This is a genomic window from Curvibacter microcysteis (genome assembly GCF_028649455.1).
GTDB classification, from domain to species: Bacteria; Pseudomonadota; Gammaproteobacteria; order Burkholderiales; family Burkholderiaceae_C; genus Curvibacter; species Curvibacter microcysteis.
Genome location: NZ_JAQSIO010000012.1, coordinates 1 through 82,657, shown reverse-complemented (window position 1 = coordinate 82,657; position 82,657 = coordinate 1). Strand labels below are relative to the sequence as shown.

At 66.4% G+C, this 82,657-nt stretch carries 71 protein-coding genes and 1 riboswitch; of the genes, 50 read left to right on the top strand and 21 right to left on the bottom strand.

Annotated elements, in window-relative coordinates; translation table 11 throughout:
• Positions 1–308 precede the first annotated feature (308 nt).
• Positions 309–1,100 carry a type III pantothenate kinase gene (locus PSQ39_RS20520; protein WP_273929355.1) on the top strand — a complete coding sequence of 264 codons (792 nt, stop codon included), beginning with the start codon at positions 309–311 and terminating at the stop codon, positions 1,098–1,100.
• 4 nt (positions 1,101–1,104) lie between these two features.
• Here PSQ39_RS20520 and PSQ39_RS20515 read toward each other — a convergent pair whose 3' ends face one another.
• Together PSQ39_RS20515 and PSQ39_RS20510 are read right to left on the bottom strand one after the other, a co-directional pair.
• On the bottom strand, positions 1,105–1,890 hold the full coding sequence (locus PSQ39_RS20515; RefSeq protein ID WP_273929353.1) for a tetratricopeptide repeat protein: 786 nt from the start codon (positions 1,888–1,890) through the stop codon (positions 1,105–1,107).
• Between the two features lie 327 nt (positions 1,891–2,217).
• On the bottom strand, positions 2,218–2,808 hold the full coding sequence (locus PSQ39_RS20510; RefSeq protein WP_273929351.1) for a phasin family protein: 591 nt from the start codon (positions 2,806–2,808) through the stop codon (positions 2,218–2,220).
• Positions 2,809–3,056: 248 nt separating this feature from the next.
• Between PSQ39_RS20510 and rfbB the strand changes: the two genes are divergently transcribed.
• The 4 genes from rfbB to rfbC are packed head-to-tail and all read left to right on the top strand — an operon-like array spanning position 3,057 to position 6,561.
• Positions 3,057–4,124: a dTDP-glucose 4,6-dehydratase gene (rfbB, locus tag PSQ39_RS20505; protein ID WP_273929349.1), complete on the top strand. Its 1,068-nt coding sequence runs from the start codon at positions 3,057–3,059 to the stop codon at positions 4,122–4,124.
• Positions 4,121–5,041 (top strand): dTDP-4-dehydrorhamnose reductase, encoded by a 921-nt coding sequence (gene rfbD / locus PSQ39_RS20500; protein ID WP_273929348.1) that lies wholly within the window; start codon positions 4,121–4,123, stop codon positions 5,039–5,041. Before rfbB ends, rfbD begins: the two co-directional genes overlap by 4 nt.
• A 55-nt stretch (positions 5,042–5,096) precedes the next feature.
• Positions 5,097–5,987, top strand: a complete 891-nt coding sequence (gene rfbA, locus PSQ39_RS20495; RefSeq protein WP_273929345.1) for a glucose-1-phosphate thymidylyltransferase RfbA — start codon at positions 5,097–5,099, stop codon at positions 5,985–5,987.
• Between the two features lie 25 nt (positions 5,988–6,012).
• Complete coding sequence (gene rfbC / locus PSQ39_RS20490; RefSeq protein ID WP_273929343.1) at positions 6,013–6,561, top strand: dTDP-4-dehydrorhamnose 3,5-epimerase; 549 nt, start codon at positions 6,013–6,015, stop codon at positions 6,559–6,561.
• 45 nt (positions 6,562–6,606) lie between these two features.
• Here rfbC and PSQ39_RS20485 read toward each other — a convergent pair whose 3' ends face one another.
• Entirely contained in the window at positions 6,607–7,665 is a 1,059-nt protein-coding gene (locus tag PSQ39_RS20485) for an MBL fold metallo-hydrolase (RefSeq protein ID WP_273929341.1), read from the bottom strand.
• 119 nt (positions 7,666–7,784) lie between these two features.
• Here PSQ39_RS20485 and PSQ39_RS20480 point away from each other — a divergent pair, with 119 nt between their 5' ends.
• The 11 genes from PSQ39_RS20480 to PSQ39_RS20430 all read left to right on the top strand — a co-directional run bounded on the left by PSQ39_RS20480 (position 7,785) and on the right by PSQ39_RS20430 (position 17,694).
• On the top strand, positions 7,785–8,288 hold the full coding sequence (locus PSQ39_RS20480) for a MerR family transcriptional regulator (RefSeq protein WP_273929339.1): 504 nt from the start codon (positions 7,785–7,787) through the stop codon (positions 8,286–8,288).
• 140 nt (positions 8,289–8,428) lie between these two features.
• Positions 8,429–8,875, top strand: a complete 447-nt coding sequence (locus PSQ39_RS20475) for a PaaI family thioesterase (RefSeq protein WP_273929337.1) — start codon at positions 8,429–8,431, stop codon at positions 8,873–8,875.
• A gap of 32 nt (positions 8,876–8,907) precedes the next feature.
• A complete protein-coding gene (locus PSQ39_RS20470) occupies positions 8,908–10,089 on the top strand; it encodes an isovaleryl-CoA dehydrogenase (RefSeq protein WP_273929335.1) in 1,182 nt (393 codons plus the stop codon).
• A 31-nt stretch (positions 10,090–10,120) separates the two neighbouring features.
• Positions 10,121–10,786, top strand: coding sequence for a carbonate dehydratase (can, locus tag PSQ39_RS20465; RefSeq protein WP_273929333.1), 666 nt, complete (start codon positions 10,121–10,123; stop codon positions 10,784–10,786).
• 32 nt (positions 10,787–10,818) lie between these two features.
• Positions 10,819–12,627 (top strand): bifunctional isocitrate dehydrogenase kinase/phosphatase, encoded by a 1,809-nt coding sequence (gene aceK / locus PSQ39_RS20460; protein ID WP_273929332.1) that lies wholly within the window; start codon positions 10,819–10,821, stop codon positions 12,625–12,627.
• A 51-nt stretch (positions 12,628–12,678) separates the two neighbouring features.
• Positions 12,679–13,860, top strand: a complete 1,182-nt coding sequence (locus PSQ39_RS20455; RefSeq protein ID WP_273929330.1) for an acetyl-CoA C-acyltransferase — start codon at positions 12,679–12,681, stop codon at positions 13,858–13,860.
• Positions 13,861–13,870: 10 nt separating this feature from the next.
• Complete coding sequence (locus PSQ39_RS20450) at positions 13,871–14,500, top strand: MSMEG_1061 family FMN-dependent PPOX-type flavoprotein (protein WP_273929328.1); 630 nt, start codon at positions 13,871–13,873, stop codon at positions 14,498–14,500.
• A 76-nt stretch (positions 14,501–14,576) separates the two neighbouring features.
• On the top strand, positions 14,577–15,248 hold the full coding sequence (locus tag PSQ39_RS20445) for an SDR family oxidoreductase (protein ID WP_273929325.1): 672 nt from the start codon (positions 14,577–14,579) through the stop codon (positions 15,246–15,248).
• Between the two features lie 43 nt (positions 15,249–15,291).
• Positions 15,292–16,422 (top strand): acyl-CoA dehydrogenase family protein, encoded by a 1,131-nt coding sequence (locus PSQ39_RS20440; RefSeq protein ID WP_273929323.1) that lies wholly within the window; start codon positions 15,292–15,294, stop codon positions 16,420–16,422.
• Between the two features lie 94 nt (positions 16,423–16,516).
• Complete coding sequence (locus tag PSQ39_RS20435; protein WP_273929322.1) at positions 16,517–16,984, top strand: YchJ family protein; 468 nt, start codon at positions 16,517–16,519, stop codon at positions 16,982–16,984.
• Between the two features lie 41 nt (positions 16,985–17,025).
• Positions 17,026–17,694, top strand: a complete 669-nt coding sequence (locus PSQ39_RS20430) for an HAD family hydrolase (protein WP_273929320.1) — start codon at positions 17,026–17,028, stop codon at positions 17,692–17,694.
• 20 nt (positions 17,695–17,714) lie between these two features.
• Here the strand turns inward: PSQ39_RS20430 and PSQ39_RS20425 are convergent, their stop codons facing one another.
• Positions 17,715–18,389: a glutathione S-transferase family protein gene (locus PSQ39_RS20425; RefSeq protein WP_273929358.1), complete on the bottom strand. Its 675-nt coding sequence runs from the start codon at positions 18,387–18,389 to the stop codon at positions 17,715–17,717.
• Between the two features lie 92 nt (positions 18,390–18,481).
• Entirely contained in the window at positions 18,482–20,266 is a 1,785-nt protein-coding gene (locus PSQ39_RS20420) for a methyl-accepting chemotaxis protein (RefSeq protein WP_273929318.1), read from the bottom strand.
• Positions 20,267–20,616: 350 nt separating this feature from the next.
• Between PSQ39_RS20420 and PSQ39_RS20415 the strand changes: the two genes are divergently transcribed.
• Positions 20,617–21,045, top strand: a complete 429-nt coding sequence (locus tag PSQ39_RS20415; protein ID WP_273929316.1) for a DoxX family protein — start codon at positions 20,617–20,619, stop codon at positions 21,043–21,045.
• A 13-nt stretch (positions 21,046–21,058) separates the two neighbouring features.
• Here the strand turns inward: PSQ39_RS20415 and PSQ39_RS20410 are convergent, their stop codons facing one another.
• Positions 21,059–22,135, bottom strand: coding sequence for an AraC family transcriptional regulator (locus PSQ39_RS20410; protein ID WP_409242062.1), 1,077 nt, complete (start codon positions 22,133–22,135; stop codon positions 21,059–21,061).
• A 126-nt stretch (positions 22,136–22,261) separates the two neighbouring features.
• On the opposite strand from PSQ39_RS20410, the gene PSQ39_RS20405 reads away from it, so the two are divergent.
• The 12 genes from PSQ39_RS20405 (at position 22,262) to PSQ39_RS20350 (ending at position 35,641) form a co-directional block, all read left to right on the top strand.
• Positions 22,262–23,983: an AMP-binding protein gene (locus PSQ39_RS20405; RefSeq protein WP_273929315.1), complete on the top strand. Its 1,722-nt coding sequence runs from the start codon at positions 22,262–22,264 to the stop codon at positions 23,981–23,983.
• Between the two features lie 25 nt (positions 23,984–24,008).
• Positions 24,009–25,613, top strand: coding sequence for a carboxyl transferase domain-containing protein (locus tag PSQ39_RS20400; RefSeq protein WP_273929313.1), 1,605 nt, complete (start codon positions 24,009–24,011; stop codon positions 25,611–25,613).
• A 39-nt stretch (positions 25,614–25,652) separates the two neighbouring features.
• Positions 25,653–26,444, top strand: a complete 792-nt coding sequence (locus PSQ39_RS20395) for an enoyl-CoA hydratase/isomerase family protein (protein WP_273929311.1) — start codon at positions 25,653–25,655, stop codon at positions 26,442–26,444.
• Between the two features lie 6 nt (positions 26,445–26,450).
• A complete protein-coding gene (locus PSQ39_RS20390) occupies positions 26,451–27,629 on the top strand; it encodes an alpha/beta hydrolase family protein (RefSeq protein WP_273929309.1) in 1,179 nt (392 codons plus the stop codon).
• A gap of 17 nt (positions 27,630–27,646) precedes the next feature.
• Positions 27,647–29,644 carry an acetyl/propionyl/methylcrotonyl-CoA carboxylase subunit alpha gene (locus PSQ39_RS20385; protein WP_273929307.1) on the top strand — a complete coding sequence of 666 codons (1,998 nt, stop codon included), beginning with the start codon at positions 27,647–27,649 and terminating at the stop codon, positions 29,642–29,644.
• A 47-nt stretch (positions 29,645–29,691) separates the two neighbouring features.
• Entirely contained in the window at positions 29,692–30,621 is a 930-nt protein-coding gene (locus tag PSQ39_RS20380) for a 2-hydroxyacid dehydrogenase (protein WP_273929304.1), read from the top strand.
• Between the two features lie 36 nt (positions 30,622–30,657).
• Complete coding sequence (locus tag PSQ39_RS20375; protein ID WP_273929302.1) at positions 30,658–31,566, top strand: hydroxymethylglutaryl-CoA lyase; 909 nt, start codon at positions 30,658–30,660, stop codon at positions 31,564–31,566.
• Positions 31,567–31,642: 76 nt separating this feature from the next.
• On the top strand, positions 31,643–32,161 hold the full coding sequence (locus PSQ39_RS20370) for a YbaK/EbsC family protein (RefSeq protein ID WP_273929300.1): 519 nt from the start codon (positions 31,643–31,645) through the stop codon (positions 32,159–32,161).
• Positions 32,158–32,397 (top strand): DUF1289 domain-containing protein, encoded by a 240-nt coding sequence (locus PSQ39_RS20365; RefSeq protein ID WP_273929298.1) that lies wholly within the window; start codon positions 32,158–32,160, stop codon positions 32,395–32,397. Before PSQ39_RS20370 ends, PSQ39_RS20365 begins: the two co-directional genes overlap by 4 nt.
• A gap of 26 nt (positions 32,398–32,423) precedes the next feature.
• Positions 32,424–33,053 (top strand): 2-hydroxychromene-2-carboxylate isomerase, encoded by a 630-nt coding sequence (locus PSQ39_RS20360; RefSeq protein ID WP_273929297.1) that lies wholly within the window; start codon positions 32,424–32,426, stop codon positions 33,051–33,053.
• A gap of 96 nt (positions 33,054–33,149) precedes the next feature.
• Positions 33,150–34,976 (top strand): DUF294 nucleotidyltransferase-like domain-containing protein, encoded by a 1,827-nt coding sequence (locus PSQ39_RS20355; RefSeq protein ID WP_273929295.1) that lies wholly within the window; start codon positions 33,150–33,152, stop codon positions 34,974–34,976.
• A complete protein-coding gene (locus tag PSQ39_RS20350) occupies positions 34,973–35,641 on the top strand; it encodes a 3'-5' exonuclease (RefSeq protein ID WP_273929293.1) in 669 nt (222 codons plus the stop codon). The genes PSQ39_RS20355 and PSQ39_RS20350 overlap by 4 nt, the downstream gene beginning before the upstream one ends.
• 100 nt (positions 35,642–35,741) lie before the next feature.
• Here PSQ39_RS20350 and PSQ39_RS20345 read toward each other — a convergent pair whose 3' ends face one another.
• Entirely contained in the window at positions 35,742–37,475 is a 1,734-nt protein-coding gene (locus PSQ39_RS20345; protein WP_273929291.1) for a cation acetate symporter, read from the bottom strand.
• The gene (locus tag PSQ39_RS20340) at positions 37,472–37,780 is read right to left on the bottom strand and encodes a DUF485 domain-containing protein (RefSeq protein WP_273929289.1); all 309 of its coding nucleotides are present in this window, start codon (positions 37,778–37,780) and stop codon (positions 37,472–37,474) included. Before PSQ39_RS20340 ends, PSQ39_RS20345 begins: the two co-directional genes overlap by 4 nt.
• A gap of 381 nt (positions 37,781–38,161) precedes the next feature.
• On the opposite strand from PSQ39_RS20340, the gene PSQ39_RS20335 reads away from it, so the two are divergent.
• The 4 genes from PSQ39_RS20335 (at position 38,162) to PSQ39_RS20320 (ending at position 47,217) form a co-directional block, all read left to right on the top strand.
• Complete coding sequence (locus PSQ39_RS20335) at positions 38,162–39,826, top strand: MFS transporter (RefSeq protein WP_273929288.1); 1,665 nt, start codon at positions 38,162–38,164, stop codon at positions 39,824–39,826.
• 170 nt (positions 39,827–39,996) lie between these two features.
• Entirely contained in the window at positions 39,997–40,224 is a 228-nt protein-coding gene (locus PSQ39_RS20330; RefSeq protein WP_273929286.1) for a hypothetical protein, read from the top strand.
• A gap of 151 nt (positions 40,225–40,375) precedes the next feature.
• A complete protein-coding gene (gene uvrA, locus PSQ39_RS20325; protein WP_273929284.1) occupies positions 40,376–46,123 on the top strand; it encodes an excinuclease ABC subunit UvrA in 5,748 nt (1,915 codons plus the stop codon).
• Positions 46,124–46,254: 131 nt separating this feature from the next.
• Positions 46,255–47,217 carry a Bug family tripartite tricarboxylate transporter substrate binding protein gene (locus PSQ39_RS20320; protein WP_273929282.1) on the top strand — a complete coding sequence of 321 codons (963 nt, stop codon included), beginning with the start codon at positions 46,255–46,257 and terminating at the stop codon, positions 47,215–47,217.
• 12 nt (positions 47,218–47,229) lie between these two features.
• On the opposite strand, the gene PSQ39_RS20315 is transcribed toward PSQ39_RS20320, so the two are convergent.
• On the bottom strand, positions 47,230–48,963 hold the full coding sequence (locus PSQ39_RS20315; protein ID WP_273929280.1) for an ArnT family glycosyltransferase: 1,734 nt from the start codon (positions 48,961–48,963) through the stop codon (positions 47,230–47,232).
• 174 nt (positions 48,964–49,137) lie between these two features.
• Here PSQ39_RS20315 and PSQ39_RS20310 point away from each other — a divergent pair, with 174 nt between their 5' ends.
• Positions 49,138–49,470, top strand: coding sequence for a hypothetical protein (locus PSQ39_RS20310; RefSeq protein ID WP_273929279.1), 333 nt, complete (start codon positions 49,138–49,140; stop codon positions 49,468–49,470).
• A gap of 40 nt (positions 49,471–49,510) precedes the next feature.
• Here PSQ39_RS20310 and PSQ39_RS20305 read toward each other — a convergent pair whose 3' ends face one another.
• The 5 genes from PSQ39_RS20305 to PSQ39_RS20285 all read right to left on the bottom strand — a co-directional run bounded on the left by PSQ39_RS20305 (position 49,511) and on the right by PSQ39_RS20285 (position 57,994).
• A complete protein-coding gene (locus PSQ39_RS20305) occupies positions 49,511–50,329 on the bottom strand; it encodes an HAD-IIB family hydrolase (protein ID WP_273929277.1) in 819 nt (272 codons plus the stop codon).
• On the bottom strand, positions 50,326–54,651 hold the full coding sequence (locus tag PSQ39_RS20300; protein WP_273929275.1) for an acyltransferase family protein: 4,326 nt from the start codon (positions 54,649–54,651) through the stop codon (positions 50,326–50,328). Before PSQ39_RS20300 ends, PSQ39_RS20305 begins: the two co-directional genes overlap by 4 nt.
• Before the next feature lie 92 nt (positions 54,652–54,743).
• The gene (locus PSQ39_RS20295; RefSeq protein WP_273929273.1) at positions 54,744–55,166 is read right to left on the bottom strand and encodes a GtrA family protein; all 423 of its coding nucleotides are present in this window, start codon (positions 55,164–55,166) and stop codon (positions 54,744–54,746) included.
• Positions 55,163–56,119: a glycosyltransferase family 2 protein gene (locus PSQ39_RS20290; protein ID WP_273929272.1), complete on the bottom strand. Its 957-nt coding sequence runs from the start codon at positions 56,117–56,119 to the stop codon at positions 55,163–55,165. The genes PSQ39_RS20295 and PSQ39_RS20290 overlap by 4 nt, the downstream gene beginning before the upstream one ends.
• A gap of 246 nt (positions 56,120–56,365) precedes the next feature.
• Positions 56,366–57,994: a peptide chain release factor 3 gene (locus PSQ39_RS20285; protein WP_273929270.1), complete on the bottom strand. Its 1,629-nt coding sequence runs from the start codon at positions 57,992–57,994 to the stop codon at positions 56,366–56,368.
• Between the two features lie 263 nt (positions 57,995–58,257).
• Positions 58,258–58,335, top strand: a riboswitch (S-adenosyl-L-homocysteine riboswitch).
• A 64-nt stretch (positions 58,336–58,399) separates the two neighbouring features.
• Here PSQ39_RS20285 and ahcY point away from each other — a divergent pair.
• The 4 genes from ahcY (at position 58,400) to PSQ39_RS20265 (ending at position 62,168) form a co-directional block, all read left to right on the top strand.
• Entirely contained in the window at positions 58,400–59,833 is a 1,434-nt protein-coding gene (gene ahcY, locus PSQ39_RS20280) for an adenosylhomocysteinase (protein ID WP_273929268.1), read from the top strand.
• A 156-nt stretch (positions 59,834–59,989) separates the two neighbouring features.
• Positions 59,990–60,775, top strand: a complete 786-nt coding sequence (locus tag PSQ39_RS20275; RefSeq protein WP_273929266.1) for a TlyA family RNA methyltransferase — start codon at positions 59,990–59,992, stop codon at positions 60,773–60,775.
• Positions 60,772–61,647: a methylenetetrahydrofolate reductase [NAD(P)H] gene (gene metF / locus PSQ39_RS20270; RefSeq protein WP_273929265.1), complete on the top strand. Its 876-nt coding sequence runs from the start codon at positions 60,772–60,774 to the stop codon at positions 61,645–61,647. The genes PSQ39_RS20275 and metF overlap by 4 nt, the downstream gene beginning before the upstream one ends.
• 2 nt (positions 61,648–61,649) lie before the next feature.
• Entirely contained in the window at positions 61,650–62,168 is a 519-nt protein-coding gene (locus PSQ39_RS20265; protein WP_273929263.1) for a septal ring lytic transglycosylase RlpA family protein, read from the top strand.
• 90 nt (positions 62,169–62,258) lie between these two features.
• On the opposite strand, the gene PSQ39_RS20260 is transcribed toward PSQ39_RS20265, so the two are convergent.
• Positions 62,259–63,185: a 23S rRNA (adenine(2030)-N(6))-methyltransferase RlmJ gene (locus PSQ39_RS20260; protein ID WP_273929261.1), complete on the bottom strand. Its 927-nt coding sequence runs from the start codon at positions 63,183–63,185 to the stop codon at positions 62,259–62,261.
• Positions 63,186–63,335: 150 nt separating this feature from the next.
• On the opposite strand from PSQ39_RS20260, the gene PSQ39_RS20255 reads away from it, so the two are divergent.
• The 7 genes from PSQ39_RS20255 to erpA all read left to right on the top strand — a co-directional run bounded on the left by PSQ39_RS20255 (position 63,336) and on the right by erpA (position 69,445).
• The gene (locus tag PSQ39_RS20255) at positions 63,336–65,228 is read left to right on the top strand and encodes a serine/threonine protein kinase (RefSeq protein ID WP_273929259.1); all 1,893 of its coding nucleotides are present in this window, start codon (positions 63,336–63,338) and stop codon (positions 65,226–65,228) included.
• A 359-nt stretch (positions 65,229–65,587) separates the two neighbouring features.
• Positions 65,588–66,616, top strand: a complete 1,029-nt coding sequence (locus PSQ39_RS20250) for a porin (protein WP_273929257.1) — start codon at positions 65,588–65,590, stop codon at positions 66,614–66,616.
• Positions 66,617–66,954: 338 nt separating this feature from the next.
• Entirely contained in the window at positions 66,955–67,383 is a 429-nt protein-coding gene (gene rplM, locus PSQ39_RS20245) for a 50S ribosomal protein L13 (protein WP_273929256.1), read from the top strand.
• A 9-nt stretch (positions 67,384–67,392) separates the two neighbouring features.
• Entirely contained in the window at positions 67,393–67,785 is a 393-nt protein-coding gene (rpsI, locus tag PSQ39_RS20240; protein WP_273929254.1) for a 30S ribosomal protein S9, read from the top strand.
• A gap of 93 nt (positions 67,786–67,878) precedes the next feature.
• Positions 67,879–68,586 (top strand): DUF6776 family protein, encoded by a 708-nt coding sequence (locus PSQ39_RS20235; RefSeq protein WP_273929252.1) that lies wholly within the window; start codon positions 67,879–67,881, stop codon positions 68,584–68,586.
• Positions 68,587–68,625: 39 nt separating this feature from the next.
• Positions 68,626–69,021: a bactofilin family protein gene (locus PSQ39_RS20230; protein WP_273929250.1), complete on the top strand. Its 396-nt coding sequence runs from the start codon at positions 68,626–68,628 to the stop codon at positions 69,019–69,021.
• A gap of 58 nt (positions 69,022–69,079) precedes the next feature.
• Positions 69,080–69,445, top strand: coding sequence for an iron-sulfur cluster insertion protein ErpA (gene erpA, locus PSQ39_RS20225; protein WP_273929248.1), 366 nt, complete (start codon positions 69,080–69,082; stop codon positions 69,443–69,445).
• A gap of 142 nt (positions 69,446–69,587) precedes the next feature.
• Here erpA and PSQ39_RS20220 read toward each other — a convergent pair whose 3' ends face one another.
• Positions 69,588–70,742, bottom strand: a complete 1,155-nt coding sequence (locus tag PSQ39_RS20220; RefSeq protein WP_273929246.1) for an anhydro-N-acetylmuramic acid kinase — start codon at positions 70,740–70,742, stop codon at positions 69,588–69,590.
• A gap of 11 nt (positions 70,743–70,753) precedes the next feature.
• Entirely contained in the window at positions 70,754–72,109 is a 1,356-nt protein-coding gene (locus PSQ39_RS20215) for a peptidoglycan DD-metalloendopeptidase family protein (protein WP_273929244.1), read from the bottom strand.
• 182 nt (positions 72,110–72,291) lie between these two features.
• Between PSQ39_RS20215 and tyrS the strand changes: the two genes are divergently transcribed.
• Entirely contained in the window at positions 72,292–73,527 is a 1,236-nt protein-coding gene (gene tyrS, locus PSQ39_RS20210) for a tyrosine--tRNA ligase (protein ID WP_273929243.1), read from the top strand.
• On the opposite strand, the gene PSQ39_RS20205 is transcribed toward tyrS, so the two are convergent.
• Together PSQ39_RS20205 and PSQ39_RS20200 are read right to left on the bottom strand one after the other, a co-directional pair.
• Positions 73,514–74,662 (bottom strand): GGDEF domain-containing protein, encoded by a 1,149-nt coding sequence (locus PSQ39_RS20205; protein ID WP_273929241.1) that lies wholly within the window; start codon positions 74,660–74,662, stop codon positions 73,514–73,516. The two genes, tyrS and PSQ39_RS20205, sit on opposite strands and share 14 nt — an antisense overlap.
• An 84-nt stretch (positions 74,663–74,746) precedes the next feature.
• A complete protein-coding gene (locus PSQ39_RS20200) occupies positions 74,747–75,742 on the bottom strand; it encodes a LysR substrate-binding domain-containing protein (protein ID WP_273929239.1) in 996 nt (331 codons plus the stop codon).
• Between the two features lie 140 nt (positions 75,743–75,882).
• On the opposite strand from PSQ39_RS20200, the gene PSQ39_RS20195 reads away from it, so the two are divergent.
• Entirely contained in the window at positions 75,883–76,425 is a 543-nt protein-coding gene (locus PSQ39_RS20195) for a DUF2917 domain-containing protein (protein ID WP_273929237.1), read from the top strand.
• A 102-nt stretch (positions 76,426–76,527) separates the two neighbouring features.
• On the opposite strand, the gene PSQ39_RS20190 is transcribed toward PSQ39_RS20195, so the two are convergent.
• Entirely contained in the window at positions 76,528–77,448 is a 921-nt protein-coding gene (locus tag PSQ39_RS20190; protein ID WP_273929234.1) for a DUF6279 family lipoprotein, read from the bottom strand.
• Here PSQ39_RS20190 and glmU point away from each other — a divergent pair.
• The gene (gene glmU, locus PSQ39_RS20185; RefSeq protein WP_273929233.1) at positions 77,447–78,859 is read left to right on the top strand and encodes a bifunctional UDP-N-acetylglucosamine diphosphorylase/glucosamine-1-phosphate N-acetyltransferase GlmU; all 1,413 of its coding nucleotides are present in this window, start codon (positions 77,447–77,449) and stop codon (positions 78,857–78,859) included. The genes PSQ39_RS20190 and glmU overlap by 2 nt on opposite strands.
• 7 nt (positions 78,860–78,866) lie before the next feature.
• Positions 78,867–79,688: a sensor histidine kinase gene (locus PSQ39_RS20180; RefSeq protein ID WP_273929231.1), complete on the top strand. Its 822-nt coding sequence runs from the start codon at positions 78,867–78,869 to the stop codon at positions 79,686–79,688.
• 22 nt (positions 79,689–79,710) lie between these two features.
• Here PSQ39_RS20180 and PSQ39_RS20175 read toward each other — a convergent pair whose 3' ends face one another.
• Positions 79,711–80,214: an Lrp/AsnC family transcriptional regulator gene (locus PSQ39_RS20175; protein WP_273929229.1), complete on the bottom strand. Its 504-nt coding sequence runs from the start codon at positions 80,212–80,214 to the stop codon at positions 79,711–79,713.
• A gap of 210 nt (positions 80,215–80,424) precedes the next feature.
• On the opposite strand from PSQ39_RS20175, the gene glmS reads away from it, so the two are divergent.
• A complete protein-coding gene (gene glmS / locus PSQ39_RS20170) occupies positions 80,425–82,326 on the top strand; it encodes a glutamine--fructose-6-phosphate transaminase (isomerizing) (RefSeq protein ID WP_273929228.1) in 1,902 nt (633 codons plus the stop codon).
• Positions 82,327–82,657: the final 331 nt, after the last annotated feature.

The window sequence follows — 82,657 nt, the reverse complement described above, 5'->3', positions numbered from 1 at the left end:
AGCAGAGCAGAGCAGGCAAGCTCACCACACCCTACACAAAAAAACAGCTCCCAAAGGAGCTGTTCTTGTTGGCACATCACGCTCAGCGGCGTCTCAAGTTGCATCAAACGCATCGAGTCAAGGAATGCTCACCCAAGGCGCAAGGCCTCTGAATACCCCGTGAGCTCCACGTAAGCATCGGTCAATGCACGTCTGTCAACCTCAGTGCCCAGGCTCGGGAGACCGGCGGCATGGTGCCCGGTTCAGCCGATGCGTCATAAGTAATTTGCACGACAGTGCGCGGGCGGAAACTCAGCATAATCCGAAGGATGAGCTTCCTCGCAATCGACGTGGGCAACACCCGCCTGAAATGGGCACTGTATGAGGAGCCAAGCCGTGGGGCCAAGGTTCTGGCACACGGTGCAGAATTCCTCGAGAACATCGACAAGCTAGCGGACCATGCCTGGGCCCACTTGCCTGCGCCTGACCGCATGTTGGGATGCATCGTCGCCGGCGAAGCCGTGAAGCGACGGGTTGAGGAGCAAATGGAGATTTGGGACGTGATGCCCAAATGGGTGGTGTCGACCCAAACCGAAGCGGGCTTGGTGAATGGCTATGACCATCCGACCCGCCTCGGCGCAGACCGCTGGGTGGCCATGATCGGAGCGCGTCACCGCATGCTGAGCCGGGGTGAGTGTGCTCCTTTGATCGTGGTCATGGTCGGTACTGCCGTGACCGTTGAGGCCATCGATCATGACGGCCGATTTCTCGGCGGCTTGATCATGCCAGGCCACGGCATCATGCTGCGTGCGTTGGAGTCTGGTACCGCTGGGCTTCATGTGCCCACGGGTGAAGTGAAGCTGTTTCCCACCAACACCAGCGACGCCTTGACCAGCGGCGGCACTTACGCCATTGCGGGCGCGGTGGCCAGAATGGTTGACCACCTGCGCACGCACTGTGCTCAAGAGCCTCAGTGCGTGATGACCGGAGGGGCTGGGTGGAAGATGGCCCCCAGCATGTCGGTTGAGTGTGAGCTGGTCGACAATTTGATCTTTGACGGCTTGCTGGAGATCGCAGCGCGTCGCTTTCCCTCGGACGCCTCGTCCGAGGAACTCACTTAAGGGCTCAACTGGCCAGCTCAGCCCTGGCCAGCGCCACATCCAGCCACTCGATGGCATCACGCGGCTCGCAGGCAGCGGCTTTTTCGTAAAGCGCCGTGGCCCTGTCCACGCCAGAATCGCCTTCCAGCATCACGAGTGCGTTGGCGTACTCCACCAAGGCAATGGTGGCGTTGGGCTTCAAGCGCAAGGCTTCCGCAAAATGCTGGAGACCAATCTCCTTCTTGGCGCCATAGGTCATGTGGCCGATCAAGACCCCCACTTTGTCAATGACTTCGGCGTGAAATGTCCCTAGCGCGGTGTGGGCATCGGCATGTTCTGGATTCAGGCTCAAAGTCTTTTCGAGCGCATCTTTCACCTTGCCTCCCAGTCCCTGTGCCAAGGCCTTGGCGACGCTGATGCCTTGGCTGTAGCGCCCAAGTGCATAGGCCATCAGGTACCAGGCATTCACGTTCTGCGGATTGGCTTGTTGGGCTTCCTCGGCACGTTGTGCCACCTCCAGGAACAGGTCTAGGCGCGCCTTTTCTTTCTTTTCCAAATAAGTGGCATAGATGCAGGTGGCCTTGTTGGCCACCGTGACGCCGGACGCCTCGCCAGACTGGGCTGCGCGCAGTCCCAAATCACGGGCTGCTTCGAATTCACCGTTGTGGCAATGCACCCAGGCTTTGAGTACCAATGGATGAAGAGGCCAAGGTTCCCCATCTCCGGCGTGGAGCAAGGACCAGCGTTTCTTCAAGCTTGCTCCGTCGTAGTTGAAGACACCTGCGTTGGGAAAATGGGACCAAGCGGTCATGGCGGGTCTCCTCAGAGGGACGGGGTGGCGGCCTCGTTGGGGCCGTGAGGCGCTGCCATGCAGTGCAGCGATTGAAGCAGGCTTGGAACGCACCGACCTGGCTGCGTTGGCCCGCCTGCAGGTCAGCGCGCGGGAAGCACGGGGGCACGGCGGAGCGATCGAAATCGACCCAGCCGGCGCCCAACATTCGTTCAGCAGTCCTGTTAGGTGCCTTTTTCACCGTGAAGCCGTTCGAACAAACAGTGCTGAACTGACTTTAACCGAGGGCCAGCAGCCATCGCACTAGGGATGCTGCTAGGGGCACGGGTGTCTAGCGCCTTTATGGACTCAGGCGTTCGCCGGTGGTGGCCCTTTCCTGGACCGGGGGGGCTTTGGGCTGTCAGCTTGGCGGGCCCGTTTGGGGTTGGACACTTTGGCGGGGACCAGCGCTGACTTGTGGGCGCTTTTTCTGGTCGGCGTGCCCTTGGCGACCTTTGATGCGCTGGAGCCCACAGATTTGGGCTTGTTGACGCCCAAGGACGCCAGTTGTTGTTCCACCGCGTCGAGGCGTTGCACGAGTGCTGCCAAGTCTTTGGCAGTGGGTACACCCAACCGCCCCTGCACGCGAGCCACACCGTCTTCCAGCAAACGCTCGAACTTCTCCCTGGAACCACTGGTGCGGTTGTTCAGGCTTTGTAACAGTTCACTCAAGCGGCCAGGGGTCTCGCCGAGGCGCTCCTCTGCGACACCCCTGGTCTTCTTTTGAAGGCGCTGCCCCTCTTTGACCAGGGCTTCAAAGGCCTTGCCACCTTCCGTTCCCGCTTTGGCAAGGGCCCCCAGACCTGCCAGCCAGATGAGGTGGGGCGAAGCTTTGACGGCGGCAGCGAGGTCAAAGAGCGCGCTGCCTGGGACGCCATTGGCGGTGACTTTTTTGATCATGGGATGAAACTCCGGCGGGAATGAGAGGCGTCAAGCTGAGGCGGGGCCTCAACACTGGGGGCACTCTAAGCCGGGTGCAGGCCTTGTTTGGAGCGCGAGCCTGCGCAAGTCCATCAGCGGTATTGAGTGCGTTCCCAGCGGCAGTCATTCGGTGCACTGACCGTCCTTCGCGTCCAAACTGAGGTCCTGACAAAGGCGGATGAGATAATTGCCCGTTTTGGTTCACTCCTTCTTTTCAAGGCTGACAGATGATTCTTGTGACCGGCGGCGCCGGCTTCATTGGCGCCAACTTCGTACTGGACTGGCTGGCCCAGGGGGACGAGCCCGTGCTCAACCTCGACAAGCTCACCTACGCAGGCAACCGCGAGAACCTGGCCTCGCTGGACGGGGACGCCCGTCACACCTTTGTGCACGGCGACATCGGCGACAGCGCCCTGGTGGCGGACTTGCTGGCCCGCCACCAACCGCGTGCCGTCATCAACTTCGCCGCCGAGTCCCATGTGGACCGCTCCATCCACGGCCCCGAAGCCTTCATCCAGACCAATGTGGTCGGTACGCTGCGCTTGCTTGAAGCCGTGCGCGCCTACTGGGGCGGCCTGAACGCCGACGCCCAAGCCGCCTTCCGCTTCCTGCACGTCTCCACCGACGAGGTCTACGGCTCGCTGGCCCCCACCGACCCGGCCTTCACCGAAGACCATGTCTTTGAGCCCAACAGCCCCTACTCGGCCAGCAAGGCCGCCAGCGACCACCTGGTGCGCGCCTGGCACCACACCTACGGCCTGCCGGTGCTGACCACCAACTGCTCCAACAACTACGGGCCTTATCACTTCCCTGAGAAGCTGATCCCGCTGATGATCGTCAACGCCCTGGCCGGCAAGCCGCTGCCCATCTACGGCGATGGCCAACAAGTGCGCGACTGGCTCTACGTCAAAGACCACTGCAGCGCCATCCGCCGCGTGCTCGAGGCCGGCCGCGTGGGCGAGACCTACAACGTGGGCGGCTGGAACGAGAAGCCCAACCTGGACATCGTGCACACCGTCTGCGGTTTGCTGGACGAGCTGCGTCCGCGCGCCGACGGCCAAAGCTACAGCGGCCAGATCACCTACGTCAAAGACCGCCCGGGCCACGACCGCCGCTACGCCATCGATGCCCGCAAGCTCGAGCGCGAGCTGGGCTGGAAGCCCGCCGAGACCTTTGACACCGGCATCCGCAAGACCGTGCAGTGGTACCTGGCCAACCCCGAATGGGTGGCCCATGTGCAAAGCGGGGCCTACCGTGACTGGGTGCAGACCCAGTACGCCGGGGCCTCCGCATGAGCGCCGCCCCCACCATCCTGCTGTTTGGCAAGGGCGGCCAGGTCGGCTGGGAACTGCAGCGCGCCCTGAGCGTGCTGGGCCCGGTCACCGCGGTTGACTTTGACAGCACCGAGCACTGTGGCGACTTCTCCAACCTGGCCGGCTTGGCCGACACCATCCGTGCCGTGCGCCCCCAGGTGATCGTCAATGCGGCGGCCCACACCGCCGTCGACAAGGCCGAGAGCGAGCCCGACTTCGCCCGCACCTTGAACGCCCTGGCCCCTGGCGTGCTGGCCGAAGAGGGCGCGCGCCTGGGTGCCAGCCTCATCCACTACAGCACCGACTACGTGTTTGACGGCAGCGGCGACCAGCCCTGGACCGAGACCGACACGCCAGCCCCGCTGAGCGTGTATGGCGCCACCAAGCTCGAAGGCGAGCAGCTGATCCAGCAATCGGGCGTGCGCCACCTGATCCTGCGCACCAGCTGGGTCTACGCCGCGCGCGGTGGCAACTTTGCCAAGACCATGCTGCGCCTGGCTTGCGAGCGCGACAAGCTGACCGTCATTGACGACCAGATCGGCGCCCCCACCGGCGCCGACTTGCTGGCCGACGTGACCGCGCACGGCATCCGCGCCTTGGCACGCCAGCCCGAGCTGTCGGGCCTGTACCACGCGGTGGCCGGCGGCCAGACCAGCTGGCACGGCTACGCCAGCTTTGTGATCGAGCACGCGCGCCGCGCGGGCGTGGCCCTCAAGACCGCGCCCGACGCGATCGCGCCCGTGCCCACCAGCGCCTTCCCGACCCCGGCCAAGCGCCCGCAGAACTCGCGCCTGAGCACGGCCAAGCTGCAACAGGCCCTGGGCCTGCAACTGCCGCACTGGCAGCAAGGCGTGGCGCGCATGCTCGACGAGATCCTGCTGCCCGCACCGAAGGCCTGACCCCAGCGCACCAGCCCATCGAGCCAAAGAACAAGAGAACGAGGGAGTCCATTCCATGAGCATCACCACCCAACGCAAGGGCATCATCCTGGCCGGGGGCTCCGGCACCCGGCTGCACCCGGCCACGCTGGCCATCAGCAAGCAGCTGCTGCCGGTGTACGACAAGCCGATGGTTTATTACCCGCTCAGCACCTTGATGCTGGCCGGCATCCGCGACATCTTGCTGATCAGCACGCCGCAAGACACACCGCGCTTCCAGCAACTGCTGGGCGACGGCAGCCAGTGGGGCCTGAACCTGCAGTACGCCGTGCAAGCCAGCCCCGACGGCCTGGCCCAGGCCTTCTTGATTGGCGAGCAGTTTGTGGGCAACAGCCCCAGCGCCTTGGTGCTGGGCGACAACATCTTCTACGGCCACGACTTTGTGCCCCTGCTGGCCAGCGCGGATGCGCAAAGCGAAGGTGCCACTGTCTTTGCCTACCACGTCACCGACCCCGAGCGCTACGGCGTGGTGGCCTTTGACCAGAACGGCAAGGCCAGCAGCATCGAAGAAAAGCCCAAGGTCCCCAAGAGCAACTACGCCGTCACCGGCCTGTACTTTTACGACCAACAGGTGGTGGACATTGCCAAGAGCATCCGCCCCAGCGCGCGTGGCGAGTTGGAGATCACCACTGTCAACGAGACCTACTTGGCGCAGGGCCAACTCAGCGTGCAGATCATGCAGCGCGGCTACGCCTGGCTGGACACGGGCACGCACGACAGCCTGCTGGACGCGGGCCAATTCATTGCCACGCTGGAGCGCCGCCAAGGCCTGAAGGTGGCCTGCCCCGAAGAGATCGCCTGGCGCAATGACTTCATCAACAGCGAGCAGCTTGAAAAGCTGGCTCAGCCTTTGGCCAAGAACGGCTATGGGCAGTACCTGCTGCGCCTGCTCAAAGACAAGAACTGATTGAACCGAACCGAACCGACCGACCATGAACGTCATCCGCACCGCCATCCCTGAAGTCCTGATCATCGAACCCAAGGTGTTTGGCGACGCCCGAGGCTTCTTCTTCGAGAGCTTCAACCAGCGCGCCTTCAACGAGGCCGTGGGCCAGTCCATCGAGTTTGTGCAGGACAACCACAGCCGCTCCACCAAGGGCGTGCTGCGTGGCCTGCACTACCAGCTGCAGCAAGCCCAGGGCAAGCTGGTGCGCGTGGTGCGAGGCTCGGTCTTCGACGTGGCGGTGGACATCCGCAAGAGTTCGCCGACCTTTGGCCAGTGGGTGGGGGTCGAGTTGAGCGAAGACAACCACCGCCAGCTGTGGGTTCCAGCCGGCTTTGCGCACGGCTTTGTGGTGACCAGCGACACGGCGGATTTCTTGTACAAGACCACCGATTACTACGCGCCGCAGTACGAGCGCTGCATTGCCTGGAACGACCCCACCTTGGCCATCCAGTGGCCTGATGTGGGCGAGGCACCGCGCCTGTCGGCCAAGGACGCGTTGGGCCTGCCGCTGGGCCAGGCTGATCTGTTTGCCTGAGTATTGACCGCCGCTGCCAAGCCCCCGCCAGGGGGCTTTTTTCATTCAGGCGGTGGCTAGAAAGCGGTACACGCCATCGGCATCCCGGCGACGTTGAAGTTGGCCTTTGAACCACAGCGCATGCAAGTGCGCCACGGCTTCGCCCAAGGCGAACGTGGTCTGGTGCGCGTCCAAGGGGCGCTTGAACATGATCGGCAGGATGTCGGCGCCTGAGCAAGGCTGGGCCTGGCAAGCAACCAGCACCTCGGCCAAGCGGTCGCGGTGGTGCTCGTGCAGCTGCCGGATCCGCGTGTGCAGGCCGCGAAACGGCTTGCCATGCGAGGGCAGGGTCAGGGTGTCAGCCGGCAGGGCTTGAAAGCGGTCGATGGAGTCCAGAAACAGTTGCAGCGGGTTGGATTCAGGCTCTTGGTCAAAGACGCTGACATTGGTGGAAATGCGCGGCAGCATCATGTCGCCCCCCAGCAGCAGACCTTGCGCGGGGCTGTACAGCGCCATGTGCTCCGGCGCATGGCCGTAGCCGCTGATGCATTGCCAGTCATGGGCACCGATGCGCACCGTCGCTCCATCCATCAGCCGGTGAAAGCGGCGTGGCACGGCGGGCACCATGCTGGGGTAGTAGCTGGTGCGGCCTCGGATCTCGGCCAGCTTGCCTTCGTCGCTCAGACCATGCGCGACAAAGAAGTCGGCCGAGTCGGGGCCGCCAAAGCCGGTCGTGCTTTGCGAGCCCAGGCGTGCCGCGTAGTAGTCGGTGGCGCTGATCCACAGCGGCGCTTTCCAGCGCTCGCACAGCCAATGGGCCAGGCCAATGTGGTCCGGGTGCATGTGGGTGACCAGCACGCGCAAGATGGGGCGGCCTTGCAGTTCATGGGCAAAAATCGCTTCCCACTGGGCCTTGGCCTCCTCGCGGGAGATGCAGCAGTCCACCACGGTCCAGCCAGCGACGCCGTCGATTTCATCGGCCAACAGCCACAGGTTGATGTGGTCCAGCGCGAAGGGCAGGGCCATGCGGATCCAGCGCACCCCGGGCGCGACCTCCAGGGTGCTGCCGCTGTCGGGCATTTGCGCACCAAAGGGGTAGTCCAGTTCTTGTTCAAGCAGGTTCATGGTGGGGCGTGGCGGTCAAGCGGTTGACCTTGACGTAAGCGTCAGATGTAATCGGCCCATTGTAGGGAGCGAGGCGTTTTCGCGCTGTCGCCCCCGTCCAGCCCCTTTTTGACCTCACCATGGCCACCACCTACACCATCAGCGACCTTGCCCAGGAATTCGACCTGACCACCCGGGCCATGCGCTTCTACGAAGACATGGGCCTGCTGCAGCCGCAGCGCCAGGGGCCGGGCGGGCGCACCCGCATCTACACCGCGCGCGACCGCACCCGGCTCAAGCTGACCTTGCGCGCCAAGCGCCTGGGCCTGTCGCTGACCGAGGCACGCGAGATCATCGACATGTACGACAGCCCGCGCGACACCGGTCCGCAGCTGCGCAAGTTCCTGGATGTGCTGGCCGGGCACCGGCGTCAATTGGAAGACCAAATGGCCGACCTGCAGGCCAACCTCGAAGAGGTGAAAGTGCACGAGAAAGAAGCCCGCGCCTTGCTGGCCAAGGCCGATAAAAAAGGCGCCGCCGACGAGCCCGCCGCCGTGCAGGTGGCGACCCCAGCCAGTGCCACCACGGCACCCAGCCCTGCGCTGCCCAAGCGCCAACGCAAGCCGGCCCGCTCCGGCGCCTGAGTCCGATCAGCCAGCGGCGCCCTGGCAGGTGGGCCCATTGCTCCAGGGGGTTCTGCGCACGGCCGCCACGGCACCGACCCGGGCGCTTAGGGGTTGTTGATAATTGACGTTAACGTAAACGTCAATTATCCTGCGAGCCCATGACCCAAGCACCTCACCCCCACCCCGAGCTGTTCGCCCGCGTTGAAACCAGCTTTCTGCGCCAAGGCCTGATGCAGCACCTGGGGGCGCGCCTGCTGCACGTGGGCCCCGGCGTGTGCGAGATCAGCCTGCCGCACTCCGAGCGCGTGACCCAGCAGCAAGGTAGCTTTCATGGCGGCGCCATGGGCGCCTTGGCCGACATCGCGGGCGGCTATGCCGGCCTCAGCGTCGCGGCCGAAGGCATGGAGGTGACCACGGTCGAATACAAGATCAATTTCCTGGCCAGTTTTGTCGACGGCGAGCTGCATGCCCAGGGTCGGGTGTTGCGCGCCGGCAAGCGACTCATCGTGACCACGGCCGAAGTCACCCATGTGGCGCCCGACGGCCGCCGCAGCCCCTGCGCGCTGATGCAGCAGACCCTGGCCCCCGTGCCCCTCAAGTACTGAACGCATCACCCCCCAACATCCAAGGAGACCCCATGAACAACCTGCCAGGCCTGAATTTCCAACTGGGCGACGACATCGACGCGCTGCGCGACGCCGTGCGTGACTTTGCCCAGGCCGAGATCGCCCCGCGCGCTGCCGAGATCGACCGCAACGACCAGTTTCCCATGGACTTGTGGCGCAAGATGGGGGACCTGGGCGTGCTCGGCATCACCGTGCCCGAGGCCCATGGGGGCGCCAACATGGGCTACCTGGCCCACATGGTGGCGATGGAAGAAATCAGCCGTGCCAGCGCCTCGGTCGGCCTGTCTTACGGGGCGCACAGCAACCTGTGCGTGAACCAGATCAACCGCAACGGCACCGAAGCCCAAAAAGCCAAGTACCTGCCCAAGCTGATTTCGGGCGAACACGTGGGCGCGCTGGCCATGAGCGAGCCCGGCGCGGGCTCCGACGTCATCAGCATGAAGCTCAAGGCCGAGGACAAGGGCGGCTACTACCTGCTCAACGGCAACAAGATGTGGATCACCAACGGCCCCGACGCCGACACCCTGGTGGTCTACGCCAAGAGCGAGCCCGAACTCGGTGCGCGCGGCGTCACGGCCTTCCTGATCGAAAAAGGCATGAAGGGCTTCTCCATCGCGCAGAAGCTCGACAAACTGGGCATGCGTGGCAGCCACACCGGCGAGCTGGTGTTCAACAACGTCGAGGTGCCGGCCGAGAACATTTTGGGCGGCCTCAACCTGGGCGCCAAGGTGCTGATGAGCGGCCTCGACTACGAGCGCGCCGTGCTCACCGGCGGCCCGCTGGGCATCATGCAGTCGGTCATGGACAACGTCATCCCCTACATCCACGACCGCAAGCAGTTCGGCCAGAGCATTGGCGAGTTCCAGCTCATCCAGGGCAAGGTCGCCGACATGTACACCGTGCTGCAGGCCGGGCGCTCGTTTGCCTACACCGTGGCCAAAAACCTCGACCTGCTGGGCACCGACCATGTGCGCCAGGTGCGCAAGGACTGCGCCTCGGTCATTCTGTGGTGCGCCGAGAAGGCCACCTGGATGGCGGGCGAAGGCGTGCAGATTTTTGGCGGCAATGGCTACATCAATGAGTACCCCTTGGGCCGCCTCTGGCGCGATGCCAAGCTGTATGAAATCGGCGCCGGCACCAGCGAGATCCGCCGAATGCTGATTGGCCGCGAGCTCTTTGCCGAGACCTGCTGAAGCCGTCACGCCCAAACGCTACCATCAGCGCATGACCTCTCCTTCCAGCCTTCAGCATCTGATCGACAACAACCGCGTCTGGGCCGCCCGCATGGAGCAAGCCCGGCCGGGCTTCTTCAGCCACCTGGCCAAGCAGCAAAGCCCCAAGTACCTGTGGATCGGTTGCTCCGACAGCCGCGTGCCGGCCAATGAAATCACGGGTCTGGACCCGGGTGAGGTGTTCGTGCACCGCAATGTGGCCAATGTGGTCGTGCACTCCGACTTGAACGCCTTGTCGGTGATCCAGTTTGCGGTCGACTACCTCAAGGTCGAGCACATCATGGTGGTGGGGCACTACGGTTGCGGCGGCGTGCTGGCCACGCTGCATGGCGCGCGCGTCGGTCTGGCCGACAACTGGCTGCGTCATGTGCACGACGTGAAGATCCGCCACCGCCGCCGCCTGGACCACCTGCCCCTGACCGTGCAGGAAGACGTGCTGTGTGAAATGAACGTGATCGAGCAGGTCGGCAACGTGGCCCTGTCCAACGTCATGCAAGACGCCTGGAGCCGGGGTCAAAAAGTGGCCGTGCATGGCTGGTGCTATGGCTTGAAGGACGGCCTGGTCAATGACCTGGGCGTGTCCATGCAAGGCCCGCACGAGGTCATGCCGGTGTTCCGCAATGCCTTGAAGCGCTACCCGCGCGGCATGGCCGTCTGAGGCGCTGCGGCGCCAGCCTGGGGTCGACGACCATGTTCCCTTCGCGCCTGGACTCCGCGCTGGCCTATGACATCGCCAAGGCGATGATGGACGGCTTCAACCGCCATTACCGCCTGTTCCGCACCGAGTCCGCGCGCGCCAAACACCGCTTTGAAACCTGCGACTGGCACGGCCAGCAGCGCGCCCAGCGCGAGCGCATCGAGTTCTACGGCCTGCGCGTCAAAGAATGTGTGATGCGGCTCGAAAAAGAGTTCCGCGCCGGCGAGCAAGCGATGGACGTGTGGCAGCAGGTCAAGCTGCACTACATCGGCCTGCTGGTCGACCACCACCAGCCTGAGTTGGCCGAGACCTTCTTCAACTCAGTCACCACCAAGATCCTGCACCGCACGCACTTCCACAACAACTTCATCTTTGTGCGGCCGGCGGTCAGCACCGAGTACATCGAAAACGACGAGCCTGAGGCCCGGCCCACCTACCGCGCCTACTACCCTTCGCGCGAGACGATGCACCAGACCCTGATCCGCATCGTCGAGCACTTTGCGCTGCAAGGCGAGTTTGAAGACCTGCCGCGCGACGCCGACCATGTGCTGACCGCCATGCGCCAGCAACTGGGCGAGGCCAAGCTGCGCGCCAATTTTCAGATCCAGGTGCTGTCCAGTTTGTTCTTTCGCAACAAGGGCGCTTACGTGGTCGGCAAGGTCATCAATGGTTTCATTGAGCTGCCCTTTGCCCTGCCCATCCTGCACCGGCCCAGCGGCCCCTTGATCATCGACGCGGCCTTGTTTGGCGAGAACGACCTGCAAATGCTGTTCAGCTTTGCGCGTGCCTACTTCATGGTCGACATGGAAGTGCCCTCGGCCTACGTGCAGTTCCTGCGCTCGATGATGCCGCGCAAGCCGCGCGCTGAAATCTACAACGCGCTGGGCCTGGCCAAGCAGGGCAAGACCCTGTTCTACCGCGACTTCCTGGCCCACCTGCGCCATTCCAGCGACCAGTTCCGCATCGCGCCCGGCATCAAGGGCATGGTCATGCTGGTGTTTGACCTGCCGTCCTTTCCTTTTGTCTTCAAACTGATCAAGGACTACTACCCGCCGCAGAAAGACACCTCGCGCGAGCAGATCAAGCGCAAGTACCTGCTGGTCAAACAGCACGACCGCGTGGGCCGCATGGCCGACACCCTGGAGTACAGCGAGGTCGCCTTTCCGCGCGAGCGCTTCAGTGAGGAGTTGATCGCCGAGATCCAGAAGTTCGCGCCCAGCCAGCTCGAAATCAGCGACCGCGACGGCGACGGCCAGACCGAAGTCATCATCAAGCACCTCTACATCGAGCGGCGCATGATCCCGCTCAACCTCTACCTGCAAGAAGCCTTCGACATGGGCCTGGACCAGACGCGCGCGCGCCAGCAGGTGGAGCGCTGCGTGATCGAATACGGCCGCGCCATCAAAGACCTGGTGGCCGCCAACATCTTCCCTGGCGACATGCTCTGGAAGAACTTCGGCATCACGCGCCACGGCAAGGTCGTGTTCTACGACTACGACGAGATCGAGTACCTCACCGACTGCCAGTTCCGCCGCGTGCCCGAGCCGCGCACCGAGGAAGAAGAGCTGTCTGGCGAGATCTGGTACCGGGTGGGCCCGCGTGATGTGTTCCCCGAGACCTTCGGCCCCTTCCTGCTCGGCCACCCGCTGGTGCGCGAAGTCTTCATGCAGCACCATGCCGAGTTGCTCGACGCGGGCTACTGGCAGGCCCAGCAGCAGCGCATCCAGGCGGGCCATGTGCACGATATTTTTCCGTACGAGCGCGCCAGGCGCTTCCCCCCGCGCGAGGCGGCCCCGGCCTGATCCAGGCCACCCCACTGCCTTGCCGCACCACAACAACCAGGAGATCACACCATGTCCGAATCCATCGTCATCGTGGGCGCTGCCCGCACCCCCATGGGCAGCTTCCAGGGCGACTTCAGCGCCCTGTCGGCCCATGACCTGGGCGGCGCCGCCATCCGCGCCGCGGTCGAACGCGCCGGCGTCGCCCCCGAGGCCGTGGGCGAGGTGCTGTTCGGCAACTGCCTGATGGCCGGCCAAGGCCAGGCGCCGGCGCGCCAAGCCGCCTTCAAGGGCGGCTTGCCCAAAGGCGCGGGTGCGGTCACGCTGTCCAAGATGTGCGGATCGGGCATGAAGGCCGCCATGCTGGCGCACGACATGCTGCTGGCCGGCAGCCACGACGTGATGGTGGCTGGGGGCATGGAGAGCATGACCAACGCCCCCTACCTGATGCTCAAGGGCCGAGGCGGCTACCGCATGGGCCACGACCGCATCTTTGACCACATGATGCTCGACGGCCTCGAAGACGCTTACGAGCCTGGCCGCTCCATGGGCACCTTTGGCGAGGACTGCGCTGCCAAGTACAGCTTCACCCGCGAACAGCAGGACGCCTTCGCCGTGGCCAGCGTGCAGCGCGCCAAGGCCGCCACCGCCTCGGGCGCTTTCGACGCTGAAATCACCCCCGTCACCGTCAAGAACCGTGCCGGTGAAGTCGTGATCAGCCAGGACGAAGGCCCGGGCAAGGTCAAGCTCGACAAGATCGCTTCGCTCAAGCCCGCGTTCAAGAAGGACGGCACCATCACCGCCGCCTCCAGCTCGTCCATCAATGACGGCGCGGCCGCCCTGGTGCTGATGCGCGCCTCCACCGCGCAGCAACTGGGCTGCCAGCCGCTGGCCCGCATCGTCAGCCACGCCACCCACGCGCAAGAGCCTGAGTGGTTCGCCACCGCGCCCCTGGGCGCCACGCAAAAAGCCCTGGCCAAGGCCGGTTGGACGGCGTCCGACGTGGACCTGTGGGAGATCAACGAAGCCTTTGCTGTCGTGCCCATGGCCTTGATGGCCGAGCTGAAGCTCTCGCACGACATCGTCAACGTCAACGGCGGCGCCTGCGCCCTGGGCCACCCGATCGGGGCCAGCGGTGCGCGCATCATCGTCACCTTGTTGCACGCCCTGCAAGCGCGTGGCAAGAAGCGCGGCCTGGCCACCCTGTGCATTGGTGGCGGCGAAGCCACGGCCATGGCGGTCGAACTGCTCTGAGGCCCGCGCCATGATCGAGACCCTGGCCCAGTTGCGCGCCCTTTACCCGGCGGCCACCGAGCGCGCCCGGCGCAAGCAGATGGCCGGGCTTGACCGGCATGCTCAGCGTTTTGTCGCACTGTCGCCGTTTTGTGTGCTGGCCTCGTCGGGCGGCGCGGGCCAGTTGCTCGACGCCTCCCCCCGGGGCGGTCCGCCGGGCTTCGTCAAATGCCGGGACGCCCACACCCTGCTGCTGCCCGACGTCAGCGGCAACAACCGCCTGGACACGCTGGAGAACCTGCTGCAGGACCCGCGCCTGAGCCTCTTGTTTCTGGTGCCGGGCGTGGACGAGACCCTGCGTGTCAACGGCCGCGCCCGCCTGCGCGACGAGGCCGAGGTCTGCGCACTGTTCGCGGGCGAGCGCCGGCTGCCGCAGCTGGTGATCGAGATCACGGTCGAAGAAGCCTACCTGCACTGCCCCAAGGCCTTCATGCGTTCGTCCCTGTGGCAAGCGCCTGCCGCGGTGCAGGCGCCGCGCCAGGGCCTGCCCACCCTGGGCGAGATGATCCACGACCAGATCGGCCTGGACACCCCACCCGAGACCCAGGCCGAGATGCTGGCCCGCTACCAGGCGCAGCTGCGCCAGGAGCAGGCCGACTGAGCCCCAGCGCCCGCCCCACAACGCGCACAGGCCGGGGGCCAGCGCTCTTTTTTCTCTCAACCGACCTGGAGTGCCCATGGCCCAAACCACCCTCATCATCGGCGCCTCACGCGGCCTGGGCCTGGAGCTGGTGCGCCAGGCCTTGGACGCGGGTGAGCGCGTCATCGCCACCGTGCGCAGCGATGAGGCCCGCAGCGCCCTCACGGCGCTGGGCGCTCAGGTGCTCAAGGTCGACGTCAGCGACCCGGCCAGCGTCAGCGGCCTAGCCTGGCAGCTTGATGGCGAGAAAATTGACCTGGCGCTGTATGTGGCCGGCCTGATGGATCGGGGCACGGCCAAGTCGCCGCCCACCCAACAGGCCTTTGACACCCTGATGCACGCCAATGTGCTGGGCCTGATGCAGGTGCTGCCCCAGGTCATGCCCCTGGTGGAAGAGGCAGGCGGTGTGTTCGCCGCCATCTCCAGCAGCATGAGCCAGATCGACACCGTGCCCAACAGCAGCGCCTGGCTGTACCGCGTCAGCAAGGCCGCCGTGAACATGGCGGTGGCAGCGGCCCAGCACGACTACCCGCGCGCCACCCTGGTCACCATCGACCCGGGCTGGGTGCGCACCGACATGGGCGGTGACAGCGCGCCCCTGTCGGCCACCGACAGCGTGCGCGGCATGCGCCAGACCCTGGCCGGCCTCAGCCCGGCCGACCGGGGCCGCTTGCTGCACCACGATGGGCGCCGCGCCAAACACTGGTGAGCACGGCTGCTCACCGCTGATTTCAAAAAAACAGGAGACCCCCATGTTGTTGAACGCTGACCAAGAAATGATCCGTGACGCGGTGCGCGACTTCGCCCGCGAGCAACTCTGGCCCCACGCCGCCCGCTGGGACCGCGAACACCACTTCCCGCGCGAGGCCCACCAGGGCCTGGCCGCCCTGGGCGCCTACGGCATTTGCGTGCCCGAGGCCTACGGCGGCGCCGCCCTCGACACCGTCAGCCTGGCGGTGGTGCTGGAAGAAATCGCCGCTGGCGACGGCGGCACCAGCACGGCCATCAGCGTCACCAACTGCCCTGTCAACGCCATCCTGATGCGCTACGGCAGCGAGGCGCAAAAGCAGCAGTGGTTGGTGCCCTTGGCCCAGGGCCAGATGCTGGGCGCTTTTTGCCTCACCGAGCCCCAGGTGGGCAGCGACGCCTCGGCCGTCAAGACCACGGCCCAGCGCCAGGGTGACGAGTACGTGATTCAGGGCGTCAAGCAGTTCATCACCAGCGGCAAGAACGGCCAGGTGGCCATCGTCATCGCCGTCACCGACAAGAGCGCGGGCAAGCGCGGCATGAGCGCCTTCCTGGTGCCCACCAACGCGCCCGGCTACCAGGTGGCCCGCCTGGAGGACAAGCTGGGTCAGCACAGCAGCGACACCGCGCAGATCAACTTCGAGCAGTGCCGCATCCCGGTGGAGAACCGGATCGGTGCCGAGGGCGAGGGCTACAAGATCGCCCTGTCCGCACTCGAAGGTGGGCGCATCGGCATTGCCGCCCAAAGCCTGGGCATGGCGCGCAGCGCCTTCGAGGTGGCGCTGGACTATGCCAAGCAACGCGAGAGCTTTGGCACGGCCATCTTCAACCACCAGGCCGTGGGCTTTCGCCTGGCCGACTGTGCGACCCAACTCGAGGCCGCCCGTCAACTCATCTGGCATGCCGCCGCCCTGCGCGACGCTGGCCGGCCCTGTCTCAAGGAGGCCGCCATGGCCAAGCTGTTTGCCAGCGAAATGGCGGAGCAGGTGTGCAGTGCCGCCATCCAGACCCTGGGCGGCTACGGCTATGTGAATGACTTCCCGGTCGAGCGCATCTACCGCGATGTGCGCGTGTGCCAGATCTACGAAGGCACCAGCGACGTGCAGAAGATCTTGATCCAGCGCGCCCTGGCCTGACCCAACCGGGCCCATCGCCGGCCCGGGCTTTTAGAATGCGGGCTTCACCACCACCCGCTGGCGCGGGCCATGCCCTTCGGGGCGCCGGGCCCGCGTGTCCACTGTGTCCCTGACCCCTTCTTCACCTTGCCCCTGTGGCCGGCTGGACGCGCGGCGCCGGCCCCTGGCCTGGCCCGACTGCTGCGGCCGCTACCTGGACGCTTTCGACACCCAGCCTGCGCCCGACGCCGAATCGCTGATGCGCTCGCGTTACAGCGCCTATGTGTTGGGGCGCGCCGACTACCTGCTCGCCACCTGGCACGCCAGCACCCGACCGTCCGAGCTGGCGCTGGACCCCGGTGCCGAGTGGCTGGGCCTCACCGTGCGCGGCCACTGGCCGGCCGGGGCACGGGCGGAGGTCGAATTCCTGGCGCGCTACCGGCAAGAAGGCCGCGTGCAGCGCTTGCAGGAGCGCAGCCGCTTTGTGCGCGAGACCGTGCGCCAGACCCTCGCCGGGCCTGACCAGGCCGCGCCCGAGCAGGCGCGCTGGTTTTACGTGGACGGTGATTTCAAGTCCCGCTGAGGCGGGTGGACCATGACGATTTGCTGCAGGAGAGTTTGCCGATGACCGCGTTTGAGGCCGTGCTGTTTGATTGCGATGGGGTGCTGGTCGACAGCGAGCCCATCACCAATGGGCTGCTGCGCGACATGCTTGAGGAACTGGGCTGGGTGCTGACGCCTGAAGAGTGCTTCCGCGTCTTCGTGGGCAAGGCCGTGCGCGACGAGCGCGCCAACATCGAAGCCCAGTCCGGCCGCCCGCTGACCGAGGCCTGGATGGCCGACTTTTACGCCCGGCGCAACGCCGCCTTGAACGAGCGCTTGACCGCCATCGAGCACATCCACGAGGCGGTGCAGCGCGTCCACCAGCACCATGGCGGGCGCATCGCCTGCGCCTCGGGCGCCGACCGCTTCAAGGTGGAGCTGCAGCTCAACAAGGTGGGCCTGGCGTCGTATTTTGAAGGCCGCGTGTTCAGCGGCCATGAAATGCCACGCAGCAAGCCCGCCCCCGATGTGTACCTGGCCGCGGCGGCCGCCTTGCAGGCCGACCCGCGCCGCTGTGCCGTGGTCGAGGACACCGTCACCGGCGTCACCGCGGGCGTGGCGGCCGGGGCCACGGTGTTCGCCTACCTGCCCCATGGCGCCCTGCACGACACCCGCGCCGACCTGCTGGCCGCGGGCGCATCGCAGGTGTTCGGCAGCATGGCCGAGCTGCCCGCGCTGCTGGGCTGCTGAGGCACTGGGGTGCTTGGCCCTCAGCGGGGCCGCGTATCGGGCGCCGGGGTCACCGGCACGCCCTGGTCCAGCGCCGCCTGGTGTTGGGCGGCCAAGGCGCGAACAAAGGCCGGGCGCGCCTGCAGGCGCTGCCAGTAGGCCTGCACGGCGGGCGACATGGCGCTCAGCAGGTCCAGGTGGCCAGCCAGCATCAAGGCGTAGCCCACCGACACATCAGCGGCCGTGAAGCGGCCTGCGCACAAGCACTCGCGCCCGTCCTGCAAGGCCATGTCCAGGGACTTCAGGCGCGCCAGGAACCAGCGCGCATAGTCTTGCGCCACCTGGGGCTGACGCCGCTCGGGGGGCTCGAAATGCGCATAGCGCAGCACCAGGGTCTGTGGAAAGGTCAGCGTGGCCTCGCCCTGGTGCAACCAGTTGAGCCAGGCGCCATAGTCGGCCTCGCCAGGCTGCAGGGCCAGCGGGCTGCCGGGCATGCGCGTGGCCAGGTACTGGCACATGGCGGCCGACTCGGTCATGCGCACTTCGCCGTCCACCAGCAAGGGCACCGTGCCCAGCGGGTTATCCGCCAGGAAGTCCCGTTGCAGTGCGCGCGGCGGGAAGGGCAGCATGCGCAGGGTGTAGGGCAGGCCCAGTTCTTCGAGCATCCACAAGGGGCGGAAGGAGCGGGCGCTGACGCAGTGGTGCAGGGTGATCAGGGGGGAGGTCACGGGGCGTTTGTCTCTTGTTTTTGGGGCGGTGATCGCGGCCTGACCGCCAGCCCATCACCCGTGGGCCGGGTCAGGCGGTTTTAAAAACTCTCCCAGTTGTCGTCCGCCGGTGCCGTCCGCTGGGCGGGGGCTTTGGAGGCCAGGGCCAATGACTCGGGGCGGGGCACAGTCGGGGCCTTGGCGGCCTGGGCCACCTTCTTGGGTGCGGGGCGCTGGCCCAGCGCTGGGGTGGCCGGTGCGCTGGTCTGAGCGCGTGGCCGGGGGGCGGGGCGGGGCGCCGCCGCCGCACTGCCGGCGGCCAGCTTGAACACGGCGACGGCCTGCACCAGGTCATTGGCCTGACCGCGCAGGCTGTCGGCGGCGGCCGACATCTCTTCGACCAGGGCCGCGTTTTGTTGCGTGGTCTGGTCCATCTGGGTGATGGCTTCGCCGATCTGGTTCACGCCCTGGGCCTGCTCGGCACTGCCGGCCGAGATCTCGGCCATGATGTCGCTCACGCGCTGGATGCTGCCCACCACCTCGCTCATGGTGGCGCCGGCGCGGTCGACCAGGGCCGAACCCGATTCGACCCGCTCGACGCTGTCCTGGATCAGGCGGCGAATTTCCTTGGACGCCTCGGCACTGCGCCCGGCCAAGGTGCGCACCTCGCCGGCCACCACGGCAAAGCCGCGGCCCTGCTCACCGGCGCGGGCGGCTTCCACCGCGGCATTCAGCGCCAGGATGTTGGTTTGGAAGGCAATGCCATCGATCACGCCGATGATGTCGGCAATCTTGCGCGAGCTGTCGTTGATGCCCTTCATGGTGTCCACCACCTCGGCCACCACGGCGCCACCCTGGCTGGCCACGCCGGCGGCGGCCTGCGCCAATTGGTTGGCCTGGCGGGCGTTGTCGGCGTTGTGGCCCACGGTCGAGCCCAGCTCCTCCATCGAGGCGGCAGTCTCTTCCAGGGCGCTGGCCTGTTCCTCGGTGCGGCCCGACAAGTCGCGGTTGCCCGAGGCGATCTGGGCGCTGGCGGCGGCCACGGCCTCGCTGCCCTGGCGCACGGTGCTCACCACCTGGACCAGGCTGGTCTGCATGCGCTGCACGGCGGCCATGATGCTGCGCGTGTCGCCGGGGCGCAGGGTGATGTGGAGGCTCAGGTCCCCATCGGCCACCCGGGCCACCGCCTCTGACACTTCGTCCGGCTCCGCCCCCAAGGCGCGGGTGATGCTGCGGGCGATGGTCCAGGCCAGCCCGATGCCCAGCACGATGGCGATGCCCGTGATGCCCAGCACCCAGGCCTGCCCCGAGGCCACGGCCTCTCGAGCTTCGGCGCCGGCAGACTGCGACAGATCCTGTTGCACGGCCACCGAGTCGTCCAGGGCCTTGAAGATCAGGTCCTGGCGCGGCGCCACTTTGGTCAGCAGGATCTCGGTGGCGGCCTTGGCGTCTTCGGGCTTGCCAGTCAGCCCCAGTTTGATGGCCGCATCGATGTCGGCGTCGTAGGCGGCCTGGTTGCTTTGGATGGTCTTCAACAGTTCAGCGCTCTTGGGGAGCACCACGGTCTTCTCGAGCTGTGCCAGCAACTCGCTGCTGCGGGCGCGCAGAGGAGGGATTTTGTCGGCTTGGGCCTGCGCATCTTTCACGTCTTCGATCAAGGCCACGGTGCGGGTGATGCGGGCCACCGTCTGCATCTTGTCTTTGATCTCGGTGAACTGGGTGACTTTGACCATGCGGTTGTTGATCAGCATGTCCAGCTGCGTGGTCAGCAGCGAGAACTTGTTCAAGGCCAAAGCCCCCACCAGGACCAGACTGGCCACCAGCATGCCGAAGCCCAGTGCCAGCCGGGTGGACACCTTGAGTTGCGTGAATTGAATGAGGCCCATGTGCAGATAACTCCCGATTTGAAACTTGTGACTGCCACGTCATTAAAGTGGATTTGTTTCTCAACGGGGGCCTAAAGCCTGGGGTCGGTCAGGGTTTTTGACGAACGTCAAGGATGTGCAGGTCTGCAGCGATGGGGGGCTGGGGCGGCTTGATGAGCTGGGTTTCAGCCTGAATTGGCTCTGAAACAAAGACAAATCATCATTTGAAGCAATATTTATCTTTTATTTCATCATCAATACAGTTCACCCATGCCGATTGAGTGGCGTCCCGTGAGGGACACCTCCGGCAAATGAAGGCTGGCGTCCAACGTCAGCCACCGATGACCCCCTAACTGTTGATGAGAAACACCATGTCCCACACCACTGCTGACCAACATCCCCTGCACAACGCGCTGAACCTCGCTGGCCGCGCGCTGCTGGCCGTGCTCTTTCTGCCGGCCGGCATTGGCAAGCTGACGGGATTTGCCGGCACCGTGGGCTACATCAGCTCAGCCGGTCTTCCCTTGCCTGCGGTGGGCGCTGTCCTGGCGCTGACGGTCGAGATCCTGGGCAGCCTGGCCTTGCTGGCCGGCTGGCACACCCGCTGGGCGGCCTTGGTGCTGGGCCTGTTCACCTTGGCCGCGAGCTTCTTCTTCCACCCGTTCTGGAGCGTGGCCCCTGAGCAGGTCTTTGTGACCCAGTTGCTGTTCTTCAAGAACATCGCCGTGGTGGGCGGCTTGCTGGTGCTGGCGGCCCAGGGCGCCGGGGGCTGGAGCCTGGACGCTCGCCGCCCACGTTGATGCGGCAGCGCGCTCAAGCCGGGTCAGGCTGGCGCCTGAACTCGGCGGGCGAGTGCCCCGTCCAGTCGCGGAAGGCGCGGATGAAGCTCTTCTCGTTGCGAAAGCCCGCCGCCTCGGCCACCTGTTTGATCGGCTTGTGGGTGCGCAGCAGCAGTTCGGTGGCGCGGTCGCGCCGCACCTCGTCCTTGAGGCTTTGCAGGCTGGCGCCTTCTTCCTTGAGCTGACGGTGCAGGGTGCGCGGCGAGATGTGCAACCAGTGCGCCAGGGCCTCGGCGCTTTGCGTGTCTTGCGGCTGGCTGACCAGCAGCTGGCGCACCCGCTGCACCAGCAGGCGGTCACGCCGGTACTGCAGCACGGTCAGCGGCAGGGCCCGCTGCAGCATCTGCTGCAGCGCCGCCTCGTCGCGGCGCAGCGGCATGTGCAGGTAGCGGGCATCGAAGTCAATGCGGGCCAGCGGCGCCTCAAAGCCCACCGGGCCTGGAAAAAGCAGGGGGTAGACGCTGGCGTGCGGCGGCGCTGCAAAAGGAAACTGCGCCTGCAGCAAGGGCAGGCGTGAGTCGATCAGCCAGCAGGCCAGGCCATGGATGTTGCGCAGCACCGAGACCAGGCAGAACTCGCGCAGCGGGCCCAGCGCACGGTGTTCTTGCAGGGTTATGCTGGCGCGGTTGCCCTGTTCGCTGGTCTGCAGCTGCACGTCGCTGGCGATCAGCCCATGGTGGCGGCACCAGCGCTTGAGCGCCACGCCCAAGGTGGGCGCGCTGATCGAGGCGCGGGCCAGCATGCCGTAGCTGCCCCAGGGCAGGCGGCGCTCGAACCAGCCCAGGGCCTCGTCGTCGAGTTCCTGCATCGCGGCGCCGGACAACAACTCCATTTGCAAGGCCGTGATGCGCTGCGTGCTGTCTCTCACGATCTCTGGCGCAATTTGTGCGGTTTTCAAGGCCTGTTCAGGGCTCAGGCCGCGCTGTTCGTAGGCCCGCACAATGGCCTGCACAAAAGCCATGGGGGTGGCGGCCTGGGGCGCGGCCAGGAGCGGGCTGGAAGGGGCTCGGGTGGCCGGGCGGGCAGGCCGGTCGGGGGCGTGAAGAGGCATGGGCAGAGTCTGCCAAGGCCTGGCGCAATATGCAACCTCGTTGGCCCCAGTGCCGGGCCGCTGTGGCCGTATGCTGGCGCCTGGCCGCGCGGGTGGTGCGACCTTTTTGCCCGAGGAGACAAGAACATGAGCCAAGCGACCACGTTGTCGCCCGGTCTGAGCCACGACCAGGGCGCGACCGACACGCCCTTGATCGAAGACACGCTGGGTGACTTTTTCGACGCGATGGTGGCGCGCCATCCCGAGCGCGAAGTCCTGGTCAGCCGCCACCAAGGCCTGCGCTTCACCTACCGCAGCCTGCAGCGCGAGGTCAACCGCCTGGCCAGCGCCTTGCTGGGCCTGGACCTGACGCGCGGGGACCGCATCGGCATCTGGTCGCACAACAACGCCGAATGGGTGCTGATGCAGCTGGCCACCGCCAAGGTCGGCCTGGTGCTGGTCAACGTCAACCCGGCCTACCGCACGTCCGAGCTGGAATACGCCCTCAACCTGGTCGGCTGCAAGGCCCTGGTCACGATGGCGCGCTTCAAGACCAGTGACTACCTGGCCATGTTGCGCGAGCTCGCCCCCGAGCTGGCCCACTGCCGCCCCGGCGCCTTGCAGGCGGCGCGCCTGCCCGCGCTGCGCACCGTGGTGTGGATCGACGAGGCCGAGCAGGGCGAGGACCAGGCCGGGATGATGCGCTTCTCCAGCCTGATGGCGCGTGGCGATGTGCACGACCCGCGCCTGCCTTCGTTCGCCGCCGTGCTCAAGGCCGACCAGCCGATCAACATCCAGTTCACCAGCGGCACCACGGGCCACCCCAAGGGCGCCACGCTGACGCACCGCAACATCCTGAACAACGGCTACTTCATTGGCGAGGCCATGAAGCTCACCCCAGCCGACCGCCTGTGCATTCCCGTGCCGCTGTACCACTGCTTTGGCATGGTGCTGGGCAACCTGGCCTGTCTCACGCACGGCGCCACCATCGTTTACCCGAACGATGGCTTCGAGCCCCTGAGCGTGCTGCAAACCGTGCAGGACGAGCGCTGCACCGGCCTGCACGGTGTGCCCACCATGTTCATCGCCGAGCTGGACCACCCGCGCTTTGCCGAGTTCGACCTGTCCAGCCTGCGCACCGGCATCATGGCCGGTTCGCCCTGCCCCACCGAGGTCATGAAGCGCGTGGTGCGCGACATGCACCTGAACGAAATCACCATCGCCTACGGCATGACCGAGACCAGCCCGGTCAGCTGCCAAAGCAGCACCGACACGCCGCTGGCGCAGCGCGTCTCCACCGTGGGCCGGGTGCAGCCGCACCTCGAAATCAAGGTCATCGACCCCGACAACGGCGCCCTGGTGCCGCGCGGTCAGTCGGGCGAGCTGTGCACGCGCGGCTACTCGGTGATGCATGGCTACTGGGGTGACGAGGCCAAGACCCGCGAGGCCATCGACGCCGAGGGCTGGATGCACACCGGCGACCTGGCCACGATGGACGCCGAGGGCTACGTCAACATCGTCGGCCGCATCAAGGACATGGTGATCCGAGGCGGCGAGAACATCTACCCGCGCGAGGTTGAAGAGTTCCTCTACCGCCACCCCCAGATCCAGGACGTGCAGGTGGTCGGCGTGCCCGATGCCCAGTATGGCGAACAGCTCTGCGCCTGGATCGTGCCCAAGCCCGGCCAGACCCTCGACGAGGCCGAGGTGCGCGCCTTCTGCAAAGGCCAGATCGCGCACTACAAAGTGCCGCACTACATCCGTTTTGTGACCGGTTTCCCGATGACGGTGACCGGCAAGATCCAGAAATTCAAAATCCGCGACACCATGAAAGACCAGCTCGGTCTGACCGAAGCCAAGACGGCTTGAGCGTCGCCCCCGGAGCCCCACCACCATGATCCTCGATAGCCAACTCAATCCCCGTTCGGCCGACTTCCAGGCCAATGTCAGCGCCATGCAGGCCCTGGTCGACGACCTGGGCGTGCAAGTCGCCAAGGCGGCCGCTGGCGGCGGCGAGGCCGCGCGCGCCAAGCACACGGCGCGCGGCAAGCTGCTGCCGCGCGAGCGCGTGCAAATGCTGCTCGACCCGGGCACGCCTTTCCTCGAACTGAGCCCGCTGGCCGCGCACGGCATGTACAACGGCGACGCGCCTTGCTCGGGCGTCATCACCGGCATCGGCCGCGTCAACGGCGTGGACTGCTTGATCGTCTGCAACGACGCCACGGTCAAGGGCGGCACCTACTACCCCATGACGGTGAAGAAGCACCTGCGTGCCCAGGAAGTGGCGGCGCAGAACCACCTCACCTGCATCTACCTCGTGGACTCTGGTGGTGCCAACCTGCCCAACCAGGACGAGGTTTTTCCGGACCGCGACCACTTCGGCCGCATCTTCTTCAACCAGGCCAACATGAGCGCCCAGGGCATCTCGCAGATCGCGGTGGTGATGGGCAGCTGCACGGCCGGTGGCGCCTATGTGCCAGCCATGAGCGACGAGACCATCATCGTCAAGAACCAGGGCACCATCTTCCTGGGCGGCCCGCCCCTGGTGAAGGCCGCCACCGGCGAAGTGGTCACGGCCGAAGACCTGGGCGGTGGCGATGTGCACACGCGCCTGTCCGGCGTGGCCGATCACCTGGCGCAAAACGACTTGCACGCTTTGGCGCTGGCGCGCCAGGCGGTGAAGAACCTCAACGCCCAGAAGGCCGACCCGCTGCAAGGCCCGCCCGCGCGGCCGCCGCGCTTCGAGGCGCGCGAGCTGTATGGCGTCATCCCCACCGACACGCGCAAGCCCTTTGATGTGCGCGAGATCATCGCCCGCATCGTCGACGACAGCGAGTTCGACGAGTTCAAGGCCCGCTTCGGCACCACCCTGGTGACCGGCTTTGCGCGCATCGAAGGCATGCCCGTGGGCATCATCGCCAACAACGGCATCTTGTTCTCCGAGTCGGCGCTGAAGGGCGCGCACTTCATCGAGCTGTGCTGCCAGCGCAAGATCCCGCTGGTGTTCCTGCAGAACATCACCGGCTTCATGGTCGGCCGCAAGTACGAGAACGAAGGCATCGCCCGCAACGGCGCCAAGATGGTCACGGCCGTGGCCACGGCCAGCGTGCCCAAGTTCACCATCATCATTGGTGGCAGCTTCGGCGCCGGCAACTACGGCATGTGTGGCCGGGCCTACAGCCCGCGTTTTTTGTGGATGTGGCCCAACGCGCGCATCAGCGTCATGGGCGGCGAGCAAGCCGCCAGCGTGCTGGCCACCGTCAAGCGTGATGGCATCGAGGCCAAGGGCGGCCAGTGGACGCCCGAGGAAGAAGAAGCCTTCAAGTCCCCGATCCGCCAGCAGTACGAGGTGCAGGGCCACCCCTACTACGCCACCGCCCGCCTGTGGGATGACGGCGTGATCGACCCCGCCGACACGCGCCGCGTGCTGGCGCTGGGCCTGTCGGCCTCGCGCAACGCCCCGATCGAAGACACCCGCTTCGGCGTCTTCCGCATGTGACGGCCGCGCCGCGCTGAACCCAACACCTGGCACCGACCCATGAGCACCCCTTCCCGCTCCCTTGTCGTGACCCCCGGCCCCGTGGCCCGCGTCACGCTGAACCGACCCGACGTGCGCAACGCCTTCAACGAAGAGGTGATCGCCGAACTCACCCAGGCATTTCTGCAACTCGGGGCCGACCCCGAGGTGCGCGCCATCATCCTGGCGGGCGAGGGCCCGGCGTTCTGCGCCGGCGCCGACCTGAACTGGATGCGCCGCATGGCCGACTACAGCCGCGAGCAGAACCTGGCTGACGCCGAGCAGCTGGCCGAGATGCTGCGCGTGCTCTACGCCTGCCCCAAGCCCACGGTGGCGCGGGTGCAGGGCGATGTCTACGCCGGTGGCGTCGGCCTGGTGGCGGCCTGCGACATTGCCATCAGCGTCGACACCGCGGGCTACTGCCTCAGCGAGGCGCGCCTGGGCCTGATCCCCGCCACCATCAGCCCGTATGTGATCCGCGCCATGGGCGCGCGCGCCGCGCACCGCTACTGTCTGACGGCCGAGCGCTTCAGCGCCGCCGAGGCCTTGCGCATCGGTTTTGTGCACGAGGTGGTCAGTGCCGAGCAACTCGACACCCGCGTCAACGAGGTGGTCACGCAGCTGGTCAACGCCGGGCCGCAGGCCGTGCGCCTGTGCAAGCAACTGGTGCAGGACGTGGCCGGGCGCGACATCGACGCCGCGCTGATCCGCAGCACCGTGGAAAGCATTGCCGATGTGCGCGTCAGCCCCGAAGGCCGTGAGGGCATCCAGTCCTTCCTGCAAAAGCGCAAGCCCCACTGGCTGCAGGGCTGATCGGTCATGGGCAACAGACTCTTGTTCGCTCGTTTCCTGGCGCTCGGCTGGCTGCTGGGCGCCGCGCTGGCCCAGGCCCAGACCGCGGCCAGCCCGAGCACCGAGCCGGCGTTGGCCGCCGACCTGCGCGAGTCGGTGCAGCATGTGCCGGTGCGCGTCAAAGACCTGTACGGGCGCGAAGAAAGCCGAGACATCCCCGTCACCGTGTTCCGCCCCCAGGGCGCGGGGCCGTTCCCGCTGGTGATCTTCAACCACGGCCGCGCGGTCAGCGCCAAGCGCGCCCAGCAAGGCCGCCAGCGCTACGAGCACATCGCGCGCTACCTGGTGCACAAAGGCTTTGTGGTGATGGTGCCGACCCGGGTCGGCTATGGTGAAACCTATGGCGACTTTGACCCGGAGAGCAGCGGCAACTGCAACGCCATGCGCGTCGAGCCCATGGCCCAAGCGGCCTCCGACCAGGTGCTGGCCACCTGGGCCTGGGCACGCAGCCAGCCGGGCGTGGACGCCTCGCGCTGGCTGGTCATGGGCCAGTCGGTGGGCGGCCTGACGGCGGTGGCCACGGTGGCCCGCCAGCCCGAGGGCTTGCTGGGCGGCATCAATTGGTCCGGTGGCACGGGCGGTGACCCCGACCAGCGCACCGGCAACCCCTGCGGCCCCCAGGTCATCCAGGCCTTGTGGCGGCGTCAGTCGGCGCCCGAGCGCGCGCCCATGCTGTGGCTGTACTGGGAGAACGACCGCTATTGGGGCGCGGAGCACCCGCGCCGCTGGTTCCAGGCCTGGCGCGAGGGCGGTGCGCCGGCCGAGTTCCAACAGTTGGGCGCTTCAGGCAGCGACGGCCACAGCGGCGCCACGGCGGACATGGATCACTGGGTGCCGCGCGTCGACGCTTTCCTGGCCCAGCTGGGTTTCAAACAGCCGGGCCTGCCCGCGCTGCCTCCCGCCCAACCCACGGGCGCCGTCACCGACCTGGAGCGGGTGCCCGTCAGTGACAGCACCCGCGCCAATTTCTATCAAAAGTTCCTCGCCAGCCCGCTGCCGCGCGCCTTTGCCATCAGCCCCAGCGGGGCGGTCGGCTGGGCCACGGGCGACTGGGCTGTTGGCCGTGCCCTGGGTTTTTGCCAGGCCCGCCGGGGCGAGGTCTGCAAGCTGTACGCCGTGGACAACACCCTTGTCTGGGCCCCCTGAGTTTTGGAGTCAACCCTATGTTCAAGAAGATCCTGATCGCCAACCGGGGCGAAATCGCCTGCCGCGTCGCAGCCACCGCCCGCCGCATGGGCATCCAGACCGTGGCGGTCTACTCCGACGCCGACGCCCAGGCCAAGCACGTCGCGGCCTGTGACGAGGCCGTGCATGTGGGCGGCAGCGCCCCCAAGGAGAGCTACCTGCAGTGGCAACGCATCATCGCCGCAGCCCAGGCCACGGGCGCTGAAGCGGTGCACCCGGGCTATGGCTTCCTGAGCGAGAACGAGGAATTTGCCGAGGCCTGCACCGCGGCTGGCCTGGTCTTCATCGGCCCGCCGGCCTCCGCCATCCAGGCCATGGGCCTGAAGGCCGAGTCCAAGCAACTGATGGAGAAAGCTGGCGTGCCCCTGGTGCCCGGCTACCACGGGCGCGACCAGGACCCGGCCCTGCTGCAGCGCGAGGCCGATCGCATCGGCTACCCGGTGCTGATCAAGGCCAGCGCCGGCGGCGGTGGCAAGGGCATGCGCGCGGTGGAGCAGGCGGCGGACTTTGCCGAGGCCCTGGCCTCCTGCCAGCGCGAGGCGCGCAACAGCTTTGGCGACGACGCGGTGCTGATCGAGAAGTACGTGCAACGCCCGCGCCACATCGAGATCCAGGTCTTTGGCGACCAGCACGGCCAGTACGTCTACCTGTTCGAGCGCGACTGCTCGGTGCAGCGCCGCCACCAGAAGGTGCTCGAAGAAGCCCCGGCGCCCGGCCTGAGCCCGGCCCTGCGCGAACAGATGGGCCAGGCCGCCGTGGCTGCGGCGCGCGCCGTGAACTACGTGGGCGCAGGCACGGTGGAGTTCATCGTTGAACAACGCGCCGACGGCAGCATGAACTTCTTCTTCATGGAGATGAACACCCGGCTGCAGGTGGAGCACCCGGTCACCGAAGCCATCACCGGCCTGGACCTGGTCGAGTGGCAGCTGCGGGTGGCCTCCGGCGAGCCGCTGCCGCTGCAGCAGTCCGAGCTGCGCCTGCAAGGCCATGCCATCGAAGCCCGCATCTGCGCCGAGAACCCCGACAACCAGTTCCTGCCCGCCACTGGCCGCCTGAATGTGTACCGCAAGCCTGCCTGCACCAGCTTTGAGCGCGGCGTGGTGCGCATTGACGATGGCGTGCGCGAGGGCGACGCCATCAGTCCCTATTACGACTCCATGGTGGCCAAGCTGATCGTGCACGGCGCCACCCGCGAAGAAGCCCTGGCCCGCCTGGACCGCGCCCTGGCCCAGACCCACATCGTGGGCCTGGCCACCAATGTGCAGTTCCTGCGCCATGTGCTGCACAGCGACTCCTTTGCCCAGGCCCGGCTGGACACCGCGCTGATCCCGCGTGAGCAGGCCGTGCTGTTCCACCAGGAGCGCCTGGGCCTGGCCGTGGCCAGTGCCGCCGTGGTGGCCCACACCCTGGCGCAAGAGCAGGCCCAGGCCGGCGCCGACCCCTTCAGCCGGCGTGATGGCTGGGCCTCGCATGGCGAGACCGTGCGCCGCTTTGGCCTGGTCTTTCAGGACCAGCCGCAAGAGGCACGCCTGCTCTACCGCCATGACGGCCGCCTGCAACTCAGCGTGGGCGAGCACACGGGCCCGCTGCAATGGCGCGCGCTGCCGCAAGGCCTGGAGATCGACTTCGCGGGTCAGCGCCTGGCCGTGCAAGTGGACCTGCTGGGCGATGTGGCCCATGTGTTCGCCGCCGCAGGGGCAACCCGCATCACCGTGGTCGACCTGCTGGCCCATGCGGGCGAGAGCCAGTCCGAAGGCGGGCGCCTGACCGCGCCCATGCCGGGCAAGGTGGTCTCGTTCGCGGTCAAGGCGGGCGACCAGGTCAGCAAGGGCCAGGCCCTCGCGGTGATGGAAGCCATGAAGATGGAGCACACCATCGCCGCGCCCACCGATGGGGTGGTGCAAGAGCTGCTGTACGCCCCCGGCGACCAGGTGAGCGACGGCGCCGAGCTGCTGCGCCTGGTGGCCGCAGCCTGAGCCGGCGTGACAGCGCCGCACCGGTCTTGATGGCAGACTCCAGCCCCATGCACATCACCCTCTGCCTCACCGACACCAAGCCCGAACCCTGGCTGGCGGGCCTGCAAGCCGCCTGGCCTGAAGCCACCCTCAGCGTCTGGCAGCCCGGCGCGCCGCCGGCCGATTACGCCGTGGTCTGGGCGCCGCCGCAACAGTTCCTCGACGAGCAGGCCGGCCTCCAGGCCTTGTTCAACATCGGCGCCGGCGTCGATGCCCTGCTGCAAAAACGCATCGCGCCCGGCACCCTGGTGGTGCGCCTGGACGACGCGGGCATGTCGGTGCAGATGGCCGAGTTCGTGACCCATGCCGTGATCCGCCACTTCCGCGAGCTGGACGGCTACCAGGCCGACGTGGCCCAGGGCCGCTGGTCCTACCGCAAGCCGCGCAGCCGTGCGGCCTGCCAGGTCGGCGTGCTGGGCCTGGGGGTGTTGGGTGAGCGCGTGGCGCGCGCCTTGCAGGTGTTCGAGTTCCCGGTGCGCGGCTTCAGCCGCAGCCCCAAGCAGATCGAGGGCGTGGCCTGTTATTCGGGCGCCATGGACGGCGCCGGCCTGCATGACTTTCTGGACGGCTTGCAGGTGCTGATCTGCCTGCTGCCCCTGACGCCCGAGACCGAAAACATCCTGAACCACCGGAACCTGTCGCGCCTGGCCCCGGGCGCCCATGTGATCAACGTGGCGCGCGGCGCCCACCTGGTCGAGGCCGACCTGCTGGCGCTGCTGGACAGTGGCCAGCTGTCGGGCGCCACGCTCGATGTGTTCCGCACCGAGCCGCTGCCTGCCGGCCACCCCTTCTGGCAGCACCCGAAGATCACCGTCACCCCCCACACCTCGGCGCGCACCCTGCGCGAGGAGAGCATCGCCCAGATCGTGGGCAAGATGCACGCCTTGCAGCGCGGCGAGCCCATCGCCGGGGTGGTGGACCCCACGCGCGGCTACTGAGTCACGCGCATTTTTGCCTTTGGAAGACCCCACCCCATGACACTCCCCAGCCGCGTCAAATTGGTTGATGTGGGCCCGCGCGACGGCCTGCAAAACGAAAAGCAAGCCTTGAGCGCCGAGCTCAAGATCGGCCTGGTGCACCGCCTGCAGGACGCGGGCCTCAAGCACATCGAGGTGACCAGTTTTGTCAGCCCCAAGTGGGTGCCCCAAATGGGCGACAACGCCGAGGTCATGGCCGGCCTGCAGCGCCGCGACGACGTGCGCTATGCGGTGCTGACGCCCAACCTCAAGGGCTATGAGGCGGCGGTGCTGTCGCGGCCCGACGAGGTGGTGGTGTTCGGCGCGGCCAGCGAGGCCTTCAGCCAGAAGAACATCAACTGCTCGATCGCCGAGAGCATCGAGCGCTTTGCGCCTGTGGTGTCCGCCGCGTTGGCCGCCGGCATCGCGGTGCGCGGTGCCATCTCCTGCACCGTGGGCTGCCCTTACGAGGGCGAGATCGCCCCCGAGCGCGTGACGATGGTGGCGCGGCTCATGAAGGACATCGGCGTGCAGCACATCGGCGTGGCCGACACCATTGGCGTGGGCACGCCGCGCAAGGTGCAGCGCGCCATGGAGGCGGCTTTGCAGGTCTATGCCCTGGACGACGTGTCCGGCCACTTCCATGACACCTATGGCCAGGCCCTGGCCAACACCCTGGCCACGCTGGAGATGGGCGTGTGGCAGTACGACACCTCGGTCGCCGGCCTGGGCGGCTGCCCTTACGCCAAGGGCGCCACCGGCAACGTGGCCACCGAGGACGTGGTCTACCTGCTGCACGGCATGGGCATCGAAACCGGCATCGACCTGGACCGCCTGATCGACGCGGGCGTCTACATCAGCCAGGCCCTGGGGCGCCAACCCAACTCGCGCGCCGCCACGGCGCTGCTCAACAAGCGCCTGGGTTGATCAAGCCCTGGCGCCCCGGTGGGTGGCCCGACACGGCACAATGCGCTCCGTGTTGAACCGAGAGAATGTCGCAATCATGTGTGGTGCCGAACTGAAACCTTTGCCCGATGGCGTGCAGCGCGTGGCCGCGCTGCTGCAAGACAAGGGCCATCCCCATGCGCCGCAGATGCTGGGCGAGTCCTGCCGCACCGCGCAGCAGGCCGCCGACACCCTGGGCGTGGCCGTGGGTCAGATCGCCAAGAGCATCATCTTCCGCCGCAAGGCCGACAACGTGGCCGTGCTGGTGATTGCCTCGGGCGACCGCCGCGTGGACGAGAAGAAAGTCGACGCCCTGGTCGGCAAGACCGGCCGCGCCGACGCGGACTTCGTGCGCGCCAGCACGGGCTTTGCCATTGGCGGTGTGTCGCCCGTGGGCCACCTGAACAAGCCCGTCACCCTGATCGACCGCGAGCTGTTCCGCTTTGAAGAAGTCTGGGCGGCGGCGGGCCACCCGCATGGCGTGTTCCGCCTGCGCCCGCAGGACCTGGCGGGCCTGACCGAGGGCGCCCCGGTGGCCGACGTGGTGCAGGACGTGGTGCAGGACGTGGTCGCATGAGCCGCTCACTCGCCCCCCTGGCCGAGAAGGCGCGCGCGGCGCTGGCCGCCGTCGACAACGTGCCCTCGCCCTGCATTTCGGTCTGTCGCATGACGCCCGACCGCAGCGTGTGCGAAGGCTGCTTCCGCACCCTGGACGAGCTGCGCGCCTGGAGCGGCGCCAGCGACGCCTACAAGCGCGGCGTCTGGCAGCAGGTGATGTTGCGCAGCGGCCTGGTCCAGCCCGACTCGGTCTGATTTTTCACCCCCACCCCCAGCCCGGCATGAAACACATCGACTTCTACCTCGACTTTGTCTCCCCCTATGCCTGGCTGGCGCTGGAGCAGCTGCCGCAGGCCTTGGACGGCCTGAGCTACCACCTGCACTTCAAGCCGGTCTTGCTGGGCGCCTTGCTCAAACAGCATGGCAACCCGGGGCCGGCGGGCATCGAGCCCAAGCGCGACTGGACCTACCGCCATGTCAGCTGGCTGGGGCACCGCAGTGGGGTGGGCCTGCAGATGCCGGCCCAGCACCCGTTTGCGCCTTTGCCCCTGTTGCGCCTGGCCTTGGCCACCAGCCACGACGGCTGCATCAACCGCCATGTGGCGCGCGAGGTCTTGCGCCATGTCTGGCAAGGCGGCCTGGACCCGCTGGACCCGGCCCGCCTGCAGACCCTGCGCGAAGGCCTGCGCCTGCAGCACGAGCCCGAGTCCGACCAGGTCAAGGCCTGGCTGCGCGCCAACACCGACGAGGCCCAGCAGCGCGGCGTGTTTGGCGTGCCCACCTGGGGGGTCGACGGCCAGGTGTTCTGGGGGCTGGACGCCTTGCCCATGCTGCGCGCCTACTTGCTGGGCGATCCGTGGTTTGACACCTGCACCGGCGCGGCCCAGGTGCGCAACGGCTTCAAAGCCTGAATCTGCGTCAAGGACAGGGCGTGGCCCCCGGGCCAGAATGGTGGGAAGAGGGCGACTGGGCGGCGGGTTCGGTGCCTTTGCTGCCAGGAGCCCTGCATGCCCAACGCCTTCAATTTTTCGGCCTCGCCCTTCGATTGCCTCGACCCCGACGAGCAGCGCCTGGTGCGCCAGCATGTGGACGTGGCCTACTTCCGCGCGGGCGAGACCATTCTGGAGCTGGGCAGCGCGCCCAGCCACTTGTTCGTCATCATCAAGGGCTTCGTCAGCCAGCTCGAGGGCGACGAGGTGCTGGCCACCTGCGGGCCCGACGACTGCTTTGACGGCCGTGGCCTGGTGGCCGGCAAGGTCAGCCACCGCTTTGTCGCGGCCGAGGAGGTGGTGGCCTACCAACTGGCCCACCAGGCCGTCAACGAGCTGATCGCCTCCAACGCGGCTTTTGGCGCCTTGTTGTTTTCGGACCTGGGCGACAAGCTCAGCACCCTGGCCCAGCGCCAGGGTCGGCATGAACTCAACTCACTGACCCTGGCCCGCGTCGAGGAGGCCTTTGTGCGGCCCGCCCCCACGGTCGAGGCCGGCCTGGATGTGCTCTCGGTGGTGCGCCTGTTCCAGGCGGAGCGCACCGCCAACGTGCTGGTGCGCGACAGCACCCGGCAGCCCCCGCGCCTGGGCATCTTCACCACCACCGGCCTGCAGCGCGCCGTGCTCGACGGCCGCCCGCTGGACAGCTTGCCCGTGGGCGAGCTGGCCAGCTTTTCCCTGGTCACGGTGCGCCCGGACGACCTGCTGGGCGATGCCATGGCCTTGATGCTGCGCAGCCGGGTGCACCGCGTGGTCGTCATGGCCGGCGACGAGGTGCGGGGCATCCTGGAGGCGCTGGATTTGTTCAGCTTCCTGGGCAACCACTCGCACCTGATCACGGTGCAGATCGAGCAGGCCCGCGACCTGGCCGGGCTGGAGCAGGCGGCGGCGCAGATCAACCGCATGATCAGCCTGCTGTACCGCGGCGGCACCCGCGTGGCCTTGATCGCCAAGCTGGTGCAGCAGCTCAACCTGCGCTTGTTTGAGCGCGCCTGGTCCATGCTGGCGCCCCCCGATCTGGTGGCCAACAGCTGCCTGTTTGTGATGGGCAGCGAAGGGCGTGGCGAGCAGTTGCTCAAGACCGACCAGGACAACGCCCTGGTGCTGCGCGATGGCTACCTGGCGCCGGCCAACCTGGACGCCTTGTGTCAGCGCTTCTCCGAAGTGCTGAGCCGCTTTGGTTACCCCGAATGCCCCGGCGGCATCATGCTGAGCCGCCCCGCCTGGCGCGGCACGGTGGCCGAGTTCAGCCACCGCGTGCGCGACTGGCTGATGGTGCCGGACGCCGAAAAGCTCATGCACCTGGCCATCTTCATGGACGCCCACGCGGTCTGTGGCGACGACCGCCTGCTGGCGGAGGTGCAGCACAGCGTGCACGCGCTGTCGCTGGACAACGAGGCCGCCTTGAGTCGCTTTGCCTCGGCCCTGGACGCGTTTGGCGAGTCCAACAGCTGGCTCGGCCGCCTGTTCTCGCTGGGCGATGAGGCGCGCCAGCTCAACCTCAAGAAAGAAGGCATCTTCCCGCTGGTGCACGGTGTGCGCAGCCTGGCCCTGGCCGGGCGCCTCCGCGAGACCAGCACCAGCGCCCGCTTGCAGGCCCTGGTGGCCCAGGGGGCGCTCAGTGCCGAGATGGGGGACGAGCTGCTGAGCAGCCTGCAGGTCTTCATGGGCCTCAAGCTCAAGGCGGGCCTGGCCGAGTGGGACAAGCAGCGGCCCATCAGCGGCGCCGTCGACCTGGCGGCTTTGAGCGTGCTGGAGCGCGACCTGCTCAAGGACTCGCTGGGCGTGGTCAAGCGCTTCAAGGCCCAGCTGCGCCACCGCTTTCACCTGGACGCTCTGGCATGAGCACGCCGCTGCTTCAGGCCTCGCTGGGCCAGCGCCTGCGCCAGACACTGCGGCGCCAATGGGGCTTGTCCCGTTTGAAGGACCCGGCCTTCGCCGGCTTGTTCGAGCCACCCCCGCCCAACGAATGGGTGTCGCTGGACTGCGAGACCACCGGGCTGAACGTGCGCCAGGACGAGATCGTGTCCATTGGCGCGGTGCGCATCGTCGGCAACCGCTTGATGACCAGTGAGCGGCTGGAGCTGCTGGTGCGCCCCCAGCGTGGTGTGTCGGCCGAGAGCGTGCGCATCCACCGCCTGCGCGAGCGCGATGTGGCCGCGGGCCTGAGCCCTGAAGACGCCGTGCGCCGCCTGCTGCACTTCATTGGCAGCCGGCCTCTGGTGGGCTATTACCTGGAGTTCGATGTCGCCATGCTCAACCGCCTGGTGCGGCCGCTGCTGGGGCAGGGCTTGCCACAGCCCCAGATCGAGGTCTCGGCGCTGTACTACGACCACAAATTCCGCCAGCTGATGCCTTACCAGCAGCACGACAACGCCGACATCGACCTGCGCTTTGCCACCTTGATGGCCGACCTGGACCTGCCGCTGCGCGACGCGCACGACGCCCTCAACGACGCGGTGATGGCCGGCCTGGCCTTCATCAAGCTGCGCGCGCTGCTGGCGCGTTGATCCCACCCGGGGCGCAGGCGAAAAAAAACCGGGCCGAAGCCCGGTTGGGAGGGGCCCCCAGCGGCCCTGAGGCAGGCTGGGAGGCCAGGCAGCGGTGGGCTCAGTGGCCCGAGGCGCCGGCGGCACCGAGGCCGGTTTCCGAGCGCACTTGCTGCGAAGCGAAGGCGGCGCGTTCCTTGGTGGCTTGGGCGCTGCGGTCCAGCACCGAGAACAGCCACACACCGAAGAAGCCGATGGACATCGAGAACAGGGCCGGCGACGAGTAAGGGAACCAGGCCGAGCCCTTGGGGTAGCCCAGCGTGGCTTCCCACACCGAGGGCGACACGATGGTCAGGCCCACCGAGGAGATCAGGCCCAGGAAGCCACCGATCACCGCGCCCTTGGTGGTGCAGTCCTTCCAGAGCACCGACAGGAACAGCACCGGGAAGTTGGCCGAGGCGGCAATCGCGAAGGCCAGCGACACCATGAAGGCGATGTTCTGCTTCTCGAAGGCAATGCCCAGCACCACCGCCACAACGCCCAGGGCGATGGTGGTCAGGCGCGACACCTTCAGCTCGGCGGCGCTGTCGGCCTTGCCATTCTTGAACACGGTGGCGTACAGGTCATGCGACACGGCGGAGGCACCCGACAGGGTCAGGCCCGCCACCACGGCCAAGATGGTGGCAAAGGCCACGGCCGAGATGAAGCCGTAGAACACATCGCCGCCGACCGACTTGGCCACCAGCACCGCCGCCATGTTGGCCGTGCCAGCGCCGCCTTTGATCACGCCCTTGGCCACATCGGCCATTTCGGGGTTGGTCAACACCAGGGTGGTGGCGCCGAAGCCGATGATGAAGATCAGCACGTAGAAGTAGCCAATCCAGGTGGTGGCCCACAGCACCGACTTGCGGGCTTCCTTGGCGTCCGGCACGGTAAAGAAGCGCATCAGGATGTGGGGCAGGCCGGCGGTGCCGAACATCAGCGCCATGCCGAAGGAGATGGCGGAGATCGGGTCCTTGATGAAGCCGCCCGGGCCCATCAGCGACAGGCCGATCTTGGCGGCTTCCTCAGGCGTCTTGCCGGCGTTGGCGGCGATGGCGGCCTTGACCTTCACGCCTTCTGCAAACAGCGCTTCGGGGCTGAAACCGTACTTGGCCAGCACCATGAAGGCCATGAAGCTCACGCCCGCCAGCAGCATGCAGGCCTTGATGATCTGCACCCAGGTGGTGGCGGTCATGCCGCCGAACAGCACGTAGACCATCATCAGCGCGCCGACGATGACCACGGCCATCCAGTACTCCAGGCCGAACAAGAGCTTGATCAGCTGGCCCGCACCCACCATCTGGGCGATCAGGTAGAAGGCCACCACCACCAGGGTGCCCGAGGCCGCGAAGGCGCGGATCGGGGTTTGCTGGAAGCGGTAACCGGCCACGTCGGCAAAGGTGAACTTGCCCAGGTTGCGCAGGCGCTCGGCCATCAGGAAGGTGATGATGGGCCAGCCCACCAGGAAGCCGATCGAGTAGATCAGGCCATCGTAGCCCGTGGCCATCACGGCCGCCGAGATGCCCAGGAAGGAGGCGGCCGACATGTAGTCGCCCGCGATGGCCAGGCCGTTCTGGAATCCGGTGATGCCGCCGCCAGCGGTGTAGAAGTCAGAGGCCGATTTGGTCTTGGCCGCCGCCCATTTGGTGATCCACAGGGTGCCGGCCACGAAGGCGCCGAACATGAGGATGGCGGTCCAGTTGGTGGACTGCTTGGCCGATTCGCCGAGGTCGCCACCGGCGGCCAGAGCGGAGCCCGCAGCCGCCAGGCTCAGTGCCGAAGCCAGGGCCCATTGAAGTGACTTGGTGTTCATTGGTTGGCGTCCTTCAGGATTTCCTTGGTCAGCTGGTCAAACTCGCCGTTGGCGCGCTTCACATAGATGCCGGTGATGATGATGGTGAAGATGATCACGCCCATGCCAATGGGGATGCCCAGCGAGGTCACGCCCTCGCCCACGGGTTGGGCCAGGAAGGGCTTGTTGAAGGCGATCAGCGCGATGTAGCCGTAGTACACGACCAACATCAGCACGGTCAGCAGAAAACCGAGACCGTTGCGTTTTTTCTGCAGCTCTTGGTACTTGGGGTTGCTTTTTATCTTGTCGACAATCGGGTCGCTCATGATGTCTCTCTCCAGTGGGTGGATCGGATGTCAGGGACAGCCGGTGAGGGCTGTCTTGGCGGGTCGATTGTGGGCAGGGGGGCTGACCAAGTCCTTACGTAAGTTAGGGATAAGGAATCTCAGTCAAGAGTCCTTTTGACTTCTTGAAACCCAGTATCCATGCGGTTTTCAAGGGGGTTCTTGATGTTTGTCAATTTGTAAATCCAGGCAAATCAGGGGCCTAGAGAAAGCCCTATCGGTACAAACACTGAGACGGTCGATTTACCGCCTGAACGGCCTTTTTTCTGCCGAATTTGTCAGGGAACGGTCAGCGAATTTTTTGACATTTGATTCCGACACTAGGCGTTAGGTGTCGAACAACAAACCCAAATGGAGACAACCATGGCAGCTGCACCCAGGCCCATGACGGCGGAAGAAAAGAAGGTCATCTTCGCTTCCTCGCTCGGCACCGTATTCGAGTGGTACGACTTCTATCTGTATGGATCGCTGGCGGCGATCATTGCCAAGCAATTTTTCTCGGGCCTGGACCCGAGTGCGGCGTTCATCTTCGCCCTGCTGGCGTTCGCGGCGGGCTTCATCGTGCGCCCCTTCGGTGCGCTGGTGTTCGGCCGACTCGGCGACATGATCGGGCGCAAGTACACCTTCCTGGTGACCATCTTGCTGATGGGCTTGTCGACCTTCATCGTCGGGGTGCTGCCGTCCTACGCCACCATCGGCGTGGCCGCGCCCATCATCTTGATCGCACTGCGCATGCTGCAAGGCCTGGCGCTCGGCGGCGAGTACGGCGGTGCGGCCACCTACGTGGCCGAGCACGCCCCGCACGGCCAGCGCGGTGCCTACACGGCCTGGATCCAGACCACCGCCACCCTGGGCCTGTTCCTGTCGCTGATGGTGATCCTGGGCACCCGCACCGTGATCGGTGAAGCCGCGTTCGCCGATTGGGGCTGGCGCGTGCCTTTCCTGGTGTCCATCCTGCTGCTGGGCATCTCGGTGTTCATCCGCCTCTCGATGAATGAATCGCCTGCCTTCAAGAAGATGAAGGCCGAAGGCAAGACCTCCAAGGCCCCGCTGACCGAAGCTTTCGGCCAATGGAAGAACCTGAAGGTCGTGATCCTGGCCCTGTTCGGTCTGGTCGCTGGTCAAGCCGTGGTGTGGTACACCGGCCAGTTCTATGCGCTGTTCTTCCTGACCAGCGTGCTGAAGGTCGATGGCGCCACCGCCAACATCCTGGTGGCCGTGGCCCTGCTGATTGGTACGCCCTTCTTTGTGGTCTTTGGCGCGCTGTCGGACCGCATCGGTCGCAAACCCATCATCTTGGCGGGCATGCTGCTGGCCGTGGTGACGTACTTCCCGCTGTTCAAGGCCTTGACCAATGCCGCCAACCCGGACCTGGCCGCGGCGCAAGTGAAGAACCAGATCGTGGTGAGCGCTGCTGCCGATGACTGCTCCTTCCAGGGCAACCCGGTGGCGCGTGAAATCGACTTCTACAAGTCCTGCGACATCGCCAAGCGATTCCTGGCCCAGAACTCGGTCAGCTACGACAACCAAGTCGCGGCAGCCCCTGGCCCGGCCAAGGTGAAGATTGGTGACAAGGAAATCACCGCCCCGGTGGGCAAGGTCGTGAACTACAAGTTCGACGAAGACAGCGTCAAGGCCATCGCCGCCTTCAAGAAGGATGTGTCCGAAGCCCTCAAGGCCGCGGGCTACCCCAGCAAGGCCGACCCGGCCAAGGTCGACAAGCTCGCCATCATTGCCATCCTGACGGTGCTGGTGATCTACGTGACCATGGTGTACGGCCCGATCGCCGCCATGCTGGTCGAGCTGTTCCCGACCCGCATCCGCTACACCTCCATGAGCTTGCCGTACCACATCGGCAACGGCTGGTTTGGCGGCTTGCTGCCCACCATCAGCTTTGCCATGGTGGCGCAGAACGGCAACATGTACTACGGCCTCTGGTACCCGATCGTGATCGCTGCGGTCACCCTGGTCATTGGCCTGATCTTCGTGCGTGAAACCAAGGACGTCGACATCTACGCCGGCGACTGAGTCTGAGCCCGGCCGAACTGCCCCGCGGTTCGGCCCCCAGGTGGGTGGTCAGTCCACCCGCCATTCAAGCGAGCCGCTGGCCCTTGTCCGGCGGCTGGCTTGAATGGCGCCACGGGTATGTCGCCGGTGGCCAGTCTGTTCAAGAAGAAGACCGAGTTGGAGATTCAATCATGTGGAAAATTCTTGTGGCGTTCATCGCCTTCGCTGCCGTCGCCATGTTCGTGATCATGAAGGGCGGTGACAGCCTGGACATGGGGGGCGAGAAGCACGGCGCCGACACCCACGCGCCCGAGCCGGCGCCCGCCGCCCCCGCCGCTCCTGCGGCTGCGCCAGCCCCGGCAGCGGCACCCGCTCCTGCCGAGGCCCCGGCGGCCGCCCCCGCTGCGCCCGCCAAGTAAGCCCAGCCTGGCCCGACCGGCCCCGGCCCCCACCAGGGTGCCGGGGCTTTTTTGTGTCCGCTGAGTCGAATCCAAGGGCATTGACCTGGGCCCCAAGGGTCGGCGCCACCCCTGCCTAAAATGTTTGGCCTTCACCCGAATCGAGCACGACATGACCCAGGGACTCATCAAAATCCGCGGCGCCCGCCAGCACAACCTGAAGAACCTCGATCTGGACATCCGCACGGGTGAACTGACCGTGGTCACCGGGCCCAGCGGATCCGGCAAATCCAGCCTGGTGTTCGACACCTTGTATGCCGAAGGCCAGCGCCGCTATGTGGAGACCTTCTCCGCCTACGCGCGCCAGTTCCTGGACCGCATGGACAAGCCCGCCGTGGACCGGGTCGAGGGCGTGCCACCCGCGATCGCCATCGACCAGACCAACCCGGTGCGCAGCTCGCGCTCCACCGTGGGCACGATGACCGAGCTGAACGACCACCTGAAGCTCCTGTTCGCGCGCGCCGCCCAGCTGTTTGACCAGCAGACCGCGCAGCCGGTGCGCCACGATTCGCCCGAAACCATCTACACCCAGCTGCTGGCACGGGCCCAGGCCCAGGCCGTGGACGGCCAGGAGCCGCGCCTGGTGCTGACCTTCCCGGTCGAGCTGCCCGCCAGCACCAGCGCCGAGGAGGTCGAGCAATGGCTGCTGGCCAGCGGTTTCACCCGGGTGCAGGCCGAGCGCGAAGTGGCCACGCCCACCGGCCCGCGCAAGGTGCTGGACGTGGTGGCCGACCGTTTTCGCGTCGGCACAGCGGAGAAGGTGCGCGTCATTGAAGCCATCGAAACAGCCCTCAAGCGCGGCAGCGGGCGCTTGAATGTCTATGCGACCCAGGGCGAGGAAGCGCCTGAACTGTGGCGCTTCTCGACCGGCCTGCACTGCCCGGACAGCGACCAGCGCTACAGCGAGCCGATTCCTTCGGCCTTTTCCTTCAATTCGGCGGTGGGCGCTTGCGAGGTCTGCCGGGGTTTTGGCCGCGTGATCGGCGTCGACTACGGCCTGGTCATCCCCAACGACAAGCTGACCTTGCGGGCCGGTGCCATCAAGCCCATGCAGACGCCGGCCTGGGCCGAGTGCCAGGACGACCTGATGCGCCACGCCGAGGCGGCGGGCATCCCGCGCGACACGCCCTGGTACAAGCTCACCCCCGAACAGCAGCACTGGGTGATCCAGGGCTCGCCCAACTGGAACGGCAAATGGAACCAGCACTGGTACGGCGTCAAGCGCTTCTTCGAGTACCTGGAGACCAAGAGCTACAAGATGCACATCCGGGTGCTGCTGTCCAAGTACCGCAGCTACACCCCGTGCGGCACCTGCGCCGGCGCGCGCCTGAAGACCGAGAGCCTGCTCTGGCGCCTGGGCTCGCGCGAGGCGGCCGACGCCGTGCTGGCCCCGGGCCAGCGCTTCATGCCGGCGGGCGTGGGCTGGCGCCGCGACCAATTGGAGGCCCTGCCAGGGCTGTGCCTGCACGACCTGATGCTCTTGCCGCTGGACCGGTTGCGCCGCTTTTTTGATGCCCTGCACCTGCCGCAGGCCGGCACCGGTGCGGACGGTGAGATCCAGGCCCTGAAGCTGCTGTACGAAGAAATCACCACCCGACTGCGCTACCTGTGCGACGTGGGCATTGGCTACCTGACGCTGGACCGGCAAAGCCGCACCCTGTCGGGCGGCGAGGTGCAGCGCATCAACCTGACCACCGCGCTGGGCACCTCGCTGGTGAACACCTTGTTCGTGCTGGACGAGCCCAGCATCGGCCTGCACCCGCGCGACATGAACCGCATCACTGAGGCCATGCACCGCCTGCGTGACGCGGGCAACACCCTGGTGGTGGTGGAGCACGACCCGGCCGTCATGCTGGCGGCCGACCGCATGATCGACATGGGCCCCGGCCCGGGCGAGCGCGGCGGCGAAATCGTCTTCGACGGCAGCACCGACGATTTGCGCCGTGCCGACACCCTGACCGGCCAGTACCTGGGCGCGCGCAAGCAGGTCAGCCTGGGCTTCCAGCGCCTGGTCACGGACAACACGCCGCGCCTCATCCTGGAAGGCGCGCGCGAGCACAACCTGAAGAACATCTCGGTCGACATCCCCTTGCAACGCCTGGTCTGTGTGACCGGGGTGTCCGGCTCGGGCAAGTCCTCGCTGATCCAGGACGTGCTGGCGCCGGCCCTGCTGCGCCACTTTGGCAAGGCCACCGAAACCCCGGGCCTGCACGACCGCCTGCTGGGCGCCGACCACCTCAGCGAGGTGGTGTTTGTCGACCAGTCGCCGATTGGCAAGACCGCGCGCTCCAACCCCGTCAGCTATGTCGGGGCCTGGGACGCCCTGCGTGAAATCTTCGCCACCGCGCCGCTGGCGCGCGAGCGCTGCTACACCGCCAGCAAGTTCAGCTTCAACAGCGGCGACGGGCGCTGCCCCACCTGCGGCGGCTCGGGCTTTGAGCATGTGGAGATGCAGTTCCTGTCCGACGTCTACCTGCGCTGCCAGGACTGCGACGGCCAGCGCTACCGGCCCGAGATCCTGGAGGTCCAGGTCGAGCGCGGTGGCCGCAGCCTCAGCGTGGCCGGGGTGCTGAACCTGACCGTCAGCGAGGCCGTGGCATTGTTCGCAGGCGACCGCGAGGTGCTGCGCGCGCTGCAGCCCATCGTGGACGTGGGCCTGGAGTACGTCAAGCTGGGCCAGCCCGTGCCCACGCTGTCGGGCGGCGAGGCGCAGCGCCTCAAGCTCGCGGGCTTCCTGGCCGAGGCGGCCAAGAACGGCAGCAGCAGCCGCCAGCCGGTGGCGCGCAAAGGCACGCTGTTCCTGTTCGACGAACCCACCACCGGTCTGCACTTTGACGACATCGCCAAGCTGATGCGCGCGTTGCGCAAGTTGCTGGAGGCCGGGCATTCGCTGCTGGTGATCGAGCACAACCTCGACGTGATCCGGGCCAGCGACTGGCTGATCGACCTGGGCCCCGAAGGCGGTGACGGCGGCGGCCTGATCGTGGCCGAAGGCACCCCCGATGACGTGCGCGCCCACCCCAGCTCGCACACCGGCCAGGCCTTGCGCGAGTACGACCGCAGCATGGGCTTGGGCGCCCACGCGGTGGCCGAAGGCGTGCCGCTGCAGACCCTGATCCGTGCCAAGCGCCAGGCGCCCGCGCACGGGGCCGATGCGATCCAGATCGTCAATGCGCGCGAGCACAACCTCAAAGGCCTGTCGGTGGACATCCCCCGCGGCAAGTTCAGCGTGGTCACGGGCGTCAGCGGCTCGGGCAAGTCGACGCTGGCCTTTGACATCCTGTTCAACGAGGGCCAGCGCCGCTACCTCGAAAGCCTGAACGCCTATGCGCGCAGCATCGTGCAGCCGGCGGGCCGGCCCGAGGTCGACGCGGTCTATGGCATCCCGCCCACGGTGGCCATCGAGCAGCGCCTGTCGCGCGGCGGGCGCAAGTCCACCGTCGGCACCACCACCGAGGTGTGGCACTTCCTGCGCCTGCTCTACGTCAAGCTGGGCGTGCAGCATTGCGTGCACGACGGCGCGGCGGTGCAGCCGCAGACGCTGGACAGCATCGTGGCCCAGCTGATGAAGAACTTCCGGGACCAGCACATCGGTTTGCTGGCGCCCCTGGTGATCAACCGCAAGGGCGTCTACACCGAGCTGGCCGACTGGGCGCGTCCGCGCGGCTACACCCACTTGCGGGTGGACGGCCAGTTCCTGCCCACCACGGGCTTCCCGCGCATCGACCGCTTCAAGGAACACACCATTGAGCTGCCCGTGCTCAGCCTGTGGGTGCGGCCCGACAACGAGGCCTTGCTGCGCAGCGGCCTGGCCACGGCGCTGGACCAGGGCAAGGGCGTGCTGCATGTGCTCAGCGAGCTGGACGGCTTGCAGCAAGCGATCGAAGAAGGTCGCTCCACCGCCGCCATCGGCCGCCTGACCCAGTACAGCACCAAGCGCGCCTGCCCGGTGTGCAGCACCAGCTACGCCGAGCTCGACCCGCGCCTGTTCAGCTACAACAGCAAGCACGGCTGGTGCCCCGACTGCGTGGGCACGGGCGTGCGCCTGAGCAAAGAGCAGCGCAAGGCGCTCGATGACTCGGTGCGTGACGACGACCACAAAGGCCGCGAGCAAACCTTTGCCGAGCCCGAGGTGGAAGACCTGGTCGACGAGGCCTGCCCCAGCTGCGAAGGCACCCGGCTCAACGCGGTGGCGCGGGCGGTCAAGTTCGCCCGTGTCGGCATCACGGACACCGCGCGCCTGTCGGTGCTGGAGGTGCGGCAGTGGGTGGAGTCGCTGTCCCTGGTGGACGAACTCAGCCAGCGTGAGCGCGACATCGCCCGCGACCTGATCCCTGAAATCAAGAGCCGGCTCGACTTCCTCGACGAAGTGGGCCTGGGCTACCTGACGCTGGACCGCGGTGCGCCCACGCTCAGTGGCGGTGAGGCACAACGCATCCGCCTGGCCGCCCAGCTGGGCAGCAACCTGCAAGGTGTTTGCTACGTGCTCGACGAGCCCACCATCGGACTGCACCCGCGCGACAACCAGATCCTGCTCAAGGCCTTGCAAAGCCTCAGCGACAAGGGCAACACCCTGGTGGTGGTGGAGCACGACGAGGACACCATCCGCCACGCCGACCACATCATCGACATCGGCCCCAGCGCTGGCAAGCGCGGGGGCCGCCTGGTGGCCCAGGGCACGGCCGAGCAGATTGGCGCTTGCGCCGAGTCGGTCACCGGCCGCTACCTGCGCGACGCCATGCGTCACCCGCTGGCGCCGCGCCGGCCCGTGCTGTCCGAGCCCGAGGGCGGGCAGTGGCTCAGCGTCACCGGCGCCCAGTTGCACAACCTGGCCAACGTCACGGTGCAGGTGCCGCTCAAGCGCCTGGTGGCGGTGACCGGGGTGTCCGGTTCGGGCAAGTCCACGCTGGCGCGCGATGTGCTGCTGGCCAATGTCCAGGCCCTGGTGGCCTTGCGCAGCACCCAGGCCGGGCGCACCGCGCTGGCCGAAGGCCGCCTGCCGCCCCGCGTGGGCTGCAGCGGCGTGACCGGCTACGAGTCGGTGGACCGCGTGCTGGAAGTGGACCAGACCCCCATCGGCAAGACGCCGCGCAGCTGCCCGGCGACCTACATCGGCTTCTGGGACACCATCCGCAAGCTGTTCGCCGAGACGCTGGAGGCCAAGGCGCGCGGCTACGCGGCGGGGCGCTTCTCCTTCAACACGGGCGAAGGCCGTTGCCCGGCCTGCGAAGGCGCGGGCGTGCGCACCATCGAGATGAGCTTCCTGCCCGATGTGAAAGTGCCTTGCGAGACCTGCCACGGCGCGCGTTTCAACCCCGAGACCCTGGCCGTCACCTGGCGTGGCAAGAGCATTGGCGATGTGTTGCAGATGGAGGTGGATGAGGCGGTCGATTTCTTCGCCTCCATGCCCCACATCAGCCACCCGCTGCAGCTGCTCAAGGACGTGGGTTTGGGCTACCTCACCCTGGGCCAGCCTTCGCCCACGCTGAGCGGCGGCGAGGCACAGCGCATCAAGCTGGTGACCGAGCTCAGCAAGGTGCGCGACGACGTCACCCGGCGCGGCAACAAGGCGCCGCACACCCTGTATGTGCTCGACGAGCCCACCGTGGGGTTGCACATGGCCGATGTCGAGAAGCTCATCCATGTGCTGCACCGCCTGGTCAACGGCGGCCACAGCGTGGTGGTGATCGAGCACGACCTGGACGTGATGGCCGAGGCCGACTGGGTCATTGACCTGGGGCCTGAAGGCGGCAAGGACGGCGGTCGCATCGTGGCCGCCACCACGCCCGAAGGCCTGGTGCAGCGCGGCACCCACACCGGGCGCGCGCTGGCCCCGGTGCTGGCGCGCGGTCTGGCCTGAGCCAAAAGCCCAGGCCCTTGTAGGGCTTGGCGCACAGGTGACAGGGGGGGCGTTGCCCTGGCGGTATACCCGGGGGCTTCATTGCCGCAGGCTTGGGCCTGCGCGAGCCACCGCATTCCAGGAGACCCCCCGTGCAAAGACGACAACTGATCCAACTCGCCACCGCTTCGCTGGCCGGTACCGCGCTGGGCGCCCGCGCCCAGGCCTTTCCGAGCAAGCCCATCAAGTTGGTGATTGCCTTTCCGGCGGGCGGTCCCACCGACATCACCATGCGCAGCCTGGCCGAGAACGCCTCCAAGATCCTGGGTCAGTCCGTGATCGTGGAGAACAAGCCTGGCGCCGGCGGTACCCTGCCGGCCCAAGGCCTGCAAAGCGCGCCGGCCGACGGCTACACCTTGGCGCAGATTCCGCTGGGCGTGTTCCGCATGCCTTACACCACCAAGATGACCTGGGACCCGCTCAAGGACCTCAGCTACGTGCTGAACGTCACGGGCTATGCCTTTGGCCTGGTGGTGCGTTCGGACAGCCCGATCAAGAACTGGAACGACTTTGTCGCCTACGCCCGGGCCAACCCTGGCAAGCTGACCTTCGGCTCCACCGGCACCTTGACCAGCCCCCACCTGACCATGGAGTTGGTGGCCAACAAACTGGGCATCGAGCTGACCCATGTGCCCTACAAGGGCAGCGCCGACCTGATGCAGGCTGTGGTTGGTGGCCACGTCATGGCGGCGGCCGATTCGACTGGCTTTGCCCCGCAGGTCGAAGCCGGCAAGCTGCGCGTGCTCAACACCTGGGGCGATCAGCGCCTGGCCAAGTTCCCCGATGCGCCCACGCTCAAGGAGTTGGGCCTGGACCTGGTGCAGAACTCGCCCTTTGGCATTGCGGCCCCCAAGGGCACGCCCGCCGAGGTGGTCAAGCGCCTGCACGATGCCTTCAAGAAGGCCATGGAAGAGCCGTCCTACGTGCAGGCCCTGGCCCGCTACGACATGCTGCCCAACTACATGGACAGCGCCCAGTACCTGAAGTTTGCCCAGGACACCTCGGCGCGTGAGAAGGTCTTGATCGACAAGCTGGGCTTGAACAAGCCCCAGTGAGCCGGGCTCAGTTCAGGGCGGGGGACCCAGGCTGAAGGCTTGTGCGTCCTTGTCCTGGTCGAGCAATTCAAAAAAGCGGCTGAAGGCCGGGTCGCGGCCAAAAGCCTCGGCCACGTCGCGTCGCATCAGCACGGTGTTGAAGCCCTGCTGGTGCAAGCGCTGCGCCAGTTCGGCCGCTGGCAGGCCGTAGTAATCGTGGTTGCGCCAGGGACCGAAGATCTCGCCCCGGGTGTGGGGCGGGGCGTAGTACAGGCTGCCCTCCAGGGCGAACTGGTACGCCCTCAGGCCCTCGCGCTGGCGCAGCCGGCTCAGCAGCTCATAGGCCTGCACCCGCTGGGCCAAGTAGCCCGGAGGGCCCCCCGGCTGGACAGCGATGTGCGGGCGGTAGCGTTCACCCCGGTTCCAGGCACTGGCCCCCATCAGACCCAGCGCGCTCAAGCCCAGCAGGCCCAGCACCCAGGGCCGAACCGCGCGCCTCGACCCCGCTGCCGTGCCCGGGCGGGCGGCCCCGGGCCAGCGCTGGGCCCAGCCAGCCAGGCCCTGCACCAGCACGGTGGCCGACAACAAGGCCAGCACCGGGAACACGGGCATCAGGTAGCGGTCGTAGTGCGAGGTGGCCCACCACAGCAGCGTGGCATAGACACCCAGGCCCAGGGCCCAGCGCCCGGCCTGGGCGCGCCACAGGGCGGGCCAGGCCAGCGCCGCCAGGGCTGGCCACAAGAGGGGGTGGGGCCAATTGGCGACACGCTTCAGGTCTTTGAACTGGGCTTCGTAGTCCCAGGCGTTCCAGTCATGAAAGCCGAACCAGGGCCCGCCCAGGGGGGTGACTGGGTCACCGGTGAGCAGCGCATTGCGCAGGTACCAGTAGCCGCAAGGCAGTGCAAAGGCCAGGGCGCCTTGGGCGATGCGGCTGGGGCGGCGCTCGCGCCAGGCCCAGACCGCCACAAACAGCGGCAGGTAGCCCAGGGCCTGGTACTTGCTGCCCACGGCCAGGCCCAGCATGGCGCAAGCCAGCAGCAGCCAGCCGCGGGCCTGGGTTTCCAGCCACAGCAGGGTGGCGACGCTGGCGCTCAGCACAAACAGGGTCAGCGCCAGGTCAATGTAGGCGGTGCCGAACCAGGGGGCGCTGAGTTGCAGCCAGAACACGCTGGCCAGGCAGGCGGTCCAGGGGCTGGCATACCGCAGGCCCAGTTGGTAGACCAGCCAAGTGCACAGCCAGCCGGCCAGGGCGTGGACCAGGTGCACCATCAGTTCGCCCTGCATTTGCAGGGCCGCCGCAAACAGCAGTTCGACGTTGTACGGGAACCAGGGGTAGCGCAGCCAGGTGTTGACGCTGAGCTGGCCGCTCTGCGCCCATTCGCGTGCATGGGGCAGGTGGTAGAGCAGCTCGTCGAAGGCGGTGGGCGCCGTCAAAGGGGCCAGCCAGGTCGGGTACAGGGCGGCCAACACAAGCCCCAAGCGCAAGGCGCTGGCGGCCAGGTTGGGGGGGCGTTGCCAGCGGGGCAGGCCGCCTTGGCGCCAGGCCGCCGCCAGGCTCCACGCCGCCAGCCCCAGGCCCATCAGCAGCAGGGCTGACACGGGGCCAGGGCGCAGCCAACCGCTGACCGCCAAGACCTGCAAGGCCAGCACGGCGACGCCCATGCCGGCACTGGCGCACAGCCCGGCCTGCAGCCCGGCCAGGGGTTGGGGCAGGCGCAACACCCCACGCCACAGGCCCCAGCCCCAGCCCCACAGGGCGAGGAGCAAGACGAGCAGTGAACCGTGAAGTTTCAGGACAAACAGCCATTCGGTCATGGGGTGGGTGGCGGGGTGAAGGCGGGGAGGGCGGGCAGGGGCTTGAGGTGCGCGAGGGTGGGGGCCGGTTCCGCGCTGGCATGATGGCCGCATGGAACTGTCTCCCTCCCCCTTGCGCTGGGCGCCATGATAGAGCGCCGCGTCATCGAGATCCATGCCGAAGCGCCGCCGCTGCCGGCCTTTGGCACGCCCTGCAATGGCTGCGGCCTGTGCTGCCTGGCCGAGCCCTGTCCGCTGGGCATGTGGGTGTCACGGCGCCGCACCGGGGCGTGCCGCGCTTTGCAATGGGAGGCCGAGGCCCGCCGCTACCGCTGCGGCGTGGTGGCCGAGCCGCAGCGCTTTGTGCCGTCAGGGCTGCAACGGCTGGCGCCGCTGCTGTCGCGCTTGGCTCGGCGTTGGATTTCGGCGGGCAGTGGCTGCGATGCCCATCTGGAGACCGAGGTAGACAGCCCGCCTTGACGTGGGGTGCTGGGCTCCTCAGGCCCCCGCCCGGCGTACCTCAGCCCAAAGCGCGGGCGCTCAGAATGGCCTGGGCCACTTCGGCAAAGCCGGCCCCGCGCTCGGACCGGGTGATGTAGCGCGGCAGGTGCTGCAACTGCGGCACAAAGCGCTGCACATTGGCCACGCCGACGCTGAGCTCAAAGTGCTCGAACATCAGTTGGTCGTTGGTCGAGTCCCCGACATACAGCCAGTGGCCCGGCTCCAGGTCCAGGTCGCGATCGAACAACCCGCGCACGATCCAGCGCGCGCCTTCGAGCTTGTTGTGCGCGCCGTACCAGCCATTGATGTGGATGCTGCTGACCGTGGCGTTCAGCCCCTCGGCCCGCATGATCTGCACCGCATGGGCGATGGCCTCGGGCGGCAAGTGGGTGAATTCGCTGTGGTCGATGGCGATGTCGGTTTCGCGCCCGGCCGAGTCGGTGGCGCGCCGCGCGCCGGGCACCTCGGCCTCGACCTTGGCCAGCACGCGCTGCAGGTCATGGTACTGCTGGGCCCGGGTGGATTCGTCGGCTTGGTAGCGCTTGTTGAGCTGGCCTTCGGGGCCGGTCAGCAGGGCCACGGCACCGTTTTCAGCCACGATGGCGTCGACCGGCCAAAGGCTGGCGAAGGGCTCGCTCCAGCCCACGGGTCGGCCGGTGATGGCGATCACCGACAAGCCACTGGCGCGCAGAGCGCCGAGGGCGTTCAGCGCGTCGGCGGTGATGGCCCCGTCGGTGGTCAGGGTGTCGTCGATGTCGGTGAACACCCCGCGCAGCGAGCGCAGGGCCGCCTGTGGCAGGGCCGACAGGGCTTGCAAGCTGGGGCGGGCGGTGCTCATCGGGTGCCCGTCAGCAGGTAGAACGCGGGCGCGCCATCCAGCCGGTAGTAGGTGCGCAATTGAGCGTCCTGCACGCCCAGGGCACGCAACTCGGCCTGGAAGCGCTCGGTGTCTTTGGCCTGCCAGAAGGCCAGGCTGAGCTTGGGGTAGTGCTTGGGCACCGACTGCACCATCTGCGGGTTGGTCTCCAGCCGGAAGGGCACGCGGTTGCCCGTCAGGTAGGCAAAGGGCATGAAGAAGCCCCAGTCCGGCAGCAGGTAGAGCGTGTCCTTGGGCTGGTTCAGGGCGTCCTGGGCCAGCTGGTTCAAGGCATTGGTCATGCGCCCGGTGCCACCGCTGATTTGCAAGGTGTCGAAGAAGCGTTGTTGCTGGCTCAGGTTACCGGCCAGCAAGCCCAAGCCCAGGCTCAGCACGAGCGCGCGCTGCCAGCGCTTGTGGGGCTGGCCAGTCCAGCCTTGGCAGAAGATGCGGCCCAGGTGGTAGGCCAGCAAGGCCAGCATCAGGTACAGAAAGGGGGTGAGCACCGAGTAGTGGTGGGCCCACAGCCGGGTGCCGAACAAGCAGCTGACGGCCAGGTAGCTCAAGGGCAGCAGGAGCAGGATCAGGCTGCCACGGCGGTTGCCGGCTTGCCCGGCTCGGACCCGCATGTAGAGCAGCACGAACAGCAGCAGGGGCAGGGCGCGGAACAGCCAGAGCTTGACCTGCACCCAGGGACCGGCCCCGATTTGCTGGCCGAAGATCATTTGCTCATTGCCGCCGTTGCCCAGGCCCAGATCGAGCAGGGACAGGGCGTGCTGCAGGGTCTCCTGCAGGCTCAGCTTCGATGAGAAAGGCGCCAGGCTGGTGGTCAGTTGGCGCAACAGGTCGAGCATGGCGGTCCAGCCGCCCACGGCGATGGCCATCGACAGGTAGCCCAGCACATAGGGCAGCAGGCCCAGGGCGGCGCCGAATCCCCAGGTGAACAGGGCGGACCAGCGCCGGCCCGGGCGGGCTGCCAGCCAGACCCCCAGCACCACCGCGGGCATGAAGAAGCCCAGCACAAAGTAGCCGTACACCGCCAGACCGGAGGCCACGCCCGACAGCAGCCAGGTGCGCCGGCTCAGCGGCACGCGCTCGGGGTTGCTCAGCGGCCAGATGGCGAACATGAACCAGGCCAGTCCGCCCAGGATGATGTAGTTTTGGGTGCGGAACGAGGCCAGGAAGGCCACGTCGGCCGCCAGCGCCACGGCCGCCAGGCCCGCCAGCACGCGGCTGCGGGTGGCGCGCTCGGTGACGGCAAACAAGCCCACCACGATGGCCGCGCCAAACAGGGCCTGGGCCACACGCAGCGCGATGACCGTGGTGCCCATCAGCCAGAACACCGGCACGCCGACATAGGCGTTTTGCAGCCCGTGGTAGAGCCCGCCCAGGAAGGGGATGCCCCAGAAGGGCAGCACCCAGGCGGGGTTGTTCAGCTCAGGGTTCAGCACACGCACGGCCAGGTAGTCTGGGTTCACGCCGTCCATGTAAATGCCCGGCAAGTCCACCTGGCGCAGCACACCGACCCAGAACACGACCAAGGCCAGGGCCAGCCAGGGCGAGCGCAGCGGGTGGGCCGTGGCTTCACCCGTGGCGCCGGGCTTGAAGCGCCCCGCCAGCCAGGCCGAAGCGCCGCTGGAGGCCGCGGCAGGCGCCGGCGCCGGTGCCGTGTCGACACGGCCTGGGCTGCGGGCCGGGGCATCCGCCACCGGCTGGCCCGCCTGGCACCAACGCTGGACCCAGGCCCATTGGGGAATGCGCTTGAGCAGAGGCTGTTCGATCAGGTGCCAACTCAGAATGGCCAGGACCAGGGTGCACAGCAGCACCGCAGCCAGCAGCGGGTAGCCCTGCAGTTGCCCCGCCTGCAGCCAGACCTTGAGCACGGGCATGTGCCACAGGTAAATGCCGTAGCTGACCTGCCCCAGGTAATTCAGCGGCTTGAGCAAGGTGTTGGCCGGCTTGGGCAGGGACAGGGCCGCCAGCAAGAGGCAGCCAAAAGCGGCGACCAGGCCAGTCTTCCAGAACACCACCATGCCGATGTGGTGCCAGTAGTCGGCGTGGCTGGCCATGACCTGGGCGCAGGCATGGAACGCGAGCGCGAAAAGCGCCAGCCACATCAGGGTGTTGCGCCAGCCGGGGGCGGTCAGCCTCTTCAGCAGCGGCCATTGGCGGTACAAGCCCAAAGCGAGGCAGATGCCAATGCCGAACTCATCCAAGGTGCCCGGCAATTCCCCGGTGTAGATGACCTTCAGTTGATCGGCGTTCTGCGCCTGCGCCAGGACCAGCGCCACCAAGCCCTTGAAGGCCCAGGCCGTGCCGAGCAGGACCACCAGCAGTTGCCAGACCCGCAGCCGGTACGCATAGCGCAGCGTCAGCAGCACCAGGACATAGAACTGCATCTCCAGGGCGATCGACCAGGTCGGGCCATTGATGGAGCCGTGGCTGTTGGGCAGCAAGTTGTGCAGGAAGGTCAGGTGGCTGAACACCTGCCAGGCCGTCATGGCCGCCCCTTGTTGCAGGGCCGAGGCATCGACCCCGACCAACCAGACCACGCTGGTCAGCAGGTAGAGCGGAACAATGCGTGCCAGGCGCCGAACGATGAAGTGGCGCCGCGCCGAAGGCTTGCTGAGGGTTTGCTGGGACAGGCCCGAGCGGGTGATCACAAAGCCACTGATCAGCAGGAACAGGTCCACCCCGATCCAGCCCATGGCGACCACGGGCAGGTACTGGAAGAGCTCGAGCGTGGGGCCGGGGCTCAGTGCATAGAAGTGGTAGAAAAACACCAGCCCGGCCGCGAGGGCGCGCAGGCTGTCGATGGCCGCAAAGTGTTCTGCGGCAGGGGCCTGGGGGTGGTCTGGCCCTGCCTGGGCTGGCGGGGGGGGCGGTGGTGCCGCCGGCGCCCTTGGTGCCACGGGGGCGGGCACGGGGGAAGGCACGGGGGGCGTGGCAGGAACGGCCTGAGCCAAGCGCGCAGTTTGGGCCTCACGCAGCATGGGCCAGGCCACCAGCGGGAACACAAACAGGGGCAGCCAGTAGCGGTATTCGCCAGCGATGGAAAACAAGAAAATGGCCGCGATCTGCAGCGCATAGGGGCCCGCCACCATCAGCCACAGGACGCGTCGCTCCCGCCAGCCCTGGAGGCACATCCAGCCCACCAGCAAGATGCCCACCAGAGGGGACCAGAGCAGCGCGCGCCAGTCCAGGCTGTGCTGGTACAGGCGGTCAAAGAAGGCGCTCAGGCCGTCGAGCCCAAAGGGCCGGTATTCGGATTGGCTCTTGATGCGTTTGAGCACGCTCTCGCTGTAGAGCGGCGAACCCATGCCCCCTTGCGCCAGGGCGGACACCAGAAAGAGATTGACCCGGCTGCTCATGAACGCGGGCAGGTTGTGCCACAGGTTGTAGCGGAAGAACTCGTTGACCAGCGTGGCGCGGTCTTCGGTGCTGACGCGGAACAGGTCGGGGCCGCCAGCACGGTAGACCAGGGGGTCCCAGTAGTCGCGGTCATAAAAAGCCAGCAGTTGCTCGCGCGGCGCGTAGCGGTCCAGCACCTTCAAGGTCTCGGCCGACACCCGCGACTCCAGCGGGCTCAGGCCCATCGGGCGCGGCTGCATGAAGTTGATCGTTTCATACAGGGCCAGGGGGAACATCACCCCGTGGGAGCGGCCCTTGTGCATCCACTCCGTGACCCCACCCAGCGCCACGCAGGCCAGGCCCAGGGCCACCAGGGCCTGGCGGGAGCGGCCGCGCAAACACCAGACTGCCACGACCAGGCTGAGCAAAAAGACAATCCCGTTGCTGCGTGCCAGCACGGCAAAAGGCAGGGTCAGGGCCACCATGGCCAGGCCCGAACGGCTGAGCCTGCCGGCGCGGCAGGCGCACCACAGCTCAAACAGCAGGCCGGCCGCGGCGACAGAGAAAGGCCCGTCGGTGTACAGCAGCCCAGCGTGAAACACCATGTGGGGCGCCAGGCAGACCAGCACCAGCAGGCCCCAGAACACCCAGCGCTGGCCCTGTTGCCGGCACCAGGCCAGCACGCGTGCAAAGACCAGCGCCGTCAGCAGCAACTGGAAGGCGATGGGCGCCTCCACCCGGCCCGTGCTCGCATACAGGGTGTTGACGAAGTAAAACCAAAACGCCGGTTTGCCGGCCTGGAACTCGCCTGCGGTTTGAACTTCCAGCAAGATCGCCAGGCTGTCTTCGCCCAGGGCGCCAGGCCACATGGCCAGCAGCCAGGCGCCGTAGACCACCAGCAGGCCGATCAGGATGCGCCAGTAAGCTGAAGGGGTGGAGGGGGATGGGGGCATGCAGGAACCCTCTTTGGGCAGAAGTATGGGAGCTGAAGGGGGCGGTCACGCCCCCGGCAAGCGCTGCGCGGTGCCCGCGGGCACCGCGGGGGTCAGGGCGCCACCTCGGAGCGCTGCTGGGCCTTGAACACCAGGTAGCGCGCACTCACGAAGTTGAAGCCCAGGCCACCCACGCTGCCCAGGGCCACGCCCAGCAGGGCGGCGCCGTCAAAGTGCAGCCAGTGCAGGGTGGCGACATAGACCGCGTAGTTCACCAAGCCCCCCACGGTCATGGACAGCAGGTACTTGGTGTACTGACGCCACAAGGGCTCGGCACTGGCGTCCGCCGCCTGGGCAAACGCAAAGCGCCGGTTCAGGTACCAAGTCGCCGTGGCGGCGCTGAGGAAGGACACCACCCGCGCCACGTACCAGCCAAGCCAGGGGGCCAGCGCATAGAGCACGGCCGTGTCCACCACCAGGCCGATGACACCGGCCACGCAGAAGAACAGGAACTGTCGGGAGACCTGCCGGCTCATGATCGGATCAGGGGAATGCCCAGGTAGGTCAGTTGTTTGACTTCACGCCGGCCAATGGTCACGGTGTGCAAAATCGCACCGCACACCAGGGACAAGGCCGCGCACATCATGATGCCGGTGGCCATCACGGCGGTGGGCAGGCGTGGCACCAGGCCGGTTTGCAGGTAGGTCCAGGCCAGCGGGGCGGTGATGCCGAGCGAAACCAAAGCCAAAAAGGCGGCCAGCAGGCCGAAGAAGGCCAGCGGGCGCTCGCTGATGAAGAGCTTCAGGATGGTCTTGAGGATGCGCCAGCCATCGCGCAGGGTCGACAGCTTGCTGGTCGAGCCCTCGGGGCGGGCGCGGTAAACGATGTCGACCTCGGCATAGGGCATGCGCAGTTCGAGCGCGTGCACGGTGAGTTCGGTTTCTGTTTCAAAGCCTTGCGACATGGCCGGGAAGGACTTGGCGTAGCGGCGCGAGAACACGCGGTAGCCCGACAGCATGTCGGTGAAGCCGCCACCAAAAATCCAGCTGACCGAGCCGGTCAGCATCAGGTTGCCCAGGCGGTGGCCCGGGCGGTAGGTTTGGGGGTCTTTGCCGTCGTCCTTGCGGCAGCCCACGACCATGTCCAGGCGGCGCTCTTGCAGCAGGCGGATGTGCTCGCGCAAGTGGGTGACGTCGTAGGTGGCGTCGCCGTCGACCATCACGTAAATGTCAGCGTCCACATCGGCAAACATCCGGCGCACCACATTGCCCTTGCCACGCAAGGCCACGGGGATGACCGTGGCGCCCAGTTGGCGGGCGATCTCGCCGGTGTTGTCGCTGGAATTGTTGTCAAAGACGTAGACCTCGGCCTCTGGCAAGCACGCCTTGAACTCGGCCAGCACCTGAGGGATGGCCAATGCTTCGTTGTAGCAGGGCAGAACGACCGCAACGCGGCAAGTCAGGGGGGTGGCAGTCGGGTTGAACGTCATGGCAGCGGTAGATTGAAGTGGCTGTTGAGGCGAAGTCGGCAAGTTTCATGCCGCGCCAACTTTTGGGGAGTGGCCACGCGCCGCGGCCCGTCAGGGCTGAAGACGGCCGCCGAATGTTCCTCCCACGGCAAGGCGCGGAAACCGTCGGGTGCTGCTTTTGCAGGACTCCGACCGTTTTAGTGTGTTTTTTTGCACAATCCCATATGGTGCCACAAGCGTCAGCCGAGACCTTGTGGCCCAGACGGCTCAGCCCGCTGTCTGCAGCGCCAGGCCCGCGTGCTCGCGCAGCGGGTGGAAGTGGATCTTCGGGAAGCGTTCCTGGGCCAGGCGCACGTCGTACGGCGAGGTGCACAGGTAGGCCAGGGTGTCGGCCGCGTCGTGCGCCAGGCGCAGCGGGTAGGCGTCGGTGAAGGCTTTCAGCTCGGCCGGGGTGTCGGCGGTGATCCAGCGTGCGCCGGTGTACTGGCTGCTTTCCAGGCGCACATCGGCGTCGTACTCGGCCTTCAGGCGGTGCTGAACCACTTCAAACTGCAGCTGGCCCACGGCCCCCAGCAGCATGGCGCCGCCCATGTCGGGCTTGAAGACCTGGATCGCACCTTCCTCGCCCAGCTGGGCCAGGCCTTGCTGCAACTGTTTGGTGCGCAGCGGGTTCTTCAGGATCACGGTCATGAAGAGTTCGGGCGCAAAGAAGGGCAGGCCGGTGAACTGCAGGCTGGCGCCATCGGTGATGGTGTCACCCAGTTGCACGCCGCCGTGGGTGGTGAAACCAATGATGTCGCCGGCATAGGCCTCGTCCACCGCTTCGCGGCGCTGCGACAGGAAGGTCACCACCGAGGTGGGGCGCAGCTCTTTGCCAGTGCGTTGCACGCGCAGCTTCATGCCCGGTGTGTACTTGCCCGAGGCCATGCGCACGAAGGCGATGCGGTCGCGGTGCGAGGGGTCCATGTTGGCCTGCACCTTGAACACCACGCCCGAGAAGGCGCCGTCTTCGGGCTGGATTTCCTTTTCGACGGGCTGGCGGTTGACCAGCACGGTGCTCTTGCGCGACTGCGGCGGCGGGGCCAGGTCGACCAGCGCATCCAGCACTTCCATGACCCCGAAGTTGTTCACCCCCGAGCCAAAGAACACCGGGGTTTGCTTGCCGGCCAGGAAGGCCTCGTGGTCGTAGGCGGGCGAGGCGCCGGTGGCCAGCTCCATGGCTTCGAGGGCGGATTCGTACTCGGCGCCAAAGCGCTTGACCAGGGTGTCGTGCTCGCTCAGTGGGATGGTTTCAAAGTCCTGGGGCAGGCGCTCGCTGCCGGACTCGAACACCGTCATGGCCTGGGTGCGCAGGTTGATGATGCCGCCAAAGCTCTTGCCCTGGCCGACGGGCCAGGTCATGGGCACGCAGGGCATGCCGAGTTCGCGCTCCACTTCGTCGAGGATGTCCAGCGGTTCGCGCACTTCCCGGTCCATCTTGTTGACGAAGGTGAGGATGGGCGTGTCGCGCTGGCGGCACACCTCGATCAGGCGGCGGGTCTGGGCTTCCACCCCGTTGGCGGCGTCGATCACCATCAAGGCCGAGTCCACCGCGGTCAGCACGCGGTAGGTGTCTTCCGAGAAGTCCTTGTGGCCCGGGGTGTCGAGCAGGTTGATGACGTGCTCGCGGTACAGCATCTGCATCACCGACGAGGCCACCGAAATGCCACGCTGCTTTTCGATTTCCATCCAGTCCGAGGTGGCGTGGCGGCTGGCTTTGCGGGCCTTCACCGAGCCGGCGATCTGGATCGCGCCCGAGAACAGCAGCAGCTTTTCGGTCAGCGTGGTTTTACCCGCGTCCGGGTGGGAAATGATCGCAAAAGTGCGGCGGCGGCGGGTTTCGTTGGCGTAGGACACGGGCAGGCTTTGGTGGTGGCGCCGGGGACGGCGCGCGACATTCGGGGGCAGTTGGGTGGCGCGCAGGGCGCGCGACAGTCCCGGGTGGGAGGCCCCAAGCGGGCCAGGGGCGGCTTGGGCGCTGGGCGGGATTTTAAAGCCAGGCGGCAGCGGGCCCGAGCGGGGTGCTTTTTTCAGCCTGCGCCGGGGGCGCTGGCTTGCGCTAACCTGAGCCCGCGCCCGGGGCTTTGTGTGGGCTGGCCAACAGATGGCATAAAATAGAGCGATCCGAGGAGCGTTGCAGCACCCCCATCAGGCGGGGTGTGAGGCTCGGACAGACCCCGCAACGACGCTCATCCACTTTCCGTGCGATGAGCTTTTTCGCCCCGGCAAGTGGTTTTTTCAAAATCCGTTTTGGAGCAAACCATGAATGCACGCATCAACACCCCCGTGAACACCGACTGTGTCATCACCGACATCGGTCTGGCCGCCTGGGGCCGCAAAGAAATCCGCATCGCCGAGACCGAAATGCCCGGTCTGATGGCCATCCGCGACGAGTTCGCCCCGACGCAGCCGCTCAAGGGCGCCCGCATCACCGGCTCGCTGCACATGACGATCCAGACCGCCGTGCTGATCGAAACCCTGCAAGCCCTGGGCGCCCAAGTGCGCTGGGCCTCTTGCAATATCTTTTCGACCCAAGACCACGCTGCCGCCGCCATCGCTGCGGCCGGCACCCCGGTGTTCGCGGTCAAGGGCGAGTCGCTGGAAGACTACTGGGACTACACCCACCGCATCTTTGACTTCGGCGCCGCCGGCACCGAAGGCGAAGGCCCGAACATGATCCTGGACGACGGCGGCGACGCGACCTTGCTGATGCACCTGGGCAAGCAAGCCGAAACCGATGCCTCCGTGCTGGCCAACCCGGGCAGCGACGAAGAGCGCATCCTGTTTGCCGCCATCAAGGCCAAGCTTGCCGTGGACGCCACCTGGTACACCCGCAAGAGCGCCCACATCATCGGCGTGACCGAAGAAACCACCACGGGCGTGCACCGCCTGAAGGAAATGTCGGCCAAGGGCTCGCTGATGTTCCGTGCCATCAACGTGAACGACTCGGTCACCAAGAGCAAGTTCGACAACCTGTACGGCTGCCGCGAATCGCTGGTGGACGGCATCAAGCGCGCCACCGACGTGATGATCGCCGGCAAGGTGGCTTGCGTGGCCGGTTACGGCGACGTGGGCAAGGGCTCGGCCCAGGCGCTGCGTGCCCTGTCGGCCCAAGTGTGGGTGACTGAAATCGACCCGATCAACGCCCTGCAAGCCGCCATGGAAGGCTACAAGGTCGTGACCATGGAGTACGCCGCCGACAAGGCCGACATCTTCGTGACCACCACCGGCAACAAGGACGTGATCCGCCACGAGCACATGCTGGCCATGAAGGACCAGGCCATCGTCTGCAACATCGGTCACTTCGACAACGAAATCCAGGTCGCCACGCTGGAACAGTACCAGTGGGAAGAAATCAAGCCCCAGGTCGACCACGTGATCTTCCCGGACGGCAAGCGCATCATCCTGCTGGCCAAGGGCCGCCTGGTGAACCTGGGCTGCGGCACCGGCCACCCCAGCTTCGTGATGTCGTCGAGCTTTGCCAACCAGACCATCGCGCAGATCGAGTTGTTCACCCGCAGCGACGCCTACGAAAGCGGCCAGGTCTACGTGCTGCCCAAGCACCTGGACGAAAAGGTCGCGCGCCTGCACCTGATGAAGGTCGGCGCCATGCTGACCGAGCTGACCGACGAGCAGGCCGCCTACATTGGCGTGTCCAAGCAAGGCCCGTACAAGCCGGATACCTACCGCTATTGAGCGGCACCAGCACCTCTTGGGGTGCTCCTGCGGTCGTTCGGTGGGCTGGCCCCACCGCGACCGACGCGCTCCCACCAGGGGGCGCATTGTCTCTGTCGGGCCGGGCGCACACCACGCGACCCCGGCCCGTTTTCCCCGTTTTTTCCAAAGGGTTCCATGCGAGCTGATCAGTTGTTGGTGGAGCGCGGCTTGGCCGTCTCCCGCTCTCAGGCCTCGCGCCTGATCGCAGCGGGGGTGCAATGGCGTCCCAGCGAGACTTCACCCTGGGTGGCGGTGGCCAAAAATGGCCAGGAGCTGCCTGACAGCGCGCAGATCGAATTGGTGGACACGGCCGAGGCACGCTATGTGTCGCGTGGCGGGCTGAAGCTGGAAGGTGCGCTGCGCCACACCGGCTTGTCCGTGGCCGAGCGCCTGTGCCTGGACGTGGGCCAATCCACGGGCGGCTTCACCGACTGCCTGCTGCAGGCCGGCGCGGCCCATGTGGTGGGTGTGGACGTGGGCCAGGGCCAGCTCTATGAGCGCCTGCGCTTTGACGAGCGCGTGACCTGCATTGAGCAGCTCAATGCGCGCAACATGACCACGTTGGAGCTGATGGCCGAATGCGAGGGGCTGGAAAGCCCGCGCGGGCCTTTTGATGGCCAGTTCGACCTCATCACGGGCGACTTGTCTTTCATCTCGTTGACCCTGGTGTTGCCCGCGCTGATGCCCATGCTGGGCTTGGGCGGCGACTTGCTGATGCTGGTCAAGCCGCAGTTCGAGCTGCAGCCTGGCCAAGTGGGCAAGGGCGTGGTGCGCGACCCGGCTCTGTACGCGGTGGTGGAAGCGCGTTTGCGCGCGGCCTGCGCCGAACTCGGTTTGCAAGTCCAGGACTGGTTTGACAGCCCCATCAGCGGTGGCGATGGCAACCGTGAATTTTTCATCCATGCAAGGAGAGCGGCATGAGTCTGAGCTCATCCAGTTCCAGCACCGGCGCGGCTTCGACCCGTCTGCCGGTCAGCTTTGAGTTTTTCCCGCCCAAGACGCCTGAAGGCGCGGCCAAGCTGCGTACCGTGCGCCAGGCGCTGTACCAGCGCTCGCCCGAGTTCTGCTCGGTGACCTACGGTGCGGGCGGTTCGACCCAAGAGGGCACCTTCAGCACCGTGCGCGAGATCCTGGCCGAGGGCTTCAGTGCCGCCTCGCACTTCTCCTGCATCGGCGCGACCCGCGACTCGGTGCGCGAGCAGTTGGCCACCCTCAAGGCCATGGGCGTGAAGCGCCTGGTGGCTTTGCGCGGTGACCTGCCCAGCGGCTATGGCGCGGGCGGCGAGTTCCAGTACGCCAGCGATCTGGTGGCCTTCATCCGCGCGGAAACGGGCCGCGACTTCCACATCGAAGTGGCTGCCTACCCCGAGGTGCATCCGCAGGCCCGTTCGCCCGAAGCCGACCTGCAGGCCTATGCCGCCAAGGTGCGCGCCGGTGCAGACGCGGCCATCACGCAGTACTTCTACAACAGCGACGCCTACTTCCGCTTTGTCGACGACGCCTACCGACTGGGCCTGGACGTGCCGGTGGTGCCAGGCATCATGCCCATCACCAGCTCGACCCAGCTGATGCGCTTTTCGGACGCCTGCGGCGCCGAGATCCCGCGCTGGATTCGACTGCGGCTGCAGTCCTATGGCGACGACATCGAGTCGATCAAGGCCTTTGGTCTGGACGTGGTCACCGACCTGTGCGACCAACTGCGCAACGCAGGCGTGCCGGGTCTGCACTTCTACACCATGAACCAGAGCGTGGCCACGCTGGCGCTGCTGGACCGCCTGGCCTTGTCCGCCTGAGCATGCGGCGCGCGCTGCTGGGCTGGGTCTGGTCGGCCTGCGTCTTGCTGAGTGTCCCGGTGGCCCAGGCTGCCGAGACCGGCTTTGGCTCGGTGCCCGGCTTGAGCCTGCCAACCCGCGATCAACTGGACGAGGTACCGGCTTCCGGCCTGCCCCCTGAGCCCCTCGGCGACCCGCTGAGCACCCTGATGTCGCCCGATGAAGTGTTCTTTGAACGTGGCGCGGCCTCTTGGTATGGCTTGGCCTTGCACCGCCGCCGCACGGCCAGCGGCGAGCGCTTCGACATGAATGCCATGACCGCGGCCCACCGCACCTTGCCCTTTGGCTCCCGGGTCTGCGTGCACAGCCTGGTGACTGGCAAAGAGGTGTTGGTGCGCATCAATGACCGGGGCCCGCACACGGCGGGTCGCATCATCGACCTCAGCCGCGCAGCCGCGCTGGCTTTGGATCTGCTGGGCACGGGCATCAAAGAGGTGGCGCTGTCGCTGCCCACCGTCACAGGCCGCGCCTGCGGGTCATGAGGCCCGGGGCTGTCCGGTCTCCGCCTTGGGCGGGCCGGGGCGGGCGCTGGCCCGTGCCGACGCCCGTGCCGACGCCCGGGGGGACGGGCCTCAGCCGCCGCTGTCCAGGGTGAAGCCGGCGCCCTTGTCCTGCCCCATCAGCTGCACCATCTGGGGCAGCGCTTCCTTGAGCTGGTCTTTCAGCGTGAAGGGCGGGTTGATCAGGAACATGCCGCTGGCCGGCAAACCGCCGCCTGATTTGGTGCCCGACTTGACGGTCAGCGTGGCGTGCAGCCAGGACTTGCCGGCCTTGTTGGCCATGGTTTTGAGGCGACGTGGCAGATCGTGGGCCTCCGGGCGCGGGATGATCGGGTACCAGACCGCGTAGGTGCCAGTGGCAAAACGCTTCAGGCAGTCGGCGATCAGGTCTTGAACGCGCAGGTAGTCGGTCTTGATTTCGTAGCTGGGGTCGCACAGCAGCAGGGCGCGGCGGGCCGGGGGCGGCAAGAATTTCTTCACGCCCTCAAACCCATCTTCACGCATCACCGCCACCTGGCGGCCAACCTCGAGTTGGGCGATGTTGCCCTCTAGGGCGCGCGCGTCAGTGGGGTGCAGCTCGAACACCTTCAGGCGGTCGTGGCCGCGCAGCAGGCGCTGTGTGATGAATGGCGAACCAGGGTAGACCTTCAGCGAGTTGCCGTTGTTGAAGGCGCGCACCTGTTCGACATAAGACGCCAGTGCCGGCGCCAGTTTGAAGCCTTCTTTTTTGGGGGCGTACTTGCCCTTGGGGGCATTTGGATCGACCGGCTCGGGTTCGACCACCGGGCCAGCCAGCAAGGCGCGGATGCCTTGTTCGGCCTCGCCGCTGGTGGTGGCGTAGTCGCCATCCAGCCGGTACAGACCGGCCCCCGCATGGGTGTCGATCACGGTCAGGGCCGCGTCTTTTTCTGTCAAATAGTGGAGTGCGGACACGAGCACCGTGTGCTTGAGCACATCGGCGTGGTTGCCTGCATGAAAGGCGTGGCGGTAACTGAACATGGCGCCAATGGTAACGGGCTGGCGGTATTTGTTGGCATCCGCGCTTTGTTTCGGCGTTCCAGGCGCTATCCTCTGCGCCTGTAAATTGTTCAAATTGAGGTTTCGAGCCGCACCAAGCGGCCTTCGTTTGCCCTCGCTGCCGCCTTGTCCATGTCCTCCCCCGCCCTTGATTGGCCCCCTACCGTGTTGACGCACGTCGATGCCCTGGCGGTGGGCGAGCGCCTGGCGGAGTTCGAGATCACGGGGCTGCTCGGCGTCGGGGGCTTTGGTCTGGTTTACCGGGCTTTCGACCATTCTTTGCACCGGCCCGTGGCCATCAAGGAGTACATGCCCAGCGCCTTGGCGGGGCGGACCCAGGGGCAACAGGTGGCGACCCGGTCTTCGGCGGACGGGCTGGCTTATGAGTCGGGTTTGCGGGGCTTTCTCAGCGAGGCCCGGCTGCTGGCCCGTTTTGACCATCCCTCGCTGGTCAAGGTGTTCCGCTTCTGGGAGGCCAACGGCACGGCCTACATGGTCATGCCGCTGTACCAGGGCATGACGCTCAAGCAGGCCCGTCAGCACATGCGCAGCCCGCCGCCAGAGGCCTGGCTGCGTGTGGTCATGGGCGCGGTGCTGGGGGCCCTCTCGGTCCTGCACGAGAGCCAGACCCTGCACCGCGACGTCTCGCCTGACAACCTGTTTTTGCAGGACCTGGGCCCACCTGTGCTGCTGGATTTGGGCGCGGCGCGGCGGGCTGTGGGCGAGCAAACCCAAAAGCACACCGCCATCCTGAAAGTCAATTACGCCCCCATCGAGCAGTACGCGGAGGCCGAGGACATGCACCCCGGCCCCTGGTCGGACCTCTACTCGCTGGCCGCCGTGGTCTATGACTGCCTGTGCAACAAGCCAGCGCCGCCGGCCACGTTCCGCATCATCAAGGACCGCATGCTGCCGCTGACCGAGGTGGCTCGGGTGGTGGAGGCTGAGTTTGGCCTGTCCTATTCCGAGGCCTTTGTCGACACGGTGTCTCAGGCGCTGGCCATTCGACCCGAGCAGCGTCCGGCCAGCACCGAGGTGATGGCGCAGGCCATGGGCTTGGAGGTGGATGTGACGCGACTGAGCCGTTTTGACTGGCGCGCCGAGCTGGGCGCGGTGTGGGTGGCGCCGGGCACGGCACCGGTCGACGGCGCTGCAGCGGGTTCTGGCGAGGTCACGACAGTCTTGCCGGCCGCGGCCACTCAAGTGGCCCCCTTGGGATCAGACCTGGATTTCACCTGGCCGCTGGAGTTGTCGGCCGACGCGCGACCGGAGGCCGTCGCGGCGCCTTTGCGGCAGCCCGCGCCGGAAACGACGGTTCCCTTGTCCGAGGTGTCGGCTTCGCGCAAGGCCCCCGGCGCAGCGCCATCGGTGCTTCGACCCGAGGGCATGCGCCGATGGCGCCTGGCGGTGGCCTGGGCTCTGGTGCTGCCTTTGTTGGGGGCCCTCCTGGGTTGGTGGTGGCAGCATCAGCACGACCCAGACGCGGGGATCATCACCGAAATGGCCGAACCCCCTCGGCCAGCGGTCATGGCGCCTGTAGCGGGGCCGATTCCCAGTTCCAGCCCCAGTGCAGACGCGCCCAGGGACGAGGCGCCGATGGCAGCCGGTGTGAGTTCGCCGCCGGCACCGGGCGCGGGCGCCGCCCCGTCGGCGCTGTCCAAGCCAGCGGGAGCAGGCGCTGCAGCGGCTGGCGAGCTGGCCGCTCGCAAATCTGCGAGCCCCTTGTCTGCGGCCGCCCCCAGCCCCGGCACTCAGCCGCCGAGTCGGGGGGACAAGTCAGCCGCTGCCGTGCGCGGCCCAGGGCGTGAGGACAATGCGCGCCATTCCGAGGTCACGCCGCCGCGCTCGGCCGCAGAGCCCGCTGCAACGTCGACCCCAAGTGGTGCCGCGCTGTGCGCCGAGGCCAGCGTCATCACGCGGACCATGTGCATGCACCAGGCTTGTGCACGACCGGAAAACACGGCGACCGCCGCCTGTGTGGACTACCGCCGCGGCATGCAAGAGCGCGCCAATCGCCTGTTTTGAGGCTGGCAGCGTGCCGTCGCCCTGGGCGGACTCGCCAACTGTCTGCCAAAGAGGTTTTTCTATAACAGATAAGGCGATGTTTGGGTGTAATCAGCCTCTTATGTCCACTATGTGAAGTTTTGGATGGCCCAGGTATTGCTTGTCATTAAATTGAAACGGTCGGCGCTGCGGGCCGGGTTTTTCTTGTGAAGCCAAGCCCTGTCTGCGGGGGCTGACCACGGCGGTGCTCGGTGAAAGAAGTAAAGAAGCCAGCGGAGGGGGGAGCCCCATGCCCCGCACGGCCGAGACCTGGGTTCATGGTGGTGGACCCGAGCGATTTTGAAATGTCAGTTTGATTGTTTAAACCCCTGGAGAACAACTTGAAAAAGTCCCTCATGTCAATTTTGGCGCTGGCTGCTCTGGCCGGTGGTGCCCACGCACAAAGCACGGTGCAAGTCATGGGCTTGTTGGATAGCTATGCCGGCTCGATCCGCATGGCTGGTGATGGTGGCCGCACCAGCAAGGTCGGCAGCGGTGGCATGACCACCTCCTGGATCGGCTTCAAGGGATCGGAAGACCTGGGTGGCGGCTTGCGCGCCAACTTCGCGCTGACTTCCTTCATGCAAGTCAACTCGGGCGTGCCGGGCCGCTTCACCGGCGACACCTTCTTCTCGCGCGACGCCAACCTGGGGCTGTCTGGAGACTTTGGTGCGGTGTCCTTGGGGCGCGACAAGGCCCCCAATTTCTTGCCCACCATCATCTTCAACCCCTTCGGCGACTCGTTCACTTTCTCGCCCCTGGTGCTGCACGCCAATGTGGGCTTGTTCAACGGCACGGGCTGGACGGCCACCACCCCGTCCGACACCGGCTGGTCCAACCAAATTGTTTACAGCACGCCCAAGTTCGGCGGTCTGTCGGGCAATGTGCACTACCAGTTCAGCAACCAGGACAGCACCACGGGCAATTCCGGCAAGAAGAACGTGGGCCTGAACGCTCTGTACTTCAATGGCCCCTTGGCCCTGACCGCTTTCTACGAACGCGACCAGCTCAACAACCCCGTGGTGACGGCGTTTGCGTCGAACAACACCAAGAAGGATTGGATGTTGGGCAGCTCGTATGACTTCACCGTCGCCAAGGCCTTCCTGACCTACGGCCAAGCCGCCAACAACCTGACGCCCAAGGCCAAGACCACCTCGGTCGGCCTGAGTGCCCCGGTAGGCGCGGGCAAGGTGCTGGCCGCTTACGCCAACACCTCGCTGGACAGCGGCGTTTCGCGCAAGACTGCCAGCCTGGGTTATGACTACTTCCTGTCCAAGCGCACCGACGTTTACGCGGTGTTCATGAACGACAAGATCACGGCCAAGTCCACCGGCAACAGCTTCGGCGTGGGCATTCGCCATTCCTTCTGATTTTTGGTGCGAGTGAGTTTCTTCATTGGCGCGGCCTGAAAGGGCTGCGCCTTTTTTGCGTAGCCGCCGGAAAGTGGTGGGGCCTGAGGCCTCGCTACTGGACGAGCGGCTTGCTATTTTGTAGAATAGAAGGCTTCGCAGCGTTTTTAGCCCCGCGGCGAAGTCTGCAAAGCAGATGGGCCAGTACAGCCGCGCCGCTTGGCGCCACCCGTGAAGGGGGTTGAATTGGCTGGCTTTGCGATCCCCACCTAAGAGGTTTCCAGAAGAGAAACACCGACCGTGGAAAAGGGCTTTTTGTAGCTGGCCGATCAGGCCAGCAACCAACTCGAAAGCAATACATGTCTACGTTCAGCGCTAAGCCCGCAGACGTGAAGCACGAGTGGTTTGTGATTGACGCCACCGACAAGGTGCTCGGCCGGGTAGCCAGCGAAGTTGCCCTCCGTCTGCGCGGCAAACACAAAGCCATTTACACGCCTCACGTCGATACTGGCGATTTCATCGTCATCATCAACGCCGCCAAGATCAAGGTCACCGGCACCAAGTCCCTGGACAAGGTGTACTACCGTCACTCAGGCTTCCCCGGCGGCATCACTGCCACCAACTTCCGCGACCTGCAAGCCAAGCATCCTGGCCGTGCAATCGAGAAGGCCGTCAAGGGCATGCTGCCCAAGGGTCCTCTGGGTTACGCCATGATCAAGAAGCTCAAGGTGTACGGCGGTGCTGAGCACCCCCACACCGCGCAGCAACCCAAAGTGCTGGAACTGTAAGGAGCCGAGATGATTGGTGAATGGAACAATGGCACCGGCCGTCGCAAGTCCAGCGTCGCCCGCGTGTTTCTGAAAAAAGGCACTGGCAAGATCACGGTCAACGGCAAGGACATCCAGTCCTACTTCGGCCGCGAAACCTCGATCATGATCGCCAAGCAGCCCCTGGTGCTGACCGCCCATGTCGAATCCTTCGACATCCAGGTCAACGTGCACGGTGGTGGTGAATCCGGCCAAGCCGGTGCAACCCGCCACGGTATCACCCGCGCCCTGATCGACTACGACGCGTCGCTGAAGCCCGCACTGAGCCAAGCTGGCTTCGTGACCCGCGATGCCCGCGAAGTGGAACGTAAGAAGGTCGGCCTGCACTCTGCTCGTCGCGCCAAGCAGTTCAGCAAGCGCTGATCAGCGTTTTCATTCTGCGAAAACCGCAACAAGTTCGACTTGTTGCGGTTTTTTTGTTTTACGCTCGCCCTTTTTCTCTGTTGCATTCGGCCCATGCGCTTTCGCCTGCTTCGTCGCCGCCTCACCATCAGTGCCCCGCGCGTGTCCGTGCGCAGCGCCATGCCATGGCCCTTGCGCTGGGCGGTGCTGGCCATCATGCTGGGCTTTTGCGGCGCCATTGCGCTGTGGGCCTTTGAGTTTGGCAAGAACCTGGCGGGCTTGGAGCCCCACGCGCGTGAAGAGGTGCTGGCCTTGCGCGAGCAACTGGCACAGATGCGTGATGAGCGCGACAAGGCCCAGTCGGTGGCCAACACCTCAGGCAGCCTCTTGACCGCCGAGCGCGCCACGCAGGAGCGTTTGCTGGCCCAGGTGCACCAGTTGGAGCAGGACAACCGGTCCTTGCGCGATGACCTGGGTTTCTTTGAGAAGCTCATCCCTGCCAACAGTCAGGACGATGTGGGCATTCGGGGGCTGCAGGCGGAGGTGTTGGCGGGCCAGCAGTTACGCTGGCAGATTCTGGTCATTCAGCCGGTGAAGGCGGGGCCAGAGTTCAAAGGGCGGCTTGAGATGGTGCTGTCGGGCACCCTGGCTGGCAAGCCCTGGGAGATGCCCTTGCCCCAGGGGCCTGTGGCCTTGCAGTTTCGCCAATACCGTCGCCTTGAAGGCGTGCTGGAGCTCCCTGCGCAAGCAGTGGTCAAGCAAGTCACCGCCCGTGTGTTGGACGCCAATGGCTCGCGCGCGGTGCAGACCCTGAAGCTTTGAGCCCTTGTACGCTGCATTTCCACCTCGAAAGGACTGACTTTGTTCGCCAAGAAGAAGCAACCGCCCATCAAGAGTCTGATTGCCCAAGGCAGCCGCATTGATGGCAGCATCACTTTTGCCGAAGGCTTGCGCGTCGACGGTGACGTGGTGGGGGATATCCGGGTCGATGAGTCCCAACCCAGCCTGCTGGTGATTTCTGAGACTGCCACCGTGATCGGTGCGGTCTATGCCGACCATGTGATCATCAACGGGCGTGTGCACGGCCCCGTCCACGCGCGCGAGCTGCTGGAGCTGCAGCCCCGGGCCCGCATCGAAGGCGACATCTACTACAAGGCTTTGGAGATGCACCAGGGCGCGGTGATCGCCGGCATGCTGTGCCCGGCGGTGCCCATGGATGAAAAGCCCCTTCTGACACTGACGGCTAATTCGCACTGATCCGAATTCCCGAGCGAATTCTTGTACTATTGCGCCCAAACCGTTTCCGGAGATCCCCATGAGTGCTGTTGTCGAGTCGATGCCGACCGAAATGCCCACCCCCATTCTGTTCACCGACAGCGCCGCCGCCAAGGTGGCTGATCTGATTGCAGAAGAAGGCAACCCTGATCTGAAGCTGCGTGTGTTCGTTCAAGGCGGTGGCTGCTCGGGCTTCCAGTATGGTTTCACCTTCGATGAGATCACCAACGAAGACGACACCACCATGACCAAGAATGGCGTCTCCCTGTTGATCGATGCCATGAGCTACCAGTACCTGCTGGGCGCCGAGATCGATTACAAGGAAGACCTGCAAGGTGCCCAGTTCGTGATCAAAAACCCCAACGCCACCACCACCTGCGGCTGCGGCTCGAGCTTCTCGGTCTGAGTCCGGTCCGATCGCTGCCCAGCAGCAGCGGCACCGCTGGTGCCAGATCCCACAAACCGCCTTTCAGGCGGTTTTTTTACGCCCTGTACCTCCCACGGCAGGGTCTTGGGTGCAGGCGCCCTTGGTGGGGCCTTGGGCTGCGTCAGAGCGTGTCGCCTGCGGGGTAGATCGCGCCCAGGATGCGCGGGCCTTGCGCCCCGGTCACGCTGGGCAAGCTGCCGGTTTGGCGCAGCAGGGCCTGGCGCGCCAGCCAAGCAAAGGCCACGGCCTCGACCTGCAGCGGCGGCAGTCCCGCCATGGCTGTGGAACGCACGCTGACGTCAGGTAGCTGGGCGCGCAGGCGCCGCATCAGTTCGTCATTGAGGGCGCCGCCGCCACACACCAGCAACTGTTGACTGCCTTGGCCATGCAGCTTGAGGGCATTGGCGCAGGTCAGGGCCGTGAACTCGGTCAGCGTGGCCTGCACGTCGACCGCGCGCAAGGCGGGCCACAGCGCCAGTCGCTGCGCCAGCCACGGGGGGTTGAACAGGTCGCGCCCCGTGCTTTTGGGCGGCGACTGGTCCAGGAAGGGTTCGTTGAGCAGGGCCTGAAGCAGGCCGGTCTGCACTTCACCCTGGGCTGCCCAGGCACCGCCACGGTCAAAGGCCTGGCCCGTGTGATGTTGGCACCAGTGGTCCATCAAGGCGTTGCCTGGGCCGCAGTCAAAGCCCCGCACCGCCGCCACCTGGGCTGCTTGGGCCTGGGCGCGCGGCGGGATGACGGTGAGGTTGGAGATGCCGCCCAGGTTCAGCACCGACACGGTCTGATCGGTCTGGCCAAAGACGCGGGCGTGGAAGGCGGGCACCAGGGGCGCACCCTGGCCACCCGCCGCGATGTCGCGGGTGCGGAAGTCCGCCACCACGTCAATGCCCGTGTGTTCGGCCAGCAAGGCTGGGTTGTTCAGTTGCAGGGTGTAGCCCGTGCCGTCGTGCAGGCCCGGCTGGTGGCGCACGGTCTGGCCATGGGCGCCAATGGCCAGTACGCGCCAGGCCGGCAGGCCGGCCTCGCCCAGCAGGCGGGCCACCACCGCCACGTAGGTGCGGGCCAGGGCATTGGCAGCCAAGGCGGCACGGTGCAGTTCATCGGGGCCGCTGCTGTTCAGCTCCAGCAGGGTCTGCTTGAGGCTTTGGGTGAAGGGCAGGGCCACATGGGCGACCACGCGAGGCTGGTCGCCATCGAACTGACACAGCACGCCGTCCACCCCGTCCAAGGAGGTGCCCGACATCAGGCCCATGAAGTGGTCGGCAGCGGCACCCATCGGCTGCGGGCTCAGTCGGCGCTGGCTTGCTGCACCGATGCGGCAGCGGACAACTGAATGCGCATGGCCGATGCCAGGCGGTTGAAAGCTGGGCGCGCCGCGGTGGACACCGGGACGGATTCGCTTTGGCGCGCAATCGTCATCGGGTCTTGGTGCACGCCGTTGACGCGGAACTCAAAGTGCAGGTGGGGGCCGGTGGCCCAGCCCGTGGCGCCCACGGCACCCAGGTTCTGGCCTTGGCTGATGTTTTGACCGCGAACCACGCCAATCCGGCTCAGGTGGGCGTAGACGGTGGTTTGGTTGTTGCGGTGCTTCACGATCACCACATTGCCGTAGCCGTTTTGCACGCCTGCAAAATCAACCACGCCGTCGCCCACAGCGCGCACCGCCGTGCCCACGGGGGCTGCGTAGTCGGTGCCCAGGTGGGCGCGCCAAGTTTGCAAGATGGGGTGGAAGCGCATCTTGAAGCCGCTGGTCACGCGCGAGAACTCGACCGGCGAGGTCAGGAAGGCGCGGCGCAGGCTGTTGCCGTCCAGTGTGTAGTAACTGCCTTTTTGACCCGGTTCCTGGAACCACATGGCCTGGTAGGTCTTGCCGGCGTTGACGAATTCGGCGCTCAGCACGCGACCGGCGCGCAGCGGTTCGCCGTCGGCTTCCAGGGTTTCGTACACCACCGAGAAGTGGTCGTCCTTGCGCAGGCTGCGGTGAAAGTCGATGTCGCCCGAGAAAATCTCCGCCAGCTGGGTGGCCACGGTGTCGGGGATGTTGGCTTCGTCGGTGGCCGCGAACAGGGAGCTGCGGATGGTGCCGCCAGCCAGCTTGCTGCTGGCACTCAGTTGACCGGTTTCGATGCGCGAGGTGTAGCGGCCTTGCGGGGTTTTCTCGAAGACCAGACGCTGGAAGGTGTTGCTTTCGTCGGGCGTCCAGCGTGCGGTCAGGCGAACCAGGCGGTGGTCGTCGGTGGCTTCGGCGCTGACCTGGCGGCCCGTGCGGCCCAGCAGGCTGATGCGCACCAGCGGGTCGTTGCGCAAAAAGGCGGCGGCCATCGGGTCGCTCAGCCCCAGGCGCTGCATCAAGGTGTCGATGCTGTCGGTGGGGCGGACGGTGTCGGAGCGGAACAGGTTGAACTGGTGCACGTCCAGCGCTTCGACCTGGGCTTGCAGCGAGGGCGTGGCGATGGATTCGGTGATTTGGCGCACCGGCAGGTCGGCCGCGTCGGGCGCGATGGAGGCCACGGCGAAGGCGCCGCCCCCGCCGCCGAGCAGCAGGGCTGTCACCAAGGCGGTGACGCGTTTCGGATGTCGCTCAATCTGCTGCGCCAGTCGAGACCACAAAAGCTCGCCAGCGGCGGTGAAACCGTATTTCAAGAATCAGTCCCCAGGATCGTTCTGCCTTGAAAAAAGGCAGCATGTCGGGGCATGGATCCCGACGGTTGCAGGTGTTCGGCCAGTGGCTGAACCGATCGCAAAAAGCGGGCCAATTAAAATCCGCTTTTGTGAGCCAAACGAGTATATCTGGGCCGGCGGCCCCGACATCTGAAAAAACCCTTATGAATCAAGCTGCTGCTGTTACAAACTACCCCGTGACCGACCGTGTCCGCGAGGCGCTGGCCGTCACCCTTCGGGGCTGCGAGGAGCTGATCCCGCAAGACGCCTGGGTGCAGAAACTCGCCCGTTCCGAGGCCACTGGCGTGCCGCTGCGCATCAAGTTGGGGCTGGACCCGACGGCGCCGGACATCCACATCGGCCACACCGTGGTGCTCAACAAGATGCGCCAGCTGCAGGACCTGGGCCACACGGTCATTTTCCTGATTGGCGATTTCACCAGCATGATTGGCGACCCCTCGGGTCGCAACAGCACCCGCCCGCCGCTGACGGCCGAGCAGATCAAGGCCAATGCCGAGACCTACTACCGCCAGGCCAGCCTGGTGCTGGACCCGAGCAAGACCGAGATCCGCTACAACAGCGAATGGAGCGATCCGCTGGGTGCGCGCGGCATGATTCAGCTGGCCGCCAAGTACACGGTGGCGCGCATGATGGAGCGCGACGACTTCCACAAGCGCTTTACCACCGGCCAATCGATCAGCGTGCATGAGTTCTTGTACCCGCTGATGCAGGGTTACGACTCGGTGGCGCTCAAGAGCGACCTGGAACTGGGTGGCACCGACCAGAAGTTCAACTTGCTGATGGGCCGCCACCTGCAGCAGGAGTACGGCCAGGAGCCTCAGTGCATTTTGACCATGCCCCTGCTCGAAGGCCTGGACGGCGTGGACAAGATGTCCAAGAGCAAGAACAACTACATCGGCATCAGCGAAGCCCCCAACACCATGTTTGCCAAGGTGTTGTCGATCTCGGACACGCTGATGTGGCGCTGGTACACCCTGCTGTCCTTCAAGAGCGAGGCCGAGATTGCCGCGCTCAAGGCCGAGGTCGATGGCGGGCGCAACCCCAAGGACGCCAAGGTCGCCCTGGCCAAGGAAATCACGGCCCGCTTCCACAGCGCGGCCGCGGCCGATGCGGCCGAGCAGGACTTCAACAACCGCAGCAAGGGTGGCGTGCCCGATGAAATTCCCGAGGTGAGCCTGTCGGGCGCCCCCTTGGGCATCGGCGCCCTGCTCAAGGCCGCCGGATTGGCGCCCTCCACCAGCGAAGCCAGCCGCCTGATCGAGGGCGGTGGCGTGCGGGTGGATTCCGCCGTGGTCAGCGACAAGGCCCTCAAGCTGGGGGCTGGCACCTACGTGGTGCAGGTGGGCAAGCGCAAGTTTGCCCGCGTCACGCTGGCGTAACGCGGGCGCTGGGCTTGGGCGTGCCAGCCTCGCTGCCGGCGGGGCCGGCACCGGCGGCCTTGACGGGCCCGCCGGCTGCCAACACCCGGTTGCGCCCACCTTGTTTGCCGGTGTAGAGCGCGCCGTCGGCGCGCGACACCACCTGGGTGAAGGGCTCGGCGGGGCGCATCTGGGCCACGCCGATGGTCACCGTGAAGCGCACCTGCAAGCCGGAGTCCAGGCTGACGGTCTGGTCGGCCACCAGCAGGCGCAGGCGCTCGGCCAGGGTCAGGGCGCCGGCCAGTTCCGTGTCGGGCAAGAGCACCAAAAACTCTTCGCCACCCCAGCGCGCCACGCTGTCCACCTCGCGGGCCTGCTTTTGCAGGCAGTCAAAAAACGCTTTCAACACCTTGTCCCCGGCGTCGTGGCCGTGCCGGTCATTGACCGCTTTGAAGTGGTCGATGTCGCACAGCAGCACCGACACGGCCGTGTTGTTGCGTTTGCCGCGGGCGGTCGCCAGCTGGGCCATCTCCAGCACGCGGCGCCGGTTCAGCGCGCCCGTCAGCGGGTCGGTCGAGGCCAGGGTGATCAAGGCCTGTTGAGCGCGCGACACCACCCCGAGGTAGCAGCGTGACAGCACACCGAGCACGGCAAACAGGCTGAGGATGTTGGCGTAGCGCAGGCCTGTTTCGAGCGTCGAGTCCAGCGTGTACCAAGGCGCCTGGTGGGTGGTCCAGACGTTGAGCGCCATGTAGAACACCGCGATCAGGGTGGCGAGCAAGACCTTCAGGCGCTGAGGGGTGCTGGACGCCAGCATCACCAGCGGCAGCACGGGCAGCATCAGGTAGTGAAAGCCGCTGTCCCAGCCAATCACCACGCAGGCCAGTGCCGCGTGCAGCAGCACCTCGGTGCAAGGCAGCAGGGCCGCCACGACCAAGCGGCCGCGCGGCCGTGCTTCCCAGCGGGCCCAGGCGAACAAGGCCACGCTGAGCACGTTGAACAGGGCCAGCTCGGGCACCCCTGCGTAGGCAAACAGGCCAATGAACACCAAGTGCATGACCATGCCCAGCACCGCCGCCTGGCGGATCAGCGCGCGGTAGTTGTTGCGCGCCTGCATGCGGTGCAGGAATTCGGTGGCGGGAAGGCTTGGTTTCATGGGGCGGCTTGGCGGGCGCGGCGCGGGGCCGTCACCTGAAGTGTGGGGTCATTATCACCAGCGGTGCTGGGTGGCAACAGAGGGTCAGCCCAGGTCATCGCAGAGGTCGGTGTCGGGCACTTCGCCGACGGTGAGTCGGGTGCGCTCGGCTTCGGCGATCAACCAGTCTGAAAACGCCTTCACCTCGGGGCGTTGGGCACTGCGGGGGCCCACCAGCATCCAGTAGGCCAGGGGGGAATCGAGCCGGTGGCCGGGCAGCACCTCGACCAGGTCGCCCGAGGCCAGGCTGTCGGCGATCAAGGGCATGCGGGCCAGGGCCACGCCCTGGCCGGTGAGGGCGGCTTGCACGATCTGGTGCGCGTAGTTGAAGTAGAGCCAGCGCTTGGGCTCCATGTTTTGCAGGCCCTGGGTCTGGAACCAGCGCCGCCAGGTCAGCCACTCCATGTGCTGGGTGCGGTGGGCGTCGCCAGCCTCGATCAAGGTGAAGTGGGCCACATCGGCGGGCTGGCGGATGGCCTGTCCGCTTTTGAGCAGCCAGGGGCTGGCCACCAGGGCCAGTTGCTCGCCAAACAAGCGTTGAGCGCCGCGCAACGGGCCGCCAGGCAGGCTGTAGCGCAAGGCCAGGTCCACGTCGGCGGTTTCCAGGTCGACGGCCACGTCAGTGGCGTCGATGCGGATGTCGATGCCGGGGTGGGTTTGCTGGAAGGCCTCCAGGCGCGGAATCAGCCACATCGAGGCGAACGAGGCCCAGGTGGTGATGGCCACACTCTGCCGACCTGCACTTTGGCGGATCTGCCGCACCGTGCCGTCGATGCGTTCCAGCGCGGGCAGCAGGGTGCGCAGCAACTGGGCGCCGGCACTGGTCAGTTCGACCGCCCGGGTGTGGCGCAGGAACAAGGGCACGCCCACCTCGTCTTCCAGCGACTGAATCTGTCGGCTGACGGCGGACTGGGTCAGGGCCAGCTCTTCCGAGGCGATGCGGAAGTTGAGGTGGCGGGCCACGGCCTCGAAGGCGCGCAGGTGGCCCACCGCGACGGGGCGGCTGCGCAAATGGGTGACGGCAGGGCTGCTTTTGCTCATGACAGGAAGGGCGGTTGACGATGGCGTGGACTCATGCGCTTTGCGAATCAATGGCGAGGTGCTAATTCATTGGACCCAAAACGGATCGACGCCGATCATGAAGGCTCTTCAACGACTTTTCAAGCACCAAGGAGTTCATCATGCTGTCCCGCCCCGTTCTGGAATCGCAACAATCCGCTGCCGTCGTCCCGGCTGGCCGCGCGTTCCCTGGTGGCTGGAAACTGGTCGCCAACCGGGCGGTGACCTTTCGCCCGCGCGAGCGCAGCGTGATGGAGGTGAACCAGGGTCGAATTTGGCTCACCTTCACCGGGCCGCACACCGGGCATGGCAATGAGTCGGGCGACCGCTTCCTGTGCGCTGGTGACTGGCTGCTGGTCGAGGCTGGCCAGACCGTGGTGATGGAGGCGTTCTCCCGGGAGGACGTGACCTTCCGTCGGGATTGGGCTCTGCCCCACGTGGTGGTCAGCGAGGTGATGCCCCAGCGACCCTTTGCCGAGCCTGAGGTCGCCGCTACGCCGTGGCAGCGCGATGTGCGTCAACCCCTGGTTGACCTGGGCCGCGCGCTGGGCTTGGGCTGGCAGGCTGGTCTGGCGGGCTCGCAGGCCATGGGGCGCTTGGTGGCTGGCGTGGCTCGGTTGGCGTTCTGGGCCGCCACGGGTGGCCGACCGAGCCGTCTGGCCTGAGGGGCTCGGCCAAAGGCCCAAGCTCAGCGGCTACCGCAGCCTGCCCATGGACTGGGCCTTCCCTGCCAAGCCCTGGCCGCACATCGCGCGCGCCGGGGCTTTTTACTTGGCAGCGGCCAAGTCCTGCAGGTCTTTTTGCCAGCCGCGCAACTGGCGCATGGCGCGTTCGCGCTGCTCTGCCGTGGCCAACTGCTGCAGGCGCGCGAAGGTGGCGCAGGTGTTGTCAATGGAGCGCTCCAGCTGCTCGCGGTGGGCGGGCACGGGTGGGCGCATGGCGCGTTCGATGTAATCGCGCCAGGCTTGCTCGGCCTGAGCGGGGCTGGCCTGGTTTTCAATCAGGCGGCGCAGCGTGGCCAAGACGTCCTGGTGCTTGCGCTGGCGCTCTGCCAGGGCCAGGCGCGGGCTGTAGCTGGCGTTTTGAACCGATTCGCTGAGCATCTGCTTTTGCGCAGCGTTCAATTTGCCGTACAGGCGCTCGGCGCGTTCCACCTGCTCGTCCAGGCGTTTGCGCACATAGGCCTCGCGGCTCAGGTCCACCCAGTCGCTGCGGTAGTCGTCTTCGTTGCGGCTGTATTTTTTGGCCAGCTGGGCGATCTGCGGCGGGCTCAGGCTCAGCGCCAGGCGCGCCACCAGGGGGGCGCTTTGCTCGACCAGGGCCTGCACCCGCTCGCGGCCTGGCGGCACCAGCTCGCACAGTTGTTCGGCCGTGACCTCGCCTGCGACGCGGCGCTCCAAGGTTTGCAGCAGCTCGCGGTAACGCGGCAGCTCTTGCTGGCGGTGCCAGGCTTGCAAATCTTTCAGGTCTTGCTTGAGGCGCAGCGATTGGTCGCTGTCAAAGTCCACGTACGCGTCGGCCCACCAGTAGCCAAAATCAGGCAAGGCGTTGTAGCCCAGCTTGACGGTGCTGCAGGCCGACAGCAGCGTCAGCGAAATGAGCAGCCCGGCCAGCGTGATAATCCGTCGCAACGGCGCCAGGGCTTCCCCGGCGACCGAGGGTAAGCAACAAGCAAAAGGACGTTTCATGTCGGGATTTGTACCAGTTCTGGATGTCGTGGTGATGGCCGCAGGCAAGGGCACGCGGATGAAAAGCAGCCTGCCCAAGGTGCTGCACAAAGTGGCTGGCCGATCCATGGTGCGCCATGTGCTGGACACTGTCGAGGGCCTGCAACCCCGTCGCGTGGTTTTGATCACGGGCCACGGCGCGGAGGCGGTGGAGGCCCACTTGTCCCACCATTCTCTGAGCGCGGCCGGCGTCTTGCAGTATGCGCGCCAAATGCCCCAGTTGGGCACCGGGCACGCGGTGCAGCAAGCCGTGCCCCTGCTGCCCGATGATGGCGTGGTGCTGATCCTCAACGGCGATGTGCCCCTGATCGAGGCCGCCACCGTGCAAGCCCTGGTCCAGGCCAGCGGTGGGCAGCAGCTGGCGCTGCTCACGGTGTCGCTGGACGACCCGACCGGCTATGGCCGCATCCTGCGCGAGGGCGCGTCGGTGCGCGGCATTGTCGAGCACAAGGACGCCACGCCCGAGCAGCGCGCCATCCTGGAGACCTACACCGGCATCATGGCCGTGCCGGCGCGTCTGCTCAAACCCTGGCTGGCGCGCCTGAACAACCACAACAGCCAGCAGGAGTACTACCTGACCGACATCGTCGCCATGGCCGTGGCCGACGGGGTGGGCGTGCTGGGCGTGCCCACCACCGATGAAACCCAGGTCGCCGGCGTGAACAGCCCGCAGCAACTGGCGGCCCTGGAGCGTGCCTGCCAGGCCCGCCAGGCCGAGGCCTTGATGGCCGCCGGCGTGCGCCTGGCCGACCCGGCGCGGCTGGACATCCGGGGCCAACTGGTGTGCGGCAGCGATGTCGAGATCGACGTCAATTGCGTGTTTGAAGGCTCGGTCAGCCTGGGCGACGGGGTGCGCATTGGCGCCCACTGCGTGATCGCCAATGCCCGCATTGCGGCCGGAGCGGTGATCCACCCCTTCACCCACATCGAGGGTGAGCAAGCCGGGGTGGAGGTGGGTGAGGGGGCTTTGATCGGTCCGTTTGCCCGCCTGCGCCCCGGTGCCCGCCTGGGGGCCGAGGTGCACATCGGCAATTTTGTCGAGGTCAAGAACTCCACGCTGGCCGCAGGCGCCAAGGCCAACCACCTGGCCTACCTGGGCGACGCCACGGTGGGCGAACGCGTCAACTACGGCGCGGGCAGCATCACCGCCAACTACGACGGCGCCAACAAGCACCGCACCGTGATCGAGGCTGACGTGCATGTGGGCAGCAACTGCGTGCTGGTGGCGCCCATCACCCTGGGCGCTGGGGGCACGGTGGGCGGGGGCTCGACCCTCACCAAGGACACGCCGGCCGGCGCCCTGAGCGTGAGCCGGGCCCGCCAGGTCAGCATTGCCAACTGGCAGCGGCCAGCCAAAGCCCCCAAGGCCTGAGCCGGCGATGAGCGAGATCCGTCCCCCTTCTTTGAGCGGCCCGGCCCCGGACCGTGCCGAGGACGATTGGGCGGCGCTGCAGGCGCAAGACCCAGCCAGCCTGGCCCGGGAGGTCTTGCGTCTGCGCGCTGAACTGCAGGCCCGGCGCGAAGACCAGCAGGCCTTTTTGCGCGTGGTCTCGCACGACCTGCGTTCGCCCGTGCGCCATGTGGTGTCGTATGGCCAGTTGGTGCGCGAACTGGTGCAGGAGAGCAATGCCGACCCGGCTGCGCTGCAGTTTCTGGACACCATCACCCAGTCGGCCCAGCAACTGGGCCGCATGATCGACGGCCTGATCGCTTTGGGTCGCATTGGCAGTGCCGAACTGCAGCTGCAGGCCTTGCCCTTGGGCGATGTGCTGCAAGACGCCTGGCGCGGGGCCCAGCCCGCCTGTGCCGAACGCCGTGTGCAGTGGGTTCTGCCGGACTGGAATGCGCTGCCTGCCGTGCGCGCCGATCTGGCCCTTTTGCGTGACCTGTTGCACCACTTGCTGGACAACGCCATCAAGTTCACCCGCTTGCGCGAAGAGGCCCGCATCGAGCTGGCCGCCGCCCAGCACGGTCCGTGGGTGGAGCTGACCTTGCGCGACAACGGCGCGGGCTACAAGCCCGAGCACCAGGCGCAGCTGTTCGGGGTGTTCCAGCGCCTGCACTCCACGCGTGATTTTGACGGCCTGGGCTTGGGCCTGGCGGCCGCGCGCCGCATTGTGGACCGGCTGGGGGGCGACCTCCAGTTGCAGGGTCAGCCTGACCAAGGCTGCACCGTGACCCTGCGCCTGCCCCAGGCCTGAGGGCCGGGCTCGCTGGCGCCGCTCAGCGCGTGGCCGTCGCCGTCAGGGGCAGCGGCAGGCGCGGCTCGAACTTGCTGCGCTTGAGGCTGAAGAAGGCCTTCACATTGCGCACGTTGGCATCGCTGGTGAACAGGCGCTGCGCCAGCGCCAGGTAGCCAGGCATGTCCGGCGCCCCCACCACCAGCACAAAGTCAGGCCCGGGCGAGACCCGGTAGCACTGCTGCACCGCGTCGTCGGCCGCCACGCGCTGCTCGAAGGCGCTCAGGCGCTCGGCATCTTGCCGGTCCAGGGTGATTTCGACCAGGGCGGTCAGGCCGTGACCGAGCACGGGCGCCAGCCGGTCCGGGCTGAGCAAGGCCACTTGGCGCTCGATCAAGCCTGCGTCGAGCAGGCGCTTGACCCGGCGCAAACAGGTGGGCGGTGACACATGGACGCGCGCAGCCAGGTCCTGGTTGCTCAGGCTGGCGTCGCGCTGCAACTGGTCCAGCAGTTGCAGGTCGGTGCCGTCTATTGTGATTTGTTCCATAAAAATGTATTTGTTGAACTAATATTTCGTCAATGTATTTGAGTGAATTTTAATTTCACATTTAATGAAATTTAGATCATTTATTTTTGCGTGTTCTTTCTAACATCCCAGTCAGTCCGTGGCGCGACGGCCGGCCCCGAAGAGGCCAGACCATCGCCCACCCCGTGTTGGATTGATCGATTTTTGGTTTGAACAAACAAGGAGTTCCCCATGTGTGGCATCGTCGGCGCCGTCTCCACCCGCAACATCGTTCCCGTGCTGGTTCAAGGCCTGCAGCGCCTGGAGTACCGGGGCTATGACTCCTGCGGCGTGGCGGTCTGGTCAGATGGCTTGCGCCGCACGCGCAGCACCTCGCGCGTGGCCGAACTGGTCAGCCAGGTGGCCACCGACGACGTGCAAGGCGTGACCGGCATTGCCCACACCCGCTGGGCCACCCACGGCGCGCCGGCAGTGCACAACGCCCATCCCCACTTCAGCCACGGCCCGGGTGCCGAGCCGCAACGCGCTGCGCGCGTGGCCCTGGTGCACAACGGCATCATCGAAAACCATGACGAACTGCGCGCTGCCTTGCAGGCCCGCGGCTATGTGTTTGTCAGCCAGACCGACACCGAAGTCATCGCCCACCTGGTTGACAGCCTGTACGACGGCGACCTGCTGGACGCGGTGCGCGCCGCCCTGGTGCAACTGCATGGGGCGTACGCGATTGCCGTGTTCCACAAGGACGAGCCGCACCGGGTGATTGGCGCGCGCGCCGGTTCGCCGCTGATCCTGGGCGTGGGGGCTACGCAGGGCGAAGGCGCGGGCGAGAACTTTCTGGCCAGTGACGCCATGGCCTTGGCCGGTGTGACCGACCAGATCGTCTACCTGGAAGAGGGCGACGTGGTGGACGTGCAGCTGGGCCGCTACTGGGTGCTGGGCCGCGACGCCCAAGGCGGCTACCAGGCGGTGACCCGCCCGGTGCGCACGGTGCAGGCGCACAGCGGCGCGGCCGAGTTGGGCCCGTACCGCCACTACATGCAAAAAGAGATTTTTGAGCAGCCGCGCGCCATCGCTGACACGCTTGAAGGTGTTGAAGGCATCGTGCCCGAGCTGTTTGACGGCCTGGGCGCTCAACCCGGCGAAACCGGTGCCGCCGCCTGGCGCGTGTTCAAGGAAATCGACTCCGTGCTGATCCTGGCCTGTGGCACCAGCTACTACAGCGCCTGCACCGCCAAATACTGGCTGGAGTCGATCGCCAAGATCCCGACCCAGGTCGAGATCGCCAGCGAATACCGCTACCGCGAGTCCGTGCCCAACCCGCGCAGCCTGGTGGTGACGGTCAGCCAATCTGGTGAAACCGCTGACACCCTGGCCGCCCTGCGCCACGCGCGCAGCCTGGGCATGGAGCACACCTTGACCATCTGCAACGTGGCCACCAGCGCCATGGTGCGCGAGTGCAAGCTGGCCTACATCACCCGCGCTGGCGTGGAAATTGGCGTGGCCTCGACCAAGGCCTTCACCACCCAGCTGGCGGGCCTGTTTTTGCTGACCCTGGCGCTGGCGCAAAGCCGTGGCCTGCTGAGCGCCGAGGCCGAGGCCGAGCACCTGAGAGCCATGCGCCACCTGCCGGCCGCCCTGCAAGCCGTGCTGGCGCTGGAGCCGCAAATCATCAGCTGGGCCGAAGACTTTGCACGCAAGGAAAACGCCTTGTTCCTGGGCCGGGGCCTGCACTACCCGATCGCTTTGGAAGGCGCGCTCAAGCTCAAGGAGATCACCTACATCCACGCCGAGGCCTACGCCGCCGGCGAGTTGAAGCACGGCCCGCTGGCGCTGGTGACCAGCGAGATGCCCGTGGTCACCGTGGCGCCCAACGACGCCTTGCTGGAAAAGCTCAAGAGCAACCTGCAAGAAGTGCGTGCGCGTGGCGGCGTGCTGTACGTGCTGGCCGACGCCGACACCCGCATCGAGACCGGCGAAGGCCTGCACGTCATCCGCATGCCCGAGCACTACGGCGCCCTGTCCCCGCTGCTGCACGTGGTGCCGCTGCAGTTGCTGGCCTATCACACGGCTTGCGCGCGTGGCACCGATGTGGACAAGCCTCGGAACCTGGCGAAGAGTGTGACGGTGGAGTGAGGGTTGGGGCCCAGCGCTGCGGGGTGACTCCAACAAATAAAGTGCGTCGGACGTAAATAAAGTCCGTCGGGGAAATTCCGTATTGAGAAATTAATGCCGCCTCATTTGAGGCGGTTCATGTATCGATGCATGTGGAGGGGAGGGGCGGTGGGCTGCTTCAGGCTGACTGCAGCCCGTCGCATCTCCCCCATAGGAAGGCTGCTTTCGACGGCGGATTCAACCGGTCGATGCAACACACTGATAACTGCGTAAGCAGACGGAGTGTTGCAAATGAAGTATCGGACACGAAACTACTACACCGACAGCCAAAAGGCGCTGATGTGGGACCGCT

Coding starts and splice junctions, on each gene's coding strand:
- PSQ39_RS20295 (WP_273929273.1), bottom strand. CDS start 55,166: ATGAGCCGGCAGGTCTCCCGACAGTTCCTGTTCTTCTGCGTGGCCGGT.
- PSQ39_RS20445 (WP_273929325.1), top strand. CDS start 14,577: ATGGCCCAAACCACCCTCATCATCGGCGCCTCACGCGGCCTGGGCCTG.
- PSQ39_RS20455 (WP_273929330.1), top strand. CDS start 12,679: ATGTCCGAATCCATCGTCATCGTGGGCGCTGCCCGCACCCCCATGGGC.
- PSQ39_RS20265 (WP_273929263.1), top strand. CDS start 61,650: ATGCGGCGCGCGCTGCTGGGCTGGGTCTGGTCGGCCTGCGTCTTGCTG.
- PSQ39_RS20365 (WP_273929298.1), top strand. CDS start 32,158: ATGAGCCGCTCACTCGCCCCCCTGGCCGAGAAGGCGCGCGCGGCGCTG.
- PSQ39_RS20405 (WP_273929315.1), top strand. CDS start 22,262: ATGAGCCAAGCGACCACGTTGTCGCCCGGTCTGAGCCACGACCAGGGC.
- PSQ39_RS20290 (WP_273929272.1), bottom strand. CDS start 56,119: ATGACGTTCAACCCGACTGCCACCCCCCTGACTTGCCGCGTTGCGGTC.
- PSQ39_RS20510 (WP_273929351.1), bottom strand. CDS start 2,808: ATGATCAAAAAAGTCACCGCCAATGGCGTCCCAGGCAGCGCGCTCTTT.
- PSQ39_RS20305 (WP_273929277.1), bottom strand. CDS start 50,329: ATGAGCACCGCCCGCCCCAGCTTGCAAGCCCTGTCGGCCCTGCCACAG.
- PSQ39_RS20205 (WP_273929241.1), bottom strand. CDS start 74,662: ATGAAACCAAGCCTTCCCGCCACCGAATTCCTGCACCGCATGCAGGCG.
- PSQ39_RS20360 (WP_273929297.1), top strand. CDS start 32,424: ATGAAACACATCGACTTCTACCTCGACTTTGTCTCCCCCTATGCCTGG.
- PSQ39_RS20515 (WP_273929353.1), bottom strand. CDS start 1,890: ATGACCGCTTGGTCCCATTTTCCCAACGCAGGTGTCTTCAACTACGAC.
- PSQ39_RS20330 (WP_273929286.1), top strand. CDS start 39,997: ATGTGGAAAATTCTTGTGGCGTTCATCGCCTTCGCTGCCGTCGCCATG.
- erpA (WP_273929248.1), top strand. CDS start 69,080: ATGAGTGCTGTTGTCGAGTCGATGCCGACCGAAATGCCCACCCCCATT.
- PSQ39_RS20300 (WP_273929275.1), bottom strand. CDS start 54,651: ATGCCCCCATCCCCCTCCACCCCTTCAGCTTACTGGCGCATCCTGATC.
- PSQ39_RS20440 (WP_273929323.1), top strand. CDS start 15,292: ATGTTGTTGAACGCTGACCAAGAAATGATCCGTGACGCGGTGCGCGAC.
- rfbA (WP_273929345.1), top strand. CDS start 5,097: ATGAGCATCACCACCCAACGCAAGGGCATCATCCTGGCCGGGGGCTCC.
- PSQ39_RS20420 (WP_273929318.1), bottom strand. CDS start 20,266: ATGGGCCTCATTCAATTCACGCAACTCAAGGTGTCCACCCGGCTGGCA.
- rfbC (WP_273929343.1), top strand. CDS start 6,013: ATGAACGTCATCCGCACCGCCATCCCTGAAGTCCTGATCATCGAACCC.
- PSQ39_RS20400 (WP_273929313.1), top strand. CDS start 24,009: ATGATCCTCGATAGCCAACTCAATCCCCGTTCGGCCGACTTCCAGGCC.
- PSQ39_RS20260 (WP_273929261.1), bottom strand. CDS start 63,185: ATGTTCAGTTACCGCCACGCCTTTCATGCAGGCAACCACGCCGATGTG.
- PSQ39_RS20370 (WP_273929300.1), top strand. CDS start 31,643: ATGTGTGGTGCCGAACTGAAACCTTTGCCCGATGGCGTGCAGCGCGTG.
- PSQ39_RS20335 (WP_273929288.1), top strand. CDS start 38,162: ATGGCAGCTGCACCCAGGCCCATGACGGCGGAAGAAAAGAAGGTCATC.
- PSQ39_RS20310 (WP_273929279.1), top strand. CDS start 49,138: ATGATAGAGCGCCGCGTCATCGAGATCCATGCCGAAGCGCCGCCGCTG.
- PSQ39_RS20385 (WP_273929307.1), top strand. CDS start 27,647: ATGTTCAAGAAGATCCTGATCGCCAACCGGGGCGAAATCGCCTGCCGC.
- PSQ39_RS20345 (WP_273929291.1), bottom strand. CDS start 37,475: ATGAACACCAAGTCACTTCAATGGGCCCTGGCTTCGGCACTGAGCCTG.
- PSQ39_RS20415 (WP_273929316.1), top strand. CDS start 20,617: ATGTCCCACACCACTGCTGACCAACATCCCCTGCACAACGCGCTGAAC.
- PSQ39_RS20430 (WP_273929320.1), top strand. CDS start 17,026: ATGACCGCGTTTGAGGCCGTGCTGTTTGATTGCGATGGGGTGCTGGTC.
- PSQ39_RS20355 (WP_273929295.1), top strand. CDS start 33,150: ATGCCCAACGCCTTCAATTTTTCGGCCTCGCCCTTCGATTGCCTCGAC.
- PSQ39_RS20180 (WP_273929231.1), top strand. CDS start 78,867: ATGAGCGAGATCCGTCCCCCTTCTTTGAGCGGCCCGGCCCCGGACCGT.
- PSQ39_RS20395 (WP_273929311.1), top strand. CDS start 25,653: ATGAGCACCCCTTCCCGCTCCCTTGTCGTGACCCCCGGCCCCGTGGCC.
- PSQ39_RS20390 (WP_273929309.1), top strand. CDS start 26,451: ATGGGCAACAGACTCTTGTTCGCTCGTTTCCTGGCGCTCGGCTGGCTG.
- uvrA (WP_273929284.1), top strand. CDS start 40,376: ATGACCCAGGGACTCATCAAAATCCGCGGCGCCCGCCAGCACAACCTG.
- PSQ39_RS20520 (WP_273929355.1), top strand. CDS start 309: ATGAGCTTCCTCGCAATCGACGTGGGCAACACCCGCCTGAAATGGGCA.
- PSQ39_RS20190 (WP_273929234.1), bottom strand. CDS start 77,448: ATGAAACGTCCTTTTGCTTGTTGCTTACCCTCGGTCGCCGGGGAAGCC.
- PSQ39_RS20475 (WP_273929337.1), top strand. CDS start 8,429: ATGACCCAAGCACCTCACCCCCACCCCGAGCTGTTCGCCCGCGTTGAA.
- PSQ39_RS20380 (WP_273929304.1), top strand. CDS start 29,692: ATGCACATCACCCTCTGCCTCACCGACACCAAGCCCGAACCCTGGCTG.
- glmS (WP_273929228.1), top strand. CDS start 80,425: ATGTGTGGCATCGTCGGCGCCGTCTCCACCCGCAACATCGTTCCCGTG.
- PSQ39_RS20375 (WP_273929302.1), top strand. CDS start 30,658: ATGACACTCCCCAGCCGCGTCAAATTGGTTGATGTGGGCCCGCGCGAC.
- PSQ39_RS20220 (WP_273929246.1), bottom strand. CDS start 70,742: ATGGGTGCCGCTGCCGACCACTTCATGGGCCTGATGTCGGGCACCTCC.
- PSQ39_RS20450 (WP_273929328.1), top strand. CDS start 13,871: ATGATCGAGACCCTGGCCCAGTTGCGCGCCCTTTACCCGGCGGCCACC.
- PSQ39_RS20410 (WP_409242062.1), bottom strand. CDS start 22,135: ATGCCTCTTCACGCCCCCGACCGGCCTGCCCGCCCGGCCACCCGAGCC.
- rfbB (WP_273929349.1), top strand. CDS start 3,057: ATGATTCTTGTGACCGGCGGCGCCGGCTTCATTGGCGCCAACTTCGTA.
- PSQ39_RS20255 (WP_273929259.1), top strand. CDS start 63,336: ATGTCCTCCCCCGCCCTTGATTGGCCCCCTACCGTGTTGACGCACGTC.
- PSQ39_RS20235 (WP_273929252.1), top strand. CDS start 67,879: ATGCGCTTTCGCCTGCTTCGTCGCCGCCTCACCATCAGTGCCCCGCGC.
- PSQ39_RS20195 (WP_273929237.1), top strand. CDS start 75,883: ATGCTGTCCCGCCCCGTTCTGGAATCGCAACAATCCGCTGCCGTCGTC.
- PSQ39_RS20275 (WP_273929266.1), top strand. CDS start 59,990: ATGCGAGCTGATCAGTTGTTGGTGGAGCGCGGCTTGGCCGTCTCCCGC.
- PSQ39_RS20480 (WP_273929339.1), top strand. CDS start 7,785: ATGGCCACCACCTACACCATCAGCGACCTTGCCCAGGAATTCGACCTG.
- PSQ39_RS20340 (WP_273929289.1), bottom strand. CDS start 37,780: ATGAGCGACCCGATTGTCGACAAGATAAAAAGCAACCCCAAGTACCAA.
- PSQ39_RS20470 (WP_273929335.1), top strand. CDS start 8,908: ATGAACAACCTGCCAGGCCTGAATTTCCAACTGGGCGACGACATCGAC.
- PSQ39_RS20350 (WP_273929293.1), top strand. CDS start 34,973: ATGAGCACGCCGCTGCTTCAGGCCTCGCTGGGCCAGCGCCTGCGCCAG.
- rplM (WP_273929256.1), top strand. CDS start 66,955: ATGTCTACGTTCAGCGCTAAGCCCGCAGACGTGAAGCACGAGTGGTTT.
- tyrS (WP_273929243.1), top strand. CDS start 72,292: ATGAATCAAGCTGCTGCTGTTACAAACTACCCCGTGACCGACCGTGTC.
- PSQ39_RS20175 (WP_273929229.1), bottom strand. CDS start 80,214: ATGGAACAAATCACAATAGACGGCACCGACCTGCAACTGCTGGACCAG.
- PSQ39_RS20200 (WP_273929239.1), bottom strand. CDS start 75,742: ATGAGCAAAAGCAGCCCTGCCGTCACCCATTTGCGCAGCCGCCCCGTC.
- metF (WP_273929265.1), top strand. CDS start 60,772: ATGAGTCTGAGCTCATCCAGTTCCAGCACCGGCGCGGCTTCGACCCGT.
- PSQ39_RS20485 (WP_273929341.1), bottom strand. CDS start 7,665: ATGAACCTGCTTGAACAAGAACTGGACTACCCCTTTGGTGCGCAAATG.
- ahcY (WP_273929268.1), top strand. CDS start 58,400: ATGAATGCACGCATCAACACCCCCGTGAACACCGACTGTGTCATCACC.
- rfbD (WP_273929348.1), top strand. CDS start 4,121: ATGAGCGCCGCCCCCACCATCCTGCTGTTTGGCAAGGGCGGCCAGGTC.
- aceK (WP_273929332.1), top strand. CDS start 10,819: ATGTTCCCTTCGCGCCTGGACTCCGCGCTGGCCTATGACATCGCCAAG.
- rpsI (WP_273929254.1), top strand. CDS start 67,393: ATGATTGGTGAATGGAACAATGGCACCGGCCGTCGCAAGTCCAGCGTC.
- glmU (WP_273929233.1), top strand. CDS start 77,447: ATGTCGGGATTTGTACCAGTTCTGGATGTCGTGGTGATGGCCGCAGGC.
- can (WP_273929333.1), top strand. CDS start 10,121: ATGACCTCTCCTTCCAGCCTTCAGCATCTGATCGACAACAACCGCGTC.